This window comes from Psychrobacter sp. DAB_AL62B, assembly GCF_028895345.1.
Classification (GTDB): Bacteria; Pseudomonadota; Gammaproteobacteria; order Pseudomonadales; family Moraxellaceae; genus Psychrobacter.
Window position 1 is genome coordinate 57,672 of sequence record NZ_SAXC01000003.1, and the last position, 115,343, is coordinate 173,014.

Below are 115,343 nucleotides of genomic sequence, written 5' to 3' on the forward strand. Positions count from 1 at the left end.
CTCATCACGGGAACTATGACCGAACTGCCCAGCCACAGCCATGCCGTCACCAACCTCAACGCCTTTGACGGCATTGATACTCATCATCGCATGGGCAATATCAGCGTCTAAGCGATCAAATACCGGCTCGCCAAGTCCGACAGGTACGCCACTTGCAATAATCTCAAGACGCGCCCCGCAACTCGTACCTTCACGGCGCAGATTGTCTATCAATGTCTCAAAGCGACCAATTGCCTCTTTATCCGCACAAAAGAACGGATTGCTATTCACAAATTCCCAATCAATCTGACTAGGATCTAAGACTTTGCTGTATTCATTACCAATTTGGGTAACGTGACCATGGATTTGTACACCCAAACGATCTTGCAGAAATTTCTTAGCAATAGCGCCAGCCGCTACCCGCATTGCGGTCTCACGTGCTGATGAGCGCCCACCACCACGATAGTCGCGAAAGCCATACTTCATGCTATAAGTATAATCGGCATGACCAGGGCGAAAAGTATCTTTGATTTCGCCGTAGTCTTTAGATTTTTGATTGGTGTTACGAATCAGTAGACCAATAGACGTACCTGTTGTTTTACCTTCAAATACGCCAGAGATAATCTCGACTTCATCAGACTCGCGGCGCTGGGTCGAGTACTTAGAAGACCCTGGTTTACGGCGATCCAAATCTACCTGTAAATCATCTTCAGATAACGCTAAGTCCGGTGGCACGCCATCGACGATTGCCATAAGACCTGCACCATGAGACTCACCACAAGTGGTGACAGTAAAGATCTGTCCAATACTATTGCCTGCCATATTTATCCTTAAATAAATGAAGTCTACTTCTGATGATGTTATTAATCGTTATAAAATCTATTGATTTCTATCTAATAGCTGTACGTAAGCGGCGAACAGCTGACGATGTGTCATAAGCTCATCATAAGTCATTGCAAAAACACCATGACCGCCATGAGCGAATTTTAACCAATCAAACTGGATTTCAGGATAAGCCTGATTTAACGCCCACTCGCTATCGCCCACTTCACAAACGAGCAAACCTTCAGGGCTTAGATAATCTGGCGCTTCAAAAAGAATGCGATGTACCAAGTCCAGCCCATCTTGACCTGCTGCTAAGGCATGCTCAGGCTCGTACAAAAATTCAGGTGGCAAGTCTGCCATGATAGCGGCATCGACATACGGAGGATTAGTAACAATCAACTCATATTGATGTTCAGCAGGAATCTTAGCAAACAAATCAGACTCAATCACATTTACTTGATGGCCGAGGTCATGATGATCAACGTTGACCATCGCCACCTCAAGCGCCGCTTTATCAATATCGACCGCATCGACCAAAGCATCTACAAAACGTGTCGCAAGCGCAATGGCGATACAACCAGAACCGGTGCATAAATCTAGAATACGCTCAGGTTGCGACAGCTGCTTGATCTCTAAGCCATGATCATAAAAAGTAGCTGCTTGGTTATTCATACTGACCGCAAGCGGCTTTGCCAACTCATTGACATCGAAGTATGGATGAAACTGTTGACGAATCAGCTCGGCGATGGGCGAGCGCGGGATTAAAACACGCTCATCGACATAAAAAGGTAAGTCGCAGAAATAAGACAGATTAATTAAATAACTTAAAGGCTTACGCTCAGCGATACGCTCTTCTAATAAGCTCAATACCAGCTGCTTCTCTGAGGTAGTCAGGCGACAATCGAGAATTTGATCATTGGCTGACCAATCTAAAGATAGCGAATGCAATACAATAGCAGACGCTTCAGCAAATTCATCGGTGGTTCCTTGAGCGACAACCACATCATAATTGCGTAGCTGAGTCACTGAAAAACGAATAAAGTCACGGATAGTGACCAGCTGCTCACGTGCCTCTTCAAGCTCGGTACGCAAGGTGGCAAATTCATCGTGCTCACCGAGAAGCCCTGTCTCTAAGTCGTACTCTATATCACCGTCCATACCTTGTGACTCACCATCACTAAAGTATTGATTTTGAAACTCTTCTGCGCTCATTGTTTGGTCTTCTGACATATCGCACCTTGCTGATTACATGTTCACTGACTACATGCGGATGGGTTAAATGGTTTTCAATTAACAGCTGATTTATTAAATAAGCATCTTGTCCCACATTATAGACGCAAACAAGATGATGCGCCAATGACTGTCTTTTTTACTGCAAAAAAAATAGCGTTGCTATAAAGCAGATTATAAGCAATATCAATAAAAACCGGCTACAACTCTACCCCAGCATGACTAAATTATTTCCCAACTGTAGTGAATACGTCAACCGTTGACGTTTAGCAAGTCTTAAACGAAAAAATATGTGTCAAAAGTTTGCGAAGCATCCAAATTATGCGCATAATAGCTCCATTAGCAGCCACCACAAGTATCCCAACATGATGAAAATAAAGCCTCTTATTACCGCTATATCTATCGCTATTGTTAGTGTGAGCGCTATTGCCGCCACCACTGATAATACACGCACCTTGCCCGTACGCTCGGCTGACTCACTTCCTGGTATCGCCAAGAAAGTTAGCCTGAATGTACAAGAAAACCGCAGTAGCTCAGCCGATGCTCGTGCGAACGTTAAGCCAGATGCTACCAAAGCCAAGCCAGCTGACCGTATGACTCAGCTGATTGACGAAAAGCAGGAAGCCGAAGAAAATACAGCACCAGCAGCCGTTAGCGCTGATAATATGACGGTAGAAGAGCTGTCTCTTAAAGATGTGCAATCTGATAGTACTGACGATATTAGTGAAGGCCAAGCCCTCGCTGCACCTAGTACATCAACGCCTGACAGCTCAAACGATACTGCTATTAAGAGTATCGCAGATGTGGATGGTAAAAAACATACTACGCTGAACTTATCTAACTATGCCAAGCAAGTAAACGGTGCAAAATGGACACCGAATATGAAAGTTAACTCAGCGATGACCATCAAAATGCAGGCGTTATTGGATTGGAACCACGCCTCTCCTGGTGCTATTGATGGCGGCTGGGGTATGAACAGTAAAAAAGCGCTCATTAACTTCCAAACCATGAAAGGCTTGCCAGCAAACGGTAAAATGGATCAAAAAACATGGGATGCCTTAAATAAAAACATCCCAGCCAATAAGCCAGTTTTAGTGACTTATACCATTGTTGAAGACGATATCAATACTAACTTTGCCACCACGCCTGCAGGCTCAGAAGCCAAATCAAAAATGAAAGGCTTGTATTATCAAGACATCAAAGAGATGTTTGGTGAACGCTTCCATATGGATGTGCGTTACTTAGATAAACTTAATAAAAATAAGCAGTATAAAGCAGGCGAAACCATCACCGTCTTAAATACGCGCGCCCCACTCAAGCAGCGTATCAACCGTGTGGTCGCTAACAAAGCCGATAAAACTTTATATGCTTATAACGGTGATAAGCTGGTTGCCACCTATCCAACGACGATTGGTAGTGACGCCACTCCATCGCCACAAGGTACGTTTAAAATCATTAATAAAGTAAAAATGCCGTGGTACAAAGCTACGATTGGTAAAGGCACAGATAAGCAAGTACATATGCTGCCACCCGGCCCAAATAGTCCAGTAGGGGTCGTATGGATGGGCTTATCTAAACCATCATATGGCATTCATGGTTCACCTAAGCCTGAAGGTATCAGTCGCCAAGCATCAGCAGGTTGTGTGCGCTTGACCAACTGGGACGTTTTAGAGGTTTATGCCAATATCGAGAATGGAGCAACCGTTGAGCTAAAATAGGTTATGTTAATGCATAAAAAAATACCTTGATTATCAAATCAAGGTATTTTTTTGCCAATTTTAAATAAGCTTTTTGCTTAAACAACCCTTATCGACACCCAATAAAAAAACAGCGCTTTTTTAGGCGCTGTTTGTTATTACAGGTTTTCACGACATACAACGTTATCAAGCTAAAAAATATTTATTATTATAACTACCGTTTGATTCCAAAAACTATACTTTATACCCTTCCTCATTACCTGTAATGCTACCGACTTTTTTGGTGAAAAATAATCCGGCTGGTATGGAGATTAAGATGCCTGCTGCTACTGCCATTTGAATATGCGGAATTTGATTAAATCCGGTTACCAATGCTGCAATCATGAACACACCGATGGTGACAGTTGCGGCTATTGAATAGATGACGGAGAATAGTGGCCAGTTCATGATATATTCCTCATTTTTTGTGTGGGTATAACTACTTTATACACTAAATCCACACAAATAGTAAGTCTTTTCTTGTGGACGCTTAGCCCATTTATATCAAGTGATTCGGATTGATAGCCATGTTATAACTATTGATTTATATTGCATGCTTTTCTTCTAAAAAATACCACTAACAGGTATTGTCTTCTTTTCTGTTTGTCTCTTTCTAACTCCCTCTGTTTGGTCGCAAAAAAACCATACGCGTTCATCCATATATCATTACAATAGTAATTTGCTTTCATTCTCCAACTTTGACTATCTGAGAACGCCCTCTTCTATGACCTCATCTACTACTAATGCATCTCTTGATTCGCCGCCTCTAAGCCACTCACCAAATGATGGTAATAATAAGGCGGATAGAGAGTTGGGTAAACAAGAAGCACAGGATGCGTTATCTGATAATACTGAGCTGAATACGGCTGTTGATATTGATACAGACCACAATATTCCCTCTCATAAAAACCAGACTCATAAAGAGCGGGCTGCTGCAAAAAAGCCTGACGCTAAGATAAAAGTGCAAACACTTGGTCCTGATCTGGTAGTTGCAACGTTAGAGACAGATGAGCCAGACTCTCAACACGCTAGCGAAAATGTGGAATCCGAAGCTTTGAACCCAACAGAACCGTTTTTTCAAAAAGCGAATGACGCTGAAGTCGTTATAGAAGCAGGCTCACAAGAAAGCGTCGACACAGAAGATAACCATGGACAAAAAGAGATAAAGCCAAACGAACAGAAAAATATTAATAAGCATGAGCAGCAAGTTAATAAACAGCAAGATACTCAGGAAAATGGCGACAATATCGTAAAAAATGACGTAAAAGAACAACAGAACGTTCAATCAGACCAAGAAGAAGAGGTTAAAGAAAAAAAAGAAGCCAAGCTTGAGTCTTATAAGCAATTTGTTGCCGAACAGTTTAGCAATAAGAAAGTAGATTATCCCGAAGTGCGCGTTAGGATTGAGGCAAATGCACTACCAAGTAAAATGTATTTCATTATGAACATACTGTCGGCCATCATCGCAAGCTATGGATTGGTGACCAATTCGGCAGCTGTGGTGATTGGCGCGATGCTGGTTGCGATGATGTTGGGTCCTATTACTGGGATAGCACTAGCGATTATTGATCATCGCATGCCACTGCTGCGCAAATCGCTCTTTACCGTCATTGCCGGTGTGTCTTTGGTGGTATTGGTTGGTTTTATCGTTGGCTGGTTGCACAAAGAACAACCTTTGACAGCAGAAATATTATCACGTACTCAGCCCACTTCTATGGATTTAATGATTGCCCTAGCCGGTGGTACTGCTGGTGCTTATGCGATGGTTTCGCCGCACTTGTCTGTGGCAGTGGTGGGCGTTGCTGTTGCTACAGCGTTAGTGCCACCTCTTGCTGCGAGTGGGATTTTATTTGCCAATGGCGAGATGCAGCTTGGACTTGGTGCATTGCTGCTAGCATTTACCAATATTATTGCCATTCAATTTACCAATGCTCTAGTACTTTGGTTGTTAGGTTTTCGCCGCTTGATCGATGACGATTATAAATCAAGTACCTATTTAACCTTTTTGCGGCGTAACGCGGTGACCTTATTGTTGTTGGGCGGATTGGGAGCGTATTTAACCATCAATCTACAGACCAATGCCAAGCAGCAAGTGTTTGAAAGCAGCGTGAAAGAGACGATTAATAGCTACTTTAGTGATAAAGGCAATGTGTTGACCAATACTCAGTTTGATAGAACAGATAGCAATCAAATCGTTCGTGCAGTTATTCGCGGCGAAACGAAGCCCAGCTCATACGACGTCCGCCAAATTGAAACAATCATTACTCAAGATATAGCGGACAATTTCCCCGAGTACTTGCCCATTAGATTGCAGCTGCGTTATATGCCGGTACAAGTGATAGAATCGCATCCACTGATTCAAGATAAACTCGATGAGACTGATGTGACTATTTTGACCAATTGATTTCATCACTCTAAAACGCTTCCATTACGGCGCGATAGCTTGCAAAAGAACCCAAAACTGACTACTTAAAACACCTTGATAGCAGTTTGACAGCAGTTTAATCGCAATACATATTTGATAAAAGCGCCTAGTCAATACAGACATTTAAGCGTTATTTACCGTGGCTTTACTTGTGAATCTTCAACACGCTTTGCACGTTTGTGCTAAAATCGCTTGCAAAATTATTTTACTTATTCTACTAAATACTATCCGTTAGTAAGGAGCCGCTGTGAGCCAGCCATTTCGCTCAGCCGATATTCGTCAAGCTTTTATCGATTTTTTCATAAGCAAGCAGCACACCCCCGTCGCCTCATCTAGTCTGATTCCGCACAATGACCCGACATTACTATTTACCAATGCCGGCATGAATCAATTTAAAGAAACCTTTTTGGGTATGGAGCCACGCGACTATACCCGTGCGGTGACCTCGCAAAAATGCGTGCGTGCTGGCGGCAAGCATAATGATTTGGATAATGTCGGTTATACGGCGCGCCATCATACGTTCTTTGAGATGCTCGGAAACTTCTCTTTTGGTGACTACTTTAAGCAAGCAGGTATTGAATATATCTGGGAGTTTTTGACATCTGATAAATGGTTGGCGATTGATAAAAGTCGTTTGTATGTGACCACTTATGAAACCGATGACGAAGCCTTTGATATTTGGCATAAAAACATTGGTATTCCGAGTGAGCGTATCATTCGTATTGGTGATAATAAAGGCGCGCCTTACGCCTCAGATAACTTTTGGACGATGGGTGATACCGGCCCTTGTGGCCCTTGTACCGAAGTCTTTTATGACCATGGCGCAGATATCGAAGGCGGTCTACCGGGTACCCCTGAAGAAGATGGTGATCGCTATATCGAGATTTGGAACTGCGTATTTATGCAGTTTAACCGTCAAAAAGACGGTACTATGCTGCCGCTACCGGCACCAAGTGTTGATACCGGTATGGGACTTGAGCGTATCAGTGCCATCATGCAAGGCGTACACGGTAACTATGAGATAGATTTATTTGTTCATCTCATGGATGCCGCAGCTGAAATTTTAGATATTGAAAATCAGCAACAGTCATCGCTAAAAGTCATTGCTGACCATATTCGTGCCGTTTCATTTTTGATTGCTGATGGTGTCACGCCAAGTAATGAAGGTCGTGGTTATGTACTACGCCGTGTTATTCGTCGTGCCGTTCGTCATGGCAATAAGCTTGGCGCGGACAGTGATTTCTTTTATAAAATGGTCGCACCCTTGGTTGCTGAAATGAGCACCGCTTATCCTGAGCTCAAAGATAAGCAAAGCGTGATTGAAAATGCCATTCAAAAAGAAGAAACACAATTTGCCAAGACATTGGCACAGGGTTTACGCTTACTTGCCAGCGAGCTTGAAGGCTTACAAGAAGGCGACGTGCTCTCTGGTGAGGCGGCATTTAAGCTTTATGATACTTACGGCTTCCCGCTTGATTTGACCGCTGATATCACTCGTGAGCGCGGTATTGTCATCGATGAAGCTGAGTTCGATGAGCATATGCAAGCGCAACGTGAGCGTGCTCGTGATGCTGGCAAATTTGACGTCGATTACAGTAGTGTCATCCAAGTAGATAATCCAACGACGTTTATCGGTTATGAGCAGCTTGCAGAAGAAGGCGTGACGATTGATGCCCTTTATCAAGATGGCAATCCAGCAGCCAGCTTAGTTGAGGGCATGGAAGGCGTGGTTGTCCTTGACCGTACACCGTTTTACGCTGAAGGTGGTGGTCAAGTTGGTGAGCTGGGTGAAATTCGTACCGCCACTGGCGTCTTTGAAGTACAAGATACTAAAAAATCAGGGCAAGCCATTATTCATTATGGCGTTGTCACTATGGGCGAAATTAATACTAAGCAAACAGCTGACGCACAAGTGCTCTCTAGCATCCGTGCGGCCAGTGCCAAAAACCACTCTGCCACGCATCTATTACATGCTGCATTAAGAGAAGTATTGGGTGATGAGGTCACACAAAAAGGCTCACTGGTTTCAAGCGAAGTCTTACGTTTTGACTTCTCGTACGATAAGCCGGTCAGTAGCGCTGAAATCATGCATATCGAACGTTTGGTCAATGAACAAATCCAAGCCAATACCCCTGCCCGTATCGAGAATATGTCTATCGATGAGGCTATGAAGCAAGGTGCCATGGCGCTATTTGGTGAAAAGTATGGTACTGACGTTCGCGTGCTTACCATGGGCACAGACAGCATCGTAGATGGTCAGCGCAAGCCTTTTTCTATCGAGCTATGTGGCGGTCTGCATGTACAGCGTACCGGTGATATTGGCGTCTTAAAAATCACTAGCGAATCAGGCATTGCAGCTGGTATCCGCCGTATTGAAGCCGTCACTGGCATGAATGCAATTAAAAATATTCAGCAAAGTGAGCAGCAACTGAGCGAGTTGGCAAGTCAGCTTAAAGTGAAGCGTCCTGAAGTGGCGCAACGTGTACGCACCATGGCAGATAAGCAGCGTGATTTAGAGAAACAACTAGAACGTTTGCAGCAGAAAATCGCCAGCGCCCAAGCAGCGAATTTGCTTGATGAGGTGCAGACTATCGCCGGTACACCGGTGCTTATCAGTACCTTAAGCGGTGTTGATGGTAAATCAATCCGTACGCTGATGGATGATATCAAGTCAAAACTGCCGGATAGCGTTATTGTATTGATTGGCGATAAAGATGAGCAATTAGCACTAGCTGCAAACGTCGCTAAATCAGTGACTGATCGCGTGAAAGCTGGCGACATCATTCGTCATTTGGCAGGTGAGCTTGGTGGTAAAGGTGGCGGTAAACCTGACTACGCACAAGGTGGTGCGCCAAAGTCTGCTAACAGTGCGTCTATTATAGCGGCCTTACCTGCTTGGGTTACAGCTCAACTTGGCTAAACATTAAGTCGAGTAAAATGCTGCTTTTTTGCCTGTAGAATGTGTAATTGGTTATACCAGCTATAACCAATCGCCATGTATATAACGTCTGCCAACACTTAAAGTTATGACGTTAATATGATATAAAGTACCACGCCCGATAAAACGAGCATATTTAATAAAAATGTAAGGCTTAGTGGAATCTGGGCATATAAAGTCTATCAGCATAAAAAGACAGTAAAAATAATGGGCGCAGTTCTTATAATCTGGCTTTATCGTTATTAAAATTAATCTAGCACTGAATTTATAAACTGAATTTATAAGTAGTGGCATGACGGATTAATGTCTTTAATTAACAGATAACCATTGATGAATAATAGGTAGATTTTTATGGCGTTAATAGTACAAAAATACGGCGGCACCTCGATGGGCAGTATCGACCGCATCAAAAACGTCGCCAAACGAGTCAAGCGCTGGCATGATAATGGTCATCAAGTGGTCGTTGTCGTCTCTGCCATGAGCGGCGAAACCAACCGTTTGATTGATTTAGCACGCCAAATCAGCAGTCAGCCCAATCCACGCGAGTATGACCAAATGGTCTCAACTGGCGAGCAAGTTTCTATCTCTTTACTTGCTATGGCAATTCAAGAACTTGGCGTTGGCGCACGATCATTTACCGGTCGTCAAGTCGCTATTAAAACCGATAACGCCCACAATAAAGCCCGTATCGAAAGCATTGATGATAAAAACATCCGTGAACAGCTAGATGCTGGCAACGTCGTTATTGTGGCAGGTTTTCAAGGTATCGATGAGGATGGTAATGCGACGACGTTAGGTCGCGGCGGCTCAGATACCACAGGTGTCGCTATTGCTGCTGCGCTAGGCGCTGATGAATGCCAAATCTATACCGATGTCGATGGCGTCTATACCACTGACCCTCGCGTCACCTCAAAAGCCAAAAAACTTGAAAAGATTACTTTTGAAGAAATGCTTGAGATGGCAAGTCTTGGCTCTAAAATTTTACAGATTCGCTCAGTAGAATTCGCTGGCAAATACGGCGTACCGCTGCGCGTATTATCGAGCTTTGATGAAAACAACGATGGTAGCTTCGACCAAGACTTTCAAGACAATGTCGGCACCCTAATTACGATAGACGAAGGAGACAATATGGAACAGGCAATCATCTCAGGTATCGCTTTTAATCGAGACGAAGCAAAAATCGTCGTACGCGGTGTACCTGATCATCCTGGTATCGCCTCTGCTATCCTCAGCCCTATTGGCCGCGCGAATATCGAAATTGACATGATAGTGCAAAACCTATCAACCAACGGCATGACCGATTTTACTTTTACCGTCAACCGTACTGACATGGAAAAAACCATGAAAGTACTAGAAAACGAAGTCAAAGATGAGATCGGTGCCAAAGAAATCTTGGCCAATGATGAAGTTGTTAAAGTCTCATTAGTCGGCGTCGGTATGCGCTCTCATGCTGGTGTTGCTAGCCTGATGTTTCAGACTTTAGCAGAAAACAATATCAATATTCAAATGATATCAACCAGCGAAATCAAGGTGTCTGTTCTTATCCAAGAGCAATATCTAGAAAAAGCCGTGAGATCACTACATACCGCCTTTGGTCTTGACCGTGAAGACGGTGACAGCAAAATTGCTGGGCTATGATTTTCAACTTAACATTTATTATTTTTTATAGTACGTTAATTAAATAGGGTCATATTGGACCCTATTTAATTTTTTTATTATTGCTCAGATTATTATATACCTGATAGTTTTGTGAAAACTCGTGACAGTATCAGTTATGCCCCCTATAATGAGGTTTTCATTTGGGCTAAATGAATCTACCTATCATTACCGCTATTAGCACCCTGTTATGCATTATATTTCGTGCTGCGGTAATGTCCTGTAATTGAGACGCAATCTGATGAGTAATAATCTGTTGATGCGACATAAGGAGTGTGACGCATGTTAATTTTGACACGCCGCGTGGGCGAAACGCTAATGATTGGCGATGAGGTCAGTGTGACTGTCCTAGGTGTCAAAGGCAATCAAGTACGTATTGGCGTTGATGCGCCAAAAGATATTGCCGTACACCGCGAAGAGATCTACCAGCGTATTCAGCATGAGCGTACTGTACAGTCGCAAATGCAACATCTCGAACAAGGCAGTTTTGCGCCTTCATTCGATGATGAAGACTATTTTAATCGCTAAGCGGTTGGCTTCATGCCTAACTATCAATAATCATTGAGCATAAACCAAGCACTATAATTTTTGCTTTTTAATCTGCTCTGAGGTCATTTATTTATGAGTATTCGCCAATCAGATGTATCGGCTCTACTTAATGGTTTGAATAAAAAAGCCATTGGATTCAATGATGTTATCAGCTTTATTGATGATTTTTATCGTTATGCGCCAACGCCTTTTGTCAATGGTATGGTACATAACGCTGCCGGTGAAAACGAAGGTAGCGCTAAAATTTTTGGCCTTGCTAAGCACCATGGCTTAAATCAATTAGACACGTTAAAGCTGTTCGGTGAGCACTACGCCAAGGTTCAAGCGACCCCTAAAGGTACCGATCATGCCAATATCCGCAATTTTTTACATTGGGGCTGGCAAGGGTTTTTGATGGAAAAAAATCCATTGACGGTGCGCCCAAGTGTCGATACTACTGCACTTTAATCGTTTATGTGCAAAGCAATTAAAAAAGCCACGCTATCATCATAGCGTGGCTTTTTTGGTTTTGGCAGCTTAGTTATTGATAAGACCAGCTTATTTATCACGAAATTTAATCGGCTGCACCGCACCTTTGGGATTTGGCATATTAGGGTAATGATGCTCGTGTTCGACATCACATTCAGCACCGACGATAGAGCCATCGTCTCTTATCGGTTTATGAATATAACCGGTACGCTCAGCAGGCGGCAGATGTTCATGCTCCCACACCATGACCGCTTGCATACAGGTTTCGCGCTGCTCTGCTGTTAGCTTACGACCATCTGGCCATTTGCCCAACTCAATCGCCATACGAAAACTATCGGCTATTTCAGGTGTCAAGCTTGCTAATATCGTTTGTTTATCCATCTTATCTACTCTCCACTACTGTTTTATATGGCATGCTTTATCTAACAAATACGCTTATTCATCGTCCATAATATCATCATCAATATCATCATCAATATCATCATCAATATCATCATCAATATCAAGACTGAACTCTTCGGCATGGACGTTCCAGTGCAACTTCGTCCGGCAGGCTTCATAAAAATCAAACCCTGGCGGATGTAGCAAGGTTAGTTTATCAGGATGCTTGCGAATATACAGACGCTGCTCTTGGTCAAGTGGTATGCTAGGTTTGCCATCGGCACTGACCATCGGCTGCGTGCGATTGTCCTCGTGAATACGAATACAAATCTCGCTAGTACCACTCACTACAATGGGTCGACTAGACAGCGTATGCGGGTGCATGGGCACCAAACATATCGCATCCATGCTCGGATGAATAATTGGACCACCGCCAGAGAGTGCATAGGCAGTTGAACCCGTCGGTGTCGCCACAATTAAGCCATCACTGTGCTGCCGATATACATCATGCCCATCGATTTTCAGCTGAAAATCAATCATATGAACGGATTTACCAGCGTGCAACACCACATCATTGAGTGCCATATCTTCATGAATAATCTTGCGACCTTCGCGAATCTCCATCGTTAGCAGAAATCGATGATCTAACTGATAATCACCCATCAATACTTGGCGTAGTTTAAAGGCAGCCTCATCAGGTTTGACATCGGCTAAAAAACCAAGACGACCACGGTTCACGCCTAATACAGGTACGCGGTAACGCGCCAACGCCTCAGCAGCATGGAGTATGGAACCATCACCACCGACCACAATAACGAGGTCACAAATCTCGCCAATCAAGCTGCGCTTGACGATTTTGACCCTTTCAATCTCAGTGAGATTTAATGTGGGTAAGTTGGAAGTTTGCACATCCATAATCAACGTAAGATTCATCTCGTTGATTATCTGGGCAATCTGCGCAATACTTTGGGTGACACTGCGTTTTCCCGCGCGACCCATCAAGCCGATGCGCCGAAAGGCAGGGTTTTTGATAGCGTGGAACATCTCTGATTCATGTAAGTGCGGCAATCTTTCTGACTGCGCTGAGTTTTCCATAAAACGACTCGGCATAACGGTAAAATACAGGGCAATGATAGCGATAAATAAGCAGTTAGACTAGCATGTTTGTGAATTATCGTTGTTAACTGTCGTAATTAACCCCATATAAAAACTATCATACGTCTTTTTAGGCGTGTTTATTTAGCTACTTAATATCGCTGTATATAGGAGCAATAAGCGACTCAATAGTTGCGTAAAGCCTTGTATGTTGTCACGCAATCACAATTGACAATAATCTTGGTTTTGCTAAAGTAGCTGACATCACTATTATTTATATTTTATTAAGGACACATTTATGGCAAATCCTATTGTCAGTCGCGCAGAGCTTGCCGTTGGCGGTACGCCGATGACGGTTAAGGGCGTGATTCAAAAGACCAGTCTCCTGCTTGGGCTATCGGCTATCACAGGTATTGGTTTTTTCTTTTATGCGCTGATGGCAGGTTTATCACAAGGTTTTATCACGATGGCAGCTTTTGGTAGTATGTTTGCTGCCTTTGGTTTAGCGATTTTCATCACCTTCAAACCACAAAAAGCCAAAACCTTCGCCGTCCCTTATGCGCTTTTAGAAGGCATATTCTTGGGCGGTATCTCGCTGTTCTTTATGAGAATGTATCCAAGCGTGCCAGTCACTGCTATGTGTGCGACGTTTGTAACAGCAGCAGTCATGTTGGGACTATATCGCTCAGGCTTAGTAAAGGTTACTGAAAAATTCCGCTCAATCGTGACTTCAGCATTGATTGCTATCATGCTTGTTTACGTGGCACAGTGGGTACTTTCGTTAGCCTTTGGTTCAAGCCTACCTTTCTTATTTGAAGGTGGCGCTATCGCTATTGGCTTTAGCTTGTTTGTGATTGTGATCGCCTCTTTTACGCTGTTATTAGACTTTGATAACATTGAGCGCGGCGTGGCAATGGGTGTGTCAGAAGACTACGAATGGTTGTTCAGTATTGGTCTTCTTGCAACGCTAGTGTGGATGTATATCGAATTTATGCGTCTACTAAGCTACTTACAAGACTAATCTAAACACTGTTTAACAGTCATTGAAATAAAAAAACCGTCTTTATAAAAGGCGGTTTTTTTATGGGTAAATATTAAAGGCTTATTTAAATTGCTTTAAGCTGATTTAAACTAAGCACGTTTTAAACGCAGTGCATTTAATACGACAAACAACGAGCTTAATGACATACCAATGGCAGCAAGCCAAGGCGGTACATAACCCAAAGCCGCTGGTATCAATACGCTACCATTATAAATAAGTGCCCAGCGCAAGTTTTGTTTAATAATACGTTTGGTTTTATCAGCGATACGTTTTGCCGCTATAATAGCTTCAATCTGTCCATTTAGAATAATGCTGTCACTTGATACTTGCGCCAAATCAGCAGCACCAGCAATCGAGGTCGAGACATCTGCTGCCGCCAATACCGGCGCATCGTTGATACCATCACCAACCATCAGCACCACTGCCCCTTTAGCTTGCAACTGCTGAATGTGGTTGACCTTATCCGTTGGCGACAGTCCGTTATAGGCTGACTGCATGCCTAAGTTTTCAGCCATCACCAGCGCTTGCGGGCTTGGGTCGCCGGTCAACATGATAGATTCAATACCTAGTTCCTTCAGCGTATCAAGCATCGATTTAGCGCTATCACGTACCTTATCATTAAAGTAAAAACACGCCAGCGCCTGCCATTCACACGAGTTGTTTTGCTGACAAGATAAAACTACGGCTGAGCTGGCACGCTGTGCAACTAAATCAATGGTCAAATCGTTATGCGCATTGGCATCATCATTTGCTCTATTTAAAGCAAAATTCACATGACCAATTCGATATAGCACACCATTAATCATTGCTTCTACTCCACCCGCCGGATAATACTGTAAAGCTTGGGTGGCGGGTAGATGCAGCTGATAGGCAGCGGTTAATAGGGCATGTGCAATCGGATGACGGCTACCGACTTCTAGAGCCGCAGCAATTGCCAGTAGCGTGTCCTTTTCATCGTTTGTATTCGTTGTAGCCTCAGTGGCTGTCAGCAGCTCAATATTTAATAAATTAGGTTTGCCATAGGTTAATGTTCCCGTCTTATCAAAAGCCACATGGGTAATTTCAGCAAGCGTTTGCAGGGTATGCCCACGGGTTGTCAAAAAACCATAGCTTGCCAGTCGGTTGGTCGCTACAGTCAGGGCAATTGGCGTCGCTAAGGATAGTGCGCAAGGACACGTCGCGACCAGTACCGCAACCGTCGCCCAAATCGCTTGGCTCGGGTCAACGATATACCAGCCGATAAATACCAAAACCGATAATACTAAAATCCGTGCGACAAACCAACGTGCCAGCTTATCTGCTTGCTGTGCCAGTTTCGGCTTTTCACTCATTGCCCGATTCATCAGCCGATCAATCAGACCTATTTGGCTGTCTTCTGGCAGCGCTGTAACCAACATCTCAAAGGGTTGGCTATCATTTTGCGCACCGCCAACGATATAATCGCCTTGAGACTTACTGATTAAATCGCCTTCGCCCGTCAGCAAGCTTTGTGACACCGTCGCAGTTGAGCTAAGTAAAATACCATCACTGATAATTTCGGAGCCAGCCTCTATCATGATGATGTCACCCACTTGTAAACTATGGGCGGTTACCATTTGCTTTTCTTCTACCTCACCTTCTGCATTTGAGACCGTCAATCGTTGCTGGCGGGTCTGCTGCCATTCTTGAGCAATACGTGATGTTAACTGATAGACATTGGCATCCATACTTTGCATAAAGTTAGGCGTAGCGCTCGCTGTAGTTTGACTATTTAGCTCATTACTAGCCCCGTTAACAGACCCATTAACAGCGACATCATCAATCTGATTAGCAGACTCTTCGCTTTCTTGTTTAAGAGCATTTTTCTGAACGCTGTTTTGTTCTAATAGCTGCAAAATGCTTTCAGCAGCGTCCTTATCTTCAGCAATTTTCTGTACCAAAACCGGCTCAACGACCACCAAATCATTTGCCATGGTTGCCGCTTTTAGCCGTGCATTGTGCTCAATATAACGCCCTGCCAGCAAGAAGAAAATAAACATACTAACCGAGTCGTAATAGGTCTCCCCTTGCCCAGTAATAGTAGCAAAAAGACTAGCAAAAAATGTGACAATCAAGGCAATACTAACGGGCACGTCCATATTGACTTGCCGAGCACGAATCGCTGACCATGCTGAAGTGAAAAACGGCACACCAGCATAAAAGAAGACCGGCGTACTGACGAATAAAGACACCCAGCGCAGAAAATCTCGCTGAAATATCAGCATATCGCTATATTCACCGAAATAAATTGCCACCGCATACATCATCGCCTGCATCGAACCCAATGCCGCGATACCAAGCCTTATTAGCATTTGGTTATTGTGACGTGCTAGCATGGCTTCGTGGGTATCTTGCCGATAAGGCTTGGCTTCATAGCCAATTTCATTAATGACGGCTAAAATACGACTGATCGGTAGCTTGGTTTCATCCCAAATCACCCGCATGCGCTGATTGGTCAAATTAACCTGACATTTACTGATACCATCCAGCTCATCGAGACGCGATTCAATCAGCCACGTACAGGCTGCACAGCGGAGATTATTGACGGACAGCTCTGCAACCGACATACCGTCTTGCGCATAAACGAACTGTGATTTTATTTCCTCATGATCATAAGCTTCAAGGCGAGTCAGTTGCGTTGGCAAGCTTGCCGTACGGTTAATTTCCGAGCGGTCAAGATAGTATTGCTCAAGTCCCGCTTCTACAATACTTTGAGACGCTAACTGACAGCCCATACAGCACATCTCACGCGACTTACCTAATATATCGGTATGAAACGGCGGCTGCGGCACCGGGTCACCGCAATGAAAGCAGTGACCGGCAAACGGCAGTACCAGACCTTCAATAATAGAGTTGTGTTGATGATGAGAATTGGTGATTGATGAAGCTGGTGATTGGACACTGGACATAATCGCACTTATTTCCTTTAGATAGGTTTGCTTACAGCCAATTCGCTTTGGGTAAACCTCCTATCCTCTAATCTGCTCGATAGCGATTAACACTGCTATTTTAAATGGCTATTAATATAATTATTGATATGGCTAGCACGCAGTAAAAAACAACAATAGCAACTACTGCTAATTCATACAAAATACATCGTTATAGACATTTTAACTTGTTATCGTAAATGACTGCCTTATATGGCATTCATTAAGCCAATTAAAAGCTTTTCATACTTTCGTATAAATACGAGTATTCTATTAAAGATTATACTATAAGCAAGCGCTCTGAGCAGTATAACCCTTTATCGTATAATCCCAATGAATGCCTAAGTTGATGATGATAGATTGAAAAATTTGTCAATTTGCGTCATTATGAGGCAGTTTTTTATCCCAAAATGGTGTGTTATCCGTGCAAAAACCTAATTCTAAGCGACCACAGTCATCTAAGCCTGCTATAAATACGCTACCTTCACAGCAGCGCGGCATGGTGTTTAGTAGTATTTTATTAATTGTCATTATCGCGGGCATGGTGCTATTGGCCCTTTATCTGCTCAAGCTTGATCGCACCATTACCAGTAAGTTTGAGGGTAAACGCTGGGATATTCCGGCAAAGGTTTATTCGCAGCCCCTTGAGTTATATGAGGGCGCCAATGTCGATAAAGATACCATGAAGACTTGGCTGGAATTACTCAATTATCAAAGCAACAAAGCTTATGATCGCACGGGTACTTATCATAAGGCAGGCAACACCTATTTTATCCATACGCGTGGTTTTACTTATAGCGCAAATGATGTGGACAAAGAGCAAGTCATCAAACTGACGATTGCTGGCAATAAGGTTGACTCTGTACAAAGTACTTTGCCTGCTAAAACCGGTATCATTCGTCTTGAGCCAGTCAATATTGGTGGTATTTATCCAGACAGCAATGAAGATCGGATGGTCGTTTCTTTAGATCAGGTACCACAGCCGCTCATTGATGCCCTGATAGCGACAGAAGATCGTGGTTTTTATGAGCATAAAGGCGTATCGATACGTGGTATCGCCCGCGCCGTACTGAATAACTCCTCTGGTGGTTCTAGGCAGGGTGGTTCGACCATCACCCAGCAGTTGATCAAAAACTTCTATCTTAACTCAGATCGCACGCTTAAACGTAAAGCCAATGAAGCATTGATGGCCGTGCTACTTGAGCTACACTATAGTAAAGATGAAATTCTACAAACCTATCTAAATGAGATTTATTTGGGTCAAAACGGCAAGCGCTCTATTAATGGTTTCGGCTTGGCGTCACAATTTTACTTTGATAAACCGCTCAATGAGCTGCGCTTAGACCAACAAGCCTTGCTTGTCGGTATGGCAAAAGGACCTAGCGTTTATAACCCACGTCGTCATCCAAACGATTCAAAAGCGCGCCGTGACGTGGTACTTAGCAATATGTTAGCAGTAGGCTCGCTCAGTCAAGAAGACTACGATAAAGCATTAAAGCAGCCACTTGGTGTGGTTGATAAGCCCGTTGAAGGAAAAAGCCAGTTCCCTGATTTTTTAGATATCGTTAAACGGGAACTAAATGACGTCTATTATTCTGACGATCTTAAAAATGAAGGTCTGATTATTATCAGTACCTTAGACCCTATTGCCCAGTTGGCTGCGGACAAAGCTGTCGATAAAGAACTTGGCCAGCTGCGTCGCAACAGTAGCAAAACCAAAGATTTACAAGGTGCTTTAGTCAGTGCCAACCCTGAGACCGGCGAGCTGGTTGCCGTGGTTGGTAGTGGGAGCGAATTTACTGGGTTTAACCGTGCAGTAGACGCCAAACGACAAGTGGGTTCGTTATTAAAGCCAATTATTTATATGACGGCGCTTGAAAGTGGACGCTATAATTTGGCAAGTTCGGTTGACGACTCACCAATTACCGTCAATCTAAGTGATGGCACTGAATGGAATCCGAAAAACTATGACAATCGTGACCATGGTTATGTCCCATTTACCACAGCGCTATCTCAATCTTACAACCATAGTGCAGTACGCTTAGGTATGGAGTTTGGGATCGATACTTTTGCCAAACAATTAAAGCGTATGGGTGTTAAAGAGAAAGTTCCACCCTATCCTTCCGCTTTATTAGGATCAGTCAATCTTAGCCCGATGGACATGCTTGGCGTATATCAAGTCTTTGCAACCGGTGGCTTTCGTACGCCAATTCACAGTATCCGCAGCGTCATTGATGACCGCGGGCGTATCTTACAGCGTACTGGATTAAATACTCAGCGCAGTATTCCGCCTGAGACCAATTTTTTGATTAATTACGCCTTGCAAGACGTCGTCAAGAACGGTACGGCTAGACGCATCCAATCGCTTGGCAGCAATTTAAACCTTGCCGGTAAAACAGGTACTACGAACGATTATCGCGATGCTTGGTTCGCGGGTTATAGCGGTAACTATGTCAGCGTGGTTTGGGTTGGACGTGATGATAACAAGCCAATTGGTCTAAGTGGCGGTAGCGGCGCTTTGCCAGTTTGGGTCGATTATATGAATCGTTTAAAACTGACGCCTGTTGCGCTGCCTGAACCAGAAGGTATTGAATGGCTGTGGTTAGAGAACAACTCAGGCAAGCTATCGAATGAGCGCTGTGCCAGTGCACGCTACTTGCCCGTTATGTCTGCATATTTACCACAAGAAGCCAGCAGTTGCGCTATCGGCTTATATCAACAAGATCAAGCTCGTGAGCAGACACAATGGCAAAATGAGCAAGGCTCTATCAACCAACAGCGCCGCCGCGAAGGCTTAGATATTCCAAATGGCGAAGCCGTTGATGCGGGTGATGAAGCTAACAATGCCGACCAAGAGGGTGATAGCACAAATAGTGCCGATACTTGGTATGACCGTGCTGTTGAGTGGTTCTAAAGTTTTGAAAACTTAAAAAAGGCTTTTAATATGGCGTTATTTACACAGCAAACGATACTAGCTAAGCAGACTGTTGACATACCGTTTAAAAAACAGACTAAGCTAATTAATACTGTGCTTGTAACCAGTGCCCTTTTCGGCATGTTGAGCTTGAGCGCCTGCCAAACTGCGCCAACCTCGATAAATAAGACACCAGCGGTCACAACGACGTCTGTGACTCAAGCGCCTATCATTGGAACAGAAATTGAAACGGAAAACGATTACCCGATTGAGCCTGATACTCCATCTGAGCAGACTATATCGACAAAGCCAATAACGGCAGCAACACCCGTATTCACGCCGCCCAGTCAAAGCCCAGTGGTGACTCAGCCTGATATTGTTATTCTGACGCCTTCTCGTGAAGATGAGATGATATCTCAGCCTTCCATACCGTCGCATAATGACTTATTAGAGCGGGCACGACAAAACTCGCAGCAGCGCAGTCAACAAACTGCTACTAATAATAGTAATTTACCCGCATTTCGCAACCTTATGCAAGTGGGTACAGGACAATTAAAGGCAGGTAATCTAAATGGCGCTGAGAGCAGCTTTACCCGTGCACAGCGCCTTGCTCCCAAATCATCAGCAGTTTATTTTTATTTGGCCCAAGTAGCGCTGAAAAAGAACCAACCGCGTAAGGCTGAAGCGATGGCACGTCGGGGTCTTAGCGTTTCTCAAGATGGCAGTCGCCGCCGTGCTCTATGGCAGATTATCCTACAATCTGGGCAACAACAAGGCAATGCACGGGTGATAAAAGAAGCCAAGCAAGCGCTACGCTAACTGGGTCAAACTTATTATGAGCGCCTGCTTATTAGCCTCTATTCATAAACCTTTAATTGTTAATAGTGATTACTGGTTTTTTAGCGCTAACTTTCAGCACTAAAATAATCTCTGCAACACCTATCAACAATCAAGATTTTACTCATTTATTATTTATTATTTATTATTTATTGAAAGTACCAATCCCTCTATTATTTTGAACTAAGGTTACCGTTATGGCATGGCAACAACTGCATTTACAGTGTGAAAAAGATAATGTCGATCTCGCCGAGGCGCTGTTATTAGAAGCAGGGGCTTTATCAATTGCACTCGATGACGCAGGGGATCAACCCTTATTCGAGCCGCTCCCTGGTGAGTCGCCACTATGGGATGAGGTCATTTTAACAGGGTTATTCGACGCCACAACGGATGCTGGCAATCGTCAGGCTATTGAGCAATTGAGCCATGAAATTGCCGCGCAAGTACATGCTAGCCGCACTTGGCTGAGTGCTGTGGATGATAAGGATTGGGAGCGTGAATGGATGTCCAATTATAAACCCATTGAGTGTGCCAATGATTTATGGATTGTTCCTAATTGGCTGACGCCGCCAAATCCTGAAGCCACCAATATTATTATGGATCCAGGTCTGGCTTTCGGTACCGGCTACCATGCCACTACTCGATTATGCCTAGACTGGCTGACTGAAGAGAATCTCAAAGATAAAGTGGTTATAGATTATGGCTGTGGCTCAGGTATTTTAGGCATCGCAGCGCTATTGTTGGGGGCTCGCCACGTCTATGCTGTCGATATTGACCCACAAGCGGTACTCGCTACCAATCAAAACGCAGCACGCAATCATGTCGATGACCGTTTGCAGGCCTTTTTGCCAGAGGACTTTACTACTTATTGGCAACAGAATGACATACAACCAGTAGAGTTCTTGGTTGCCAATATTTTAGCCAAGCCGCTTATCGGTTTAGCGCCTTATTTTGTCACTTTAATGGCAGCAAAAAGCCGTATCGTGCTCGCAGGCTTAATTGAGTCACAAACTGAACAAGTGACTGAAGCGTATCAGCCCTATTTTGCGCTCGACCCTAAACATGCTTTTACCGCGCAAGAAGATCAGCATTGGCAGCGTTTATCTGGTATATTTACAGGCTAGCAACATTAAATTACATCTGTTACGATAGAGAAGCAGTTAAATATTATGTATTTGACGCTGCTCTATGGTTGCCTATGGATGATGTATAGAATATTTAAATAATGACATTAGAATAATCGGCAGCGGTTGATGAGTGGCTACTCGGTATTAATACTTATACCTTTTTGGATTTGACCCTATGACCACGCCAATAAAAACTCAGTGCCCTCATTGCCATGCCAGTTTCAATATAAAGAAAACCCAGTTGAACCAAAAAACCGCTACGGTCTGCTGTGAAAACTGTCAGCAAAGCTTTTTGGTGAATAACAATCTTATCGTGACTGCCGATACGGACCTTAATAATAAGGATATAACCAGTATAAATACCGCTAGCAGCAGAATTGGTTCAGATACAGAAAGCCCTTCTTCAAACGCATCGACAATGCTTATTGACACTGACAATTCTGATTTACAATCCTATCGTTCAAAAAAATCAGCAGCAGATACCTTAATTCATGATGATATGATTCATGATGATATGGATATTGAAGCAGATGACGATGAAGAGTTAGAATACGACTCACTAGATAGTATGAATGCTTGGCTAACTCAAAATACCGATTCCAACCATGCCACTACCACAAACGACACACTGCAAAAAAAACCTTCTGCGAAATTAGATAAAAATCCATATTCATCCGCTACTATATTAAATACAACATCATCAGCGACTGCCTCGTTAAGAGACGCCCCATCATCAGCGCAAATAGCTCTGAGCTCCGCAGCGTCTAATGACATTCATGCTAATATCAATGATAATGCCGATGAATCGTGGCTTGAAAAACTGCTCAAAGAGCAAAATCAAAACGAAGATGCGCTAAAAAATGAAACTGACTTATCACAGTTACTTTTGAGTATGGGCGTTTCTTTCAAAGAAGAAGACAGTAGCAACGCCGCCCATGCTAAAAAAATGCAAACACAAGATAAGTTTTCGCCAACGCCAGCGCGACGTTCTATTGCCTCATTATTATGGCTATTCGGCTGTCTAGTATTAACCCTGCTACTTTTTGCTCAGTATGTTATTTTCAACTTAGATAACTTGGTTAAAAATCCTGCGTATGCTGAACGCCTACAGGCAATATGCTCAATCGCTGCTTGTAGCCTACCTAGTGCTGATTTAACGGCATTGACGATGAGCAATGTTAAGCACCAACCCAGCCAGATTAAGGCCGCAAATACATTTAGCGATGTCAGCGTCACTTTGAATAACCAAAGCCCACAAGCGCAGCTGTACCCTCATATTAAAGTTAGTGTTTATAGTGCAAATGCACTTATTGGCGAATTTATTGCAGCGCCAAATGAGTATTTATTAAGCACACAAAGTCAATTAGGGGCTGAAAGTCGTAGGCAACTACTCTTTACGGTACCAGTAGCCAATGCTCAAATTAATAAAGTCGACATCAGCCCTATTTATTAAAACGGCTGAATGCCGATAATATTTATGGTAATTGCTTTAAATCAATAACAATCAACAGCATCGTTGCTACGATCGCTATGATGGCGCCCAATCTGTTGATATTATGCGCTATGACTTTGATATAATAGCACTCGAACGCCTCATGGTTTTACTCTTTAATCTCAAGGACATTATCTTATGGCACCCCATGTACAGTATAATGCCAGTCATTCTCACAAAAGCGCTGAGAATCCTACTGATTATTATAAAGAGGACTACCATCGCTCAAATCACGATGTAAAGCCTTCTTTAGAGAGCACAAGTCACATACATGAACCTTTACGAGTGCATGTTGAGCGCGTTGTGCGACAATACTTTGCGATGTTAGGTGATGAGATACCAACCGACTTATATGAGCTTATTTTAAAAGAAATAGAACAGCCGCTGTTATCTGTTGTGCTTGAAAAGAGCCGAGGCAATCAAACCAAGTGTGCGCAAATTTTGGGGCTCAATCGCGGTACACTACGCAAGAAGCTCAAAACTTATGGTTTAATGTAGTACCAACTCTTACTTTTAATTGGTATTGCCAACCATCTGCATGACACGCTCATCTACCCTAACTGATATTCATTATGTATGGCAGTTTATAGTTTATGATCTTATCAATCGCGATATGCTCTGCACTGATTGTCATTATTACCTTGCCAGACGTTTACGTCAGGCTTTTTTTATGGAACTTTTTTTATGAGTAAAACCCCACTTGCACTACTGTCGGTCTCCGATAAATCTAATATCGTTGAGTTCGCTCAAGGTCTGATTAAAGCAGGTTTTGGTTTATTGTCGACCGGCGGTACTTACCGTTTGCTCACAGAGCATAATGTCGCCGTCACCGAGGTATCAGATTACACGGGTTTTCCTGAGATGATGGATGGTCGGGTCAAAACGCTACATCCTAAGATTCATGGTGGCATTCTAGGGCGCCGTGGCAAAGATGATGCCGTGATGAGTGAGCACGCGATTGAACGCATTGATTTAGTCGTCGTAAACCTCTATCCGTTTGCAGAAACCATTGCTCGTGCTGATGTAACCATGAATGATGCCATCGAAAATATCGATATTGGCGGTCCTACTATGGTACGTTCGGCGGCAAAAAACCACGCGCATGTTGGTATTGTAACTGATCCAGCAGATTATACGCGAGTACTTGATGCCTTAGGTAATAACATTGAACTCACCACTGCCTTACGCTATGATTTAGCCGTTAAAGCTTTTGAGCATACTGCCCAATACGACGGTATGATTGCAAATTTCTTGGGCAGCCGTGTCAATGAAAACCAAGAGCCAGAAAACTTTTCACGTACTTTCAACGTCCAGCTTGAAAAAGTGCAAGACCTGCGCTACGGTGAAAACCCACATCAAAATGCGGCTTTTTATGTCGAAAATCAGTCTTCAAAAAGCAAGCAAGCTTCGATTGCAACGGCTCAGCAATTACAAGGCAAAGCATTGTCTTATAACAATATTGCTGATACCGATGCAGCGCTTGAGTGCGCAAAAGCATTTAGCACACCTGTTTGCGTCATTGTTAAGCATGCCAATCCTTGCGGCGTCGCGGTAGATAACGATCAAGTAGCCGCTTATCGTACTGCCTTTAGTACCGACCCTGAATCTTCTTTTGGCGGCATTATTGCCTTCAATCGTCCACTAACCGTGGCAGCAGCGAAAGCCATTATTGACAATCAATTTGTCGAAGTCATCATCGCACCAAGTATTGAAGATGGCGTACTTGAAGCGACTGCAACGAAGAAAAATGTACGTGTCCTAGTATGCGGCGATTTACCGTTACCTGAGCAGCGCGAAAGCCAGCTCGACTATAAGCGTGTGAATGGTGGTCTACTGGTCCAAGAGCAAGATTTGGGCTTGATTACTGCTAATGATTTAAAGATTGTCACTGACGTGCAGCCGACTGAAGCACAGATTGCCGATCTACTATTTAGCTGGAACGTCGCTAAGTATGTGAAATCTAACGCTATCGTATATGCAAAAGGTCAGCGCACCATTGGTGTAGGCGCAGGTCAAATGAGTCGCGTCAACTCAGCACGTATCGCAGCGATTAAAGCCGAGCACGCTGGACTGGCGACAGAAGGTGCGGTTATGGCATCTGATGCCTTCTTCCCTTTCCGTGATGGTATTGATAATGCAGCCGAAGTAGGGATTGCTGCTATCATCCAGCCGGGCGGCTCTATGCGTGATGACGAAACCATTGCCGCGGCAAATGAACATGGCATTGCGATGGTATTCACCGGTATGCGTCATTTCCGCCATTGATCTGCTCTCAAGGCACAGTATTATTTAAAGACGCTTACATTAAATAAAGAGCTTTTAAACTCAAAATTGCCTTCATTAAAAAAGCCACTGTATCGCTATTTAAATAGCGACAGTGGCTTTTTTATGTTTATGGTTTGATTGAGCTATTAGAACAAAGCGTTGATGAAGCGCTTCATATGTATTTTAGCGTCCTTGAGCATTAGCCATATTGGCTTCATTCATCTCAACTTTATACACCAAACGTAGATAATCTAAATAGTCTTGTAGCTGATCCTGACCTAAATTATCACGAATAATGGCTGCTGTTTGCGCTCTTTGCGCATCAGATAGCGGTGACTGTTGCTCTGTTTTTATACGGTCACCAACCAATAATGTTGCACCCATTTCCGTCTCGCTAGCAATTGCCACGACACCATTATCTGCTGCTTGCTGACTAAACGCTAAGCCACGCTCTTTTTCTGTCAATTGCGTGGTTTGACGGTTGACACTGCCTAACGCTTGGAATTTAACAGGCTGTTTACCGATATCGGCAGTGGTTTTAATACCAGCTGCTAATTTTTTAGCGTCTTTTAGCGCAAGTGCGGTGGCTTTTTGCTGACGTAATATTTGGGTGATTCTTGGCGTAGCCGCTGATAAAGACAATGTTTTAGTAGGACGATAATTACTTGGTTGTATCCATACCGTACCATTACTAACCTCAATACCTGCTGTGACGGCTTGGTCTTGAATGGTAAACTCGTCAAACGCTTGTTTTATCACCGCTGGTTGCGATAGGACAGATTTATTGTTTTCTTTACGGTAATCTTTGAGACGTTTTAATGGCACATTTTCTTGCTGAGCGATATCTTCAATACTGAAACCATCTGCCGCTAAATCATTAATAGCGGTCACTTTATCAGCATAAATTTCCTGACGTTTGTATTCTTTTGCTTTCGCCGTCAACTCTTCACGCATACTTTCTAAACTTGGTATTTTGCTACCATTATCTTCAGTTACCGTAAATATCTGATAGCCAAAGCTGGTCTTAACAGGTGCGCTGACATCACCTACGCTTAAGCCTTCTAGCGCTTTTTCAACCGCTGCCGCATCATTGCCAAATACTGATGGATTAAAGAGCCCTATATCACCGCCAGTTTCCCCTGATGGGTCATCTGATTCTGTTTTAGCAAGCTTGGTAAAAGACTCTCCTTTAGCAAGACGGGCTTTAACTTTATCTGCTCGAGCCTTGGCATCATTACCTGTCAATAAAATCTGGCTAATTTTACGCTCATCGACGACAGCAAGACTCTGTTTATAAGCGGCATATTGCTGCTGCAAATCTTCTGTCGTGACCTCATTAACTTGGATAGTTTGAGGGCTAAGCTGTAGATAGGCTAAATCTACCACTGCCGCACTTTTTAGCGTGTCTTTATTGGCATCATAATAGGCTTGTATGTCATTTTTGCTTAATTTAACTTGACCGACATAATCTTGCCAGTTAAAACGATGTAGCCAAATATTGCGCGATTCTAGCTGTAAGTCAATCAGTTGACTGACCGCTTGCATAGGGTATGCCGCTGTACCAACAATGCTGGCGTTGAGCTGATCAAGGCTTAGCTGATTACGAAACTCTGTAAACAGCTGGTCTTTGGTCATATTACGCTGACGCAAAAAGCTTGCAAACTGATCGTTTGAAAACTCACCGTTTTCATCTTTAAAGATTTCTTCTTGGCGCAAGAGACGATTAATAGTGTCGTCAGAAACGGTCATACCAAGTTTACCAGCCTGCTGCTCTAACAAGGTGCGATCGATAAGACCTTTTAACACCTGTTCGTGTAGCACATCTTCATTTAATAGACTGGCATCATCAACTTGCTCTAAAAGCTCGGTACGACGGTTATTTACAGCAGTCTGGTACTCTGATAGTCCCACACTAGCATCACCTACCTGAGCGATTTGGTTGGGATCAACCCCACCTCCAAAGTAGCTTTCGACACCCAATAGAGCGAGCGGCGATAGGCATAAAATCAATAAAATGCGACCTGGCCAGCTTTTTAAGAAATCGCGCAATTTATCCATAGTTATCTCTGCTTTATTAACCTATATTGATGAAAGACCATTGTAATACTATTAATAATATCAACGCTCTACAAGCTGGCAATGGTAAGAAAATGGTAAAAATAAGAAAGGGTGCATTTTATTATTGTCGCTCAAGATGAATAACATCGCCTTTATTTGATCAACATCTCTATCGCGCGCCCTATGATACGTGATTTTTAATGCAGACTCAAAATATTCACACGATATAATACAAACTATAGCACTAAAAAAAGCACCTAATATCTAGGTGCTTTTTTGCTGCTTCATTTATAGCTTAGCTTATAAGTTAAACCATAAGTGAATTTCTATTGTGTCACTGCTAACAAACGCTGTTTTTATTCGTGTATCACGTCGTCAACTGCGCATGTTTATCAATAGAATGGCTTAGTTCAAGCGCTCTTTTAAGTTTTTACCAGCTTTAAAGCTTGGTACTTTGCTAGCTGGAATGCTCAGCTCTTCACCAGTCTTAGGGTTACGGCCAGTGCGAGCCTTACGGTCTTTTACACTGAAAGTACCAAAACCAACAAGTGAGATGCTATCGCCAGCTTCTAGAGCTTCGCCCACGCTTTCCATAACAGCATTCAAAGCATCACCAGCTTGAGTTTTATTTAGACCACTTTTTTCAGCGATGCTATCAATTAATTCTGACTTATTCATAAAATTTCCTTCAAGTTTTAGGGGGTAAAAAACGCTCACGCCAAGTATTGTATCGCTCTCAGAGTACTTAAGCAATAAAAACCACCTGACTCACGCATAAACAGGTTTCGCTTTGTTAACGTCTTTATATCAAGGCTGCATAAGGAGCGCAAGCGATTTTACATATATTTGTGCACCTTACTACGTATTTAACACCCAATGTTACTTAAACATTCTGCAGTTTCGTGACAAGATCGCTATTTTATATTCTGGTGTATAAAACCCTAATGTAGTGATTTTCATCTATTTTATCTTTGAATACAAATTAGCAAGTATGGCTCAAGTGTGGATATCGCCTAATCCTAATGCTTTAATTAGAGGAATAATTGTCAGGTAATAATTTAGCCACTGACAGAAACTAGCGTTACTTTTTATTATAAAGACGGTACTATAAGCGAAATCTCATTGTACATTTTGGGTCGTTTTTGATCCTTGCTTGTCCTTTTATCTTTAACTTGAACAATAACAACGGATTATTTACATGAAGCGTTCTACGTTGTCTCACTCTTTTCTTAATGTCATTTTGGTGTTTATCGAATCGGCGCTGACCCTGCTGTTACGTTTAGATCCAGAACTCCGTAAAGCCGCTTATCCGCTTGCCAAGCAAGGTACTGTCGTCGCCCTTAGATTATATCTACCGCATGTGGAGGTATTCGCCACCTTCAGTACCAAAGGCGTGTTATTGGATGACAGACTCCCTATCGGGCGTAGCGAGCCTGACGTCGTCATCAACGCTTATAGCATTCAAGTGATTAATGCCATCACTACTCACGATAGCGAAACGACTGAGAAGCTACAAATGCGCGGTGAATCTGTGCAAGTACAGCTGGTAAAGCAATTTATCATGCAACTTGGCCTAGGTAGCCTGATTCAAGGTTTGATTAAAAAGATTAAGGGCGGCAAAAGCAAGCCCAAGCCTTCTGACGCTGAAAAGGCGGATAAAAAAGAGAGCTATAAGCTGCGGATTAAAGAACAGCAAACCCAAATCACTACCTTAACCATTAAAAACCGTGAGCTTGAAACGACTGTCAAAGAATTACAAAGTAAGCAAAAGACCTTTATTATTACAACGATAGTCGCTACTGTCATCGCTATTGCAGCTATCATCGCATTGTTTGTGATGAACTAACGCTTATTAAGCAATGTTATATATAAACCTTTGAGAGTAAGTAATGGGCTTTAATAGCGTTTAATATGATTCAGAAATATTAAGCGCTTTTTTTCGCTTACTTGTTTTGTCATTGTTTTTTTCATCCTGCTAAGCTTTAAAATATAAGCAGTAAATCAGACAATGATTATAAGTATCTCATACGCCTTTGAAAATCACATTTTCTGATATCTCTTCTCCTTCTTTTACCGGTCGTTTTCTTACCATTGTTTTTATCAATCATCGTAATAAGTATGACTAACCATTCAACCACACTTTAATCTTGACTAAATTACTCGGGATTGAGTATAATTACCTTATCGTTGCACACATCGGGTAAACCATCTGTTGTTTAATAACGATAAAACACCACTTAGTCGATAGATGATTTTTATTAGAAGTTTGCTTATTGCACATAAATGATGTGTTTTTAACAGCTACTTCAAATAGCTAGCTTTTAATAATACGACGAGACTAAGATCGTTGTTAAATAAACTTATCATTAAAAGGTTTGGAGATAACACATGCGTTTGACTACTCGAGGCAGATACGCCGTTACCGCTTTGCTAGATTTGGCACTGCAAACTAGCCAACAAGAGAGTGCTGTATCTTTATCTGATATTGCTAAGCGACAATCGATATCGATATCTTATCTCGAACAGTTATTTTCAAAACTACGTAAGCGTGGTTTAGTCACGAGTATTCGCGGGGCGGCAGGCGGCTATCATTTAGCCAAACCACTTGATCAGATAGATGTGATGAGTATCATCTCTGCTGTCGATGAATCGGTTAACGCGATGCAGTGTGAAGGACGCGGCGACTGTCAAAGTGGTACAATGTGCCTCACTCATGATTTGTGGTGTGCCTTATCCAATCATGTTGAGCAGTACTTGAAAAATATAACATTGGCGCAATTGTTAGATATGGAGCACGTGCAGTCAGTGTCAGACCGCCAGCACACATTTTCTTCGAAAGATATTTCTATAAAAGACATCAATACTATTACTTTATCGACCAGCGAGGCAAACCCAGCATGAGCCAACATAACAAACTTATATACTTAGATTATGCCGCCACTACGCCAGTTGCTAAGTCAGTCGCTGCCAAGATGAGCGAGTATCTGACGGTAGACGGCATCTTTGGTAACCCAGCATCACGCTCGCATGGCTATGGCTGGCAAGCTGAAGAAGCAGTTGAAACGGCACGTGGGCAAGTTGCTGACGTCATCCATGCGGATCCACGCGAAATCGTCTTTACTTCTGGTGCAACAGAATCTGATAACTTAGCCATTAAAGGCGCCGCACATTTTTATCAGTCTCGTGGTAAGCATATTATTACCAGTAAAATTGAGCATAAAGCGGTACTAGATACTTGCCGCGAGCTTGAGCAAGAAGGTTTCGAGATTACTTATCTTGAACCACAGCCAAGCACTGGCATGATCTTACCAGAGCAAGTGAAAGCCGCATTACGTGAAGATACGATTTTAGTATCACTCATGATGGTCAATAACGAGCTTGGTACGATTACGGATGTTGCTGCTATTGGCGAAATCACTCGTGAAGCGGGTGTTATCTTCCATGTTGATGGCGCGCAGTCTGTTGGCAAGGTGCTTATCAACCTTGAAGAGATGAAAATAGACTTAATGAGCTTCTCAGGTCATAAAGCATACGGTCCTAAAGGTATTGGTGCACTATTTGTCAGCCGTAAGCCACGTATTCGTCTAAAAGCAGAGCAACATGGCGGTGGTCATGAGCGCGGCATGCGTTCAGGTACCTTGCCTACCCATCAAATCGTCGGTCTTGGTGCAGCCTTTGCCTTAGCCAATGAGCGTTATCAAGAAGACCACGATCACGCTGCAAAATTACGCCAAAAGCTGTGGGATGGTTTACAAGATATTGAAGAGATTTATCTAAACGGTGATTTAGAAAACAGCGTTCCTAATATTGTAAATATCAGCTTTAACTTTGTTGAAGGCGAATCGCTCATGATGTCGCTAAAAGACTTAGCCGTATCATCAGGTTCAGCCTGTACGTCAGCGACGCTTGAGCCATCATATGTATTGCGGGCTATCGGTCGCCCAGACGAGTTGGCACATAGCTCGATTCGCTTTAGCTTCGGTCGTTATACGACTGAAGAAGATATTGATACAGTTATCACCCAGATGCATCAAGCCGTTGACAAATTACGTGCCCTATCGCCACTTTGGGATATGTATCAAGAAGGCGTTGATTTAGACTCAGTAGAGTGGTCTGAGCATTAAGATTTATTTAATAGTAAAATAACGATATGGTTATTAAATATAGCCATTAGACGATCAATCAAACAATTATAAACTTAGTGTTTGACCCCAATTATCGATGAGTAAGTAGACATTAAAAGTTAGTAAGTTACTAATCTAAGATACTGCTCATCATCTAACTAGGAGAAAATCCCATGGCCTATAGTGACCAAGTTATTGATCATTACGAAAACCCACGCAACGTTGGCAATCTTGATAAAAATGCCAAAAACGTTGGTACCGGTATGGTCGGTGCCCCAGCCTGTGGCGATGTGATGCGTCTACAAATTCAAGTTGATGATAATGGTATCATTGAAGATGCACGCTTTAAAACCTATGGCTGCGGCTCAGCAATTGCTTCAAGCTCACTTGTCACTGAGTGGTTAAAAGGCAAAAGCTTAGACCAAGCTGGCGAAATTAAGAACAGTCACATTGCTGAAGAACTAGCATTACCACCAGTAAAAGTGCATTGCTCTGTCCTTGCAGAAGATGCCATCAAAGCCGCTATTAGCGACTATAAAGGCAAGCATGCGGCGGCTGAAGCCTAGTCGTAGTCAAAACGACCAGCTATATTGAGTATATGTGTAAGCAGCTTAATATATATTGTTTAGCAACTTGCTCTTTGTATCAAAGCGCACGCTGCCAAAAAGCGGCTAACGCCAAGGAGGTGACAATGACGCTTATGTAATTGTCACCTTTTATTTATTTTAAACGGTTTATTCGAATTATCTTGGCAAGCGCTTTATTTTTGCCAACTTATATAAAGTATTTATTCAGATTTTTTATCTCTATTATTGATAGTCAATAGGAGTTGGCATGATTGAAATGACAGAACGCGCCGCTCAGCATGTTCGAGATTTTTTGGACAATCGCGGTAAAGGTGAAGGTATTCGAGTCGGTATCCGTACAGCAGGTTGTTCGGGTTTGGCTTATGTTTTAGAGTTTGTCGATACGCCTGATGAAAATGACACGCGCTATGAAAGTCGTGACGTTAGCATTTTTATCGACCCTAAAAGCTTGGTATATTTAGATGGCTTGTTGATGGATTATGAAAAAGAAGGTCTAAACGAAGGCTTTAAATTCACCAATCCCAATCAAAAAGGCGAATGTGGCTGCGGTGAATCCTTTACGGTGTAAGATTTTTTATTGAATAAGATAGAAGTCCTCAAAATAATAAATAAAAATGAAGGCATATGATATGACAGACAATACTCCAGAAGCACAGTTTGACAACTTCTTTGCCCTATTTGAGCAGCCTGTACAATTTGACATCATTCAAGACAGCCTTGATCAACGTCTACGTCTCCTGCAAAAACACTATCATCCTGATAATGTCGCAAAAAATGTGGCAGATAATGCAAAAGCAACGCAGCAGTCTGAGCAAGCGTCGGCACTTATTAATCAAGCCTATCAGACGCTCAGTGCGCCTGATAGCCGCGCCAGCTACCTGTTAGATATGGCAGGTCAAGCGCAAAATGTAGAGCATTCCATCGCAGATTTGGACTTTTTAGAAGATGCCATGCAAATGCGTATTGATTTAGACGATGCCATTGGCGATAAAGATATATCAGCGCTGCAGCAGCTACACCCACAGATTACAGAACGCCTAGCTAAGCAGTCTGCACGTTTTAATAATGCTTACCAAAACCAAGACTGGCAAGCGGCAATTGATGCGACCCAAAAACTGAAGTTTTTAGTCAAATTGAATGCAGATATCACTATTGGGCTTGATGAGGTCGCAACTACTCAGCATTTAGATGATGATGATTTATATGTTTAAACTCTTTGTTTTGACCGCCATCATTTTTAATTACAACTGACTTAGTCCAACTTCAAATATGCATAGTGGTTTTCTTATGCCTAATGACTTTTTATAGAAGTATCTGATTATTATAGAAGCACTTTAATTTAAAAACAGTTACCAACACAGTGAATGACTACTTATTTAAAACCGATGGTTAAAATAGTACCAACTATCCCGTATAATCACTTACTTTAAATACCCTTAACTGCTGATTTCTACATTAGAATATTTATATCGTGCTGATATTTGATAGAAAAAATGCAGTGGTTAAATAATAGTAGCCTGCATGTTGTATTTGTTCCATTTCACTTATTCATTTTATCTTTGAGTTGTCTTATGTCCTTATTGCAAATTGCTGAACCCAATCAAAGTACTCGGCCTCACCAACATCGTTTTGGTTTAGGAATTGACCTTGGTACGACGCGCTCATTGGTCGCTGTAGTGCGTTCAGGTAAGGCGCAAGTTTTGCAAGCAAGCACAACGACTGATACCTTATTGCCTTCCGTGGTTTATTATCCAAGCACAGGCAAGCCACTGGTTGGGTACGAAGCACTCTCTCATCTAGCAGATGATCCAAAAAATACGATCATCTCGGCTAAGCGCTTTATGGGTCGTAGTCAAGCAGATATCAAATTCTCACACCCTTATGAGTTAAGTGGTGACAAAGATGCGATGCCAGCGTTTGTTACCGCCCAAGGAGAAGTATCTCCCGTTGAGGTTTCAGCGCGTATTTTAGCAGCACTTCAACAGCGTGCTGCTAACGCATTGCCTGACGAGAGCATACAAGGTGCTGTTATTACTGTGCCCGCTTATTTTGATGAAGCGCAACGCCAAGCGACTAAAGATGCAGCTCAAGCGGCGGGTATCAATGTACTGCGTCTATTAAATGAGCCTACCGCTGCCGCTGTAGCTTATGGGCTTGACCAGCCTACCGGCATTGATAGCGAAAGCCATTATCTAATCTATGATTTAGGCGGCGGTACTTTTGATGTGTCTATTTTAAAACTGAATGATGGCGTCTTTGAAGTATTAGCAACGGGTGGTAATAGTGCGCTCGGTGGCGACGATATTGATCGCCTCTTAACCAATTGGCTCATCAAAAAATTACATATCGACCCTAAAGATGTGAGCCTTCATGATAAATCGATACTTGCCCAACAAGCCAAAGCGTATAAGCAAGCATTGACTGACGTTGAGCAAGTTGATATTGACATCATCGTCAATGAGCAATCTTATCAAGGTGTCTTGCGCCGTAAAGATTTACTCACTATCGCAGCACCAGTAAATAGCCGCACATTGAGCGTCTGTGAACAAGTATTACGTGACGCTAAACTTTCTAAGACAGACTTAGATGAAGTTATTTTGGTTGGTGGCTCTACACGCATGCCTGCGGTTCAGCAAGTCGTTACGGAGTTTTTTGCCAAGCAGCCGCTTTGCCGTCTCAATCCAGATGAAGTGGTTGCCTTAGGCGCAGCACAGACAGCGCATCAATTGGTCAACGGTGATAGCGATAACAATCTATTGCTATTGGATGTAACGCCGCTATCGCTCGGTCTTGAGACCATGGGCGGTCTGGTTGAAGTCCTTATACCGCGTAATACGCCTATTCCTGTCAAAAAACGCCAAATCTTTACCACTTATCAAGATGGTCAAACGGGCATGGTGATTCATGTGGTGCAAGGCGAGCGTGAGACAGTAGATAACTGCCGCTCACTTGGACGCTTTGAGCTTTATGGTATTCCGCCCATGAAAGCTGGATTTGCTCGTATTGAAGTGACTTTTAGTATTGACGCTAATGGGCAGCTGACAGTGAGTGCACAAGAAACGACGACCAAAACAGAAAGTAAAATTGAGATTGTGCCCTCTTATGGACTGTCTGATGAGCAAAAAGAGCAGTTGCTGATTGCAGGCTTTAAATACGCTGAAGAAGATAAAAATGCCCGTTCATTGATTGAAACCAAGGTCGAAGCGGAACGTGAAATACTAGCACTGCAATCGGCACTGATCGATTTTGGCTCCTTACTTGCAGAAGAAGCTAAGCAGTCTTTAGCGCAAACTATGCAAGACTTACAAGCTGCACTTTGTACAGATGATTTAACTGTGATTGATGCAAAAAAGCTCGCACTCAAACCGCATAGCGATGCCTTTGCCGCTCTTATTATGAATCAGAGCGTCAAAACTAGTATGGCAGGCACTAGTGCAAAAGACTGGTAACAGACATGTTTAGGAAGAAGCTTAGCAATTATATTGAGCTCACCTCTTATATTTTTAGATTTTATTTTAAATTGATTAGCACTGGACAAATACCTTATGCCAAAAATTACTATACTACCCCATCATGAAATTTGCCCTGAAGGCATTGAAGTCGAATTAGAAGCAGGCGAAAACTTATGTAAAGCACTGCTCGAAAAAGGTATCAAGATTGAACATGCTTGCGAGATGTCAAAAGCTTGTACTACTTGTCATGTCGTGGTCCGTAAAGGTTTTAATAGCTTGGATGAGATGGATGATATCGAAGCTGATTTACTCGATCGCGCTTGGGGCTTAGAGCCTGACTCACGATTATCCTGTCAGGTGATGCTTGATGATGAAGATTTAACTATTGAGATTCCTAAATACACGTTAAACCATGCCAAAGAAAACCACTAAATAATAATAACTTACCTATGAGCGTCGTTAGCGAGATGGTTTGATATATTAAGAAGATAACGTTATATGAAAAAAGCCAGTTATTATTAATAACTGGCTTTTTTCTATTTTTAATGCTCAAAAACTATATTCTCTAAGCCCATGTGGTCAATTCAAAATAAAAGATGGTTACCTATAATGATGTTATCAGCCTTCACTTACTTATGACGTTGACTTTCCTGCTTACTCGCTTTAGTAATCTCAAGCGTAATCGACTTCTCTTCTTGCTCAATACGCTCAAGCGCAATATTTAAGCGATTTCGAATATCTTGATAATCGTTATCTTGCATGTCTCTAAAATTCAGGTGGAGGTTAAAACCCGGTAGTGTATGATCCACCCATTTCGACAACTTACCTTTATTCGCATCTGGGTCGAGTACTTGCCAGGCGCTTACTTTACTATCAAAGCCTTTTAACTGAAAAGATCCAGCATATTCACAGTCGTAATCATGAGAGATATAGTCATGGGTACGCTCACTAATAAATATCTCACTCTTACCAGCGACTGCTTCAAGTCTTGAGGCAAGGTTGGCTTCTTTGCCAATGAGCGTATAGCTGAGACGATTATTACTACCAAAGTTACCGACATGGCAATAGCCCGTGGTAATGCCAATACGTATATACAAGCCTTCAAAGCCCATAAGCCGCCATTTCTGCCTTAAGGTGCGCATCTCACGGCGCATATCTATTGCCATAGCGACACAGTCTAATGCGTCTTGACGTGGGCCACGGCTATCTGGCTCACCAAAAAAGCACACCATACCATCGCCGATGAACTTATCTAATACTGCACCATGTTTATTGGCAATTAAAGTCATACAGTGCATATAGGTATTTAAGATATCAGCCAAATTATCAGCGCTTAAGCTATCAGACAGTTCCGTAAAACCGACGATATCTGAGAACATAATCGTCAGCTTAGCCCGCTTATTAGAGACACTCACGGGGACGTCTGCTTTTACAATAGGTTCCCAGATTTGCGGTGGTACAAAACGTGTTAATTTATTAATAACGGAAACCATGGTGTTTAATCGCTCAGTCGCTTGCTGAGCACGGCCTTCGTAATGAATATAATCATGATATACGCGACGAAAATGACACAAGATTACAATGATAGTTGCCAATAATATGACGGAGGTTATCCAGTCTTCATGACAATCTATTTCATTGATACTTAAAGTGACGCTAACATAATAAAAAATAATGACGGTGACTACTGATACCGCTATCAGCTTTAGATGATTTTCGGGGCTACTAATAATAACACGCAGCCCTATTAGCGCCGCCAAACTCAGTGAAATTATAGAACAAAACTGTATTGAGCCAATGACCACAGATAATAAAATAATAACGATATTAGACGTCCAAAAACTTGTTTGGCGGCGGTAGTTATAAATTAGGATCATGAGACTAGGTAGGCAGACAACGACGAGAAGCGCCATCGAAGTTGGACTGAAGTCAAAATGCACGGCAAGCAGAATAACGCTTAGTATTAAAACAAAGACTTCCGGATAGTCAAATCGATAGGCATCCTTACCTTGTATAGATTTTTTTGGGCTTAATATATCTAAAAATGCCATGGTCGATATTCGCTTAAACTAGAAAACCATCAGAAGTATCAAGAAGAATGAAGAAGAATGAAGAAGAATGAAAGTGTGTTTATAAAAAGTTGATTATATAAGTAGTTACTAAATCTGTATATTATACCTCTTTATTGCCATAGCACCTATGTCACTCATAACCGAAAGCATACCACTTATCATTCATCTTGCTTTAAAACTAATCTAAATAGAAATTGTGACACCTAATACCTAAAACAAAGACAAAAAAAGCCAAATAATAAATATCTGGCTTTTTTGGTAGGTCGCATTTAAAGAAGAGTATTAGAGACCGTCAATTAAGACTTTATTACATTTGCCAATCAAATGGCATTTGATGATGACCACGTAGTGCCATCATTAAAGTCTGCTGCATCTGTGCCAATACCTCTTTGCTATAAGGAACAGCAGGCACGCCCCATACTGGATTTGGCCATTGCATATCGTTTTGATAACGAACGATATGATGAAAATGCAATTGTGGTACTTGATTACCGAGCGCTGCTACATTCATTTTATCTGCTTGAAAAGTCTTGGCAAGTTGGCTTGATAACCAGCTCGATTCACGCAAAAACTGCGTTTGGTCAGCCTCAGATAACTCATACAATTCTTTGATACCTGATACACGCGGCACTAATATCAACCAAGGGAACTGACAATCATTGATTAAACGGCAGGTAGATAATGGAAAATCACCCACTAAAAAACTATCGGCAGCAAGTTTATGATGAAGTTGGAACATAATGACGGTTCTCTTGTTATGGAGCTTAAGTAAAAGGAAATAAAAAAGTAAAATGCAATAAGCTAAAAATCAGGGGTTAAAAATATAGTGTCGCTATTTTATCAGTTATCCAGCCGATAAAATAGCGACATAAGCCATTGGCTTTGCGTTACCTAGCTAACCTACTTAGCTTGTATCCCTGACATGCCGTTATTATCCAACCAATCTACGCCGACTCTGCCACCATATGCTCGCTAAAATAGCGTAATAGCTCTTGGATAACCGTAACGCGCTGTTGCGGTGTTGCCAGTTTATCTGCATTCTGATAACGAATACCAGACGCCCCGTTCATACGATAGTGCTGACCATTTGCTTGAATCAGCTTAATAATGGCTAAGGCATCGACCGGTGTATCAGGCGCAAACTCTAACGTCATACTATTACTATTGGCATCAATTTTATTAATCTTCAGCGGTTCTGCTTGTATACGCAGTCCATGAATGGCAAATAGCTGCTTGGTTTGATTCGGCAATATACCAAAGCGATCAATCATCTCAGTGCGGATATCGGTCAGCGCTTCTTTATCATCAGCATTACTAATACGTTTATAAAATAACAAACGCTGATGCACATCATGCAAATACTCTTCCGGTATCAACGCCGAGCTATGTAGATTAATTTCACTGGTCAGCGACAATGGTGTATTCAAATCGGGCTCTTTACCAGCTTTGATCGCCTTAGTAGCACGCTCAAGCATATCCATATATAAGCTAAAACCAATCGCTTGCATATTACCACTTTGCTGCTTGCCCAGTATCTCACCGGCTCCGCGAATCTCTAAATCCTCACTAGCCAGCATAAAACCTGCACCCAGTGTGTTAGCGCGCTCAATAGCATGCAACCGGCGCTTAGCATCACCTTTAAGACCTTTAATAGAGGGTACTAGCAGGTAGCAATAAGCTTGATGATGACTACGACCAACGCGACCACGTAACTGATGCAACTGAGCAAGACCAAACTTGTCAGCGCGCTCAATAATGATAGTATTGGCATTCGGTACATCAATGCCCGTTTCAATAATCGTCGAACAAATCAGCACGTTGAATTTTTTATGATAAAACTGCTGCATCACTTGTTCGAGTTGGCGCTCTTGCATCTGTCCATGCGCAACCCCTACCCGTGCTTCAGGAACCAGCTCCCGAATCGTCTCTGCCATACGCTCAATACTGGCGACATCATTATGTAATAGATATACCTGCCCACCACGCAATAGCTCACGCAAAATAGCTTCTTTCATCAGTGCTTCTGTCTTTTGCATGACAAAGGTTTTAATCGCGAGGCGACGTGCGGGTGGCGTAGCAATAATCGACATATCGCGCATACCAGATAACGCCATATTAAGCGTTCTAGGAATTGGCGTCGCCGTCATCGACATACTATCTACATCGGTCTGAATGGCCTTGATACGCTCCTTATGACGCACACCAAAGCGGTGTTCTTCATCGACAATCATCAAGCCTAAATTAGAAAACTTCACATCCGGTTGTAATAGTTTATGCGTACCGATAACGATATCAACCTTGCCATCTGCAAGATCTGTCAGAACAGTTTCTTGATGTTTTTTACCGCCAAAGCGCGATAGTGTTTCGATACGTATTGGCCAATCAGCAAAGCGATCGCGGAAATTATCTTCATGCTGACCTGCTAGCAATGTCGTCGGCACTAATATCGCTACTTGGTAGCCCGCACTGACCGCAATGAAAGCGGCGCGCATCGCTACTTCTGTTTTACCAAAACCAACGTCCCCGCAGATGAGACGATCCATCGGTTGGTTCTGCTTCATATCTTCCATGACCGCATGGATAGCATTAGCTTGGTCAGGGGTTTCTTCAAAGGCAAACTGACTGGCAAATAGCTCATATTGCGAGATATCTATTTTGAAATGAATACCGACTTTGGCTTCGCGCCGTGCTTGCATATTAAGGAGCTCAGCCGCGACATCATGGATTTGCTCCAATGCTTTTTGCTTAGCCTTGTCCCATTTCCCGCTACCAATTTTGTGCAGTGGCGCGAGTGCTGGGTCACCGCCACTGTAGCGATTAATCATTTGCAAATTGGCTACTGGCACATAAATGCTGGCATCATCGGCATATTTTAAGTGAATAAACTCTTGCTCACCGTCGCCAACGTCCAAGGTAATCAGTCCATGATAACGACCAATACCATGCTCGATATGAACAACTGGGCTGCCTTCGGTTATTTCAGTAACGCTTTTAACCAAGAACTCTTCTGACACACCACTTTGGCGGCGACGGCGCGTTTGCAATACTTGCCGACCAAATAGCTGCGTCTCACTAATCAGCACCAAGCGCTCAGGCACATAAACGCCACGCTCAATGGGCGCAACGGTTAAACCTACCTGTGGCAACTTGTTATCTTTAAAAACCCTTGTTTTATCTGCTGCTAAAAACTCTTCAAAGCTGTCATAGGCTTTGATATCAATTTTACCTTTAAACAGCTCAATGAGAATCTCGCGGCGACCCGCAGTTTCAGCGACCACCAATACCGGTGTCGACGTTTGCGCTTGTATGGCTAAAAAATCTAACAGCTCAGTCAAAGGTTCTGCTTTTTGATGATTCACTGATAACTGCGGCGGTGCTAGAGCGGTAAGTGTTACCAAGCCTTGTTGCTTAGTCGAGGTGGAAGTAGAGATTAATGCTGGATTTGGTGTTACGCCATCTTCATCAATAGCCGCCACATCGGTCATCGTTGCCAGCTCATTACGCGCACTCAGAATAATGCGTGGATAACGATTGAGATGCTCATTGAGGGTATTGGATAATAAATACAGCAACTCAGGTGCGACAATGGGCTTATCAATATCATGACGACGCTCTTCATAGCGGCGCTGGATTTGTGACCAATAATCCACCTGTTTCTCATTAATCAATTCATCAGTAATAAACAGTGCATCATCTGGTAAATAGGAGAATAAACTACTTTCTGACTCCCAAGCCTTTAAATCAAAAAATAGCGGCTGGTAATACTCAAGTCCACTGCTAGCAATACCTGCCATCACATCTTTATGCAGCTCAAACTTACGGCTACTGGCATTAGGAAACATCGCGGCAAAATTGGTCCGAAAAGTCTCGCGTCCTTCGTCGAGTGGAAACTCTTTCGCTGGTAGTATTTGGAACTGCTCAATGGGCTTTGAGATATCCGGTAGTTTGTGCAGTAGCGACAGTGATTCCTTGCCCATGCTACTATCATTACCACTCATCATTGCTTTAAGATCATCAACGGTCAAAGTACGCTGGGTCTGCGGATTAAAAAACCGAATGGTTTCAATTTCGTCATCGAATAAGTCCAAACGTAGCGGAAACGGCTGACCCATCGCAAAGATATCGATGATACTACCACGTACGGCAAATTCACCCGGCTCAAAGACATTTTCAACCGCTCGGTAACCTGCTTTTGCAAGTAGTTCACGCTGGGTGCTGATATCGAATTGATCACCAACACTCAAATCAAAATGCTGGCCGATCAGCCAACTTGGCGGTGCCACTCGATGCATCAATGCCTGTACCGAGATTAGCAGCACTCCTGAGGTTGGCATATCCGTCAGCAGGTTAATGCGCTCGCTCACGATGTCTTGATGCGGTGACAGCTCATCATACGTCAGTGTCTCCCAATCGGGAAATACATAGGCATCGACCCCGCAAAACGCCAATTCCGTCTCTATTTGATTGAGCTGATTTTGGTCGCGTGTCACCACGACTTTGAGGCGGTCAGCAACATTCCATATCGGAGCCTGAACCAAACTTGCCAGCCATAAACTACTGACTGCACCATGCACAGGTGCTAGCCAACGCCGCTGAGCGTTCTGGATAGGGAATAACTGCTGGTTAATGGGGTCAAAGGCGTCAGTCAAAGCAGTGATAGGCATAAAGAATAGGATCAAAGTTAAAAGTCAGAAGGCTATTATACGAACATTTAAGCAATTACCAAAATTTATGCCGTAACGGTTTGTCACTCTAGTAGTTACTCAGAATAAAATAACCAATAAACACATAAGAAACAGGCTTTTAGTCCTAAAAGGACTCATTAAACACAAAAATCCCAGCTTAGAAGCTGAGATTTTTAATATGTGTTTATCTTAGTTTTTAAGTGCTTAGTAAACTTCAAATTTCAACAAAAAGCTATGACATAAAAAGCTATTGTGATATTAGCGGTTTATCACTAGCGATAATGCCATTATTATCTGCGTAGATGAACATACCAGAGTTCAAAGTTAGGTCACCAAAACTAATTTCAATGTCAGTCTGTCCTTCATCGCGGCGATTTGACTTACGCGGGATACAGCCAAGCGCCATTACCCCAAGCTCCATCTGTGCCATATCATCAACGTCACGGACACAACCATAGACCACTACTCCAGCCCAATTATTATCTATCGCTGACTGAGCAATCATATCGCCTAACAGCGCGCAACGCATCGAACCACCACCATCGACGACTAATACTTTACCGCCACCACTTTGATCTTTACCATCGCTGTTGAGCAGTGATTTGACGCGGCTATTATCTTCAAAGCATTTTACCGTCACAATTTCACCGCAAAACCTGTCCTTGCCGCCAAAACTATAAAAAGACTTGCCTTCGATATTGGGCAAACACACCTGTGATTCAGGGTTGGCATCTAATAAATCACAAGTCACAAAATTTTCTCTATTCATCGTTGCTGATTCTGGCATGGTCAGACTCCTTGTCTTTAATGGTTAAATTATTTTTATTTATCACTTCATTAGAACACTTAGGCTATTTAATATTTCAAATCCATCATAAAATGAAAGGGCATTTACAGCTTAATGTTTTACTCGAGTCATCGCAAGCATCTGCTTGTTTTCGATGATATCAACCGTTTTGACTATAGGTTCAGCGCGATATTTACTACGCTCATAGATATCATGCGCGCTCATCGCCATGGCACTAGCGACACGCTTAGCAGAAATAGGGTGCAGTGATAATGACTCTGACACAAAAGGTGAGATAAACTGAAAGGCCTTTTGACCGATACTTTCAAGTGGCCGACCTTTATGTTTGCCAAGTAATAATGAAGGACGAAAAACAACCAACTGCGCAAAATCTAACCTTATAATAGATTGCTCAGTTTCAGCTTTTACCCGATTGTACAAAAAACGACTATTGATATCAGCATTCATTGAAGATAATAAAAAGAAGTTTTCAACGCCTTTATCTTGGCAAAGCGTAGCAAACGTTACATTATAATGATAGTCTACTTTTCGAAAGGCTTCATCACTACCAGCCTGCTTTTTTGTGGTGCCAAGGCAGCTAAAAGCATCGGTCTTTCGGTCAACGCCAACGCTGGCGAATATTTCAGCTAGGTTGTCAAAATCATTGACCTGATAAAAGCGCATGCTGGCATTAATGTAGCGTGGCGGACGCCGTGCAATCACAATTAACGTGTCATAAAGCTCACTAAGCTGCTTAACAAGATGCTGCCCTACCAGTCCTGTCGCACCAATTACAATTGCTTTTCGCTGCATATCCTGTCCATTTATATAGTGTGGGAAGATTTATGATGATGGAAAATGTGATGCTTGAAAGACCATCTCCAAAGCTTTTCACCTTAGTATCATACCTAAATTAATGGATAACTGAGGTTATTATGCAGCATTTATTGTAAGAGATTTTATCAGCTACGGAGTTTATTAAGCCAATAATCATGAAGAACGCCTTAATAGACCTCGAATAAATACCCAAAAAAACCAATCATCCATACAACAGCGTAACTTCTTTAAGCATTAATCATCAAATATATTGTTCTAAGCGTGATAATTTGCTAAGATAACCGGCTTTACACGTCAACGCTGTTTAATTATTCCAAACAGCCATGGCGCTTGCGGTGATCTATTGGTATTAGATAGTTTAATATTAGACATCGACATCATGTTTGACGAGACGGCTGCTCGTCACCGATGATGGTTAAACCTATTACTGTAATCCACATTCATATTATTATCTGTCTTTATCAAGGAGATTCGCGTGGCTAATACTGCACAAGCTCGTAAACGCGCCCGTCAAAACACCAAACGTCGTCAGAACTCTGCGTCACAACGCTCTATGGTTCGTACTTATTTGAAACGTGTTGATGCGGCTATCGCAGCTAAAGATTATGACGCGGCTACCGAAGCTTACAAAAAAGCGGTACCGGTTCTTGATCGTATGGCTGACAAAGGTATTATTCATAAGAATAAAGCTGCTCGTCGTAAGAGCCGCCTAAACAAAACAATCAAAGGCTTACAAGCTTAAGATTTATAACGTTTAGACCGCATCGCGCTTTATAGCATGATGACTAAAACCTTGTCACTGGTTCTAATACTGGGGCAAGGTTTTTTTATGCCTGTGTAAAAACATTCAATTCATAACAAAAAGTATTTATGTCCATTTTACTTCTGGTGGTAATAACAGTTTGCTTGGATGGAATCCTGCAGCGCGATAGCCATCTAACAAGGTATGGATCGGGCGCACATAAACTTCGCCGCGCCAGACAAAATGCGCACTTGCTTGCTCAAACGGTTTGTCATCAAACCACAAAAATACCCCCTCCATCATTTTTGGCCAGTCGTTCCAATCAATCTCTACCACATCGAACATCACCGCTAAAAATGCAGATAGCAAGGTATCATGACTGACGGCCAGCATAAGATGCCCATGCTGCGGCTGATTTTGATAAAAAAGCGATAAAATATCGAGACCACCTTGATAGGCGTTTTTGGTACCTTCAAGATTGCCCTGTAAGAATCGGTTGATAAAGTTTAGGACGCCAATTTCTTTAAATATTGGATTGGCAATGTCAGGTTCAGTCACTAGGCTACCAGGCTCAACCAATAATGACTGGTGCGAGATATCTCGGCGAAGCCCTGCCCCTTCTTGCATCAACTGCGCGGTATCGATACAGCGACCAATCGGACTTGAAATGCTATCGACATCGAGTGAATATGGCAGATGCCCTGACAACCAACGACCCCAAGACTTTGCTAATACGCGGCCTTTGGGTGTTAGTGGTAGCTGATAACTGGCAAAGCCATTACCATCAGAGCGCTCGCGTAGAGAGTGTCTGGTAAATAAGATCAGTCGCTTATCTTTAGGCAACAAGCTGACCGAAGAAATCATACTATCAGGTAGGTGTGAAGGCGCTGGCGCACTTGGAGTGTGACTCGCAAGCGTCTCAGCGGATAGTTTCGACAAAGTATCATTAGTATTTTTGCTCATGGTAGCAAGCGTAGCAGATTTTTTGACAAGAATGAACAAAATACAAAGCCAGTTGCAATATAAGCTACCATTACTATAACTAGGTGTGCTCGGAGAAATATGGTCAGAGAAGTGTGGTCAGTATCGGAAACTCGATTCTGCTAATAGCAGAAATTTTTTATCACTATTAAACCCTCTCTAATCGATATCGACCACTTTGTCCCATGCGAACGCTAACGCCGTACTACTGACCTCATTAGGGTAAGCTCTTGGATTCACAATCACCCGCGTATTACCAATACGGTAATCGAAGGCTTCGTGCGTATGTCCATGTATCCATAGTGTCGGTGCCCAATCTTCGTGCATCCATCCAGACAAATCACTGACAAAAGCAGCATTGCTCGGTAGGTTGGCATATTTCTCAGACACTGATAGTGGGCTGATACTATGATGACTCATCACCACGGTTTTTTTACCCAAGTCTTTAGCGGTTATTAGTGCTTGCTGGAGCCATTGCCGTTGTACCGCATGGATTTGCATCGATACTTCAGGTGAAAATAGCTCGCTACCTGCATAAATCTGTTTGTAGTCACGCATAAAACGTGAAGCCGCCGCCATGGTATCTTCGTTGGCTTGATATTGATAGTCCGTCCATAGCGTACAACCTAAGATACGCATATCACCAATATCGATATGCTGACATTGCAGAAATCGAACGCCTTGCTTCGACTTCATATTATAGTTATCCCAAGTGGCTAACTTTTTATCAAAATGCAGCACATCTTCATTGAAGTATTCATGGTTGCCCGCGATAGTGATTAGAGGCACTTGTAAACGCGCTGCTTGCTCTTGTAGCCATAGCATACCACTATCGCTATTTGCGGTGTCTCCCGCTACTAGCACCAAATCTGCGTTAGTTTTAGGGATGTGTCCCATCGGATGCGACTGACGAGCATAACTGTCAATATGTAAGTCACTCAAAATCTGTAATTTCATATGATCCAATATTATCAATAATGTGATTTCCAAAAGCGAGTGTAAAAACTACCTCTAGTAGACTGAGCAAGTTTGAACAGCCAGTCATACTTTTTTGGAGTTGGTATGAGCATAAATCTAATTAGTTTAGCACCTTTTTACCGACTGGCAAAAAGTAAAAAGACAGCGGTTTAGGCTGTCTTTTTAAATAACTTTATCTCAAAAACCTTACTTTTTATTCAATTGTGAAATCTATTACTAAATACTTTGGAGAATCTTTTGCAGTTTAGTAGCAGGATCTGTGGCTTGGGTAATTGAGCGCCCAATCACCAAGTAATCAGAGCCATCACTTAACGCTTGTTTCGGTGTACAAATACGTTTTTGATCGTCTGTATTGTCATCTAACAGACGAATACCAGGGGTAATCAGTTTGAAATCATGACCACATAAGGCTTTAAGCGTTTTTGCTTCCCGTGCTGAGCAAACCACGCCATCAAGACCAGCCTGCTTGGTCAATTGTGCCAATCGGCTCACTTGTGTATCCAAGCCGTCAGTGACACCCGTTTGAATAAGCGCCTCGTTGTCCATGGAAGTCAGAACGGTGACTGCAATCAATAGTGTCTCAAAATTGCCGTCTAATAAACGTTGTTTTGCCAATGACATTGCTTCTAAGCCAGCGCTTGCATGGACATTAACCATCCATACGCCAAGCTCAGCGGCAGCCAATACTGCCTGTGCGGTAGTATTAGGAATATCATGGAATTTTAAGTCTAAAAACACTTCAAAATGACGCTGATGTAACGCCTTGACTATCTCAGGACCACAGCGAGTAAACAGCTCTTTACCTACTTTTAATCGACATAATGCCGGATCTAATTGGTCAGCTAGCGCAAGAGAGGCATCTTTCGTCATGTTGTCTAATGCGACGATGACTGGAGAATTGATTGCATTATTCATAGTTATGGCACTTTATGTCAGATTTATCAAATTACGTATAAAAATTATCAGCAAAAACACATCATTTAATCAATCAATAATCTCGCTTTTGCTTGGTTAAGCTTGTACCTTCGTCCAAATGGTCTGCTGTCGCATCTTGTACATTGACAGCAGTTGCACCATAGACTGCTTCTTCTACTGTTGGAGAATTGGCTTGGCGATCAATAACGATATTGGCTTGTGTTATCTGCTCTTGCAGGTTGGCATTCGCTTTTTGTAGACGCGAGATTTCCCACTTGTTTTGTAGGACACGAAAGATAAGCAACGCTAATAAGATACCAATCACGATACCAAGCATGAGACAAAGTATCAGTAGCAACCCTAAATTCATCGTAGGTGCTTGTGAAAACAGTAAATTTACCCCAACGTCAGTATTGTTTGCCAATACCAAACCAAGCGAATAAGCAAAGCTCAAAAACAGTAACACGAACAATAAAAAGCGCATTAGACGTATCCTTAAGTTTTTAATAATACAAACAGTTTAACAAAAAAATTGGTCATACTACTTGCTGATTACGTTTATATGTTGCCCAGTATTCTATCTCAATAAAAATAGAGTCATACTCTAGTGGTAAAATATTTTAATCTTCCCAAATCTCAGTTACTTTACTGACCGCTTGCAACTCTAGCATTGACCGCTTCACGTAGTGCTTTACCAGGCTTAAAATGTGGAATTGCTTTGGCAGGTACTGGTACGCTTTCGCCTGTTTTAGGATTGCGCCCCATACGTGCCCGACGATGGTGGAGACAAAAACTACCAAAGCCGCGCACCTCTACTCGACCATCATTGGCTAAAGTATGAGTCATCAAATTTAATATTTCGCGTACTGCGTCATCGACGATAATATCCGTCATATTGTCACAATTTGCACTCAGATTACTAATAAATTCGGACTTGTTAATTGGTTGCTGCATTATCACGCTTGCCTTGTTGATTAATGGATAAGATGACTGTAAGCCAAGACCCTATAAATTATCAAATCATTGTTAATAAATATTGATTTAACTGTTCATATATTATGATTTGATTTTAGGTTCACATTTCGTTACTCAATGTTGCAAATGATAGCGGATATTGATGTAAATGGAAATAAGAGTTTCCCCATTTAAAAGAAATCCTCATACATTATTATGAATACCAAAATTTAATCGCAAAAAAAGCGACCGGAGTCGCTTTCTTTTTATATTATAATACAATCAACAGTATATCGCTTACTGCATTTGTTCTTTGATCAAGTCACCAATAGTTTTTGGTTGGGCATCAGAACCGGCAGTAGTACTAGTCGTGCTAGTGCTGCTTAGCTCTTTAATCGCTTGACGCTCTTCAGCTTCGTCTTTTGCTTTGATTGACAGGCTGATGTTACGTGTTTTGCGATCAACACTGATGATTTTCGCTTCAACATCATCACCAACAGCTAGATGCTTAGTGGCATCTTCAACGCGGTCACGTTGAATCTCAGAGGCACGTAGATACGCTTCAACTTCATCAGCAAGTTCGATAGTAGCACCTTTAGCGTCTACTTCTTTCACTTTACCATTAACAATAGCACCGCGGTCATTGTTGACTAGGTATTCGTTAAATGGATCTGAAGTTAGTTGTTTCACGCCTAGGCTGATACGGTTGGCTTCTGAATCTACAGACAATACCATTGCTTCAACGGTGTCGCCTTTGTTGTAGTTACGGATAGCATCTTCACCAGTTTCATTCCAAGAAATGTCTGATAAGTGAACTAGACCATCAATACCGCCATCTAGACCGATAAAGATACCGAAGTCAGTGATTGACTTGATCGTACCAGTGATTTTATCACCGCGCTCATGTTTCTTATCAAACTCATCCCATGGATTGGCTAGAGTTTGTTTGATACCTAAGCTGATACGACGACGTTCTTCATCGATATCAAGAATCATTACTTCAACTTCATCACCCACTTGGACAACTTTTGATGGATGAATGTTTTTGTTGGTATGATCCATCTCTGATACGTGTACTAGACCTTCGATACCCTCAGAGATTTCAGCGAAACAACCATAATCAGTCAAGTTGGTTACGCGAGCTTTAACAACGCTACCCACTGGGTATGTACCACCAACGTTATCCCAAGGATCAGTACCAAGTTGTTTTAGACCTAGGCTAACGCGGTTGCGTTCACGGTCAAACTTCAATACTTTAACTTTTAGGTCTTGACCAACTTCAACTACTTCAGATGGATGCTTGATACGGCGCCATGCCATGTCAGTGATGTGCAATAGACCATCAATACCACCAAGATCAACGAACGCACCGTAATCAGTTAGGTTCTTAACGATACCTTCGATCTCGATACCTTCTTCAAGCTTGTTCAATAGCTCTTCGCGCTCAGCTGAGTTTTCAGCTTCCATAACGGCACGGCGACTAACCACAACGTTGTTACGTTTTTGATCAAGTTTGATAACTTTAAATTCTAACTCTTTGCCTTCTAGATGCGTCGTATCACGGATAGGACGTACATCTACTAAAGAACCTGGTAAGAACGCGCGTACTGAACCGATATCTACGGTAAAGCCGCCTTTTACTTTGCTAGAAATAATACCTTTTACAATCTCATCATTATCAGAGATTTTTTCAAGGAAATTCCAAGTCTCAACGCGTTTGGCTTTTTCACGTGACAGTAAGGTTTGACCCATACCGTTATCAACCGCTTCAACCACAACATCGACACTATCGCCAACTTCAACTTCGAGTTCGCCTTCTTCGCTTAAAAACTCTTCACGAGCGACGATACCTTCAGATTTCAGACCAGTATCAACAGTGATCCAGTCGTTATCGATGGCCACAACAGTACCGGTGATAACCGAGCCACGCTCGATATCCAGACCTGTTTCTTCGATGCTCGCTTCAAATAGTTCAGCAAATGATTCCATTATGTCTACCTTTGTATAGCCGTATCCTGTCCAGCACAGTACGGATCAAATGTATGATTGCATAAAACGAGAATACTGGTTTTATATCTTATACAGTCATATAAAAAAACGTTTGTTGGTAATAAGCGAATTATTTAGCGAACTCACTAACAACAACTGTCTTATATTAAAATGCTTTATATTTTTAATTGATATTCTTGTAAACAGTATTTTTTATAACGCTCTAAAGACTATCAATTTTTACTACTGTAATTTTATACTAAAATGAAACCCATAGGAAACCTTTTAGTACTTACTATGTTGTTTTTATTACTTATTAAAGCAAATACCTTTATCCTGACAATGTCTCTTAATTAGCTCATAAACCGCATCAGCGTCTAAGTTGGAGCTGTCTAGTACTAGCGCATCTTCTGCAGGCTTTGATGGTGCAGTCGTACGATTTTCGTCACGATCATCACGTGCTTTAATCGTCGCTAAAATCGCTTCGAAATCTGCTGCTTGACCAGCATTCAATAGTTGCGCTACACGGCGCTCGGCACGCGCTTCAGCACTTGCGGTTAAAAATACTTTAACGTCAGCGTCTGGGAACACGACTGTACCCATATCACGACCATCAGCAACCAATCCTGAACGAGTTGCCATATCTTGCTGCAGCTTTAACAATGCTTGGCGAACGCTTGGAAATACCGCAATCAGCGATGCATAACCGCCAATTGTCTCGTTACGAACTTGCTCACCTACTGCCTCGCCATTCACAACAATATCGACACGTCCTGAATCATTGTTAGGTACAAAAGCAATCTCTAAGCTTTCCGTTAACGTTAAGACAGCCATCTCATCAATGGCTTGGCTGGCATCCGCAATAATCAATCCAGCTTCAAAGGCTTTGAGTCCGACGATACGATATAACGCACCCGAGTCAAGCAGCTGATAACCCAATGCTTGTGCTAAGCGCCACGTAACTGTACCTTTCCCTGCGCCACTTGGCCCATCAATACAGATAACAGGATAGCGTAATGACGGCATTCCACTATTATCGTTAGCATCAGAGATAGAAACAGTCATAACACTCACTTAATGGTCGGCATTGCTTATAGAGCAATAAACAAAGCAGTTTTTACTTATTTATCAAATGCTTGTAAGTCAAACAATCTATTAGCAAGCAAATAGGGCAATATTATAGCAAACAAACCTCCCTATCACTAGCGGCAAGAATATTATCTTGTTAATTGATTATACTGCCTTTGCTTTTTGCTAATTTTCGGCGCTCACGAAAAAACGTTTTGAGCATTTGACTGCTATGCTCACTACATAAACCTCTATGAACTTGAATGTGATGATTATAAAAAGGCTGCATCGGTAAGTTTATTTGACTACCGACCATACCTGCCCTTGGCTCACTTGCCGCATATACTAGCCTAGCTACACGCGCATGGATCAGCGCACCCACACACATGGTACATGGCTCTAAGGTGACATATAAAGTTGTCTGCAGCGGCAAGCGATAATTCTTTAAGCGCGCACAAGCTGCTCTTAACGCTACAATCTCAGCATGAGCAGTCGCATCATGGCGTCCGATAGGTTCATTAAATCCTTGACCAATCATTTGCTGGTTATGTACCAGTATCGCTCCTACTGGCACCTCCCCATGCTCAGCGCCTGTTTTAGCAAGTTTAAGCGCTTGTTGCATCCATTGAACATCTTCAACCGACCAAAATATAACCGTTTTAATCTGCTCACCTATTAGCGTATTAACCTTCATAAACGGGCTATTTATTAACTGATAAGGCGATAAATTGATGTCTAGAAAATTAGTCATTTATTGTGGTAACTGCCAGTCAATAGGTTTTTGACCATACTGTACCAAATAATCATTGGTCTTTGAAAATGGCTTAGAACCAAAAAAACCACCACGGTTAGCAGCCAGTGGCGATGGATGTACAGCCGTTAAAATAAGATGTTTTTCCGTATTGATATATTTACCTTTTTTCTGGGCTTTACTACCCCACAAAATAAATACCGTATGCTCTGTTTGCTCATTAATCACATCAATTACAGCATCGGTAAACTGCTCCCAGCCTTTATTTTGATGACTGTTTGGCTCGCCTTCTCTCACAGTCAAAGAGCTGTTAAGCAATAGCACACCTTGCTGTGCCCAGTAACTTAAATCACCATGCGCTGAATAACTGGTACCGATATCATCTGCCATCTCTTTGAGTAAGTTATTCAATGACGGGGGTTTCGGAATGGCTTTAGGTACAGAAAAAGACAGCCCCATTGCTTGTCCTGGACGATGATAAGGGTCTTGCCCTAAGATGACGACTTTCACCTGAGATAAAGGTGTCAAATTAAAAGCATTAAACATTAGCGGTGCTGGTGGATAAACACTCTCATCTGCTTGATAAGCATCCTTTAAAAAGGCACGTAGATTATCCATATTGTCAGAGGTTAATTCTTCTGCCAACGCATTTTTCCAATCTTCTGGTAAGCGCACATTGTCTAAAATTGCTTGCTTTTGCGCGGCTGTTTTTGTCGGCTGTACGTCGAATAATTCCATAATAGCGCCTGTTTTATTTGTTATAGGATAGATAAAATATTTACGATTATATCGTATGACTCACCTTAAAGTTGATACTAGCAAAATATGGAGTTGAGTGTCTGATAAATAATAGCAATAAAAAAACGGCTACCGCGATAACAGGGTAACCGTTCTTAGAATATTAATGATAGAAACTTAGCTGGCTAATGACTCAGAGTCTGGGTGTGGCTCATGGGTTTCGACGACTGTCAAAATTATGCGACTGTCTGCCGAACCTTTATCTGAAGACTTATCAAGCTTTACAGTATCACCCTCTGATACTTCTGGCTCTAAGGTCAAATGTACTACCCCGCCGTTAACCAAATCACCAAATAAAATCATACCTGCCAATGGTTTTTTGATCTCATCTTGAATCAGACGCTGCATCGGACGTGCGCCCATTAGGCGATCATAGCCTTTATCAGCTAAGTAATCACGTACTTCATCATCAATCTCTAAAGTGACTTGCTTATCATCAAGCTGTACTTGTAGCTCAACCAAGAACTTATCGACCACTGATACCACTACTGACGTATCTAACGGGTTGAATTGAATGATCGCATCCAAACGATTGCGGAACTCAGGAGTAAAGACGCGTTTGAGCGATTCAGTATTATCACGGCTATGGTCTTGCTGGGTAAAGCCCATAGAAGAGCGGCTAATACTATCAGCACCAACGTTGGTGGTCATAATAACAATGACTTGCTTAAAGATAGCAACCCGACCGTTATTATCCGTCAGTGTACCGTGATCCATCACTTGTAATAACAAGTTGAAGACATCTGGATGCGCTTTTTCTATCTCATCAAACAACAATACGCAATGCGGATGCTGATTGATTTTTTCGGTTAACAGACCGCCTTGATCATAACCCACATAGCCTGGCGGCGCACCAATCAAACGTGAGGCGGCATGCGATTCCATATACTCTGACATATCAAAGCGTACTAGCTCAACGCCCAGCAATTTAGCCAGCTGACGTGATACTTCTGTTTTACCAACCCCTGTCGGTCCGGCAAACATGAATGAACCAATTGGCTTATCTGGTGCTTTTAGACCGGCACGCGATAGTTTAATCGCATCAGCAAGGGTCGCAATAGCTTCATCTTGCCCAAATACTAAGTGCTTGAGATCACGATCTAAATGCTGAAGAATACTCTTATCATCACTGGACACTGACTTGGGTGGAATACGTGCAAGCTTAGCAACAATAGCTTCAATATCTGCCACATCGATTTTTATCGGTGAGCGCTTAGCTTTTGCTTTTTTATGCTCAGCAGATTTCGCCCGATCATTTTCTTTTGCAAGATTAGCTTCATCTTGCATCTCATTAGTAGCTTCACTGTCAAGGTTATCAATATCGCTATCAATACCTTCATCATCAGCGTCAATTTGCGCATCAAAGTCTTGCTCTAAATTGGCGATAAAGCTTTCTTCTGCCTCGATATCATCTGCATCAGCTACGATACCTAAGCGCTTATAGGCTCCCGCCTCATCAATGACATCGATTGCTTTATCTGGCAAAAAGCGCTCATGGATATGTTTGGCTGATAATTTCACTGCAGTGACCAACGCTTCATCGGTGTATTCGACGTTATGGAACTCTTCATAACGCGGTTTAAGGCCACGTAAAATATCGATGGTATCATCCACACTTGGCTCTTTTACATCAATTTTTTGAAAACGACGTGATAATGCATGGTCTTTTTCAAATACCTGACGATACTCGGTAAAGGTTGTTGAACCAATACAACGCAGTTCACCATTGGCAAGTGCCGGCTTAATCAAATTCGACACATCCATATTGCTGCTCATTGACGAACCTGCGCCAATAATCATATGAATCTCATCAATAAACAAAATAGCATTAGGCTTTTTCTTAAGCGCATCAAGCAGCGACTTCATACGTTTTTCAAAGTCACCGCGATACTTAGTACCGGCGATCAACGAACCAATATCTAGGCTATAAATCACACAACCATTCAGTGGCTTTGGCGCTTTATCATTGATAATAAGCCATGCCAATCCCTCAGCGATAGAAGTCTTACCGACACCAGGCTCGCCGACCAACAATGGATTATTTTTGCGGCGGCGACAAAGTACTTGCGCTGCCCGCTCAATCTCAGGACCACGTCCAATGAGCGGGTCGGTCTTACCTTCCGCTGCTCGCTGGTTAAGGTTACTGGCAAATTCCACCAAGGGATCTTTACTGGTTTTCTCTGAGGCGCTACGGCGCTCTCCGGTCATAGAAGCACGTGGCTCAGATGGCTCGTCTTTATCTTGACCATGCGATAAGTACTGGGTCAGCTCAAGACGGCTAATACCCTGCTTTTTAAGTAAATAAACCGCATAAGTATCATGTTCTGAAAACATAGAAACCAAAATATCTGACCCTTCAACCAAACGACCACCACCAATAGACTGTACATGGAAAATGGCACGTTGCAGGATACGATCAAAGCTTTGAGTCGGCTGCGGTGATTGCTCCGTATCGGCATCGACTGTTGGTGTGTGCTTATTGATATAGGCTTCAAGTTCGCTACGCAATGCTGAGACATTCGCATTACAGGCCGTCAACGTATTGGCAGCGTGGGTATTTTCTAATAGTGCCAGTAATAGATGTTCAACAGTGAGATACTCATGCGATTTTTGGCGCGCAAGTGTCATTGCTAAACGCAAAGAAACCTCAAGATGACGACTTAACATAAGGAATTCCTACGGTTGTGCCTATCTTTATAATTGATAGCGTTATGAATGAGTTAGTAAGTAAGTCAGGGCGATAGATGGATTGTTCAAGGGCGATATTAGTATTATTAAGAGAGATTATTAAATGGCGACTTCCATAACTCGAATATTATTCTTACTTCCCTTTATCTCAACATGATACTCAAGCAGAGTCAATCTAATAAAACATACTAAAATGTATCGAAGTATCCTGCGAGCATTTTTTGAAAAGATGCTATCAATAAAGGATATTGTTAATCTGACAGCGATAAAAACTACGGAACGATTTGGATAGCCCAAAGACAGAGTGAAATTGGCATCATACTAAAAAACGAAGCAATAAAGAAAAAGAGTATTAAATAGCCGTTGTTGGCGCAGCATTTTTAATAAAAGACTCTAGACAGCAACTTTAAATATCGAAGTAAACAAAGGTAGCATTTGCTTTAATAAATAAGCGTGTACTTTAATATATAGGGCGGTATGAGGTAGAAATCAAGTCTATAACAAGAAAGTAGGCGCAAACTTAGGAGGCAATAATTGGTAGGATTTAGAAAAGAACAAGGTTTTTAGAGCAAGCGGGTCAATGATTGATTGAACTTACTCTAAAAAATACTACAAGGTTAAAGGTTGATCGTCACAAATGGAAAAATTCGAAGTAAAAAAGGTCTTATGCTAAGCTAAAACTAGCTACTCGCCTTGATGTGGCTCGATTTGAGTCAGCAGCGGATAACCTTCACGATGGGCAAGGCTGTTCACTTTTTTGGCTTTAGTTTCAGCAATATCTTTAGGATAAATCCCAGCGATACCTTTACTGGTATTATGAATGGCCAGCATAATCTCGACGGCTGAATCCATACTATGGCGAAATTCGGACTGCAAAATATGGACGACAAACTCCATTGGGGTATAATTGTCGTTATACATCACCACGGCATACATTGGTGGTTTGGCCACTTCTGGTTCTGCTACCAAAACATCAGCCTGTGGCGACGTTTCACCCTCTGGCTCACCATCTTGAGCACAATGTAGGGGCATACTAGGAAAATGCCAATCTAAAGTGATTGGCGTCGCTGGTAATATCGTTTGTTTTATCATAATTAGAATACAAATGCATAGGTAGGTTTAATGAATAAGTGTATTTACAACTGAAGAAAATAAGGTTAAAAGAGATGAGTAAAATCCTGCGAGGCTCGTGCAAATGGCTATCAGTTATAACGCCACCCTAAGGTTCAATAGGGCTTTCATCAACCTCTGGTAAATCTAAAAGTGATAATGGCATACTATCAACTTTAGCACCAAGCTTCCAATCATACAACTGCTCGACTTCCTGCCCACCAGCTTTTAAGCTCAGCTTTGCTTGTAAAGGTTTAAAGCCTGATGGCATCGTAAAGCGACCACGTATACGAGCAACGCCTTCAATGGTATAGCTGACTGGGTCTAATGGCACTTCTACGAAATCATCATCGTTAAGCAATGTCAGCGTTGGCTTTAAACGTTTGGCTTTGCCGTCACTCGCGAGCATACCGACATCAAAGCCATATTCAAAAGCATTTTCAGGCAGTGGTTCAATCTTTGCGCCAAGTACCTGCAAAGGCATGCCACCTTTTTCACTAAGAAGCTCGGCATAGATGTCGTTCAGCTGCGCCACTTGTTTGTTTTCAACGGTTAGCGCTTGCTGATTTTCGCGTAACTCTTTTAAGTTCGCCAAACTTATTTCTAACTCTTGCTTGGCTGTAGCAGCCTCATTGGTCACTATTTTATTACTGATACGCAAATCTTTAAGCTCTTGCGTCGCCTCTTTACCCGTGATGACCGCCTGCTTGGTTTCAGTTTGCATCGAATGATAACCACGCTGATAACCAATTTTGTGACCAAATAATAATCCAACGATCGCCGTGACCAATATCGCCACCACAAATAATGCCAACACCGCGGTAGAAGCACCTTGTTGTGTATTACCAAGGCTTTGGCTATTTATAGGATTGTTTTTTATAGGATGATCTTGGTTATCATAAGAGATATATGGACTGCGCTCCAAATCATAAGAAACAGAGTCTTGGCACATTGTATGTGCGGGCTGTGAGCAAAAGTATAGTACACTCTTAAAACGCATCTAGACGGTATCTCTTAACAGGAAAGGCAAGTTATTATAGCGGAATTTATAATCAATACCTAGCACCATAAATAGCAATGATTTGAGCACAAATAAACATCTGTTAAGGAATGATAGGCGCAAAGTTCAAACCCTGTGTTTCATCGAAACCAAACATCACATTCATATTTTGTACCGCTTGTCCAGCTGCACCTTTTACCAAATTGTCTTGAACGACAATAACGGTCAATTCAGCACGTTCATTGTCTTGATGGACAGCAATACGTAACCTATTACTAGCACGCACACTGCGGGTATCTGGATACAACCCTTTTGGCATCACATCAATAAACGGCTCTGACACATAGCTTTTCTCAAATACTGGTTGCCAATCAATGGCAGCACCAGCCTCAGTAAGCTCCATATGAATAGAGCTCAGCATCCCACGTATCATCGGTACAAGATGGGGTAAAAAACGAATACGATGGGAAAAATGGCTCTCTAGTAACTGGGCAACGCCCTGCTCAATCTCTGGCAAATGACGATGACCTTCAACGCTATAAGCCTTAAAATTGTCTGTGGTTTCAGCATAATTGAGCGCGATACTTGCTTGGCGACCCGCACCAGACACGCCAGATTTTGCATCGATGACGATACGCGACTCAATGAGCTGTTTTGCCTGCTGATTTTGTGTATCTATAATAGGTTTTAAGCCCAAGATAGCCGTGGTTGGATAGCAACCAGGATTACCAACGACCAAAGCATTCGCAATTTTGTCACGATTAATCTCAGGTAAGCCATAAACAGCTGTTTTTAGTATCTCAGGACAAGCATGCGCTTGCTGATACCAGTGTTCAAAATCCGCCAATGATTGCAAACGAAAATCTGCTGCCAAATCAATCACTTTTACGCCTGCTTGAGTCAGCGCTTCTGCTTGCTTCATCGCCACACCATGCGGTGTTGCAAAAAACACCACATCGCACTTTTGTAATGTCGCAAGCGTATTATCACCTAAATCACTAAAAACAATGTCTGATATACCGCGTAAACTTGGGAATATCTCATCAGCGCGAGTGCCCGCTTCGCTACGTGATGTTAGCAAATCAATAGACACCTCAGGATGAGCAGATAATAAGCGAATTAGCTCAATACCCGTATAACCTGTGCCACCAACAATCGCTGCTGAAATCATAAGATATTCCTTTTTCTTTTATTTTTTACGTTACTTCTTAAAGTTTTTTCTAAATTTTATAATCATGTACCGCATCGATAAATACTTTGGCATTATCGGGATTGACCCACTGAGTAATACCATGACCTAAGTTTGCCACATAGCCAGTTTTTTCGCCATTAGCGTAGGCACTATCGAGCATCGCATTGACTTCGGCACGGATAGTCGCAGGTGAGCCATATAAGGTAGCTGGATCTAAATTACCTTGGATGGCTTTGCTACTTTGTAGCTTTTTATGCTGCTTAGTCAACTGACGCTGACTTTCGGTCAATACTTGACGGGCACGATCTAGCGGCATAGTCCAGTCTAAACCCAAAGCATCAGCTTCGCTATCCGCTTGGATATCCAGCCATAATCCGCCGCCCTTGGTGAATAATACCACTGGTATGTCGGGATGGCGTACCTTTAGCTCAGCGACGATGCGTTTATTATACGCATGAGAGAAATCAATAAACTGACGATGACCGAGCGCCCCGCCCCAGCTATCAAATATCTGTAATATCTGTGCGCCAGCCACGACTTGTGCATCTAGATAATCAATGACAGACGTCGCTAACTTATCTAGTAACTGATGTAAGAACTCAGGATTACTATATAAAAAGCCTTTGGTATAACGATAATCTTTTGAGCTGCCGCCCTCAATCATATAAGTAGCCAGTGTCCACGGACTACCAGAAAAACCGAATAACGGCACTTGTCCATTTAGCGCTTTACGAATGCTGGTCACCGCACGCATGACATAATCAAGGGAGTCATTGACATCAAGCACAGGCAATCTATCTAAATCTGCTTGCTGACGGATAGGATGTTTAAACTTCGGTCCTTCACCAGCTTCGAAGTATAAGCCCAAGCCCATTGCATCAGGAATGGTCAAGATATCACTAAATAAGATGGCTGCGTCCAAATCCATACGACGTAGAGGCTGCAAAGTCACTTCAGTGGCACGAGCGGTGTCTTTGCACAGACTCATAAAATCACCCGCTTCAGCACGGGTCGCTTTATACTCTGGTAAATAGCGACCGGCTTGGCGCATCATCCAAACTGGCGTGGTATCGATCGGCTCAAAACGTAGCGCACGTAGCAATCTATCATTTTTTAAAGGCGCAAAGTTCTGCTCGAGCGAATTATTATTGTCTGAAGCACTCATGTACAAATCTCCAAAACAGCACTGTATGTCACAAAAAGGCATACAACACTGGATAAATTACGTTAAAGGAAAGAATATTAAAGCGCTTATTATTAAAATATTTATAGCTTAATAAATAATAAGTTTTTTACATCGTCAATGCTAAGTTATCACGGTGTACCATGACCACGCGCTCTTCATTGTTACCAAGGATTCTATCGAACTGCTCAGTACGCTCGCGAGCAACACGGCAAGCATCCCGAGAGGAGAAGTTAACTTGACCAACAGCTATACGCTCGCCCGTATCTTGATGGACGATTTCAACCACATCGCCTTCATCAAAATCACCACGCACTTCAGACACACCAACCGGTAACAAGCTTTTTTGATGCTCGACCACCGCTTTTGCTGCACCGGCATCGACAATTAAAGAGCCTGACATACGCAAATGCGCAGCCAACCACTGTTTACGCGCAATAATTTTATCTTGATCATTGGTGGTCAACAAGGTGCCAACTGCTTCGCCTGATACCACACGGGTAATCACATCATCGATAGCGCCACTCACGATCACCGTCGGACAGCCACCCATTGCTGCAAGCCGACCTGCACGAATTTTGGTCAGCATACCACCGCGCCCAAGCTTGCCGCCATCACCTGCGATATCAAACAAATAATCAGCCATAGCACGCTCTTGACGGATCATTTTTGCATGAGGATTATGACGTGGGTTGTCAGTAAAGACACCTTCTTGATCGGTTAAGATAATGTACAAGTCGGCATTAACCATCGCCGCAGCCATTGCCCCTAAGGTATCGTTATCACCAAATTTAATCTCATCAATGGTGATGGTATCGTTTTCATTAATCACCGGTAGCACGCGCCATTCTAATAACTGCGTCAGCGCACCAGTGGTATTAAGATAACGGCTGCGGTTAGACAAGTCATCATGGGTCAGCAATAACTGCGAGCTTTGAATGCCGTGTTGAATCAATGCTGACCACCACGTTTCAATCAAACCCATTTGGCCAATAGAAGCACAGGCTTGTAATGCCGCTAGTTTTTTGGGACGCTCCTCAAGATTCATGCGAACCACGCCTTCAGCAACAGCACCTGAAGATACGAGCAGTACTTCAACGCCTTGCTTATGGAGCTTAGCGATCTGCTTTGCCCACTCGTAAATGGCAGTTCGATCAAGCCCTCGACCATTATTGGTTAATAACGATGAGCCAATCTTGACAATAACGCGATGAATATCAAAGTTGCGGGCTTGCTTAACAAACCTTGCTTCTTCGGTCGTGTTCTCTATGTCAACTACCATATAAACTCCTGTTGCTAGGGTAAATTAATTACGGTGATTCATTCAAAAAATATATTCAAACATCAATCAACTTAAGGGGCATAAACCACTTCGACGCCATCTTCATCATCATCGAGATCATCAAAGTCATTGTCGATTAAATCTGTACCTTCACGTTGTGCTTTACGAGCAGCACGATAGGCTTCTCGCTGTGCTTCAGTATTGAGACGCACTTCTACTTCTAAGCGCTCAAAGCGTGCTTTTTGTGCCTCAGCAAAGATAGGATCTTCAATTTCACGCTCACGTTCACGCTCAATCTCATTCATCAAATGATATTTAACAGCATCAGTACCCTCACCCATTAGGGTTGAGGTGCGGAATACGTCCCCTGTCCAACCAAGCTCGGCGACGATATGCGTACAAAGCACATTCAATTCTTCTTCATCAATAATCTGATCAATTTTATTCAATATTAAAATTTGCGGTAAATTAGCCAGTTCAGGCGAAAAGCGCTCAAGCTCATTTAAGATAACACGGGCATTTTCTACTGGGTCACTGCCATCGATTGGCTTCACATCAACCAAGTGTAGCAGACGGCGAGTACGAGCAACATGCTTTAAGAAGCGAATACCAAGTCCAGCCCCTTCTGAGGCGCCTTCGATTAAACCCGGAATATCAGCCATTACAAACGAGCGATGACGACCGATATCGACCACACCCAAGTTTGGCACTAGGGTAGTAAATGGATAGTCAGCAACTTTTGGTCTAGCAGCAGAGACTTGGCGGATAAAGGTCGATTTACCTGCATTCGGTAAACCAATTAAGCCAACATCAGCCACTACTTTTAGCTCAAACTTAAGAACTTTTAGCTCACCTTCAAAACCTGAAGTGGCTTTACGCGGCGCTTGGTTGGTAGAGCTTTTAAAATGGGTATTACCCAAACCACCATCACCGCCTTTGGCAATGAGTAAAGTCTGACCAATCTCAATCAAATCACCCAACACTTCATCTGTTTCGGTATCAACTACTGTAGTACCAATAGGCACCGGTAAAAAAAGATCATCAGAACCCTTGCCTGAACAGTTTCTACTATGACCATTCTCAGCTCGCATGGCGTCGTGACGACGTGTATAACGATAGTCAACTAGGGTGTTGGTGTTATCCTCTGTAATGACATAAATATCTCCGCCCTTACCACCATCACCACCATCAGGACCACCGCGCGGGACATATTTTTCTCGGCGAAAACTGGCGATTCCGTTACCACCGTCACCTGCTTTTACCGTTACGACGGCTTCATCAATAAATCGCATCTTACGTTCCTTAATTTACAATCCAGTTTATAAACTGGTTACAGCCAACGACTGCGTTTTAGGTTTTAGCTATATTGTTCAGACAAAATTATTGCAACAAATTTTATGTTCGCACTTAGCGTCTATTATGACAACAACACCCGATAACCAATCGGACTATCGGGTGCTTAAGTATTATATTTAACATTATACCGACTTATCTAAGATACAACCTACTGCGGCATAACTGTTCTTACCGTAGCGCTTATAGATGCAGACGTTTTATGCTGGAATCTGAGTGTAGCTGATGCCTGCCATTTGCGTCGCTAAACGTAATACTTGCGTACTATAGCCTACTTCATTGTCATACCAAATATAAACAATAGCATGATTGTCAGTAAGGATAGTCGCTTGTGCATCAACGATACCGACATGAGTATCGCCTACAAAATCAGTTGATACCGCTTCTGTAGAGTCTGTATAAGCAATCTGTGTTTGCCATTGACTGCTATTGGATACTTTACGCATGAATTCATTTAGCGCATCAGCACTAGCTGGCGCTGTTTTAAGGTTCAAGTTCAAAATCGCTAAGCTAACGTTTGGCGTTGGCACACGAATTGCATTACCGGTCAATTTACCACTCAGCTCTGGTAATGCTTTACCTACGGCCTTGGCTGCACCAGTACTAGTAATAACCATGTTCAATACCGCACTGCGGCCACGGCGATCGGCTTTATGATAATTATCAATCAGATTCTGATCATTAGTAAACGAATGAATCGTTTCAACATGACCATTTTCGATACCATACTCATCGTTCAACACTTTTAGCATTGGCGTAATCGCATTAGTGGTACAGCTTGCGGCGCTAACGATAGTATCATCACCAACGGTGTCATTATTCACACCATAAACGACGTTTTTAATCTCACCACCAGCAGGAGCCGTTAGCAACACTTTTTTCACGCCTGTAGATTGCAGATGCTTACCAAGACCAGCTTCATCTTTCCAGATACCGGTATTGTCGATTACTAACGCATTGTCGATACCATAAGCCGTATAGTCGATATCACTTGGATCGTTGGCGTAGATAATTTGTACGAAGCGGCCATTGATAATCAGACCGTTGTTTTCATTATCGACAACCACCCCACCTGCAAAGCTACCATGAATTGAATCACGCTCTAGCAATGACGCACGCTTAGCTAAGTCGCCAGCTGCCGCAGGACGGACGACAATGGCTTTCAACTGCATACCTTTGCTGCTTGACGCTTGTGATAATAATAGACGCGTTAAGATACGACCGATACGACCAAAACCGTATAGCACAACATCAGTTGCGCCATTGATAGCGCCTTTGGTGTTATCAATTGACTGCAACGCTGCTTGTAAATCATTGTCATTCGCAATCAGCTGACCCACATCAATACGGACTGCTTGAATATCTTTATTCTCTGCCAAAACTTTAACCATCGCTAACGTATCGGCGATATCGATAGCATTAGCGCCTTGGTCACGCAGCGCTACTTTTTGATGCAGTGCCAATATTTGGCCCACTGAATTTGTGTCTAGCGTATCACCAAACAAAGTCACTTGCACATCTTGCTCGTTATAAAGCTTATTCAATAGCCCCATTAACTCAATGGCTTGTTGCTCTTGATTGTTGTAGTTGCTCAAGTGGTCTTGATGTAATTGGCGTAAGGTATCAGCGTTACTCACGAGAAACATCCTTATGGTCAGTATTAGGGAATCAGTAAAGTATGAAGAAAGATCAATAAATCGGTTATATATAGTCTAAGCGACAATTCTATTAGGCTAACGGACGACTATTGTCATCGGTTATTATCGTCAGAGTATTTAGATAAGCTAGATTTTAGCTTAAAACGCCTTATTTTGCTAGTGCTAACCATTCTGTCTAACTTATAAGCTATTTAATAGCGATAGGATCTTTATAAGCAAAGTAAAGGCAGCCTATTATGCTGCCTTATTATAAAGCGACTTAATTATGAAGTGACTTGATACTTACTTATAACATGATAAATATAAGCTTTTTAACTGACTGTTATTAAGCAGCTGTAAAGCCTTCAATAGCTATTAGACTTCTATGGAACCAGTCTGACCGTTTGATTGGTCTGCGGGGTTAGCTTAAATTCTTTTAAATCATAACCCTGTTGCTGGGCGATTTGACGGTATTTAGCATAGGTTTCCTGACTTACATTTGGCGAACGAGCCAGCAGCCATAAATATTTTTTATTAGGTGCGCCGACTAACGCAGTTTTATAGTCTTCATCACGTGCTAATATCCAATAATCTGCACGCCCTACAGGTAACCAGCGAATCCATGAAGGTAAAAACGTTACTTTTAGCTTACTGCCAGTAGCGTCAGCTGGTTTGGCTATACCTTCCGCAGTAATACCAGAACCATCTTCAGCTTTGCACTGATTAATAACCTTAATACCTGAACCATCTGTTTTTTCGACATAGGTGGCCGTTACATCGCTGGCACAATTACGCTGGAAATACATCGGTAAGCGACCTATTTCATACCAAGTGCCTGCATACTTTTTGAGATCGACGCTATCCACCGTAGTGGGTGTATTGGCAGACTTATGAATAATGCTACTGGGTTTAATCGCTAGCGTTTCTAGTGAGGTGTTATCATTGGTGGCGGCAGCAGTCGGCGCAGTTACCGGTGGCGAAGCCGCGTAAGCTGAAAATGCTGCTAACGGTATAATAATGGCGAGAGCGATACCTGTATGCTTAATAAGACCATTCATAAATATGCGCTCCGGTATCTCTGTTATGCCTGACTTGGCATTTTCAAAGGAAGTATTGTTATTTGATCTGGATTCATTTTTTTTAGATAAGCTTGTAAGATTGTTAATATGATCTTCTACAATATCGTCTTCCACAAACAGCGACGTTGATGATTCTGGATACGTATCAATATCTGCGTAGCCGCTACTTTGCCTTTCTTTAAGGCTATGAGCTTTTTTATAGGTATTACTCATATAAGAGCTTGCAGTACTATTACTTGCAACACTATTACTCGTGCTGCTACCTTTACTATCGCTGACTTTGAAATTGCTTTTCTTAACCACTGCAGACTCTTTTGATTTTGTAATGCTTTTATATCCATAAGAGCTGGTTTGTATAGACGTGCCTTTCATCAAATGATTCAAGCATTCGTCGTTACACTCCTGATTATTATAGCTAGCGTCATTACTAGCATGACCAACATTACCCACTTGTGACGCACTATCTTTATGTAGATAGTCTTTATGTAGATAATACTTTGGTAGCTGACCAGTCTGCTGATGCGATTGAGAACCGGCTGCCTGAGAATCAGACCATGCTGACTTCGGTAACTTAGTGGTTTTCATAGTGATACCATTAATTAATAGTGATTGTTAGAGATTCTTTATTTATTAGATAAGTACAAGATAATTTTCAAAATCACTTTCACGATAAAAGACGAATGAGTGAAAATTAAACTTTGTTATAATCTTTAAGAGTCGCGGCGATAGATAAATAACTTACCTATACAAAAACTGATTCAGCGACCTTTATTAATTTAATGATTTATATTAATGGCAAAATCACTATCAAAACAGTGTAGCAATGTAGGAAAACGCAACGGTTTGTAAGCAATTCTATATTTAGACAATAAAACGAACACATAATGACTGACTGGGTAAATATATTTAAAATCAAGGATTTATTCTATGCAATTATGCGCTTTTATTCACTGTACAGCTGCTTTATACCCTGAGGTGAGCAGTGTCTACGCCACTTTCTTAGTGTAAGAACGGCTTTAAAAATGGCTTTAAAGACTACTTAAAAAATTGACGAATCCCAGCAACTGCAATACCACCATGTAGCATTGCTTGCTCTTTCATCGCCGGTGACAAACCACCCAAACCAATGACTGGCATATCCGCTAACTCTGCCAACTCTGACCAATCCTCCCAACCAAGTGGCGTCACATCAGGATGGGTTTGAGTGAACAATACAGGCGATAAAAATATAGCGATGACTGGTGAGAGTTGCTGTTGTAGACGCGCGCCAGCCAGCTGATTGGCTGCATCAATGCTATCGGCATTATGACAACTGACTATTAATGGCAAACTTGAAGATATCGTGCCGTTAGATACCTTGTCTTTCTCAGCGCTACTTAGCCATTGCAAGAGTTGCCTATGTGTTAAGTGCCTCGCAACAATTTGGCTGTTCATTGTTGAATTTTCAGTTTTTAAAAGCTGGAAATTTTCCCTATTAGAATCTGGATGATAAGGCACAATTGCTTGGACATAAGGTCGTAAATGCAGCAATTGTGCCGTACTATCCGCACTATCTTCTAAGCCTGCTACTTTAATTCGGACATAAACCCAAGCTTCTTCCGCTAAATGCTCTTTGTGATACGTTAACCACGCTGCCATCGGTTGAGGAGAGGCACTAAAGTGTGCCAATGGATAAGTAATGGCTAGTTGCGCTGGCAATCGTAACCAGTCAAGAATCGTCTTATTGGCGGCTGGTAAATTATAATCGCCTGCTAGTAACTTTGATTTATCTACCCAGCTTAACGCCTGACCTTCTAGACCATGGCTGCAATGTCTATATTGCTCGTATTGTAGCGCTGTCATCTCAATACGATAAACCTGTAGGCAGACTTGCTTATCACCGTAATCGTGGTGCAGTCGTCCAAGCTTAACGGCGATATTACTATTAATATCCATACCTGTCTCTTCGGCAACTTCCCGTATGAGTGCTTGTTTGGCGGTTTCATTGTGCTCTATTTTGCCGCCGACAAACTCATAGCGATTACCTTGATGTTGAGACGCGTCTCTAAACCCAAGCAAATACTGATTGTTATAATGAATAACAGCAACCGCGACATTTATTATTTTTATTGAATCTTTTTTTATGGGCATATTTGTTTGACTTGCCATGATATTTTCCTTTACTAATCAGGTGTTTTATTGCTGCACTTGATTGCTTATATAACAACGGTGTTAGATGAGTTTACACAATCGCCGTAATTTATTTTATTAATTAGCTTGCAAAAGCCATCAATCTAAATGATAATTATTATCGTTAATAGCTTATTGCCTGTTGCTATCTTCTACTTTACTATTTTATCAAAAGGATTTTATTATGAGCATGGTTATCTCTCGCTATTTGAACTGCCGCGAAAACCGCTTGCCTACTTTGCAATCACAGCATCTGTTTGCCTTGACTAAAGAAGTACGTATCGAACACGAAGGTGAAGAATATCGCTTGCGCTTAACGCGTAATAACCGCTTAATTTTAACCAAATAAATCAACTGCCACTGTCACAAAAAAACGCCTTTACTAAAAGGCGTTTTTTATTGGATAAAATTATTAAGCGCTATTTTTCATCAGCGACAATCACAGCAGTGGAAAATATCTCGCTGCACCATTTAGAACTGCCAGCTATAGACCACATCCACCGCATTCTCTGCCGCTGATGTCGCTTCAACATAAATACGACGGGTCAGCTGATAACGTACAGACAAGCTGTTCTGGGCGTTAAAGACACCCACGCCGTAGCGAATATATAAGTCAGGAGTCACATAACCAGTGACGTTGACGTTGGTATCTTCACTACTGCCTGAGGCATCAACGGTCAAGCTTTGGAAGCCAAACGCCTGTCCAATTTGGTTGGTTAGATTGCGTGTACCACTCAGCCCAAAACTCAGACCGGCAGCAGCTAAGTTATTGGTAACCTGAGACTTAAAGCCTTGTTCGCTGATTTGAGTGGCGCTCTTATTATTAATACGACCGGTGATCAAAGCATTCATCGCTTGCTGCTGAGTAAGTCCTGCATTATTAAAGACGATGATATTTGGACTTTCAGTATTGCCTTTGACACGCACACCAACTGTTTTCCCACTAATATTTTTGACCGCTTCAATACTGAGATTAGGCTTCATGACATCACCATTGAAGCGCACTTGACCGTAGTTAAGCTCTAGATTCTGACCAAAGGCGTTAATGTTGGTGCGACGTGATACTTGCACGACACCTTTTGCGCGCATGATGCCCGTACCATTTTGAGTGATATTAATCGCCCCTGCTAGAGGTATGACCGCACCAAAACCGCGGAAATTAATATCATTGCCCAAATCGATACCGATATCAGCATTGATTGACCAAGGTTTTGAGACGGCTAAGACCTCATCAATATTACCAATGAGACGACGGTCTAGCACAACGACGTCTTCGCTTTGAGTAACGATGTCTTCACTGGCTTCTGGCGGACGAATAGTCGCTGACGGCACGCTGACGGCTCCTGTAATATTGACATAACGGTCGCCTGGACGCACGATAATATCGATATCAGGATTGACCTCAGCCACTAATAATGGCGGCTGGGTTAATACCAAACCCTTGCCAATGATACTCAGTTTTGCCTGTAGCTTTTGTTGCCAATCAACGGTGCCAGTGAGCGTTCCAGTACCGGTGCCACTATTAAACTTGCCATCAATAACCGCTTGGGTACCACGAATTTTGGCATTTGCATTCACTTTGGTTAGATTAACCGGCAAACCAAGCATCGCCACACGACCATCAGCCAATTTTACATCACCATAAAACTGCGGCTTGTCTAGCGTACCGCCCAAGCCACCTGCCATCGTAATATTGCCTTCAAGTACCCGCATACCAGGAAAGAAAGGCTTAAAAACGGCCAAATTAAGCTCATTGAGCACAAGCGCCCCTGAGATTGGTTTAGGCGTTTTATAAGGATCAACGATGACTTCTGCATAACCACGAGCACCGCGACCCGTATTGATATCTGAGCGTATTTTGAGACCATTAGGGACTGACACGGCAATGAGCGAGATACGCTTATAAGGTAAGGTAACAGGCGCACTATCCCCATCTTGAATTAAGCCAATTTTACCGTTGTCAGAATATAGCGTGGTATTAATAGTCGGTGGACGTCCGCGTTGCCAGCCAACAATAGCTTTACCATTAATCTTGCCATGCCAATCGATATCTTTGGGTAAGAACGCTGAAAATAGTGACGTATCTATTTTTTGTATGGCTAAATCAACTTGGCCACTTGCTGCGGAAGCGATAAGGTTTTTACGTAAGCATAGCTTGCCTGCTTGGTCAGTTGCCTGCCAGCAATGTGCCGCTAACTGTACTTTTAAATCAGTGCTATTTTTACCTTGTTTTTTGGGTAAATTAACAATCAGTTGCGCAGGCTGTAACTGGTTTAAAGTCGCATATTTAGATTTGACCTGCCCCTTACCAATCACCCCTGACCAGCTGAGTTGATCTCGATTAAAACCGCCTTTGAGCCTAGCAGAAATATCAAGCTCCTCATTAGCCAAATCAAGATCGACCACATGCGACCGCTCAGTACCATTAAAAGTGGCATCCAAGCTTTTAAAACTTTGTCCCGCCGCGTCTAAACCTTTAGCCGTGACGATAAGCTGGCTTGGGCTATTTGCCAAATTGACCAATTTGCCATGAATACGACCTTGACGTAATGTAAAGCCTGGTAGCGAGATACGCTCACCGACCAAGTCGATATATATAGTCGGTAACGCTTGTCCTGCTGGCTGCGATAAGGTAGCACCGCCAGATACTTTACCGGCAAGCTTGTCTGAGAGCTGGTCAAGACTGGTAATGTTAATCTTGGCTTGTAGTTGTTTGGCATTGCCGTTGGCGGTTATATAGTTATCGCCCCAGCGCAGCACCAAATTATCAGCGTTTAAGCTATCAATTAAGGCGTTAACTTGCTTATATTGTGCCTGCGCATCTTGCGTCTGTAAGCGTTTAAAATAGCTTGCCAAGTCTTTTGGCAAATGCATCTTCGCGTTCAAGCTACCTTTGGCACTGAGCGGCCGACCTTTTAACATACCATTCAAGTTAACTTGTTTGATATTGATGATTTGCTGGGTGTCGCTCCAGCGTCCATTTGTGTCTATGGTGCCGGTGATCGTGCTTGGTATGTCTTTGAAGAAATAACCCAAGTTAAAGCGATTCATGACCGCGTCGATATCCCAAGCAATACCTTGACGCACATCAACGGTACCCTTAGCATCGATGCTGCCTGCCGCGCCCACATGACGGAAGCGCTTAATACGAATCAGCTGGGCATCGCCACTGGCATCAATAGTAAGTTTACCTGCTGGCAATTGCTCAGCGTCTAAAACACCATCAAAATTTACAACAAAGTTTTTAAGTTTGCCTGTTGCGTTGGCGTTGTTTTTTGGCGCACTTTGCCACACGCCACTGGTTTTCAAATCACCGGTAATAATGGCGGCATTATTGGGTAAAAAGTAACCCAAATTAAATTTATCAAAGCGACCATCTACGTTCCAGCCAATATCCTGACGTAAGTCAATGACACCATTGGCCTTTACTGCACCTGCTTCGCCGTTGTAATTTAATTTACGAATACGAATAAGATTTGGCGTGCCCGCCGCATCAATCGATAGACGGCCTTTTGGCACATCAGCGGTATCGACTTGACCATCGAAGCGCGCATCAAAGACAGAAAGCTCACCACCAATAATATCGACACTGGCATCACCGCCACCCGTGATACCGATAGCACGGCCATCTTGGGTGGCATCAAGTTGCGCCTGCAAATCCGTATTATTAAAATTAATAATATGACGCTGTCCTTTGACACGGTTTTTAGTGATATTCAGCATGCGCCCGCGCGCGCTGATACGTCCTGTTAGGCGCTCGAGTGGTAAGTCACTGCGATATTTTTTGGGGAGTAAGCCATTGGTGCGCGCATCAATCTGCCATGTTAACGGACGCTTTTTGCTCGCCAGTTGAATTTGCCCAGTTCCTGATAAATCGCCTACCACCCCTTTATAGTTTAGGCGGTTGATATCGATGACATTGCCAGCTTTACGTATACCCACATCGTAGTTGCCTTTAGGAGCAGCATTAAGCTCATTAATAACCGCTTTGCCATCGACAGACAAACGCGAACCACGGACGATGACATTTGCCTGGCCGCTTGGGCTATCAACATTACCGATATTTGGTAATTGACGACGCACTAGATTCTGCCACGTGGCATCAATATACCAAGGCGCGGCTTGCTTAGATTTAGCTAGGGTTTTACCCTGTATTATTTTAGCATTAACATGCTCGCCATCTCGCTGCCGTAAATCAGCATTGAGCTGTAGATTGCCGGTGGTATTTTTTTGTTGATAATGGACGAACAGCTTGCCATTAAGCTTTTGCGGCGCATAGGCTTTAAAATCTGCATAGTCATTAGGAATGGCGCGGCGAATATCAAAATTACGACCGGTTGCCACTACTTTGGCATCAAAGCTGTTTTTCCAATCTAAAATACCTTGCGCAAATAAACGCCCAGCAGGAACGTCGGCATTCAGACTATCAATGCGTAGTTGACTGTTGGCAATGACTGCGCGCCCTTGATAATGTCCTGAAGGAATGTCTTTAGCGGTCAATTCCGTATTGATACGCAAGCGTATCTCAGAGATAACGCCTGATGCCGTCGCTGTACCACTTTTTAGGTGGATATTTTGACTGTCTGCATAGGGGACAAGGATATCATCCCACTGAAGTTTGGCTTGGAACGGTGCGCCATCATCTAGTCCTTGTACAACAATATCACCACTCACATCACTATCATTGTAGCGGCTACGTACCTTGCCTACGGTACGTTTTAGGCTACCAGTTGCTGTGATATTGAGCGGGTCTACGTAGACTTTCTCTAATGCGCTAACTTCAGCAATTGCCGTAAGATCTAGCGGATAGTCGCCTTGCAGATCGATATTACCTTTTAATGCACTGATTTTTACAATATCAGCATAGTGGAGGTCGCCACGACCAACGGTGACTTCACTGCCTACCCATGTTAAATCACGCGCGGTAATATCATGAATGACGATATCATCTCTAGTAAGCTGTTTATAAATAATGGTTTTTACTTTTGCTTGATCAAAACGCAGATTGACCGGCAAACTGAGGGTTTTATAGTCGAAGGCTTCGCCCGTTGGCGGCTTGTTATTGATAATTTCAATGGTTTGTATGTCTGCATCGCGCAAATGTACTTCTTTGGCAAAAACCGCGCGCCAGCCTATTTTGACGTATGCCTTATCTACCAGTACCTCAAGATCATCGGTCGCTCTGATGTCGATATCAGTGACCCAAATACCATCGCGCAGGTTACCGCGACCATACTTAAACCCAATACCCGTTTCCGCACTGATTTTCTCTAAAATAAACTTAGTACCTGATTCAGTACCAGCCGCATACAGAAATATGGCGAACATAATCGCCAGCACGATAAGAATGAGCACCATCAGTTTTAGCAAAAAAGACAGTGGGTACCATCGTCTTACTGCACGGGCATCTCGCTGTGCCGGATCTTCATCCAAAGGCTTATTAGGCGGGGTATTTTTGGTCAACATGACACTCAACTACGTTAAAGAATGATTACCAGCAATCGCTAGAATAAAAACAGCACTGTTTTTGATGTATATATTAGGTCATTAATCTCAAGTATCTAATACTAACGACCTCATATTAAATATTTATAGAGGCGATCCGATAAACAAATGTAACCTAACGGGAATACTCTCCTCTGTTACACCAGCCGCAACATCCACGCGCACAACGCCTACCGGCGACGCCCAGCGGATACCAACACCCACACCAACTTTGGTGTCCGTATCAAAATCTTTGTCATAGGCGTTACCGACATCGGTGAAAAATGCACCGCGAAAGCCCGGTCTAAATTCATAGTTATATTCTGCACTACCAACCGCAAGGATTTGCCCACCCGTCAGATAACCTTTATCAATTGGCGATAAGCTTTCGTAGTCATAACCACGAATACTTTGATCACCACCGGCAAAGAAGCGTAATTTATAAGGCACCTCATAAAAGTCATCTGCCCAAATATAACCCGCATTGACGCTACCAAGTACTTGGTGTTTATCATCCGTACCAAAGCTATAAATACCGCTCACGCCAGCGCGAACGATTGCCAAGTCAGTATCACTCAGTGCTTTTTCAGCACCGGCTTCAATGGCATAATACTGGCGTATGCCGCGAGTAGGATTGGTTGCGCTATCCATATCAGTTTTACTGACGCCATAACCAAATAATAATGCTTGCTGGCGCGGTTTAGAGGAAGAAAAGCGTATAGGAAGATCGTCTATATCTGCCTCATCAACACCCGTTTCTAACTCATCTAAACGGTAGCGAGCAGAGTAGCTACGATTCCAGCCATTTTCACGGCGGATGTTACGCGTTAATGCCGCTTTTAAGGTTTTAGTAGACAAATCAAAAGTGCCTTCACCTTGATCAATGACTTCTTCTTCATAGGTTAAACGTGCCTCTAACTTATCATTTAAAGGATGGTTCCATGGCCGGCTCGCATAAACACCGACATTTTTAGTAATCCTTGAAACTTCTGTTTCCACCCCTGCTTGATAGCCTTTACGGTTGAGCAGATTATAATCTATTTTAGCGGTTGCGCGGACACCGGTATCCGTACCATAACCAAGACCGACTTGGGCATCGCGTGGTTTACTAGCAGAAACAAATACGTATAATGGTACTTTTTTACTCTCTAACACTTCCTGTGGTGTTTTACGTCCTGCCAATATCGGGGGGACAAAGTTTTCGTCAGCCAGTATGTTCTCCTCATCAGGAAATATTTTTTGCGCGATATCACTAATAGTGTCACTGATTTTACCTAAAATACTATTTGATTCTTGGTCTTTTTCGTCTAACACGCGATCATTTGGCAAACGACTTAGGCGCTCCGCTTTTTGTTTAATCGCTTGCAGCTTCTCAACTGTTTCTTCGTCAGCTTCAAACTCAATGGCTGCGATATCAGCAGCGTCGACTTTTTCTCCACTATTGGTGTAAAGAACACCATCATTACCAGTACTGTCATTTTGACTGGTGCCACTAACATCGGAGGCGACATCAAGATCGTCATTTGTCGTATCATTATCACCACTACTATTTGGTGAGTTATCAAATGCTAAAGTGCTGCTTTCAGTGCGCTCATCTGGTGGAAAAATCGACTCAACGTTGACGGTATTAAAATAGCGGGTTGACGACAAATCATTACTAAATTTGGTCACGGCTGGGCGATAAAAAGGATCACCCGCCTTAAAGTCGAGCAATTGCCTTAATAATGATAATTCAACTGGTAGCTTTTCAGGGTCGCGAGTCAGCGTACCCGACTCTTCATCGTAAGTAAAAAATACCACTTCATCAAACTGGTAACGCTCACCGGTATTATAAACCAGCGACACATCAGCGGCGTTATCCGGCAAGATAATATCGACTGATTTATTTAGCCAATATTGGTCGAAATAGCCGTAGGTATTACTGAGTGATTCAAGGGCAGATTTACTGTCTTTATAGACGCGATGATTAAAGATATCGCCCTCTTTTGGCGGCAAGTCTTTCTCTAACGCGGCAAATTCTGCTTGTTCGCTACCTTCACCGCGAATATCAACAATACGGCTATCGACGCGTACCGGTTCACCCAATTTTTCAATAATAACATCGATAGTGTCAGCATTAGGCTGGCGCAAACGCAAGGTCACATCGTAGTAACCAACGGCTTTTGCCGCATCCAATGCAGTCTGACGTAAGCGCGGTAGCGCCGCCGTAAACTCAACGACAGATTGGACAGTGGTCTCATCGAGTGCCGCCTTAATGTTTTTAATCGGCTGCACATCATCATCGGCTTTAATTAACTTTGGTTTCGTATTAGCAGCATTATTGGTTGCATTGTCAGCCGCTGCTTGTTGTAAATAGATCGTTGTTTCTATATGCGGTAGCGTTATCGCGCCAGCATTAAACAAACGATTATAAAGTCGCTTAACGATGTTGCCTTTGTTACGTGCCATTGGTTTGGGCTTTTCGGCTTGCTCAATACTTTCACTCACTGCCTGAGTATCATTTTGATAATCGGGCAAATAATCATCAGGATCAATACCATCTGACAGCGCGTTTTCTCCATTATTTGAACTATTAATATTGGCTAAAATGTCATTATCAACGGCTTGATCAGCGTTGCCGCTACTGACAGAGTCACTGACATTAATGGGACGTGCCATAATTTCAGCGGTCTCTGCACGTTCAGCTGCGCTTTCATTAGTGCCTAATGTCTCTAGATTACTCGGTGTTGGAATATTGGTCGCATCCAAGCCCACATCCAGCCCAATCGGCGGCGTGCTGTCGTCTAAAGTGGCTACAGGCGCATCAAAGTCATTAGTGCTATTACCAGCGTTGCCAATACCTTTTATATCTTGCGCATTCTGCCTGTCCATCGCTGCCAGCTCACGATCAATCTCTTCAGGGGTCATCATCTGATAACCTTGCTGCTGAATCGCTGCGGCTTGTTGTACTAAATCTTCATTAGTATCAGTTGTTTGTATGTTGTCCAAACCATCGATATCATTATTTAAATTATTATCGATACCATTCTTGATATCGTTAAAGCTATCGAAGTCATTCTTATTTGATTGAGTGCCAGCGTTGCTGTTAGTTTTTCCATCTGATTTTTCTGAATCAGGCTTTTTAATGCCTAAGTTTTGCTCGCTATAATCATCCAATACGGACTGCTCAATAATACCTTGGTCGACCGCTTTCTTTAAGCGCAAAGCATCTAAAGCGATATCGAGCTGGCTATCATCAGAAAGCGGTGGTAGCTCAGAAGGTACTTTTGCCGTCGTTGGCTGAGCCGCGAAGGCATTATTTTTGATGAGCTGGCTATTATTAACGGTGCTGCTATTCAAATCAGCAGTGGTAGCAGCAAAAGCGGCTGGCGCGATGCCAAAGCCGACCAAGCTCGTGGTCAAGGCACTAAAAAGCGCTGTGCGGGTAAAACAAAGACGCGAGCTATCAGGTGACATAACCGATAAGTTGCGCGCTTGCGTTGAAGGCTGGTATTTCATATTTATTCCCTATCACCTCACGCGGTACAAGGTTACTAACGATAGCAACTGTTAAGTCTTACCGGTGAATAAACTTATCGCAGTTCACTGAGATTATTTGCTTACGAATTTGCTTGGTATCGTTTGGGCCATGATCGCTTGAGCACTACTTTGAATATTAGCGCCTAAATGATGACCCGCAATAAACTGTGTTGAGTGCTGGCAAATCCTTGCTAGCGCTCGCTCTTTCAGGCTTTTATCCGCTAAAACTTACAAATCATAACTTAGTTAATTATTAAATCATAGCATTGGGCGCATGTATTTTTACCAAAGCCTTGCTATTATACGGCTTAACATTGATAAAACCTATGTCATATTTAGATAAGTTTTTGATAGCGTTGATAATTATCGATATTGCTTATTGATAAATTGACAGCTGCGTTATCTATTTTCCTTCTCATTTATTAGCCGCGACCCATCTGTAGGAATTTTCATGGCCAATCAGTTTCAGTTATTTAAGCGCCGCCGTTTTAGTGCCATGTTTTTTACCCAATTTTTGGGGGCGTTTAACGACAATATTTTTAAGCAAGCGCTGATATTAGTCCTGACCTACACTGCTGCTAGCCAGCTTGGGGTTGAGGTCAGTATTTTGAATAACTTGGCAGCGATGCTGTTTATTTTGCCTTATTTCCTATTTTCAGCGCTCGCAGGACAAATCGCTGATAAGTTTGAAAAGTCTAAACTGACCCGCTTTACCAAGCTGCTCGAGCTGTCAATTATGGTGATTGCGGCAGTGGGCTTTGTATTTGAGTGGTACGCACTATTGTTTGTCGCGTTATTTTTGATGGGCACACAATCTACCTTTTTTGGGCCTATTAAATACGCCTATTTACCACAAGCAATGAAAGAAAATGAATTGGTCGGTGCCAATGGCTTATTTCAAATGGGCACGTCACTGGCTATATTACTCGGTATGATTATTGCTGGCGTCCTAACCCAAGTACCGCAGCCGCTATATTGGATTAGCGTGACGGTATTAGTAGTCGCGATATTAGGTTATTTTGCAGCACGATCTATACCCACCATGCCAGCGATGCAGCCTGACTTAAAGATTAATTGGAATATTTTTACTACCAGTATGTCAGCCGTACGCTACTTATATTCGTTACGGTTTTTATTCTTTGTCATTTTAGGTAATAGCTGGTTCTGGTTTTATGGGGCAACATTTTTGACCCAAACGCCTGAATTTAGCAAAGTTATCTTACACGGTGATGAGTCAGTGGTGATTTTCCTACTGACCTTATTCTCAGTTGGGGTATCCATTGGTTCATTGTTATGTAAAAGATTGACCAGAAATCAGGTCAGCTTACGCCTATTACCCTTTGGCATCGCTGGTCTAAGTATTTTTGCTATCGATTTATACTTTTCATTGTCAGGGTTATCTATTGATGTCAATACGGACACTTTAATAGGCATGAGCGGACTATTTAATATCACTGGTAGCTGGCGCGTCTTTATCGATCTGTTCTTTTTAGGCTTTAGTGGCGGCTTATATATCGTGCCTTTATATGCGTCTATGCAGGCGTATGCGCCCAAGAGTCACCGCGCGCGCATCGTCGGTGCGAATAACATCTTTAATGCGATATTTATGGTCAGCTCAGCGATTTTTTCTATCGTCGTATTAAACAGTTTAGGCATGTCATTACCGCAATTATTTCTAGTCACAGGCTTGCTGAATATTGTCTTTGGGGTGTTTTTATATCTGAAGCTGAATAAGCATATCCAGCATGCAAGTATCCAAATTGATGACAATCAACTTAATAGACATGATTAGAGCGTTGGAAAATTTGAACCAATAGGACTATGACAGATGTCATTATAAGTTGGACGGTCAGCGCATAATTATGATGCCGACAATCTGTATTGTTTGCTATAGTAATGATTTTGAGCAAGTTGTTATCATTGATACGCTTTAAAGTATTGAATAGCAAAATTATATTCTTAGTAAATTTCGTAAATAAAGCCATCAGGAGTGAACCATGGCCCTGCGTCCCTTATCAAAAATCGATCAATTACTGCTTGGAGTAGACAAGGCATTGCGAGCTGTCGTACCGCATTCGAACCCTAGCACCCGTCCATTGCCTGTAAGCAGTGACGAGATTCCTGAGCTGAGTATCACTGAGGCGCGTCATGTTGCAGGATTGATGCGTATCAATCATACTGGCGAAGTATGCGCGCAAGGGCTGTATCACGGGCAAGCATTGACGGCAAAAGATGATAATGTCAAACAAGCTATGCAGCAATCCGCTGAAGAAGAAGTCGACCATTTGGTCTGGTGCGAGACCCGTTTAGATGAGCTTGGCAGCCATCCCAGTATTTTTACGCCATTATGGTACGGCATGTCATTTGGTCTTGGGGCGGTAGCAGGTGCCATCTCTAACGAGTTTAGTTTGGGTTTTGTTGCTGAAACTGAGGCGCAAGTCAGCGAGCATCTACAAGACCACATTGGACAGCTGCCGGTGCAAGATCAGCGCTCAAGAGAAATATTGGCGCAAATGGATATTGAAGAATTGCATCATCGCGAGTTAGCTCTCATCAATGGCGGTGCAGCATTGTCACCACCCGTACGCCATACCATGCGTTGGATGGCCAATCGAATGAAAGCCACAGCTTATCATCTATAACCATCGATATAGCAAGCCATATTCTTCGCTATAAATGATGCAGATAATGGGTCAGTATTTACTTTTAACAATCCTACTACTGATAGCATTGAGAGTAATTTGCTACGGTATTAAAAATTTGTACTATTTTGCCATAACAATTCTATATTATCGCAACAGCACTATTAATCAACGGATTTATTAATAACGACCAAATAAACAAGATAACTATTAAACATAACTATTAAACAAGGTAACGATTTTTATGAAAGCGATCAGCCAACCGAATATCTCTAACAAAGCGCATAAATTTGCGACCTTAACGGCATTAGCTGCCGCATGTGCCATGATGCTATCTGCTCCTGTGAATGCTGCAGAAAACGATACCGCGGCCGCCTCTGCTAACGCCGCAGTCCCTAGCGCAATCGATTCAAGCAAACGCGTGATTCGCCGAGCTCAACCTAACGCGGCCGTCAGCACTCCTCAACCTGATGCGCAGTTAAATGCTGCAGCGCCAAATAATGCACAACAAAGCAATGTTCAACCAAACCGTACACCTTTAAACGCGGCTCAAAACGAGGCTCAGTCGCAAGCCAATCAAGAGCTTGAATTAACAGGCACTACTCGGGTTTATGAGCGCGGACCAATGACTGCAACCGGTATTGATTTGCGCGGTGGTCAGCTGCCAAATATCCCAACACCACAAGTACAGCTGTCAGATATCAGCTTTGTACCTACGATGTTGATACCGCAACAAAAAGGCCTTGGCACCGATAAATTAGACGTCAGCTTATTAGATGACTTTATTAAAGACGTATCACCAAATGCACGCCACTACCCACCAAACTTCCCTAACCGCACCCAACGTCACAACGCTCGTGAAAAAATCAAAGTAATGACGGATTGGATTGAGCCTTATGCCAAATCGCCAAATGCCTCGTATGATGTATTACTTCGTGCGGCTAAGCTGAATGGTATGGGTCGTAACTTGGATTTGGGGTCAGAATATACGGTACGCGGCGGACAATATGTTGATCGTGCTATCAAAGTTAAGCCTGATAGCGGTGAAGCCAACTTTTTATATGGTTTGATGTTGTCAGAAGGTGGCGGTTTTAAAGAAGGACAAAAATATCTCGATAAAGCAGTCAGTCTAGGCTACACCGAAGCAGAGCAAAGTTTGGCACAATCAGATTTGTTAAGTGATCGTCGTGACAAAGCATTAGAGCGTCTACGTCGCCTTGAGCAACAAGTACCTAATAACGCCCTCATTCGTCAACAAATCAAGCTTGTAGAAGATGGCAAATTTTATATTTGGGACATCCCAGCACCAAATGTTAATGTTAAACCAACTATGTAAACATTATCCACTTAAAGATAATGGTTAACGTATAGTTAGCCATCAAAAAGCACTCTCAAATTATAATCATAAATAATTTGAGAGTGTTACTTTAGCGTCTTTTTTATCTTGTCACAAAGGCAATATAAAAAAGACGCTTTTTTCTGCCTAGCATAAGCGCTAAGTAGACCACACCTGTATAACTCCTTACTAAACGATATTTTGAGTATATTTCTTTTATTTTGAACAAACTTTATTCATTTTTATTTAGCAAAAGGTATTAATTAAATTTGGTGGTATTTGAATATAAGGCATCGAATATAATAGTCGAACCACAAAAGTTACGTTACACTCATGCTGATGTAGTAAGCACTTAATTATGCATTTCTGACCATTATTAACTGGAATTACCTATGATTTTTGCTGACCCTGTCAATAATGCGCTGACACCCACCAATAAAAACATCAAGCCTGTTGCCCTATTGGCATTAGTATCAGTAATGGCAGTATTGCCTGCTTGTAGCACCGTTTCTGTCAATAAACAGGCGTCCGCAAAGACCATTTCTGCCCAGCGCAGCAATATTGTTACCGATGACAAGTTAAGTAGTGATACTGCATCGGTCTTACTGTCAGCAGGACTCAATGAGCAAGCCTGTATGCAGCAATTTGAATTGTGCCTAACGCAGCTGAATGACAGCATGCTCAATGAACATTACCGCCCAGCGTTGGCGGTTTTTTCGGAGCTATACTATGCTAAAGCGCGCGAGCTGGCAAAGTCGCAAGACTGCCAAAATGCGCTTGCCCGCCCGCCACTTGATCCTTATTATGCCAACGCGTCATTAGACGATGCTGCTACCAAGGCACAAAAAGAAAAAACTAATAAATGCTTAGTGAGCTATCAAGGACAGCTATTTGACGCCATTAAATCAAGTTATACTTACTTGTTTTATGACAGTTTAGTCCATGATTTTGAAGGAGCGAATAAAGAGAAAGGCAGGACTAAACAGCAAAATCGTATCCCAAGCGATATCGACATCCAAACCCAAGACATCTATAACGCTGCCAGCAATGACGTCATTACCCAGCTATATCAACCGGAAGGTGGCACCAATAGAATGATGGGTGATATAAAAGTGGAGTATCTACCAACCACGGCGACTAGCAGCGATAGTAGTGAGCAAGCAGCAATTGCTAATCGAACGCCACTTAGCGGCAAGCCTACCGATCAAGTCAAAGTAATGAAGGTAAAACTAGACAATTATAACCTTAATGTCTATTTGCCCAACGAAAACAACTATCTAAAAAATGCCAATCAACAAACCTCAGCGCTTGCTGATTTGGTCTCAACTTACGAGCTGCGCCTGTCTGGACTCAACTCAATCAGCAAACGACCAGGATTGGGTATCAGCTTGGTTGCTTCATTGGACGATCGCTACACTACCACTATCCGTCAGTTATTGGTATCCTCGCTATCAGGTCGACTAAATAAAGAAGGTAATAATGGCAGTGTAGATAACAATACACGAGACAAGGCACAGGAAAGTGACGCTCGCTCACGCATTTATCCGACTGGACATTTATTGATGACGGGGCTGATTAAGCCAACTGGCGATAGCGTGCTCGGCACCCTCAGTAGTGAGCAGCTAGATATACATCTGTACAATCCTTACCGCAGTGAGAGCGCCAATATTTTAGGCGATGATTATCCACTTGCAGCCAACTTCTCTGCCGGTTATGGATTATGGCTGGCAGAAAACCAGCTCGATGGCGTCGGCTATTTAAACCTCATTACCCGCCAAAAAGAAGCCAGTCTGCCAAAACTCTTTATGCTCGAGCCTTATGATCCCGATAAACGAGTGATTATTATGCTGCATGGTTTGGCCTCGAGTCCGGCAACTTGGGTCAACTTAACCAACGATATTTTTAATGATGATAAGTTGCGTAATAACTATCAAGTATGGCAAATATTTTATCCAACCAACTTACCTATTTTAGAAAATCGCTATCAAATCCAAAAGTTAATCAATACGACTTATCAGCAAACGGACCCTAAAGGGCAAAACCTCTCCAGCAAAAACAGCGTCATTATCAGCCATAGTATGGGCGGTATCATTGCTCGTATGATGCTGTCTGATGATAGTTTGGCAAACAATTTGGATGCATTAGACGACAAGGATTTACTGGCCAACAGCAGCCAACGTCAGGTCGATGCGATGCTAAAACAAGCGCTTACTAATAAAGAGCTGCGTAACCGGTTTGAGTTAAGCGCCCTACCGCAAGTCGACACAGCGGTATTCTTATCCTCGCCTTTCCAAGGTACTGACTATGCCGATCGTTGGTTTACTCGCGCTTTACGCCGCATTATTTATCTCCCCGTTGGTTTGGTAAAAACCGTCACGGACAATTTAGCGACTATTGCCATCCAAGGTGACTTGGCACAAAACCCTTTCGGTGCGCTATATTTGCAAAATGGTGCCAGTCAATTAAGTGATAAATCTTCTTTTATTCAATTAACGAAAGACATCAGTATTAATAAGCGTATTACGTATCATTCGATAATCGCCAATAACGATGCCGATATCACTAAAGGTCTTGCAGAGATGCAACCAGCGGGTGTCAAACTTGATTTATCGCAAGAAATTACAGAGGATGACGATAGTGCAATCGAAGCTACCGATACAAGTAATACAGATAATGCAGGCGCTGATACAGATAAGTTGTCGAGTAAAGCGCTTGTCGCCGCCGTCACAGTCGATGGAGAGATTGGCCAAGCATTAACCTCACGTCTATCAGATGGTATCGTGCCCTATACCAGCGCTCATCTTGATGGTGCAGCGTCGGAGACCGTCATCAATGGCGGTCATAGTATTCAAGAGAATCCACAAACGATTCTTACCCTGCGCCGTATTTTGCATCAGCAGTTAAAACATTAGCGAAAATTTTTCTTCTAACAATGTTTTTTACAATGCGTATCGAATAACTGTTATTAGAAAATGTTATTTTAGATTACTATTACGTATCTATTGATAACCTTACTTAAACAATGGCTTTTTTAAAAATAACATTGTTGATAAATTATGACTAATAGGTGTGTATTAAGAAGCTCCCCTAACTTGCGTGTACGCATGGTCAGGCGCATAATACTGGAATAGTAGATATTATTAACACTGTCATAGAATGCATATTTAATAGTTTATAAGGACATAAATTATTTAATTTAACTAAATAGTGCTGATTAAAACTACCTTGGTTAAAATGTCATCTAAACGACAGTAATAGCTAAATAACACTTAGCCATTGTCCCTAGCAATTATCGTCCTGATTAATGGACCGTTACGGACAGTTACTTCAGCGTATCATGGAAGCTAGCGCTATTCAGCTAACAGATAAGGGTAACCGTTTATGTTCGCTACATTTATGATCAGTCAGCTTGATGCGCTGATGCTCGCGCGAATTCAATTTGCTTTTGTTATTTCATGGCATATTGTCTTTCCGGCTTTCTCCATCGGACTTGCCAGCTTTCTAACTGTCTTAGAGTTCCGCTGGCTTAAAACCGGCGAGCCTATTTATGCAGAAGTTTATAAGCACTGGGTAAAAATATTTGCCGTAGTGTTTGGGATGGGTGTGGTATCGGGTGTGGTGATGTCCTACCAATTCGGTACCAACTGGGCGGTATTCTCTGATAAAGCAGGGAACGTCATAGGTCCACTACTCGCCTATGAAGTATTAACCGCCTTTTTCTTAGAAGCGTCGTTCTTAGGAATCATGCTCTTTGGTTGGGGCCGCGTTAGTAAACGCATGCACTTTGCCTCTACGGCGATTGTCGCTATCGGTACGCTGATATCGGGTTTTTGGATTTTGGCTGCCAACAGTTTTATGCAGACGCCACAAGGTTTTATGGTTGGCGCAGATGGTCTACTTTATCCGACTAATTGGTTAGAAATCATTTTTAACCCCTCATTCCCTTACCGCTATGCGCATATGATGACCGCAGCCTTTTTGACCACTGCTTTTGTGATCGGTGGTATTGGCGCTTATTATTTGCAATCAAAAAAACATATCGAACATCGCAAACATGGTCGTGTCATGCTCGGTATGGCAATGGTGATGGCCATTTTTGTCGCGCCAGCACAGGTACTTATCGGTGATATGCATGGTCTAAACACTTTAGAGCATCAACCAGTTAAAGTAGCGGCGATGGAAGGTCTGTGGGAAAATGAGCGCGGTGCGCCCTTGGTTTTATTTGGCATTCCAGATCAAAAAGCAGAAAAAAACCATTATGAAATTAAAATTCCTTATGTCTCGGGTTTAATTTTAACCCACTCATTAGACGGCGAAGTTAAAGGGCTTAAAAACTGGGCACCAGAAGACCGACCGTACGTTCCCATTGTTTTTTGGTCATTCCGCGTCATGGTTGCTATTGGTACATTAATGGTAATTGTAGGTCTATTTAGTCTTTATAAATACTTTAAAAAACAACAATTCGATCCTGAAAGTAAATGGTTCCACCGTGCTTGGATGATGATGACGCCACTTGGTTTTATCGCCCTACTTGCAGGTTGGTTTGTTACCGAAACCGGTCGTCAGCCATGGACAGTATATGGGGTTATTCGTACTGCTGAGAGCATGTCTCCGGTTGCTGCCCAACAAGTCGCAACGACGCTGATTGGCTTCATTGTCCTATATATCATCGTATTTGGCGCAGGTAGCCTTTACATTCTTCGTTTAATCGCTGAAGGTCCTAAACCTTATGAGGACCCTGCTGATGATAATTTCTATGAGCACTCAATCACTGAAGGTCAAGGTCGCACGTTAAGTGGTGATAGTAACGCCAGTGATAACATGGAACAAAACTCATCTGAAAACAGTTCAGATAAAGATTTTGATAAGCCTGCCGATGACGTCGATGACGGAGGATTACGCTAATGTTTAACTTTGGTGATGTATTAGATTTACCCCTCATTTGGGGCGGTTTAATCGCTTTAGCAGTCTTCATCTATGTATTACTCGATGGCTTTGATTTGGGCTGCGGTATCTTATTCCCGTTTGCTGGCTCTGATAAAAACCGTAGCCGCATGATGAACTCTATCGCTCCTTTTTGGGATGGTAATGAGACGTGGCTAGTCTTGGGCGGCGGCGGCTTGTTTGCCGCATTCCCAGTTGCTTATGGCATCATTATGACCGGTCTTTATCTGCCCGTCACCTTTATGCTATTTGGTCTTATCATGCGTGGCGTGGCGTTTGAATTTCGTTTCAAAGCCACTTCACACCGTTATGTATGGGATTATTTCTTTTTTATCGGTTCTGTCGTTGCAACCTTCTTCCAAGGAATTATGCTCGGTGCTTTAGTTCAAGGATTAGAGGCGAGCAATCGCTTATATACTGGTGGTCCTTTTGATTGGTTCACGCTGTTTTCTATCGCTTGTGGTATTGCACTCATGATCGGTTATGCGCTACTCGGTTCAACGTGGCTGATTATCAAAACTGAGCATAAGCTACAAATATGGGCACGTAAAGTATCTGGTTGGATGTTGTCTGCATTGATTGTAGCAATGATTGTAGTAACGATGTTCATGTACTTCTCAGATATCAAAGCGCTTGAAGGCTGGTTTAGTTTCCCAGGTCTATTATATCTTGCACCGATGCCAATTATCGTCGTGCTATTATTTTTCTTGATGCGCAAAGATTTGACATCAGAGCGTGAATATCGCCCGTTCTTATTAACGGTAGCACTATTTTTAATGGGTTATATTGGCGTATGTTTTGCTATCTTCCCGTATATCGTCCCGTATCAAATGACTATTTATGAGGCTGCTGCGGCTGATACCTCACTATCATTTATGTTAATTGGTGCCGGCATCATGCTACCGATTATCCTCAGTTATACCGCTTTTGCCTATTATACGTTTAAAGGTAAAACCGATCATGAGCATATGTATTAAGCAGCATTTTATATCCTAAGCTTTCAGGAGAATACTTTTTAGGAGAGTATTATGAAAAATCTTAGTAAAAAGCAGTCGCAATGGGCATGGTTTATTGGCTTATATATCGCAGGTTTTTTGACTATTTTTATCATTGCGCAGCTGATTAAATTGGCAATGGGCGTGTAAGTATTTATCTATCCAGTTAGCCATTAATAAAAAAACCGCCGCCCTAATAACATTAGGGCGGCGGTTTTTTTTAGCTATTACTATAAATCTGGAATAGTGTAACGAATAAATACTATTTAAGCACCGCGATGTGCGCCTGTACCTTTAGTTTCAATAAACTCGTTTACCTGCTCTAAACGCTCAGGCGTACCCACGTCTACCCAATTATCCATAATTACTTCTGCGGTCACTTGGAACTTTATCATAGCCAGTTTAAGTAGTGGTGCCAGTGCCGCTGGTTGACCTGATACCAAACCATCGACCACTCTAGGTGACATGACGCTAATACCTGCAAAAGTATATTTATCAGCATCGCCGATCGCTTGCTCACTAGCCAAGCCATTGTTGATAGCAAAATCGCCAGCATTATTATGCTCTGGATTATCAATCAATAATAAGTGCGCTCTTTGGTCAGCACCCAGCTTATAGTTTTGCAACTGGGAAAAATCATAGGTCGTCCAGACATCAGAGTTGACTAAGATAAATGGCGCATCTTGTAGTTTTCCAGTCTGTAGTGCTTGAAAAACACCACCGGCCGTCTCTAATGGCTCATCATTTTCAAGCGACCAATGCAACTGCACGCCAAATTGCGAGCCGTCACCTAACGTATCCATCAGTTTTTCTGCAAGCCAAGACGCATTAACTGTAATATCCGTGATACCAGCCGCTTGTAGCGCTTTGATGTGCCAGACAATGAGCGGCTGCCCGCCAACTTCTACTAAGGGCTTAGGTGTTTCAAGTGTCAACGGACGCAGGCGCGTGCCCTTACCCGCTGCCAAAATCATTGCTTGCGTTATTGCGGACATAACCGCTCCTTTTTCTTATTTTTATCACATTAAAAATTAAGATGAAAACTATCGATACTTTATAACAACCTATCAAATGACGTTCATTAAATGTATTGCTGCACAAACTTACTCTGATATGCGGGCAGTACCGTATCTCTCAACCATTCATTAAAAGGTGCAACCCTTTGTTGCATAGGATGGCTACCATACTCTTCAAGCCATTCCAGCTCAAAAATTAAATCACGCATCACCTTAGGAATATCGGCCAAATAGCGATTTTTACCATCGCGCTCATAAAGCCTGATAAAGATGCCTAACACCTTTAGATGTCGCTGTACGCCCATCACATTCACATCACTCTCAAACTGTTCTGCACTGTTTGCCGTCTCGAGCCCAGCTTGCTGCTGCAATTGCCAAAAATCATGGATCCAACGACTCACTTGATGCTCTGACCAATCGACATAAGCATCACGGAGCAGTGACACCAAATCATAACTATAAGCACCAATCACAGCATCTTGAAAATCAATCACCCCTAAATGCGTTTTATCCGCCTGATCTTGCATTAAATTACGGCTGTGGTAATCACGATGGACGATTACTTGTGGCTGCAATAAAATCTCATTTATTAAGGCTGTTTTTAGATTTTCCCATAACGTTTTATTAAGCGCTACACCGATATGAGGAATAAACCAATCGCTAAATAAATCCATCTCACGGGTCAATAGTGCCGTATCATAGTCTGGCAATTGGTAATCTGATTTTGCCGTCGCGACTGGCATCGTTTGTAGCGCGATTAACGTATGCATCGCCAATTGATAGTAATCGTTAATCTGTGCAGGGGTCGCATCAACGAGTAAATGCGCAAACTCTACCGTACCAAAATCTTGTAATACCAAAAATCCCTTTGTCACATCTTGGGCTACCAGCGTTGGTACATTGATAGCCGCTGACATCAACTTTGCCACATTGATAAACTGCTGCAAAGCATCTTGTTCATCAGCAGAATCCATGACAATATAGCGCGCTGTTTTTGTCGCATTATTCTCATCATTATCCAATAATTGGATACGGTGATATTGGCGCGCGCTAGCATCACCAGGCAGGCTATCGAGAATAAACTTTTGCTCTATAAATACTTGCTGTAACCAGGTTTCTAGCTGCTGCTGGCGAGTATTTGTAACAGGTACGGTCGGCTCTAACATTGTTTTATCGATCATAGTTTTATCGGTCATAAAAGGCATCGCAGGTTAAATATAAATCGTAAATAACTAAATTAGTGATAAGTGTGGCAAATACTTGCTAAAATAGTGAGCACTTAACCCACAATAGCATCTGTCTTAAATCTATTGATGCATTAGGCAATATTTGCGGCTCACTACAAATTCAGCCTCTCTCTCAAGAATGGCTTGGTTATCTGATAAATTTTGACAATTTGATAATTAGTGTAGCTGATTTGATTTTTTTTGACTATGATTAGTCGTCATTATATGTAAAACGTCCCAGATTTTAAGATTATATTATTTATTATTCATTTTTTAAGCGCCAAATATAGCTGAAATATGGTCAATAGACCAAATGTCGCAATCCAATAGGCTCTACAATCATAGGTGTGCCCTTGTTATATTCTCCGCTCTACCAAAGCATCCGTTTGATTTTATTTGGTGCCTTAGGCTTATCCAGCTTAACCGTGAGTGCTGCTATCACTAATACTGATTCGCTGACGCCTGAGCTATTGATAGCTGATAGCCCTAGCCGTTATGTCTCTGATGACGTGACAAATTCTACTAATAATAGCGGCAATAGTAATAGCGACAATAATAACAGTATCAATCAAGACATCAGTTATCCAAGCGAGAGCAATCAGAACACGGACTATAAAGGAATAAATACTGCAGCTGATGCTAATAACACGGTTTTAACTAGCAACGCACCTTTGGATAATAGCAATTTAAATGTTACTGAAATTAATGAAAATAGTGATGATTCCTTTATACAGCCACTAGAGACCAACAACGACCGTCATCCAAATAATAGTACGGCGCGAGCAACTAACAGCATCACACCTGAGCCAAAAACTGACAACAGTAAACTTGATGTCAGCGACGAGAGTATTCAAGATAGCCTCATGCGTTTGGCAGAGTTTTATGAATTGACTCCCGATACTGATACCTCAACGGTAAGCAATGCTGACAATGTGGCAGACTCTGAAGCAGACAATATTCAGAATACGCTGATGCCTACAGCGCAAGCTATTCCAACAGTAGGTAGAAATTTACAGCTACTGCCAAACACCGTCGATAGCGCCCAACGCTGCGAAGGTCAATGGGTCTATCCAAAGAAAAACCCTAATTATCAACGAGCTATCAATGAGACTGGCGCTAGTAATGGTCAGCCAACACCCAATCTAAACGGTATTCCCAATAACCAAGCGCCGCTATTTGCAGAGTCAGATTATGGTTATTACGATAGTGTCGATTATGCCGAGCTATCAGGCAATGTCATTATCAACCAAGGTACCCAGCATATCGAAGCGGACAAAATCGTACTGGACTTGAGCAATGGCGTGGCTGCGGCGCAAGGTAAAGTGATGTTTACTGACCAAGCTACTGGTAAAAACAATACGTCTACTACTCAAGCTCAAAATACCAATAACCAAAGAAACAACGCCCAAAATAACAATAAAACCAGCCTCACTGACAAGACAACACAAGGCGGTCTCATCGGTGTCGCGGACGGCTTAAACTACAATACTGAAACCGGACAATCAACTGCCACTAATGTGGCCTTTGCTAGTGTGGAATTGCAAGCACACGGCTATGCCAAGCGCCTAAATCGACCTAATGACAGCCAATATGAGCTAGATGAGGTAATGTATAGCACCTGTCCACCAACCAATCGTAAATGGCAATTTGAAGCCAAAAGTATTGACTTGGATACCGATACTGGCCGAGGCGAAGCCTATAATACGACTTTCCGTATCGCTGATGTGCCGGTGTTCTACTTGCCTTATTTTAATTTTCCTATAGATAATCGTCGCAGTACTGGGGTTTTATTACCTAGTGCTAGCTTTGGAAGTAAAAGTGGGCTTGAAGTTGATATACCGTACTATCTCAATTTAGCACCCAACTACGATGCGACGCTTAACACCCATATCTATACCAATCGTAATCCGATGCTCTCAGGTGAATTTCGCTATTTGACTGAGAATTATGGCGAGGGTGTTTTTAACGGCTCCTATTTACCCAATGATAAAGAGTATGACGGCGAAGATCGCAGCAGCTTATTTTATGATCATTATTGGTCATCGACCAGCATTCCACGCTTAAGCGGTGATGCTAAGTATAGTTATGTGTCTGATGCAGACTATCTGAACGATTTTGATACGTTAGGTTTATCAGACAATACTTTAAACCTTCCTCGCCGTGCCCAACTTAATTATTATAACGATTATGTCGATGGCGAGCTAAAAGTTGAGACCTTTCAAACCCTCGATGCTTTTAACAATAATGGACAGCCATTACAGGATAAAGATAAGCCTTACTCGCGCCTACCACAGCTCAAACTTAACTATCGACTGCCTTGGGCAAAGGGTTTTGATATCACTGGTGTGAGTGATTCGGCTTATTTTAAAAAGTCCATCGATGACGGTTCTGAGAATGAGAAAAGTGGTGCACGTCTTTACAATAAAATCAGCGCTGCTTATCCAATCGAAAAGTCTTGGGGCTACATCAAGCCAGAGCTGAGCTTACAGCATCTATATACGTCTTATGATGAAGACAGTTTAGCGGACAACCAACTCAATAAAGGCGATGGTAACCAGTCGATATTTGTCCCACAAGCCAGTATTGATGCGGGTTTACATTTTTACCAAGCCGGCTCACCTTTTGGTGCGTTTGATGATACTTTGGGCGGTTATCGCTTACTTAGCCCACGCTTAAAATACACCTACTCGCCTTACAAAGACCAAAATGAGATTCCTAACTTTAATACTCGTATTGCCTCTATCAACTACGAGCAGCTGTTTTCGGACAGCTGGTTCTTAGGACATGACCGCCTGCAAGATTTACATGCTTTTACCCCTGGCATTAATTATCGTTACATCGATGCAACGGGTGTGACACGTTTTGATGGTAACATCGCAGAGCAGTTTTATATCGATGATGGGCGTGTCACACTTGAAGATGAAAAACCTGTCTTTACCTCATCTTCTTCAGGATTGGTATGGGATACCAGCACCCAACCTTATAATAACGTTTGGGTTGACGTGAGTGGCGCTCTTACCAAAAGCTATGATTTAAATTATATTACTACTGAGCTGCGTTATCAGCCATCTGATAATAGCTTATTTAATGTGGGTTTTGTTAAGCGGCAGGCTGATGAAAATACCAACCAGCTACCACTGTCTGCATTGACAGCATCCGCGGTTTTCCCCATTAATAATAACTGGCGTGTATTGGCTCAAGGTCAATATGACTATAATCGTGATAAAATACTCGATTCTTTAATCGGTGTTGATTACGAGGATTGCTGTTTTGGTTTTGCCGTTTATGGTCGTCGTTACTATAATGACTTAAATGTTAAAGACAAACCCACACAAGCGATTATGGCAGAGATTAGACTCAATGGTCTTGGCAGTGGCAGCAGTCGTTTAACACGATTACTTGCTGATAAAGTCTTAGGATTTGAGCCTGTCCAAAGCGCTTGGAAAGATTAATAGCGCGGCAGAAACAAGCCTAATTGTTAGCTTATTAAGTATTATATAAAAGCGTTTGTACCTTATTATAAACAACCAAAGTCGCTACTTGATTATTATTATTTAATAATCAAAGTATCATAAGCGGATTTAACCGATTACCATCCGATGCAATGACATTGATGAGGAGCATCATGAGATTTTTTTCTTTACGCCACACGAGCAAAGCCGTAGTTCTATCTATGGGGCTAACCACCGCTATTGCGCTTAGTGTTAGTGCGCAAGCCGCTACCGTTAAACCTGCAAAAGCACAAGCGACTACCGCTGCTGAGCAAAATAGTGTGACACGTTTAACGCCTGCAAATAGTACCGACGGCATCATTGCATTGGTCAATGAAAACGCTATCTTAAAAAGTGATTTAATTGCTGCTATTGCTCAGACTCAGGCGCGTGCTAAAGCTGCTGGTGAACCGATTGCCAATTCAGCACAGTTACAGTCCGAAGTATTAAATGCGCTCATTTTGCGTGAATTACAATTGTCATTGGTCAAACGTGTTGGGTTAAATCCTGATGAAGCGGCTATCAATCAACGCTTAGGACAAATTGCGCAAACGGAAGGTCTCAACAGTATTGGTGCTTTGCAGCAGCGTTTAGATTCAGCACAACCTGGTAGCTATGCCACTCTACGTGCGCAATTGATTGAAGACGCCGCAATACAAGCCTTGCAACAACGTCAAATCACTAACCGCGTGCGCATTAGTGAACAAGATATTGATGCATTTTTAGCCTCCCCTGAAGCCAAACGTTTAAATCAAAGCGAATACCAAACGGTCCACGTTCGTGTTCCGTACATAGATGACTACAGCCGATTGTCAGAAGCACAGCGTGACGAAGCGCTACAGGTAGCACAGAAATTACGTACACGTCTGCTTGCACCAAATGTCGATGTTGCTGAAGCCATTGCGGCAAGCCAAGGCAGCTATCCTATTCCACTACAAGGTGGAGATATGGGCTTTCATAAAGCAGCTGCCCTACCTACAGAGCTATCGAGCGAAATTACTAAGCTTGAGGTCGGCGCAGTTAGTGCACCATTAGTGACCCCAGAAGGCATTGACATCATCAAACTGGCTAATAAAAAATCCAGTGATACCACGCTTGTACCTCAATGGAACACTCGTCATATATTAGTCAAAGTCGATGAGCTACAGACTGATGCGCTTGCTGAGCAAAAGATTAACGATCTCTATAATCAACTGCGTAGTGGTGCTGATTTTGCTAGTCTGGCATCAACTTACTCAGATGATCCCGGCTCAGCAGGACGCGGTGGCGATCTAGATTGGGTTGGTGAAGAGCAGATGATTGGACCGTTTGAAGCCATGATGAAGAATACTGCGGTTGGTGATTATTCTGCCCCATTTAAAACTCAGTTTGGTTGGCACATACTAAAAGTTGAAGGTAAGCGTCAGCAGGATGTCAGCGATGAATACCGTCGTAATATGGCACGCCAAGCGCTATACCAACGCCTAGCACCACAAGCCAAGGAAGATTGGCTGCAAGAGCTGCGTTCAGGCGCTTATATTCAAGTGCTTGGTTAACCAATGTTTCTTTAATGAGTGCTTGGCTAGCTCTTTATATGCTAGCTAACTAAATAACAGCTAAAACGTTTTATAAAAAAAGGGTATATGCCAACGCATATACCCTTTTTATTGTCTGAATAGCTTTATAATTACTATTCATTCTGCGCGCGTTCGCGAGCTTTTTTTATGCTTGAGCAATTAACTCATGTACTTTTTCACTTTCGGCTAACACACATAATTCATAAGCAGATTTTGGCTGAGGCTCAGCATTAGAGTTTTTACTTAAGTTTTCTTCAAGATTGTCTTTCTTAAAAGTGTCTTCTGGAAAATCACTCATATTCCTTTTAATCTTTCTGAATATCTAAACGATAACAGAATAACCAATATAGAAGTAGCAGAAGCAGAAGCAGAAGCATAGATTTGATTATTCGATATTTAGTATCAATCGCCGCAAAATAAATATTTAAACGAAATTTAGCACTTGAAAATAATCTTAAAACTGACATACAAAGAAAAGCCCCGAACCTAGGGCGATTGGTTCGGGGCTATGGCGTTTCATATTGTTATTATTATTTCTTCCGTATTGACTCATCCTAAGTCATAAACAGTAACTTATAAGACAGCGGGCTGACCTGTCCTTTTATTAATACTGTCTCAACACGGTATCCTTACGTATCCTTGTGTTGATGGATGTATTCTAAGACAATTGATGTGCGGCGACTAGAGGCTAAAGACCTTATTTGATGTAAGCATTTGCTTACGTCTAGATGGCTCGCTTCAAGAGAGCTTATGACCCCATTTAAGTTTATTCTGAATCACTATTATTCTGTGCTTCTGCGTGCTCTTGAGATAGTTTGCTGCCCTCTTTTTTACCCGCTTTGATTTTATTTTCTGTCTCTTTAAAGTCTTCTGCTTGGGCGGTAGGAGCATTTTCCTCCTGTTTAACCTCCTTTTCAGGCTCATATTGCAATGTCGTCATAACAGGAAAATGGTCAGAGCCGATAGAAGGTAGGCGCTTGATATCCACTACGGTAAAACAAGGACTATGAAAAATATGATCGAGCGCCCAGCGTAGAAATGGGTAATTAGCGTGAAAAGTATTGATAAAATGCCGTCCAATACGTGGATCTAGCAGCCCTGAGATACGCTGAAAGCGACGGGTTGTCTTTGACCAAGCGACATCATTGAGATCCCCCGCCAATATGGCTGTTTGCTTATGATCTTTGATATGCTTTCCAACCATTAGTAGCTCTGCATCGCGGGTAGTAGATTTGTCTGCTTCCGTTGGACTTGGTGGCATGGGATGCAAACAGTATAGCCAGATGACTTGCCCTCCTTGCAAGCGCATCTGCGTATGAATCGAAGGGATATCATCAATTATCAAGTATTTAATCTCAGGATCTATCAATTCAAGCTTAGAATATAGATGCATACCATACAAATTATCTAAGGGTACTTTTACAGTATAAGGATAATCTAATTCAACTTGATTGAGCGCTTGCTCCCATTTTTCATCACTTTCTAAGGTGATTAATATATCAGGCTGCTTCTGTTGTACTAATTCAACCAATTTGTAGGTATCGTCATTGGTCGTTAATACATTTGAGACCATGATTTTTAACTGATACTCGTGCACATCCGGCTTATCTTTAGCATTTAGTACTTCTTTTTTCCATAGCATGGTATACGGCAACACCATTCTGAGCTGAAACGCTAAGGCAATACTCAACAACCCAAACAGCAGCCACTGTCCTAGCTGCCATTCTGAGCCAAACGCCACCATACCGATCCATGCAATGATGCCTAGTATCATAATTTGAATACGAGGAAAATCTACACCGCGTACCCACCAATGATCAAGTGGTAGCCAGCCCCAAATCGTTACAAAGGCGATTAGTCCCGCTAACCACTGTGCGCCATAATATAGTAGGGAGAAATCCATAATGTGTATCGACCGTTTATTAAATTAATGGCTAAGCCAATGATTATGTACATCGTCAGTTAGGTAATTCAGTACTGTTAATATTTAAACTGATAGTAGCTGCTTACTTTTAGTAGCTGCTTACTTTAGCATTTCATAAGACCAGCGCCTACTATTGAACATTAATTAGGCCATATCTACTATAAAACGTTACAGTTTCAGCCCTTCAGATATACTGAGTAAAATTTATAAATCTTCCTTCTACTGATTACTGAGTGAAATCAGTAATCCTAGCGAATATCATCGTCATAATCATAACGTAACGTTATAATGAGCATAGCTATTAATGTATAGAAAATCCCTAGAACCGTCTAAAAAAACTTGCTTTTTGGCTCTATTCACGGCATTGTTATCGGTTGGTGATGCAACAATTTATTGTAAAAAGGATTAAGTTTCATGAGTAATTTAACAGTAGGCTTGGTGGGCTGGCGCGGTATGGTAGGGTCAGTATTGATACAACGTATGACGGAAGAAAAAGACTTCAACGGTATCACACCGGTGTTTTTTTCAACCAGCAATGCAGGCGGTGATGCGCCAAGCTTCGATGGTATTAAGACCAGCCAACTAAAAGATGCTCATGATATTGAAGCACTAGCTGCTTGTGATGTAATTATTACCTGCCAAGGTGGCGATTATACCTCAAAGGTACATCAACCCCTGCGTGATAGCGGCTGGAATGGCTACTGGATTGATGCGGCAAGCACATTACGCATGGAAGATGACAGCATCATTGTTCTTGATCCAGTTAACCGCAGTGTGATTGATAGCGCCCTAGCGAATGGCATAAAAGACTTTATCGGTGGTAACTGTACCGTATCGCTCATGCTAATGGCTATCGGTGAGCTGTTTAATAAAGGTTGGGTCGAATGGGTCAGCGCCATGACTTATCAAGCGGCTAGTGGTTCTGGTGCCAACAACATGCGCGAGTTAATCGAAGGTATGGGTGTGCTACACAATGCGGTCAAAGACGAGCTTGCCAATCCTGCTAGTGCGATACTAGAGATTGATAAAAAAATTGCTGAAACTCAACGCTCAGCTGGTTTCCCTAAGCAATACTTTGGTGTGCCGTTGGCCGGTAGCTTAATTCCATATATTGACTCGCAGCTGGAAAACAAACAATCGCGTGAAGAATGGAAAGGTGGTGTTGAAACTAACAAAATCCTTGGTAATTCAGAAGCAGATAAGATTGCTATCGATGGTATGTGCGTGCGTGTCGGTGCGATGCGCTGTCATGCACAAGGCTTAACCATTAAGCTTAAAAAAGACATTCCGCTAGAAGAGATCGAAGCTGCGCTAAGAAATAGCGGTAATGAATGGCTAGATGTGGTCGAAGATGATAAAGAAGCTACTATCAACCGTTTAACGCCAGTTGCAGTAACAGGTACGTTGACCGTAGCAATTGGTCGCCTGCGTAAGCTCAATATGGGGCCTGAATATCTAGGGGCGTTCACCGTCGGTGACCAATTATTATGGGGCGCAGCTGAGCCATTACGCCGCATGTTGAATATCATTCGCGAGCAAAATAATTAAACCAAATATAATGCGCGAAAAAATAAAAAGACAGTGATTGCTGTCTTTTTTTTGGACTGTTTTTGGATTATTCTTTCTGATAGGCGATCATGACTTCATTGCGACGCATAAAAGGCAACGTCCAAGGTGGATTATAACGGGCCAGTTCAGGTGCGCCTGTAACCCTTAATTTTTGCGTTTGCATCCAAGATTGCAACTCTGCAGTTTTAGCAGCAACCTTCTCATTGCCAGCTAACCCCGAAAACTTAATAACACCATAAGTCTGTGCAGGCACTTCAATAATCGTGACGTCAGGATTGTTTGGCTTCGGTAGTGTTTGCATCGTATATTGACTCGGCATAGTAAATTGTACGCGCCATTTACCATCAGTTTCTTGCATACTCACTGGTGCAGTCATGGCAATTTTTTTCGAATCACTACCCTTCTTGGTTTCGGGCTGCTTTGTTTCAAATTTCATGCCTACAGGAGCTGTCATACTTATTTTACTACTTTCTCCACTTGGCGCTGTATTATTACCGAATATATAATCCGCTAATACCTTAAATCCTGCACGACTAGCCGCATCTTGGTCGCCGGAAACCCAAGTTTGTGCGACCAGCTGACTCTCATAGCGACGCAGCTCAAAATCTTCGATTTGCGACAAGATAGTATAGTTTGGTTCTTCGGTAGCCATAGCTGCTCCTGATATCAATAATGTACTGGTGAATAGTACGCCACTTAACGTCAAGCTACTCAACAAGCTGGTTGCTTTAATCATGTCACGCCTCAACTAGCGAAAAGCATCATGTCACCGCTTTTATATTTATTCTACTCTAGCAATGAATCAATAATGATGTCTGTAGCTTTTGGTTATGGCTAGATACAAACACCCCATCAAATCTGTATTAGAGAAACTTCGATGTCCAAAAAAAACCTAATAATGCTATAATTAGCGCCATTTCCATAGCTTACATAGCGGTTATCTTATGCAATTTGTCTTACATAAAACGGCCAGCGGCGACACGCGTGCACGCCGCGGTACAGTTCATCTCAATCACGGCGACGTACAAACGCCTGCTTTTATGCCGGTTGGTACTTACGGTACGGTTAAAGGTATGCTGCCACGTGATATCGAAGCCATTGGCGCTGACATCATCCTTGGTAACACCTTTCATTTATGGCTGCGTCCTGGTACGGATATTATTGATAAATTCGGTGGCTTGCATAAATTTATGCATTGGGATAAGCCGATCTTGACCGACTCAGGCGGATTCCAAGTATTTAGTCTCGGTGCGATGCGTAAAATTACTGAAGAAGGTGTGACGTTTAAATCACCTATCGATGGTGCAAAAGTATTTTTGTCACCAGAAAAATCAATGCAGATTCAATACAGCTTGAACTCAGATATCGTCATGCAATTTGATGAATGTACGCCCTATCCTGCAACTCATGAAGAAGCGAAAAAATCTTTAGAGTTATCACTACGCTGGGGCCAGCGCTGCGTTGATGAACATAAAAAGCTTGGTAGCACCAATGCTTTATTTGGCATCATTCAAGGTAGTATGTATGCCGATTTACGTCAACAGTCACTCGAAGGATTGCTCGATATTGGTTTTGATGGTTATGCCATCGGTGGTTTGTCTGTTGGTGAACCAAAAGAAGAAATGATAGACGTTCTAGATTATATCGCAGATGATATGCCAGCCGATAAGCCACGTTATTTAATGGGCGTCGGCAAGCCTGAAGATCTCGTTGAAGGAGTGCGACGCGGTGTCGATATGTTCGACTGCGTCATGCCAACTCGCAACGCGCGTAATGGTCATTACTTTGTCACAGGCGACGCCGATAATGCGGGCGTGGTACGTATACGTAACAGCCAATATCGCACCGATGAAGGTCCTTTAGATCCTGAATGTGACTGCTATACCTGTCAGAACTTTAGCCGTGCTTATCTATCACATCTGAATAAATGTAAAGAGATGCTGGGTGCGCAACTAGCAACGATTCATAACTTACGTTACTATCAACGTTTGATGCAAGGTATCAGAGACGCGATTGAACAAGATAAGTTTGATGAATTTGTGCATGAATTTTATAGTAAACGCGGACAAACGGTTCCTGAACTAAATTTACGCTAACTATTTTTCATTTTAAAACCAACTTCTATCGCTATTATTTATATCTCATTTCTATCATCATTAAAATACAAAAAGGGCTTAAGATAATCTTAAGCCCTTTTTTATTGCGTGTATTTTACATGTCGCTATCGATGTTCGTTTTTAATTAAACATAATTTACAGCTCAGTCTCAGCGTAACGCTTTTAACCTACTAGCGCTGCAACAAACACCACAATAATAGCAATTGGCGCAACAAATTTAGTTATAATCTGCCAAATTTGCCAAGTACTATTCGATAAATTAAGCTCTTGCTGGATGCTACGTTGATCCATTCTCCAAGCAAAGAATATAATGCCTGCAAGACCCGTTAATGGTAATAAGAACTTACTGGTTAACTTGTCTAACGCATCAAATATGCCGTTACCCATGATGGTAAAGTCAGCCCATAAGTTGAATGACAAGAGCGCTGCGATACCCAATAACCAAATCACAGTACTTGCAGTGATAGTCGACATGGTGCGGTTCATCGACGTACGCTCTTCTAAGAACTCAACACTCGGCTCTAGTAAGGATATTGACGACGTCACTGCAGCAAAAGTAATTAATAAGAAGAACAAAGTACCGATAATAGCGCCACCAGCCATGCTACCAAAGGCAATAGGTAGGCTCACAAAGATCAGACCAGGACCTGATGCAGGATCAAGACCGTTATTAAAGATGATTGGGAAAATAGCCAAACCAGCTGCTAAAGCAATAACGGTATCTAAGATAACTACCGTACGAGCTGTTTTAAGTAAGTTTACTTCACGGCCTAAGTACGAACCGTAAGCAACCATGATGCCCATACCGATTGATAAGGTAAAGAAAGCATGACCTAGTGCTGCTAGCATCACATCAACGGTCAATTTACTAAGGTCAGGTGCAAATAAATAATTAACTGCTTCACCAAAACCACCATTCACCACGTTATAACCAACGATAACAAATAGAATCACACCCAATAATGGCATCATGATTTTAGCAGCGTTTTCAATACCACGAGTAACACCAATACCAACAATCAGCGCGGTAATAATCATAAATACCGTATGCCAGATAGTTAACGTACCCGCTGATGCTAGCATCGCGTCAAATGTCGCAGCGACAGAATCACTGTTTTGACCCGCAAAACTACCCGTTCCTACTTTGGTAATATAGTTAAGCGCCCAACCACCAATGACACTATAGAAGGATAGGATTAAAAAACCACCTAAAATACCCGTCGCGCCAACAATGCCCCAGCTACTTGATTTACCTTCGCTTGCGGCGACATCTTTAAAGGTATTAATAGGGTTTTTCTGACCACGGCGACCAATCAGCCACTCAGCGACCAGTACTGGAAAACCAACCAAGGCTATACAAAGCAGATAGGCAATAACAAAAGCTGAACCGCCGCTCTCACCTACCATATAAGGGAACTTCCAAATATTTCCTAAACCAACTGCCGAGCCTACTGCTGCCAACACGAAGCCAAAACTTGAGCTCCACTGGGCATGATCTTGTTTATTATTAGCCATTTCGCCTTCCTCATGCTTCAATTAATATTGCTTGTAATCATCCTTGATTATTATAAATAGCTGTCCATAATATTTGACTATTTAACTAACGCATCAATACAATGCATTCAGCAACATTAAGAAAGAATTGTTTACAATGTTGTAGAGGCTCAGTTTCTGCTAAGCGACCTAAAAAGTCAAGTAGTCATAAACACAAAAAACCATAACTATTAGTTATGGCTTAATAAGTTCTTGAGGACAACTTACAACAGTTTGGTTGTTTAGTAATTTCGACTGAAACGATGTTTTGCGATTAATAAAACAATACTTAACGAACCACACCGCGACGACTTTTCTGTAAAGAATCAATCAGTAATTCCATTTTTGGCTCTTTTGGCAATAGTTCTTGCTTTAATATTTCAAGCGCTTGTACCGTCGTCAAGCCCGATCGAAAGACTATGCGATAAGCTTGACGCAGGACATCAATGGTATCTTGAGACCAGTCTTTGCGGCGCATACCTTCAACATTCAGCCCATGAGCTTTAGCAGGATTACCAGAAACCATCGTAAAAGCGGCCACATCTTTTAGAATCAAACTAGCACCACCAACCAAGCTGTAATCATCAACAGTGCAAAACTGGTGAATGCCTGAATTACCACCAATAATCGTATGATTGCCAATGGTCACATGCCCTGCGATACCAACATTATTAGCCAGTACGTTATGGTCACCGATTAAACAATCATGCGCAACATGGGTGTTTACCATCATTAGATTGTGGCTACCAATCTTCGTCAAGCCACCATCTTGTTCTGTGCCACGATGCAAGCTACAAGCTTCGCGAATCGTATTATGATCACCAATTTCAAGCCATGTACGCTCACCAGCATATTTTAAATCCTGCGGGTCTTCACCAATGCTTGCAAACTGATAAAACTGATTGTACTCACCAATACGAGTTAGCCTAGTCACGACCACATGCCGATGCAAAACCGTATGTGCGCCAATGGAGACTTCATCACCGACAATACAATAAGGGCCAATGGTTGCGGTTTCATCAATATTAGCAGACGGTGAGATGAGTGCTGTTGGATGGATCTGACTCATAATGTGGACCTTTGTATCATCTGATGCAAGTAAATAGTAAAACAAATACAGACAGTTTAGCGCTATTAATCACCCTAATACTAGCTCTGTTAAAAAATACAGCTATCATTCTAATTATTAACATTAACGGCATGCTTTGAGCACTCTTACTAATTATTCGCTCAAAGTGAATAAAAGCGCCTTATTGCTCCTGACGGGCAATCATAATCTGAGCACTGGCGGCAAGCTCATCTTCAACGTGTACCGTACAATCGAACTTATAAATACCTTGCTTTTGCATCACGGTTTTGGCACGGATAATCAGTTGATCACCAGGGATGACGCGACGCTTAAAGCGTACTTTATCGACCCCTGCAAACAGATACAAATAACCATCTTCTGCCGTCAATCCCGCACTAATAAACCCTAGTACGCCTGAAACCTGCGCCATGCACTCAACCATCAATACACCTGGCATAATCGGCTCATCAGGAAAATGCCCATTAAAGAACTCTTCATTAATGGTCACATTTTTGATACCCGTAATGCACTCACCAGGTTTACAGGAAATCACCTTGTCTACGAGCAGAAATGGATAACGATGTGGCAGATAGTGTTTAAGGGTATGGTACGTTAATGGCAATGTTAAGCCTTGTTCAGCCAAGCTTTTGATGTCTTCATCAGTTGGGGTATCAATATCAGTGATGCTCATAATGGTGCTTCCTTGCTGGATTTTAAATCTTGCTGTGTTTTTAAATCTTATAAATAATCTTTTGTAGTGGCACTTTTTAATTGTTAAGCATTAACCACGACCGAGCTGGCGAAAACGTACAGCAGCACGGCGCCAATTAGCAGTCGGCATGGCAGCGGTTCCAGAAGAGTAAGAGCCCGCTGTTGTGATTGACTTGGTCACCATGGTCATACCAGACAATGTCACATCATCTGTGATTTCAATATGACCGGTGATACCAACCGCACCGCCAATAATGCAGCGCTTGCCAATAGTAGTGCTACCAGCGATACCCGTTTGGGCAGCGATAGCCGTACCATCACCGATACGAACGTTATGGGCCACTTGTACCAGATTATCAATAATAACGTGATTGCCAATTACCGTATCATCAATAGCACCGCGATCAATACAAGTTTGACTACCAATTCGGACATGGTCGCCAATCACTACACGCCCTAGCTGAGCAATACGCTCCCAACCCGTGACACTAGGGTTGCTGGTCGGTGCAAAGCCAAAGCCTTCAGATCCTATGCTCACCCCAGCGTGCAATCTGACATGGTTACCGATGATACAATCGTGCCCTATCATTACTTGGGACTTGATAACGCAGTCAGTGCCAATAGTAGTGTCTGCTTCGACGACCACATGAGCATCGAGGGCGCTGCGATCACTAATTTGCACCCGCTCACCGATGACGCAAAATGGCCCGATAGTCACTTGATTACCAATAATGGCACTTTCGGCTATTACTGCACTCGGATGGACGCCGCTGCCTGACTGTTGACGGGCAAATAGCTGACTGGCGCTAGCATAAGCCAAATAAGGCGTGGCAACTACTAATGCCACCGTATTTTTTGCCACTTTATCACGGTGCTCTGCAGTGGTAAGCACTGCACCTGCCTCACTATTAGAAAGGCTAGAGAGATAATGAGGGTTGGCTAAAAAACTTAACTGCTGCCGATTAGCCGTGGTTAAATTACCAATACTGTCTAAATTTAGACGGTATTGCTCAGCGCTAAGCTCAGCCTTATTAAGAACCGGCTGACGCTGCTCAATTCGAGTGATGAGTTGCTCAATCGTTATCATAGTTAGTATTAGTATTGACATGAATAAGATGGTCGCCAAGCTGAGATATCATCTTGACGACCGGCTAAATCTAACAAACGCTTCAATTACTTAAAAGGCTAAATAGTAGCTATCAAACCCTTTACACAGCAACATACTATTAGAAGGTACTTAGAAAGTATTACCAATTTGGAACTGGACTTTTTCGGTTTCATCGCCGTCTTTATCGCCGATAGGTACTGCATAACTCAGAGAAATCGGACCGATCGGCGTATACCAAGTTACGCCTAAACCAGCACTAAAGCGTAGACTGTTGTCTTGCGTTAATAGTGGTACACCGGTGTCGTTTCCAGTAGCTGGATCAATAAAGGTACGATCTTCTTTATCACTAGTGTCGAATACTTGACCGCCTTCAGCAAACAGTACTGGACGTACTTGGTCTGCCCAATCACCCTTGAATGGCATCGGTAGTATTAGCTCTGTACCAAAACTGACTAGCGCATTACCACCAATTTCTTCATCTTCATAACGTGCTATAGGGTCTATAGCATCATAGTAGCTTTGTGACTTAGGACCTAGCGTTGATGCTTCATAGCCACGTACTGAACCATAACCACCGGCATAGAAGTTTTCATAGAAGGGTAAGTCATTACCATAGCCAAGCTTAGTATAGCCGCGCGCAACCCAGTCTTTATAAAGAGGATAATAAATATTGCCACGATAAACCAGTTTTTGATAACTGGCATCACCCAGACCAATGGTCGCATCTACTGTATGGCTCATGCCTTTATTTGGAAATACGGGGCGATCTAGAGTGCTGTAATCCCAACCGAATAGCAAATTATAGCTCTGATAGTCATTTTTAAAGCCAGTACGCTCAGTGTCACTGAATTTCTCAAACGTACCGCCGTCATCAATAATCTGCTGAACGTTTGAGACACCAAGACGGCTGCCGCCACGTACAGTGGTGTTATCAACGTTTAAGCCGGCACTAACGCGTTTGGTTTCATCAACCGGATAACTATAGTTAAGTGTGGCACCATAAGCATCGGTAACATAGTTACTGACGTTTCTGTCATCGTATTTGGTCTCACGATAATAAGCACTGATACCTTGTGATACACCATTTTCTGTAAAATATGGATCGGTATAGCCCAAGCTATAAGAGTCACGCGTTTCTGAACGCGAGAGTGCGGCTTTAACTCGGTTGCCGGTACCCATAAAGTTGTTTTGGGTCAGGTCTAACTGGAAGGTGACACCGCCACTTTGTGAATAACCGGCGGCAATGGTTGAGCTACCAGAAGGCTGCTCTTCAACCGTGTAATTTACATCCACTTGATCTGGCTGATTAGGGACTGGCTTCACATCGACATTGACGCCTTTAAAGAAACCTGTGCGCATCAGGCGCGTACGTGACAGCTGAATTTTGTCACTAGAAGCCAGTGACCCTTCTAATTGACGCATTTCACGGCGCAGTACTTCATCTTGGGTTTTTAAGTTACCGGTAAAATTGATACGGCGAACATAAATAGGACGTGCAGGATCAATATAGTAATCAATATCAACTACTTTAGTCTCATCGTTGATACGCGGTACAGGTCTAATTTGCGCTAAATAATAACCTTCATTACCATAACGGCTTTTAAGAGCGGCTGTTGTGGCATCAAGTTTGGCTTGTGAGTATTTCTCATTAGGGGCAAAAGTGACCAGCTCTTTTAGCTCACTGGTTTCGAAAGTTGGCTTGCCTAAGAAATTAATTTCGCCAAACTGATATTGTTCGCCTTCGCTAAGACTGACCTCGATAAAGACACTGCTTTTATCTTCACTGATATTGAGCACTGCATTGTCTACCGAAAAACGCACATAACCATCGTTTTGATAGAGGGCTTTTAGACTTTCTAAACTGGCCGCCAGCTTTTCTTTAGCATAACGATCAGACTTAGACAACAGACGTGTCCATGAAGATTCTTTTACCGCAAAGACCTCTTTAATCTCTTTGTCACTAAAATGTTTGTTACCAATGATATTGATATCGACCACTTTAGCAGGCTTACCTTCAATAAAGCGTACATCAAGTTTTACGCGATTGCCATCAAGCAGCGTCTGATCGACTTCAATATTACTATTGTAATAACCTTGGCTGATATATTGCTGTTGTAGCTCGTTTGCCACGCCCTGTAGAGTAGCTTGCTTAAGCACATCGCCAACAGACAATCCAGCGTTGCTAAGCCCTTCCTCAAGCCCTTCTTTTGGGATGAGTTTGTTGCCTTCAAAGTTCACTTCAGCAATCGTTGGGCGTTCGACAACGTCAAAGCGCAGCTTACCACCTTCGATACGGCTTTGAATATCTGCAAAGTTTTCAGTCGCATATAACGCTTTGATACTAGCGGCAAGGCTCGCATCATTGACCGTATCACCCACCGAAATCGGTAATACCGGATAGAGACTATCAGGAGTTAGGCGTTGTAGACCATTGAAGCCAATATCAGTGACCACAAATTCTGCAGCTTGAACCGGCATACTCATCATCGCTACAACTAACGGCAACCCAGCCGCGCTCATAAATAAAGGCGTACGCATAAACACTATCCGTCAATAAAAAACTTGCTTAAGTTAAGTTAAAAAGCACATGTTGTCCAGCCTATTTCGCGTAACGTCGTTAACGTGCTCATGGCAGACTCAGGACACTTTATATAAAACGCATCATAAAATAAACTAAAAAATAAAATTAGTACAGTAGCGACGCTATAAAAGCGATGGCATATTAGCCTAATAATCAATACATGATAAGCGCACAACCGTTAGGGTATCATGCCTTACCTACTAAGCCAGCCTAATCCCAATCAAAATAGTCGACTGATATCATTACCAATTGCTAACACCATGAAACCTGCCAGCAAGAGTAAGCCAATATTCAACCCCACCATTTGTACACCTTCAGAGAGTGGCTTACCCCGTATCAGTTCGATGAGGTAGTACACAATATGACCGCCATCTAATACAGGAATAGGTAAAAGATTCAATACAGCGAGGCTTAAGCTGATCAAAGCGGCCGTAGATAATACCATTTGCCAGCTAATATCAAAGCTTTGTTTGGCAACTTTTGCAATGGTTATTGGACCTGATAAATTCTCAAGACCAATCATACCTGATAGCATCTTGCCCATCGAGCTGACGGTCATGACTGCTAATTGCTCAGTCTTCTCAAACGATTTGACTAATGACTCGCCAGGACCATAAACGACAGTGGTTTTATAGGCATCAGGAATGACAATTTCAGACTGTGCCACCATAGCACCAATCTGCCCATAATCGTTACCTAAATTGTCTTTTTTACCTTGCGGCATGATCTGTAATTGTACAGATTTACCGTCACGTAATACGGTGAAGTTAAGCAAAGTCTCAGGACTATCTCGGATAATACGGGTGGCACTGATCCAATCTTTGATTGCTTCTCCATTAATCGCAGTGATACGGTCACCAACCTTTAAGCCTTGACGACTAGCAGCGCCATCAGGCGTCAAATCACCAACGATCGGTTCAATCTGCGGCTGCCACGGTATCATACCAAAGCTCGACAAGGCATCTTTACCTTGTGCCGCGCCTTGCATAAACTCTTTAACGGGTGCTTGATAAGTTTTGGTCGAATCAGTCGAAGCATTTAAACCATTGGCTTTTGCCTCTGATTGCAAAGTGACACTCACATTATCCGTCTCGCCCATGCGCCCAGCAAGGCGATAGTTAATGCCTTCCCATGTTTGTACTTCATGACCATCAATGGCAATGATTTTATCGCCGACAGGCAGCTGTGCTATCGCAGCAGGCGTATCTGGTAATACTTGACCAATCTTGGTAGCGAGCTGCTCTGATGGGGTCATAAACAACACCCAAAACAGTACAATCGCAATGACAAAATTCATGATAGGACCAGCGGCGACAATCGCTATTTTCTTTAGTGGATGCTGACGATTAAATGCTAAATGCTGCTCTTCTTTTGCCACCTCGCCTTCACGCTCATCAAGCATCTTGACGTAACCACCGAGTGGCAAGGCTGAAATACGATAATCAATGCCGCTTTTTTTGCTAGTCCAGCCAAAGAGTTTGGGACCAAAACCGATAGAATACGTGAGCACTTTCACGCCGCAGAGTCGCGCCACAATATAGTGACCCCACTCATGTAAGGCAATGAGCGGACCTAAGACAAATATTGCCGCAAGCAGCGTTAATAAAAACGTCATGATCTTTTCTCAGTATTTTTATCAGTATCTTTTATCAATATTTTTTATAAATTGAATAATGGTGCTTGATACGCTTAGGTCATTTTTGCTACAAACTCATTGGTATGGCGACGCGCTATTTTATCAATAGCTAAAATCTCATCGATATCGGCAGTCTCATTTAATAATGGCACTTGTATCTCATTGAGTGCTTGCTCATTAAGAACAGCAATATCAGTCAAGCGAATTTTACCTTCTAAGAATGCAGCAACCGCAATCTCATTAGCAGCGTTTAATACAATCGTCGCTTGTGTACCAGCTTGCATTGCTTGACGCGCAAGATGCAAACAGGCAAATTTCTGCAAATCTGGTTTAATAAACTCTAGACCACTTAACGCAAATAAGTCTAATGGCTGCGAGCCACTATCAATACGATTGGGATAGCTGAGCGCATGAGCAATGGGCGTTTTCATATCGGGACTGCCCAGCTGCGCCAAAAAGCTACCATCGCTATATTCTACCATTGAGTGAATGATACTTTGTGGATGAATGACCACATTTATCTTATTTTCAGGTAAATCAAATAAATGACAAGCTTCAATCAGCTCAAGTCCCTTATTCATCATCGTGGCAGAGTCGACTGATATTTTTTGTCCCATCGACCAGTTTGGATGTTTGACCGCTTCTGTCACGCTAGCTTGCTGCATCTGAGCAAACGACTGCTGCAAAAATGGCCCACCAGAGGCGGTCAACCATAACTTGCGTACACCATGATCTGACTGATGAATTTGGGTATTGTCTTGTTGAATAGCAGACGGTAAACATTGGAAAATAGCATTGTGTTCTGAGTCGATGGGCAACAAGATTGCATGATGCGTTTTGACAGCGCTGATCATCACTTGCCCTGCCATCACTAGCGCTTCTTTATTCGCCAGTAAAATACGCTTGCCTGCACGGGCTGCTGCTAATGTAGAAGGCAGTCCTGCAGCACCCACGATAGCCGCGACGACGGTATCGGTTTGCGAGTCAGTAGCAATATCTATCAACCCTGCTGCGCCGCCTACCACCTCAATATTCAGACCTGCCGCACTGAGACGCTGGGCGAAGTCATCGACTGCTGCTGTCGGTACGCTGACACGCTTGGGCAAGAACTGTTTACAGAGCGCAAATAGTTTATCTAAACGATGGTAGCCTGATAAGGCATAAACGTCGTAATGCTGTGGTTGCGCCGCCAAGATTGCTAACGTGCTATCACCAATCGAGCCTGTCGCGCCTAGTACGGCGATGCGTTGGGTCATAACCATCGGTGCCTATAAATAATACGGTGGAAAATTAAATAAGAAATCAAGAAAACACTTGATAAATGAGACTAAAAATCAGCTCAGCTTACCTACTATAAAATAAGCATACGCTTCAATCTTAAACCACTATTAACCCTAACTGCTGTATTGCCCAAAAACCAAGCGCAAATATCGGGGTAGCAGACAACAGCGAATCGATACGGTCAAGTACACCACCATGTCCAGGTAATATCGTTCCTGAATCTTTAACATCAGCACGGCGCTTGAGCATCGACTCAAATAAATCGCCCAGTACTGAGGCCAAAATCGTCAGCGCTGATAATGTCACAAATGCGATTAAAGGTAGGCCAGTCAGTTGCAGCTTAAACACACTAATCACAATAACAACTAGCAAACCAGTAACTAAGCCGCCCGCCAGCCCTTCCATACTTTTATTAGGTGAGACATTCGGTGCCATTTTGCGGCGACCGAGCTTGCGTCCAACAAAGTAAGCGCCACTATCGGCACACCATACCAATAAGAAGACATAGAGTAACCACCATGCTGATAACTGCCATAGGTAGAACATAGCAGTAATGGCTGCCGTTAATATCACTACACCCATCAATGCCAATTGCTTACCATACCAATTGGTCTTTGTTGGAAAAACCCTTACCCAAGAAAGCGCCATTAACCATATAACGAGAGAGGCAACCCACCAAAATAACCAAGTCACTTTAAACATAAGCGACACTAATGTCAGTACCAACACCAATAGTACAAATAGCGCAGGTTGCCGCCATTTTGGCATCAGCTTCGTCCATTCATGCGCCGCGATAATCACGCCGATGGCCAATAGCGGTGCAAATAAAATAGGACTTTGGCTCGCAAACATTGCAATACCAACGATAATAACGAGAACAATTGCCGTCTTAATTCGTTGCCACATACGTATCGAGCCTTATAATAATGAAGAACATTTGGTCAAAATACAGTATAACTGCTCACTATAATAGTCCATTGATAGCGATTAATGCTAATTAAAGCCGCCTAATGTTTCCTAAACAACGGAAAACTGAGTCTTTAATGCGCCCTAATAAAGCATTTTTAAGACAGTTATTATTTTAAAAATCCTGTTGCTCTATCACTATTTGTTCGCTAGTTTTACCAAATCGGCGTTGACGTTGGGCGAATTCTTCTATCATCGCTGCAAGCTCATTTACGGTAAAGTCTGGCCACAGTGTTTGAGTAAAAAACAATTCAGCATAAGCTGATTGCCATAGTAGGAAATTAGAGAGGCGATACTCGCCGCCAGTACGTATCAACATATCTACCGCTGGCGCATCTGCCAACTGCACATATTGACCCAGCATCTCTTTATTAATATCTTCAGCACGCAACTGCCCTTCATGCACTTGCTGTGCCAGCTGTTTGGCTGCATGAGCGATATCCCACTGACTACCATAACTGATTGCAATTACTAATGTCATGGCTTCAAAATCTGCTGTTTTTGTTTCAGCATCTACCATCAATACTTGCAAGTCATCACTAAGCTGACTACGATCACCGATAAAACGCAATCGAATGTGGTACTTCAACATCCGTGGCATTTGCTCGTTGATGGTCAAGCTGAGCAGATGCATGAGCAATGCCACCTCAGTCGGTGGCCGTTGCCAGTTTTCACTTGAAAAGGCAAATACCGTTAAAACCTCAATACCAGTACTCACACAATACTCGACAATAGGATCTAGCGCATCTTTACCAGCGACATGTCCTTGACCTTTGCCTAAATTATTGACTTTACCATAACGGTTATTACCGTCCATGATAATAGCGATGTGCCGAGGAAGAAGTGCTGGAGCTAAAGTATCTGAAATAGACATAGGCTAACTTGCTTGTTGTTGAAGTAAAATAATCATAGCGCACGCTATAGCACATAAAAACATACTACGTAAAATTCACAGATTTATCATAAACCAGCTATAAAATAAAAAAAGTGCCTGCAAGCAGGTTAACGGCAAGCATTAAAAATACCTTACCTTGCTTAATGACATCTCAGTCGTCTATAGGTCAATAAAAAGCCAATAGCAATGCAGTATTGGCTTTTTAATTAACAGCTGACTTTAAATGACTTATCTTAGATGGCTGCGTATTTATAGTATGTGCATTTTAAACGAAAACGAAAATGAACAGACGAACAACTTTTATACCGCCATTAACTCGGTTTCTTTTTTACTCAGACGGCTATCGATAGTCTCAATAAATTTGTCAGTAATTTTTTGAATATCATCACTGGCGCGGCGCTCGTCATCTTCTGATATCTCTTTTTCTTTTGCCAATTCTTTAATATCATTCATCATATCACGGCGGATATTACGGATAGAAACACGGCTGTTCTCTGCTTCTCCGCGCGCAAGCTTTTGCATATCGCGACGCGTGTCTTCTGTCAACGCTGGCATCGGTACACGAATCACATCAGCGGTCATTGGGTTCAAACCCAAATCTGCTTCGCGAATAGCTTTGTCGATCGCTTGTACCATCGTACGTTCAAACGGCTGAACAAGTAGCGTACGCGAGTCTTCGACGTTGACGCTCGCCACTTGATTCAAAGGTGTAGGCGACCCGTAGTAGCTAACCATCACACCTGACAACATACCTGGATGCGCGCGTCCTGTACGGACTTTACTAAAGGTACTCTCAAGCGCTTCTAAAGTTTTTTGCATGCGCGCTTCGCCGTCTTGCTTAATTTCATTAATCATCATGTATCCTTATTTATCGCTGCCGATAAATCATTCATTATTGTTAATTATAAAAAACTATTAAGGTATTCATTGCCAGATAAGTAATTACTGAATCTCTACTCGTCTTATTATCATGCCAACGACTGCTATCTTAATGATAAACACGTGTGCCTTCATTTTCGCCCATGATGACATTTAATAAAGCATTAGGCTTGGTCATATCAAATACTTGTAGCGGCACGTTATGCTCACGGCATAAAGCAATGGCTGTTAAATCCATAACACCCAATTTCTGCTCTAACACTTCATCAAAAGTTAAACCGTCATATTTAACCGCATCAGCATGTAAGCTTGGGTCTTTGTCATAAACACCATCAACTTTGGTCGCTTTTAAAATTAAGCCAGCTTCAATTTCGATACCGCGCAAGCAAGCAGCTGTATCAGTGGTAAAGAAAGGATTGCCGGTACCCGCAACAAAGATACAAACTTCACCGTTTTTAAGGTAGCGAATCGCATTACGGCTGCTATAGCTTTCGGTCACTTCACCAATCGGCAGTGCTGACATCAAACGCGTTTTAATATTACGGCGCTCAAGGGCATCACGCATCGCCAGACCATTCATGACAGTCGCTAGCATACCCATCTGGTCACCTGTGACGCGCCCAACCAAGCCTTCTTTTTGCAATTGAGCACCGCGATATAAGTTACCACCGCCGACCACGATACCAACTTGCACACCAAGACCACGCAGATGGGCGATAGATAAACTCATTTTATCGAGCACTTCGCTATCAATACCCATTTCTTTACCACCGGCTAAAGCTTCACCAGAGAGTTTAAGCAAGATACGAGAGTAACGCGGGTTTTTGTCAGACATGAGGTCACCTTGTTAGCATTAAATTATAATTAAAGTTATCGGTAAAATACAAATAGATTTTGGCTTTGGGCTCGTCTATAACGCCATAATCGATGGTAGGCGTGTAAAAGACTAAATTGCGCTAATTGTAGCAAAAACTGCCCACTGTTGGGCAATTTTCACGCGCCTATTGTGTTGGATGGTTAACCCTTATAACTGGCAAATAAGTCATATTCGCTGGCATCATCAATAGTGACCGTTAAGAACTGCCCTACTTTTACCGCAGCAGTAATGTCATCAACATAGACGTGTCCATCAATTTCTGGCGCGTCTGCATAGCTACGGCAAATCGCAACACCCTCTTCGCTATCAATTTCATCGACTAATACCATTAAGGTTTTACCTATTTTTTCTTGCAGTTTTTGCGCAGAGATATCTTGCTGTAACGTCATCAAACGCTCGTAACGCTCTTGCTTGATGGCTTCTGGCACATGATTAGGCAAGTCATTAGCAACCGCGCCTTCCACTTCCGAATAAGTAAAAGCACCAACGCGATCAAGACGCGCTTCAACCAACCAATCAAGCAAACATTGGAAATCTTCTTCAGTCTCACCTGGGAAGCCAACGACGAAGGTTGAGCGAATCACGATATCAGGACAAATCTCACGCCATGCGTGAATACGCGCCAAGGTGTTTTCGCTATGGGCGGGACGCTTCATGGCTTTTAAGATGCTATGACTGGCATGCTGAAAGGGAATATCAAGGTAAGGCAGCAGCTTCTTTTCACCCATTAATTGAACGACTTTATCAACATGTGGATACGGATAAACATAATGCAGACGTACCCAAATACCCAAATCGTTCAACGCTTGGCATAAGTCATAAAACTTAGACTTCAGCGGCATGCCATTCCAAAAGCTGGTTTTATATTTTAAATCTAAACCATACGCGGAAGTATCTTGCGAGATGATTAATAGTTCTTTGACGCCAGCGTTCTTCAGCGCCATGGCTTCATTCATCACGCTATCAATCGGACGCGAAACCAAATCACCGCGTAAGCTTGGAATAATACAAAAAGTACAACGATGATTACAGCCTTCTGATATTTTCAGATAAGCATAATGACTGGGCGTTAATTTGATACCCGCCTCATTAATCAAATCTATCTTAGGATTATAATCTTTATCATTACTACGGTCAGGCTTAGGCACATGCAGCGCGACTGCTCTAATCACTTCGTCATAAGCGTGCGCGCCAGTCACTGCTAATACAGCAGGATGCATTGCACGGATTTTATCTGCTTCTTTACCGAGGCAACCCGTAACGATAACTTTACCGTTTTTACTAATCGCCTCACCGATGGCATCTAGCGATTCTTGTACCGCTGATTCAATAAAGCCACAAGTATTGACCACGACCAAGTCTGCGCCTTCATAGTCGCTGGCGACTTGATAACCATCACGGCTAAGCTCAGTAATAATGCGCTCACTATCCACCAAGGCTTTTGGGCAACCTAGCGAGACAAAACCAATCTTTGGCGCTGCCGTTGTTGGACTAGAGGCTGTCGCGCTGGTGGTTGCATGTATAGTCGCATCACCACTTTGGGCAATACTACGGTTTTGATTATGATTGGCTTTATGATGGTAAGGCTCTACATTATCTGTCTTAAGCTGCTC

General features: G+C 42.5%; 84 protein-coding genes and 1 pseudogene (2 of these 85 cut by a window edge). 34 read left to right on the forward strand and 51 right to left on the reverse strand.

The annotated features are described in order from the left end of the window. A protein-coding gene (gene aroC / locus EPB74_RS05420) for a chorismate synthase (RefSeq protein ID WP_274903216.1) crosses the window boundary here: on the reverse strand, positions 1 to 801 show its 5' portion. It extends 303 nt beyond the left edge of the window; only the first 801 of its 1,104 coding nucleotides appear in the window; its start codon is at positions 799 to 801; the stop codon falls past the left edge of the window. A 57-nt stretch (positions 802 to 858) separates the two neighbouring features. After that, the gene (prmB, locus tag EPB74_RS05425; protein WP_274903217.1) at positions 859 to 2,034 is read right to left on the reverse strand and encodes a 50S ribosomal protein L3 N(5)-glutamine methyltransferase; all 1,176 of its coding nucleotides are present in this window, start codon (positions 2,032 to 2,034) and stop codon (positions 859 to 861) included. 290 nt (positions 2,035 to 2,324) lie between these two features. On the opposite strand from prmB, the gene EPB74_RS05430 reads away from it, so the two are divergent. Further along, positions 2,325 to 3,752 carry a L,D-transpeptidase family protein gene (locus EPB74_RS05430; RefSeq protein WP_274903218.1) on the forward strand — a complete coding sequence of 476 codons (1,428 nt, stop codon included), beginning with the start codon at positions 2,325 to 2,327 and terminating at the stop codon, positions 3,750 to 3,752. A 213-nt stretch (positions 3,753 to 3,965) separates the two neighbouring features. On the opposite strand, the gene EPB74_RS05435 is transcribed toward EPB74_RS05430, so the two are convergent. Next, positions 3,966 to 4,178: a hypothetical protein gene (locus EPB74_RS05435; RefSeq protein ID WP_079692155.1), complete on the reverse strand. Its 213-nt coding sequence runs from the start codon at positions 4,176 to 4,178 to the stop codon at positions 3,966 to 3,968. Positions 4,179 to 4,494: 316 nt separating this feature from the next. Between EPB74_RS05435 and EPB74_RS05440 the strand changes: the two genes are divergently transcribed. From EPB74_RS05440 to EPB74_RS05460, 5 genes and pseudogenes are all read left to right on the forward strand, one after another. After that, positions 4,495 to 6,174: a DUF389 domain-containing protein gene (locus EPB74_RS05440; RefSeq protein WP_274903220.1), complete on the forward strand. Its 1,680-nt coding sequence runs from the start codon at positions 4,495 to 4,497 to the stop codon at positions 6,172 to 6,174. A 268-nt stretch (positions 6,175 to 6,442) separates the two neighbouring features. Next, entirely contained in the window at positions 6,443 to 9,115 is a 2,673-nt protein-coding gene (gene alaS, locus EPB74_RS05445; RefSeq protein WP_274903221.1) for an alanine--tRNA ligase, read from the forward strand. Positions 9,116 to 9,484: 369 nt separating this feature from the next. Continuing rightward, on the forward strand, positions 9,485 to 10,771 hold the full coding sequence (locus EPB74_RS05450; protein ID WP_079692157.1) for an aspartate kinase: 1,287 nt from the start codon (positions 9,485 to 9,487) through the stop codon (positions 10,769 to 10,771). A 300-nt stretch (positions 10,772 to 11,071) separates the two neighbouring features. Beyond that, a pseudogene (gene csrA, locus EPB74_RS05455) lies at positions 11,072 to 11,239 on the forward strand (carbon storage regulator CsrA); the annotation flags it as partial. 171 nt (positions 11,240 to 11,410) lie between these two features. Further along, on the forward strand, positions 11,411 to 11,785 hold the full coding sequence (locus tag EPB74_RS05460; RefSeq protein ID WP_079692158.1) for a HopJ type III effector protein: 375 nt from the start codon (positions 11,411 to 11,413) through the stop codon (positions 11,783 to 11,785). Positions 11,786 to 11,875: 90 nt separating this feature from the next. On the opposite strand, the gene EPB74_RS05465 is transcribed toward EPB74_RS05460, so the two are convergent. Next, positions 11,876 to 12,187, reverse strand: a complete 312-nt coding sequence (locus tag EPB74_RS05465; protein ID WP_274903222.1) for a YeaC family protein — start codon at positions 12,185 to 12,187, stop codon at positions 11,876 to 11,878. A gap of 54 nt (positions 12,188 to 12,241) precedes the next feature. Continuing rightward, a complete protein-coding gene (locus EPB74_RS05470) occupies positions 12,242 to 13,282 on the reverse strand; it encodes an NAD(+) kinase (protein WP_274903224.1) in 1,041 nt (346 codons plus the stop codon). Positions 13,283 to 13,580: 298 nt separating this feature from the next. Between EPB74_RS05470 and EPB74_RS05475 the strand changes: the two genes are divergently transcribed. Further along, positions 13,581 to 14,303: a Bax inhibitor-1/YccA family protein gene (locus EPB74_RS05475; RefSeq protein ID WP_079692161.1), complete on the forward strand. Its 723-nt coding sequence runs from the start codon at positions 13,581 to 13,583 to the stop codon at positions 14,301 to 14,303. Positions 14,304 to 14,413: 110 nt separating this feature from the next. On the opposite strand, the gene EPB74_RS05480 is transcribed toward EPB74_RS05475, so the two are convergent. Further along, positions 14,414 to 17,251, reverse strand: coding sequence for a heavy metal translocating P-type ATPase (locus EPB74_RS05480; RefSeq protein WP_274903225.1), 2,838 nt, complete (start codon positions 17,249 to 17,251; stop codon positions 14,414 to 14,416). A gap of 442 nt (positions 17,252 to 17,693) precedes the next feature. Here EPB74_RS05480 and mrcB point away from each other — a divergent pair, with 442 nt between their 5' ends. The 6 genes from mrcB (at position 17,694) to purH (ending at position 25,904) form a co-directional block, all read left to right on the forward strand. Continuing rightward, a complete protein-coding gene (gene mrcB, locus EPB74_RS05485; RefSeq protein ID WP_274903227.1) occupies positions 17,694 to 20,183 on the forward strand; it encodes a penicillin-binding protein 1B in 2,490 nt (829 codons plus the stop codon). 30 nt (positions 20,184 to 20,213) lie between these two features. Continuing rightward, entirely contained in the window at positions 20,214 to 21,002 is a 789-nt protein-coding gene (locus tag EPB74_RS05490) for a tetratricopeptide repeat protein (protein WP_274903228.1), read from the forward strand. Positions 21,003 to 21,217: 215 nt separating this feature from the next. Continuing rightward, positions 21,218 to 22,144 (forward strand): 50S ribosomal protein L11 methyltransferase, encoded by a 927-nt coding sequence (gene prmA, locus EPB74_RS05495; protein ID WP_089554041.1) that lies wholly within the window; start codon positions 21,218 to 21,220, stop codon positions 22,142 to 22,144. A gap of 178 nt (positions 22,145 to 22,322) precedes the next feature. After that, complete coding sequence (locus EPB74_RS05500; RefSeq protein WP_274903230.1) at positions 22,323 to 23,600, forward strand: zinc-ribbon and DUF3426 domain-containing protein; 1,278 nt, start codon at positions 22,323 to 22,325, stop codon at positions 23,598 to 23,600. Positions 23,601 to 23,777: 177 nt separating this feature from the next. Further along, on the forward strand, positions 23,778 to 24,137 hold the full coding sequence (fis, locus tag EPB74_RS05505) for a DNA-binding transcriptional regulator Fis (RefSeq protein WP_274903231.1): 360 nt from the start codon (positions 23,778 to 23,780) through the stop codon (positions 24,135 to 24,137). A 186-nt stretch (positions 24,138 to 24,323) separates the two neighbouring features. Further along, on the forward strand, positions 24,324 to 25,904 hold the full coding sequence (purH, locus tag EPB74_RS05510) for a bifunctional phosphoribosylaminoimidazolecarboxamide formyltransferase/IMP cyclohydrolase (protein WP_274903233.1): 1,581 nt from the start codon (positions 24,324 to 24,326) through the stop codon (positions 25,902 to 25,904). A gap of 183 nt (positions 25,905 to 26,087) precedes the next feature. On the opposite strand, the gene EPB74_RS05515 is transcribed toward purH, so the two are convergent. Beyond that, positions 26,088 to 27,962, reverse strand: coding sequence for a SurA N-terminal domain-containing protein (locus EPB74_RS05515; protein ID WP_274903234.1), 1,875 nt, complete (start codon positions 27,960 to 27,962; stop codon positions 26,088 to 26,090). A 405-nt stretch (positions 27,963 to 28,367) separates the two neighbouring features. Continuing rightward, entirely contained in the window at positions 28,368 to 28,679 is a 312-nt protein-coding gene (locus tag EPB74_RS05520) for an HU family DNA-binding protein (RefSeq protein ID WP_227516667.1), read from the reverse strand. Between the two features lie 481 nt (positions 28,680 to 29,160). Between EPB74_RS05520 and EPB74_RS05525 the strand changes: the two genes are divergently transcribed. From EPB74_RS05525 to fdx, 8 genes are all read left to right on the forward strand, one after another. Beyond that, a complete protein-coding gene (locus tag EPB74_RS05525) occupies positions 29,161 to 29,808 on the forward strand; it encodes a hypothetical protein (RefSeq protein ID WP_274903236.1) in 648 nt (215 codons plus the stop codon). 542 nt (positions 29,809 to 30,350) lie between these two features. Continuing rightward, on the forward strand, positions 30,351 to 30,863 hold the full coding sequence (locus EPB74_RS05530; protein ID WP_079692171.1) for an Rrf2 family transcriptional regulator: 513 nt from the start codon (positions 30,351 to 30,353) through the stop codon (positions 30,861 to 30,863). Beyond that, positions 30,860 to 32,086 carry an IscS subfamily cysteine desulfurase gene (locus tag EPB74_RS05535; protein ID WP_079692172.1) on the forward strand — a complete coding sequence of 409 codons (1,227 nt, stop codon included), beginning with the start codon at positions 30,860 to 30,862 and terminating at the stop codon, positions 32,084 to 32,086. Before EPB74_RS05530 ends, EPB74_RS05535 begins: the two co-directional genes overlap by 4 nt. 173 nt (positions 32,087 to 32,259) lie before the next feature. Beyond that, entirely contained in the window at positions 32,260 to 32,652 is a 393-nt protein-coding gene (iscU, locus tag EPB74_RS05540) for a Fe-S cluster assembly scaffold IscU (RefSeq protein WP_079692173.1), read from the forward strand. 268 nt (positions 32,653 to 32,920) lie between these two features. Further along, a complete protein-coding gene (gene iscA, locus EPB74_RS05545) occupies positions 32,921 to 33,241 on the forward strand; it encodes an iron-sulfur cluster assembly protein IscA (protein WP_025653020.1) in 321 nt (106 codons plus the stop codon). 61 nt (positions 33,242 to 33,302) lie between these two features. Continuing rightward, positions 33,303 to 33,884 carry a Fe-S protein assembly co-chaperone HscB gene (gene hscB / locus EPB74_RS05550; RefSeq protein WP_079692174.1) on the forward strand — a complete coding sequence of 194 codons (582 nt, stop codon included), beginning with the start codon at positions 33,303 to 33,305 and terminating at the stop codon, positions 33,882 to 33,884. 360 nt (positions 33,885 to 34,244) lie between these two features. Next, positions 34,245 to 36,122, forward strand: coding sequence for a Fe-S protein assembly chaperone HscA (gene hscA, locus EPB74_RS05555; protein ID WP_274903239.1), 1,878 nt, complete (start codon positions 34,245 to 34,247; stop codon positions 36,120 to 36,122). Between the two features lie 96 nt (positions 36,123 to 36,218). Then, positions 36,219 to 36,557: an ISC system 2Fe-2S type ferredoxin gene (gene fdx, locus EPB74_RS05560; protein WP_274903240.1), complete on the forward strand. Its 339-nt coding sequence runs from the start codon at positions 36,219 to 36,221 to the stop codon at positions 36,555 to 36,557. Between the two features lie 197 nt (positions 36,558 to 36,754). Here the strand turns inward: fdx and EPB74_RS05565 are convergent, their stop codons facing one another. The 5 genes from EPB74_RS05565 to EPB74_RS05585 form a co-directional block, all read right to left on the reverse strand. Next, positions 36,755 to 38,176 carry an adenylate/guanylate cyclase domain-containing protein gene (locus tag EPB74_RS05565; protein WP_274903242.1) on the reverse strand — a complete coding sequence of 474 codons (1,422 nt, stop codon included), beginning with the start codon at positions 38,174 to 38,176 and terminating at the stop codon, positions 36,755 to 36,757. Between the two features lie 328 nt (positions 38,177 to 38,504). Then, positions 38,505 to 38,936, reverse strand: a complete 432-nt coding sequence (locus EPB74_RS05570; protein ID WP_011513989.1) for an HIT domain-containing protein — start codon at positions 38,934 to 38,936, stop codon at positions 38,505 to 38,507. A gap of 205 nt (positions 38,937 to 39,141) precedes the next feature. Continuing rightward, the gene (gene mfd / locus EPB74_RS05575) at positions 39,142 to 42,861 is read right to left on the reverse strand and encodes a transcription-repair coupling factor (RefSeq protein ID WP_274903245.1); all 3,720 of its coding nucleotides are present in this window, start codon (positions 42,859 to 42,861) and stop codon (positions 39,142 to 39,144) included. Between the two features lie 268 nt (positions 42,862 to 43,129). Further along, a complete protein-coding gene (gene rraA, locus EPB74_RS05580) occupies positions 43,130 to 43,651 on the reverse strand; it encodes a ribonuclease E activity regulator RraA (protein WP_274903568.1) in 522 nt (173 codons plus the stop codon). Positions 43,652 to 43,780: 129 nt separating this feature from the next. Further along, complete coding sequence (locus EPB74_RS05585; RefSeq protein WP_274903246.1) at positions 43,781 to 44,482, reverse strand: NAD-dependent epimerase/dehydratase family protein; 702 nt, start codon at positions 44,480 to 44,482, stop codon at positions 43,781 to 43,783. A 499-nt stretch (positions 44,483 to 44,981) separates the two neighbouring features. Here EPB74_RS05585 and rpsT point away from each other — a divergent pair, with 499 nt between their 5' ends. After that, positions 44,982 to 45,248 (forward strand): 30S ribosomal protein S20, encoded by a 267-nt coding sequence (rpsT, locus tag EPB74_RS05590; RefSeq protein WP_010200097.1) that lies wholly within the window; start codon positions 44,982 to 44,984, stop codon positions 45,246 to 45,248. Positions 45,249 to 45,374: 126 nt separating this feature from the next. Here the strand turns inward: rpsT and EPB74_RS05595 are convergent, their stop codons facing one another. The 19 genes from EPB74_RS05595 to EPB74_RS05685 all read right to left on the reverse strand — a co-directional run bounded on the left by EPB74_RS05595 (position 45,375) and on the right by EPB74_RS05685 (position 68,354). Then, on the reverse strand, positions 45,375 to 46,211 hold the full coding sequence (locus tag EPB74_RS05595) for a histidine phosphatase family protein (protein ID WP_274903253.1): 837 nt from the start codon (positions 46,209 to 46,211) through the stop codon (positions 45,375 to 45,377). Positions 46,212 to 46,388: 177 nt separating this feature from the next. Next, entirely contained in the window at positions 46,389 to 47,186 is a 798-nt protein-coding gene (locus tag EPB74_RS05600) for a metallophosphoesterase (RefSeq protein WP_274903254.1), read from the reverse strand. 237 nt (positions 47,187 to 47,423) lie between these two features. Next, positions 47,424 to 48,122, reverse strand: a complete 699-nt coding sequence (gene pyrF / locus EPB74_RS05605) for an orotidine-5'-phosphate decarboxylase (protein ID WP_089554028.1) — start codon at positions 48,120 to 48,122, stop codon at positions 47,424 to 47,426. 73 nt (positions 48,123 to 48,195) lie between these two features. Next, complete coding sequence (locus EPB74_RS05610) at positions 48,196 to 48,606, reverse strand: lipopolysaccharide assembly protein LapA domain-containing protein (RefSeq protein WP_274903262.1); 411 nt, start codon at positions 48,604 to 48,606, stop codon at positions 48,196 to 48,198. Between the two features lie 161 nt (positions 48,607 to 48,767). Next, positions 48,768 to 49,076 carry an integration host factor subunit beta gene (locus EPB74_RS05615; protein WP_079692185.1) on the reverse strand — a complete coding sequence of 103 codons (309 nt, stop codon included), beginning with the start codon at positions 49,074 to 49,076 and terminating at the stop codon, positions 48,768 to 48,770. A 297-nt stretch (positions 49,077 to 49,373) separates the two neighbouring features. Next, entirely contained in the window at positions 49,374 to 51,065 is a 1,692-nt protein-coding gene (gene rpsA, locus EPB74_RS05620; protein ID WP_079692186.1) for a 30S ribosomal protein S1, read from the reverse strand. A gap of 309 nt (positions 51,066 to 51,374) precedes the next feature. Next, positions 51,375 to 52,130, reverse strand: coding sequence for a (d)CMP kinase (gene cmk, locus EPB74_RS05625; protein ID WP_274903263.1), 756 nt, complete (start codon positions 52,128 to 52,130; stop codon positions 51,375 to 51,377). Positions 52,131 to 52,290: 160 nt separating this feature from the next. Next, a complete protein-coding gene (gene tadA, locus EPB74_RS05630; RefSeq protein ID WP_274903264.1) occupies positions 52,291 to 52,884 on the reverse strand; it encodes a tRNA adenosine(34) deaminase TadA in 594 nt (197 codons plus the stop codon). Next, complete coding sequence (locus EPB74_RS05635) at positions 52,885 to 53,622, reverse strand: uracil-DNA glycosylase (RefSeq protein ID WP_274903265.1); 738 nt, start codon at positions 53,620 to 53,622, stop codon at positions 52,885 to 52,887. A 177-nt stretch (positions 53,623 to 53,799) separates the two neighbouring features. Then, positions 53,800 to 56,349, reverse strand: coding sequence for an ATP-dependent Clp protease ATP-binding subunit ClpA (gene clpA, locus EPB74_RS05640; protein WP_274903266.1), 2,550 nt, complete (start codon positions 56,347 to 56,349; stop codon positions 53,800 to 53,802). 705 nt (positions 56,350 to 57,054) lie between these two features. Beyond that, complete coding sequence (locus EPB74_RS05645) at positions 57,055 to 57,462, reverse strand: ATP-dependent Clp protease adaptor ClpS (protein ID WP_274903267.1); 408 nt, start codon at positions 57,460 to 57,462, stop codon at positions 57,055 to 57,057. Between the two features lie 127 nt (positions 57,463 to 57,589). Further along, complete coding sequence (locus tag EPB74_RS05650) at positions 57,590 to 58,480, reverse strand: hypothetical protein (RefSeq protein WP_446740021.1); 891 nt, start codon at positions 58,478 to 58,480, stop codon at positions 57,590 to 57,592. Positions 58,481 to 58,583: 103 nt separating this feature from the next. Next, a complete protein-coding gene (gene argC, locus EPB74_RS05655; protein ID WP_274903269.1) occupies positions 58,584 to 59,651 on the reverse strand; it encodes an N-acetyl-gamma-glutamyl-phosphate reductase in 1,068 nt (355 codons plus the stop codon). A 49-nt stretch (positions 59,652 to 59,700) separates the two neighbouring features. After that, entirely contained in the window at positions 59,701 to 60,837 is a 1,137-nt protein-coding gene (gene hemE / locus EPB74_RS05660) for a uroporphyrinogen decarboxylase (RefSeq protein ID WP_089554019.1), read from the reverse strand. A gap of 127 nt (positions 60,838 to 60,964) precedes the next feature. Beyond that, the gene (proB, locus tag EPB74_RS05665; RefSeq protein WP_079692196.1) at positions 60,965 to 62,137 is read right to left on the reverse strand and encodes a glutamate 5-kinase; all 1,173 of its coding nucleotides are present in this window, start codon (positions 62,135 to 62,137) and stop codon (positions 60,965 to 60,967) included. A gap of 71 nt (positions 62,138 to 62,208) precedes the next feature. Further along, positions 62,209 to 63,429 (reverse strand): Obg family GTPase CgtA, encoded by a 1,221-nt coding sequence (gene cgtA, locus EPB74_RS05670; protein WP_274903270.1) that lies wholly within the window; start codon positions 63,427 to 63,429, stop codon positions 62,209 to 62,211. Positions 63,430 to 63,690: 261 nt separating this feature from the next. Then, positions 63,691 to 65,136 (reverse strand): glyceraldehyde-3-phosphate dehydrogenase, encoded by a 1,446-nt coding sequence (locus EPB74_RS05675; RefSeq protein WP_274903271.1) that lies wholly within the window; start codon positions 65,134 to 65,136, stop codon positions 63,691 to 63,693. Positions 65,137 to 65,510: 374 nt separating this feature from the next. Next, positions 65,511 to 66,791, reverse strand: coding sequence for a lipocalin family protein (locus EPB74_RS05680; protein WP_274903272.1), 1,281 nt, complete (start codon positions 66,789 to 66,791; stop codon positions 65,511 to 65,513). 450 nt (positions 66,792 to 67,241) lie between these two features. Beyond that, complete coding sequence (locus EPB74_RS05685; protein ID WP_274903273.1) at positions 67,242 to 68,354, reverse strand: NUDIX domain-containing protein; 1,113 nt, start codon at positions 68,352 to 68,354, stop codon at positions 67,242 to 67,244. 211 nt (positions 68,355 to 68,565) lie between these two features. On the opposite strand from EPB74_RS05685, the gene hemP reads away from it, so the two are divergent. Continuing rightward, a complete protein-coding gene (gene hemP / locus EPB74_RS05690; RefSeq protein ID WP_227672156.1) occupies positions 68,566 to 68,724 on the forward strand; it encodes a hemin uptake protein HemP in 159 nt (52 codons plus the stop codon). Positions 68,725 to 68,846: 122 nt separating this feature from the next. Here the strand turns inward: hemP and EPB74_RS05695 are convergent, their stop codons facing one another. Continuing rightward, positions 68,847 to 73,841: a translocation/assembly module TamB domain-containing protein gene (locus EPB74_RS05695; protein WP_274903274.1), complete on the reverse strand. Its 4,995-nt coding sequence runs from the start codon at positions 73,839 to 73,841 to the stop codon at positions 68,847 to 68,849. A 123-nt stretch (positions 73,842 to 73,964) separates the two neighbouring features. Then, positions 73,965 to 77,357 (reverse strand): autotransporter assembly complex protein TamA, encoded by a 3,393-nt coding sequence (locus EPB74_RS05700; protein WP_274903275.1) that lies wholly within the window; start codon positions 77,355 to 77,357, stop codon positions 73,965 to 73,967. A gap of 472 nt (positions 77,358 to 77,829) precedes the next feature. Between EPB74_RS05700 and EPB74_RS05705 the strand changes: the two genes are divergently transcribed. From EPB74_RS05705 to EPB74_RS13435, 7 genes are all read left to right on the forward strand, one after another. Then, on the forward strand, positions 77,830 to 79,170 hold the full coding sequence (locus EPB74_RS05705) for an MFS transporter (RefSeq protein ID WP_274903276.1): 1,341 nt from the start codon (positions 77,830 to 77,832) through the stop codon (positions 79,168 to 79,170). Positions 79,171 to 79,381: 211 nt separating this feature from the next. Further along, on the forward strand, positions 79,382 to 80,020 hold the full coding sequence (coq7, locus tag EPB74_RS05710) for a 2-polyprenyl-3-methyl-6-methoxy-1,4-benzoquinone monooxygenase (protein ID WP_254423036.1): 639 nt from the start codon (positions 79,382 to 79,384) through the stop codon (positions 80,018 to 80,020). A 244-nt stretch (positions 80,021 to 80,264) separates the two neighbouring features. After that, a complete protein-coding gene (locus EPB74_RS05715) occupies positions 80,265 to 81,356 on the forward strand; it encodes a tetratricopeptide repeat protein (RefSeq protein ID WP_274903277.1) in 1,092 nt (363 codons plus the stop codon). Positions 81,357 to 81,748: 392 nt separating this feature from the next. Beyond that, the gene (locus tag EPB74_RS05720) at positions 81,749 to 84,268 is read left to right on the forward strand and encodes an esterase/lipase family protein (protein WP_274903278.1); all 2,520 of its coding nucleotides are present in this window, start codon (positions 81,749 to 81,751) and stop codon (positions 84,266 to 84,268) included. 469 nt (positions 84,269 to 84,737) lie between these two features. Continuing rightward, the gene (locus EPB74_RS05725; protein WP_446740022.1) at positions 84,738 to 86,261 is read left to right on the forward strand and encodes a cytochrome ubiquinol oxidase subunit I; all 1,524 of its coding nucleotides are present in this window, start codon (positions 84,738 to 84,740) and stop codon (positions 86,259 to 86,261) included. After that, complete coding sequence (gene cydB / locus EPB74_RS05730; protein WP_274903279.1) at positions 86,261 to 87,277, forward strand: cytochrome d ubiquinol oxidase subunit II; 1,017 nt, start codon at positions 86,261 to 86,263, stop codon at positions 87,275 to 87,277. Before EPB74_RS05725 ends, cydB begins: the two co-directional genes overlap by 1 nt. Before the next feature lie 51 nt (positions 87,278 to 87,328). After that, positions 87,329 to 87,445 (forward strand): DUF2474 domain-containing protein, encoded by a 117-nt coding sequence (locus tag EPB74_RS13435; protein WP_413520005.1) that lies wholly within the window; start codon positions 87,329 to 87,331, stop codon positions 87,443 to 87,445. A 116-nt stretch (positions 87,446 to 87,561) separates the two neighbouring features. Here EPB74_RS13435 and murU read toward each other — a convergent pair whose 3' ends face one another. Both murU and EPB74_RS05740 read right to left on the reverse strand, forming a co-directional pair. Continuing rightward, positions 87,562 to 88,290 (reverse strand): N-acetylmuramate alpha-1-phosphate uridylyltransferase MurU, encoded by a 729-nt coding sequence (gene murU / locus EPB74_RS05735; RefSeq protein WP_274903280.1) that lies wholly within the window; start codon positions 88,288 to 88,290, stop codon positions 87,562 to 87,564. Between the two features lie 86 nt (positions 88,291 to 88,376). Continuing rightward, the gene (locus tag EPB74_RS05740; RefSeq protein WP_446740023.1) at positions 88,377 to 89,516 is read right to left on the reverse strand and encodes an aminoglycoside phosphotransferase family protein; all 1,140 of its coding nucleotides are present in this window, start codon (positions 89,514 to 89,516) and stop codon (positions 88,377 to 88,379) included. 374 nt (positions 89,517 to 89,890) lie between these two features. Between EPB74_RS05740 and EPB74_RS05745 the strand changes: the two genes are divergently transcribed. Beyond that, positions 89,891 to 92,989, forward strand: a complete 3,099-nt coding sequence (locus EPB74_RS05745; protein WP_446740024.1) for an LPS-assembly protein LptD — start codon at positions 89,891 to 89,893, stop codon at positions 92,987 to 92,989. Between the two features lie 173 nt (positions 92,990 to 93,162). Continuing rightward, positions 93,163 to 94,563, forward strand: coding sequence for a peptidylprolyl isomerase (locus EPB74_RS05750; RefSeq protein ID WP_274903283.1), 1,401 nt, complete (start codon positions 93,163 to 93,165; stop codon positions 94,561 to 94,563). Positions 94,564 to 94,729: 166 nt separating this feature from the next. Here EPB74_RS05750 and EPB74_RS05755 read toward each other — a convergent pair whose 3' ends face one another. Together EPB74_RS05755 and EPB74_RS05760 are read right to left on the reverse strand one after the other, a co-directional pair. Beyond that, the gene (locus tag EPB74_RS05755; RefSeq protein WP_274903284.1) at positions 94,730 to 94,882 is read right to left on the reverse strand and encodes a hypothetical protein; all 153 of its coding nucleotides are present in this window, start codon (positions 94,880 to 94,882) and stop codon (positions 94,730 to 94,732) included. A gap of 468 nt (positions 94,883 to 95,350) precedes the next feature. Continuing rightward, positions 95,351 to 96,487, reverse strand: a complete 1,137-nt coding sequence (locus EPB74_RS05760) for an endonuclease/exonuclease/phosphatase family protein (RefSeq protein WP_274903285.1) — start codon at positions 96,485 to 96,487, stop codon at positions 95,351 to 95,353. A 435-nt stretch (positions 96,488 to 96,922) separates the two neighbouring features. Here EPB74_RS05760 and asd point away from each other — a divergent pair, with 435 nt between their 5' ends. Then, positions 96,923 to 98,056: an aspartate-semialdehyde dehydrogenase gene (gene asd / locus EPB74_RS05765; protein WP_274903287.1), complete on the forward strand. Its 1,134-nt coding sequence runs from the start codon at positions 96,923 to 96,925 to the stop codon at positions 98,054 to 98,056. Positions 98,057 to 98,123: 67 nt separating this feature from the next. On the opposite strand, the gene EPB74_RS05770 is transcribed toward asd, so the two are convergent. Then, positions 98,124 to 98,813 carry an SOUL family heme-binding protein gene (locus EPB74_RS05770; RefSeq protein WP_274903288.1) on the reverse strand — a complete coding sequence of 230 codons (690 nt, stop codon included), beginning with the start codon at positions 98,811 to 98,813 and terminating at the stop codon, positions 98,124 to 98,126. A 208-nt stretch (positions 98,814 to 99,021) separates the two neighbouring features. On the opposite strand from EPB74_RS05770, the gene tgt reads away from it, so the two are divergent. After that, positions 99,022 to 100,173, forward strand: coding sequence for a tRNA guanosine(34) transglycosylase Tgt (gene tgt / locus EPB74_RS05775; RefSeq protein ID WP_274903289.1), 1,152 nt, complete (start codon positions 99,022 to 99,024; stop codon positions 100,171 to 100,173). Positions 100,174 to 100,356: 183 nt separating this feature from the next. Here the strand turns inward: tgt and EPB74_RS05780 are convergent, their stop codons facing one another. From EPB74_RS05780 to rimO, 12 genes are all read right to left on the reverse strand, one after another. After that, positions 100,357 to 101,709 (reverse strand): sodium-dependent transporter, encoded by a 1,353-nt coding sequence (locus EPB74_RS05780; RefSeq protein WP_089553995.1) that lies wholly within the window; start codon positions 101,707 to 101,709, stop codon positions 100,357 to 100,359. 307 nt (positions 101,710 to 102,016) lie between these two features. Beyond that, the gene (gene lpxA, locus EPB74_RS05785; RefSeq protein ID WP_274903290.1) at positions 102,017 to 102,796 is read right to left on the reverse strand and encodes an acyl-ACP--UDP-N-acetylglucosamine O-acyltransferase; all 780 of its coding nucleotides are present in this window, start codon (positions 102,794 to 102,796) and stop codon (positions 102,017 to 102,019) included. Between the two features lie 181 nt (positions 102,797 to 102,977). Beyond that, positions 102,978 to 103,487, reverse strand: coding sequence for a 3-hydroxyacyl-ACP dehydratase FabZ (gene fabZ / locus EPB74_RS05790; RefSeq protein ID WP_274903291.1), 510 nt, complete (start codon positions 103,485 to 103,487; stop codon positions 102,978 to 102,980). A gap of 90 nt (positions 103,488 to 103,577) precedes the next feature. Then, positions 103,578 to 104,594 (reverse strand): UDP-3-O-(3-hydroxymyristoyl)glucosamine N-acyltransferase, encoded by a 1,017-nt coding sequence (gene lpxD, locus EPB74_RS05795; RefSeq protein ID WP_274903570.1) that lies wholly within the window; start codon positions 104,592 to 104,594, stop codon positions 103,578 to 103,580. Positions 104,595 to 104,744: 150 nt separating this feature from the next. Next, entirely contained in the window at positions 104,745 to 107,153 is a 2,409-nt protein-coding gene (bamA, locus tag EPB74_RS05800) for an outer membrane protein assembly factor BamA (protein WP_274903292.1), read from the reverse strand. A 263-nt stretch (positions 107,154 to 107,416) separates the two neighbouring features. Continuing rightward, positions 107,417 to 108,811 carry an RIP metalloprotease RseP gene (rseP, locus tag EPB74_RS05805; protein WP_274903293.1) on the reverse strand — a complete coding sequence of 465 codons (1,395 nt, stop codon included), beginning with the start codon at positions 108,809 to 108,811 and terminating at the stop codon, positions 107,417 to 107,419. A gap of 74 nt (positions 108,812 to 108,885) precedes the next feature. Then, positions 108,886 to 110,094: a 1-deoxy-D-xylulose-5-phosphate reductoisomerase gene (gene ispC / locus EPB74_RS05810; RefSeq protein ID WP_274903294.1), complete on the reverse strand. Its 1,209-nt coding sequence runs from the start codon at positions 110,092 to 110,094 to the stop codon at positions 108,886 to 108,888. A 115-nt stretch (positions 110,095 to 110,209) separates the two neighbouring features. Continuing rightward, the gene (locus tag EPB74_RS05815; RefSeq protein ID WP_274903295.1) at positions 110,210 to 111,019 is read right to left on the reverse strand and encodes a phosphatidate cytidylyltransferase; all 810 of its coding nucleotides are present in this window, start codon (positions 111,017 to 111,019) and stop codon (positions 110,210 to 110,212) included. 175 nt (positions 111,020 to 111,194) lie between these two features. Continuing rightward, complete coding sequence (gene uppS / locus EPB74_RS05820; protein ID WP_274903296.1) at positions 111,195 to 111,953, reverse strand: polyprenyl diphosphate synthase; 759 nt, start codon at positions 111,951 to 111,953, stop codon at positions 111,195 to 111,197. A 321-nt stretch (positions 111,954 to 112,274) separates the two neighbouring features. Next, complete coding sequence (gene frr, locus EPB74_RS05825; RefSeq protein ID WP_079692226.1) at positions 112,275 to 112,829, reverse strand: ribosome recycling factor; 555 nt, start codon at positions 112,827 to 112,829, stop codon at positions 112,275 to 112,277. 133 nt (positions 112,830 to 112,962) lie between these two features. Then, positions 112,963 to 113,688 carry a UMP kinase gene (gene pyrH, locus EPB74_RS05830; protein WP_079692227.1) on the reverse strand — a complete coding sequence of 242 codons (726 nt, stop codon included), beginning with the start codon at positions 113,686 to 113,688 and terminating at the stop codon, positions 112,963 to 112,965. Between the two features lie 182 nt (positions 113,689 to 113,870). Continuing rightward, on the reverse strand, positions 113,871 to 115,343 hold the 3' portion of the coding sequence (rimO, locus tag EPB74_RS05835; RefSeq protein WP_274903297.1) for a 30S ribosomal protein S12 methylthiotransferase RimO. 129 nt of this gene lie beyond the right edge of the window; the window shows 1,473 of its 1,602 coding nt (coding positions 130-1,602); its start codon lies beyond the right edge, outside the window — the gene reads right to left on this strand; the stop codon is at positions 113,871 to 113,873.

Excerpts from the sequence above, each read along its gene's own strand:
- EPB74_RS05815 (WP_274903295.1), bottom strand. The coding sequence starts at position 111,019 with ATGTGGCAACGAATTAAGACGGCAATTGTTCTCGTTATTATCGTTGGT.
- cgtA (WP_274903270.1), bottom strand. The coding sequence starts at position 63,429 with ATGCGATTTATTGATGAAGCCGTCGTAACGGTAAAAGCAGGTGACGGT.
- EPB74_RS05680 (WP_274903272.1), bottom strand. The coding sequence starts at position 66,791 with ATGAAAACCACTAAGTTACCGAAGTCAGCATGGTCTGATTCTCAGGCA.
- EPB74_RS05585 (WP_274903246.1), bottom strand. The coding sequence starts at position 44,482 with ATGCAGCGAAAAGCAATTGTAATTGGTGCGACAGGACTGGTAGGGCAG.
- tadA (WP_274903264.1), bottom strand. The coding sequence starts at position 52,884 with ATGACTAATTTTCTAGACATCAATTTATCGCCTTATCAGTTAATAAAT.
- fis (WP_274903231.1), top strand. The coding sequence starts at position 23,778 with ATGGCACCCCATGTACAGTATAATGCCAGTCATTCTCACAAAAGCGCT.
- EPB74_RS05480 (WP_274903225.1), bottom strand. The coding sequence starts at position 17,251 with ATGTCCAGTGTCCAATCACCAGCTTCATCAATCACCAATTCTCATCAT.
- EPB74_RS05570 (WP_011513989.1), bottom strand. The coding sequence starts at position 38,936 with ATGTTCCAACTTCATCATAAACTTGCTGCCGATAGTTTTTTAGTGGGT.
- EPB74_RS05740 (WP_446740023.1), bottom strand. The coding sequence starts at position 89,516 with ATGCCTTTTATGACCGATAAAACTATGATCGATAAAACAATGTTAGAG.
- pyrF (WP_089554028.1), bottom strand. The coding sequence starts at position 48,122 with ATGAATAATGCAATCAATTCTCCAGTCATCGTCGCATTAGACAACATG.
- EPB74_RS05515 (WP_274903234.1), bottom strand. The coding sequence starts at position 27,962 with ATGGATAAATTGCGCGATTTCTTAAAAAGCTGGCCAGGTCGCATTTTA.
- EPB74_RS05450 (WP_079692157.1), top strand. The coding sequence starts at position 9,485 with ATGGCGTTAATAGTACAAAAATACGGCGGCACCTCGATGGGCAGTATC.
- EPB74_RS05470 (WP_274903224.1), bottom strand. The coding sequence starts at position 13,282 with ATGGAAAACTCAGCGCAGTCAGAAAGATTGCCGCACTTACATGAATCA.
- EPB74_RS05500 (WP_274903230.1), top strand. The coding sequence starts at position 22,323 with ATGACCACGCCAATAAAAACTCAGTGCCCTCATTGCCATGCCAGTTTC.
- EPB74_RS13435 (WP_413520005.1), top strand. The coding sequence starts at position 87,329 with ATGAAAAATCTTAGTAAAAAGCAGTCGCAATGGGCATGGTTTATTGGC.
- murU (WP_274903280.1), bottom strand. The coding sequence starts at position 88,290 with ATGTCCGCAATAACGCAAGCAATGATTTTGGCAGCGGGTAAGGGCACG.
- lpxD (WP_274903570.1), bottom strand. The coding sequence starts at position 104,594 with ATGATAACGATTGAGCAACTCATCACTCGAATTGAGCAGCGTCAGCCG.
- cydB (WP_274903279.1), top strand. The coding sequence starts at position 86,261 with ATGTTTAACTTTGGTGATGTATTAGATTTACCCCTCATTTGGGGCGGT.
- EPB74_RS05565 (WP_274903242.1), bottom strand. The coding sequence starts at position 38,176 with ATGGCATTTTTAGATATATTAAGCCCAAAAAAATCTATACAAGGTAAG.
- EPB74_RS05600 (WP_274903254.1), bottom strand. The coding sequence starts at position 47,186 with ATGAAATTACAGATTTTGAGTGACTTACATATTGACAGTTATGCTCGT.
- EPB74_RS05490 (WP_274903228.1), top strand. The coding sequence starts at position 20,214 with ATGGCGTTATTTACACAGCAAACGATACTAGCTAAGCAGACTGTTGAC.
- EPB74_RS05695 (WP_274903274.1), bottom strand. The coding sequence starts at position 73,841 with ATGTTGACCAAAAATACCCCGCCTAATAAGCCTTTGGATGAAGATCCG.
- EPB74_RS05635 (WP_274903265.1), bottom strand. The coding sequence starts at position 53,622 with ATGGAATTATTCGACGTACAGCCGACAAAAACAGCCGCGCAAAAGCAA.
- ispC (WP_274903294.1), bottom strand. The coding sequence starts at position 110,094 with ATGGTTATGACCCAACGCATCGCCGTACTAGGCGCGACAGGCTCGATT.
- EPB74_RS05525 (WP_274903236.1), top strand. The coding sequence starts at position 29,161 with ATGAAGCGTTCTACGTTGTCTCACTCTTTTCTTAATGTCATTTTGGTG.
- EPB74_RS05430 (WP_274903218.1), top strand. The coding sequence starts at position 2,325 with ATGTGTCAAAAGTTTGCGAAGCATCCAAATTATGCGCATAATAGCTCC.
- hemP (WP_227672156.1), top strand. The coding sequence starts at position 68,566 with ATGGTTATCTCTCGCTATTTGAACTGCCGCGAAAACCGCTTGCCTACT.
- frr (WP_079692226.1), bottom strand. The coding sequence starts at position 112,829 with ATGATTAATGAAATTAAGCAAGACGGCGAAGCGCGCATGCAAAAAACT.
- rraA (WP_274903568.1), bottom strand. The coding sequence starts at position 43,651 with ATGAATAGAGAAAATTTTGTGACTTGTGATTTATTAGATGCCAACCCT.
- EPB74_RS05650 (WP_446740021.1), bottom strand. The coding sequence starts at position 58,480 with ATGCGTTTTAAGAGTGTACTATACTTTTGCTCACAGCCCGCACATACA.
- prmA (WP_089554041.1), top strand. The coding sequence starts at position 21,218 with ATGGCATGGCAACAACTGCATTTACAGTGTGAAAAAGATAATGTCGAT.
- EPB74_RS05750 (WP_274903283.1), top strand. The coding sequence starts at position 93,163 with ATGAGATTTTTTTCTTTACGCCACACGAGCAAAGCCGTAGTTCTATCT.
- hemE (WP_089554019.1), bottom strand. The coding sequence starts at position 60,837 with ATGAGTGCTTCAGACAATAATAATTCGCTCGAGCAGAACTTTGCGCCT.
- tgt (WP_274903289.1), top strand. The coding sequence starts at position 99,022 with ATGCAATTTGTCTTACATAAAACGGCCAGCGGCGACACGCGTGCACGC.
- argC (WP_274903269.1), bottom strand. The coding sequence starts at position 59,651 with ATGATTTCAGCAGCGATTGTTGGTGGCACAGGTTATACGGGTATTGAG.
- uppS (WP_274903296.1), bottom strand. The coding sequence starts at position 111,953 with ATGTCTATTTCAGATACTTTAGCTCCAGCACTTCTTCCTCGGCACATC.
- EPB74_RS05610 (WP_274903262.1), bottom strand. The coding sequence starts at position 48,606 with ATGCGCTTTTTATTGTTCGTGTTACTGTTTTTGAGCTTTGCTTATTCG.
- asd (WP_274903287.1), top strand. The coding sequence starts at position 96,923 with ATGAGTAATTTAACAGTAGGCTTGGTGGGCTGGCGCGGTATGGTAGGG.
- EPB74_RS05685 (WP_274903273.1), bottom strand. The coding sequence starts at position 68,354 with ATGGCAAGTCAAACAAATATGCCCATAAAAAAAGATTCAATAAAAATA.
- iscA (WP_025653020.1), top strand. The coding sequence starts at position 32,921 with ATGATTGAAATGACAGAACGCGCCGCTCAGCATGTTCGAGATTTTTTG.
- prmB (WP_274903217.1), bottom strand. The coding sequence starts at position 2,034 with ATGTCAGAAGACCAAACAATGAGCGCAGAAGAGTTTCAAAATCAATAC.
- EPB74_RS05715 (WP_274903277.1), top strand. The coding sequence starts at position 80,265 with ATGAAAGCGATCAGCCAACCGAATATCTCTAACAAAGCGCATAAATTT.
- EPB74_RS05435 (WP_079692155.1), bottom strand. The coding sequence starts at position 4,178 with ATGAACTGGCCACTATTCTCCGTCATCTATTCAATAGCCGCAACTGTC.
- hscA (WP_274903239.1), top strand. The coding sequence starts at position 34,245 with ATGTCCTTATTGCAAATTGCTGAACCCAATCAAAGTACTCGGCCTCAC.
- rpsA (WP_079692186.1), bottom strand. The coding sequence starts at position 51,065 with ATGGAATCATTTGCTGAACTATTTGAAGCGAGCATCGAAGAAACAGGT.
- EPB74_RS05595 (WP_274903253.1), bottom strand. The coding sequence starts at position 46,211 with ATGAGCAAAAATACTAATGATACTTTGTCGAAACTATCCGCTGAGACG.
- EPB74_RS05780 (WP_089553995.1), bottom strand. The coding sequence starts at position 101,709 with ATGGCTAATAATAAACAAGATCATGCCCAGTGGAGCTCAAGTTTTGGC.
- fdx (WP_274903240.1), top strand. The coding sequence starts at position 36,219 with ATGCCAAAAATTACTATACTACCCCATCATGAAATTTGCCCTGAAGGC.
- bamA (WP_274903292.1), bottom strand. The coding sequence starts at position 107,153 with ATGCGTACGCCTTTATTTATGAGCGCGGCTGGGTTGCCGTTAGTTGTA.
- EPB74_RS05475 (WP_079692161.1), top strand. The coding sequence starts at position 13,581 with ATGGCAAATCCTATTGTCAGTCGCGCAGAGCTTGCCGTTGGCGGTACG.
- fabZ (WP_274903291.1), bottom strand. The coding sequence starts at position 103,487 with ATGAGCATCACTGATATTGATACCCCAACTGATGAAGACATCAAAAGC.
- proB (WP_079692196.1), bottom strand. The coding sequence starts at position 62,137 with ATGGTAGTTGACATAGAGAACACGACCGAAGAAGCAAGGTTTGTTAAG.
- EPB74_RS05615 (WP_079692185.1), bottom strand. The coding sequence starts at position 49,076 with ATGCAGCAACCAATTAACAAGTCCGAATTTATTAGTAATCTGAGTGCA.
- EPB74_RS05530 (WP_079692171.1), top strand. The coding sequence starts at position 30,351 with ATGCGTTTGACTACTCGAGGCAGATACGCCGTTACCGCTTTGCTAGAT.
- EPB74_RS05725 (WP_446740022.1), top strand. The coding sequence starts at position 84,738 with ATGTTCGCTACATTTATGATCAGTCAGCTTGATGCGCTGATGCTCGCG.
- EPB74_RS05535 (WP_079692172.1), top strand. The coding sequence starts at position 30,860 with ATGAGCCAACATAACAAACTTATATACTTAGATTATGCCGCCACTACG.
- EPB74_RS05720 (WP_274903278.1), top strand. The coding sequence starts at position 81,749 with ATGATTTTTGCTGACCCTGTCAATAATGCGCTGACACCCACCAATAAA.
- mfd (WP_274903245.1), bottom strand. The coding sequence starts at position 42,861 with ATGCCTATCACTGCTTTGACTGACGCCTTTGACCCCATTAACCAGCAG.
- EPB74_RS05460 (WP_079692158.1), top strand. The coding sequence starts at position 11,411 with ATGAGTATTCGCCAATCAGATGTATCGGCTCTACTTAATGGTTTGAAT.
- EPB74_RS05675 (WP_274903271.1), bottom strand. The coding sequence starts at position 65,136 with ATGTTTCTCGTGAGTAACGCTGATACCTTACGCCAATTACATCAAGAC.
- pyrH (WP_079692227.1), bottom strand. The coding sequence starts at position 113,688 with ATGTCTGACAAAAACCCGCGTTACTCTCGTATCTTGCTTAAACTCTCT.
- purH (WP_274903233.1), top strand. The coding sequence starts at position 24,324 with ATGAGTAAAACCCCACTTGCACTACTGTCGGTCTCCGATAAATCTAAT.
- clpA (WP_274903266.1), bottom strand. The coding sequence starts at position 56,349 with ATGTTAAGTCGTCATCTTGAGGTTTCTTTGCGTTTAGCAATGACACTT.
- hscB (WP_079692174.1), top strand. The coding sequence starts at position 33,303 with ATGACAGACAATACTCCAGAAGCACAGTTTGACAACTTCTTTGCCCTA.
- iscU (WP_079692173.1), top strand. The coding sequence starts at position 32,260 with ATGGCCTATAGTGACCAAGTTATTGATCATTACGAAAACCCACGCAAC.
- EPB74_RS05645 (WP_274903267.1), bottom strand. The coding sequence starts at position 57,462 with ATGATAAAACAAACGATATTACCAGCGACGCCAATCACTTTAGATTGG.
- lpxA (WP_274903290.1), bottom strand. The coding sequence starts at position 102,796 with ATGAGTCAGATCCATCCAACAGCACTCATCTCACCGTCTGCTAATATT.
- EPB74_RS05465 (WP_274903222.1), bottom strand. The coding sequence starts at position 12,187 with ATGGATAAACAAACGATATTAGCAAGCTTGACACCTGAAATAGCCGAT.
- EPB74_RS05700 (WP_274903275.1), bottom strand. The coding sequence starts at position 77,357 with ATGAAATACCAGCCTTCAACGCAAGCGCGCAACTTATCGGTTATGTCA.
- cmk (WP_274903263.1), bottom strand. The coding sequence starts at position 52,130 with ATGACTGTTTCTATCTCTGATGCTAACGATAATAGTGGAATGCCGTCA.
- EPB74_RS05705 (WP_274903276.1), top strand. The coding sequence starts at position 77,830 with ATGGCCAATCAGTTTCAGTTATTTAAGCGCCGCCGTTTTAGTGCCATG.
- EPB74_RS05770 (WP_274903288.1), bottom strand. The coding sequence starts at position 98,813 with ATGATTAAAGCAACCAGCTTGTTGAGTAGCTTGACGTTAAGTGGCGTA.
- EPB74_RS05440 (WP_274903220.1), top strand. The coding sequence starts at position 4,495 with ATGACCTCATCTACTACTAATGCATCTCTTGATTCGCCGCCTCTAAGC.
- rseP (WP_274903293.1), bottom strand. The coding sequence starts at position 108,811 with ATGACGTTTTTATTAACGCTGCTTGCGGCAATATTTGTCTTAGGTCCG.
- EPB74_RS05760 (WP_274903285.1), bottom strand. The coding sequence starts at position 96,487 with ATGGATTTCTCCCTACTATATTATGGCGCACAGTGGTTAGCGGGACTA.
- EPB74_RS05755 (WP_274903284.1), bottom strand. The coding sequence starts at position 94,882 with ATGAGTGATTTTCCAGAAGACACTTTTAAGAAAGACAATCTTGAAGAA.